The sequence below is a fragment of the Rhizobium sp. BK602 genome, from assembly GCF_014195095.1.
Taxonomy (GTDB): Bacteria; Pseudomonadota; Alphaproteobacteria; order Rhizobiales; family Rhizobiaceae; genus Rhizobium.
Window position 1 is genome coordinate 844314 of sequence record NZ_JACIBC010000001.1, and the last position, 112335, is coordinate 956648.

Below are 112335 nucleotides of genomic sequence, written 5' to 3' on the forward strand. Positions count from 1 at the left end.
ATCGCGCCATGCGGCGCATTGACCTTGCCTTCGTGGATCATGAAGGCAAAGACATCGCGCGGCGCGGCCTCGACCTTGCGCTCTGCATCGATCAGCGGCAGATCGTCGGGAATCCTGCCTTCGGCCCAGCTTGCCAGCCGTTTTGCCCAGGCCGTCAAATCCTTTGGCGGATAGCAGGTCTTGATGTCGTCGGAGCCCTTCTGCAGGCGGGCATAGACGAAATCGGCGGTCACGTCGGCAATCATCGGATATTCGAAATGCTCGGCGCAAACCGGCGCGACATTGTATTTGGCAAGCAGGCCCACGAATTCCGGCACCTTGAACGAATCATGCCGGACCTCGACGACATGCCGGAGCGCCAGGCCGTCCTGCCTGGCCGGCAGCAACTTCAGGAAGGCCTCGAAATCATCCGGATCGAATTTCTTCGTCGGCGCGAATTGCCAGAGAAGCGGGCCAAGGTGATCGCCGAGTTCGCTGATGCCGGACTCGAGAAAGCGCTGCATCGATTCTCCCGCCTCGGCAAGCACGCGCCGGTTGGTGACGAAGCGTGTCGCCTTGAGCGAGAAGATGAAGCCATCCGGGACGTCGGCCGCCCATTTGGCGAAGACTTCCGGCTTCTGCGTGCTGTAATAGGTGCCGTTGACCTCGATCACCTTCAGCTGGCGGCTGGCGAAATTCAGCTCGTCCTTCTGCTTCAGCGTGTCGGGATAGAAGGTCCCGCGCCAGGGCTCGAAGGTCCAGCCGCCGATGCCGGTTCGGATCGTGCCTGCAGTGGTCATTCTCTCCTCCATTGCCTTAGCTATGTTGCTTAGCTATCTTTTGAGAAACTCTTGTTGAACAGGGTTGTCCGATGACGATCGTCACCATTCACAAAGCCAAAACCGACCTCTCGAAACTTATCGCTCGCGCAGAAGCCGGCGAGGAGATCGTGTTGGCACGTGGCAACAAGCCTGCTGTCAAACTCGTGCCGGTTGAGGAACCACAGGCCAAGCCGCGTATTCCTGGGGCGTTCGCTCACCTGCGCGGCAAAATTCCAGATTCATTCTTCTTCGACTCGCTACCTGAAGACGAACTCGAAGCCTGGGAAGGCAAATACTCGTTCGACGGTGAGATGTGAGACTGTTACTCGATACGCATGCCATCGCCTGGTGGCTTTTCAACGATTCCCGGTTGTCATCCAGCATTCGCGCTTTGATTGCCGACCCACAGAATGACGTCTTTGCGAGCGCCATCTCAGCCTTTGAGATGGCCACAAAATTCCACACTGGGAAATGGAACGACTTTGGCCCTCTCGTCATGGCTTTTGAACAAGCTATGGCGGCCGAGCGTTTCGTGGTTCTCGACGTCTCGGCTCGGCACGCTGTGCAAGCTGGACTTCTGGACGGTAACGACAAGGACCCCTTCGATCGAATGATCGCAGCGCAATGCAAGATCGAGGGCCTCCTATTGATCAGCGCCGATTCGGCTTTTAAAGCGTTTGGCGTCGAGCCGCTCTGGTAGCCGTCACTCCGCCGCTGCCACCTTCTTGATCGGCCGCCGCTCCAGCAATTCCTTCAGGAACTGGCCGGTATAGGACCGCTTCTCCTTGACAATCGTCTCCGGTGTGCCCGAGGCGACGATCTCGCCACCGCCATCGCCGCCCTCGGGGCCGAAATCGAGAATCCAGTCGGCGGTCTTGATGACCTCGAGATTGTGCTCGATGACCACGACCGAATTGCCCTGATTGACCAGTTCATGCAGCATTTCTAGGAGCTTGGCGACATCGTGGAAATGCAGGCCGGTTGTGGGTTCGTCGAGGATGTAAAGCGTGCGGCCCGTCGATCGCTTCGACAGTTCCTTGGCTAACTTGACGCGCTGCGCCTCGCCACCCGAAAGCGTATTGGCCTGCTGTCCCACTTTGATATAGCCGAGGCCGACATCCTTCAGGCTCTGCAGCTTGTCGCGCACGGCGGGAACGGCCGCGAAGAAATCGACGCCCTCTTCGACCGTCATGTCGAGCACGTCGGCGATCGACTTGGTCTTGAAGGTGACGTCGAGGGTTTCGCGGTTGTAGCGCTTGCCGTGGCAGACGTCGCAGGTGACGTAGACGTCGGGCAGGAAGTGCATCTCGATCTTGATGACGCCATCGCCCTGGCAGGCCTCGCAGCGACCGCCCTTGACGTTGAAGGAGAAGCGGCCGGGCTGATAGCCCCGCGCCTTGGCTTCCGGCAGGCCGGCGAACCAGTCGCGGATCGGCGTGAAGGCGCCGGTATAGGTGGCCGGGTTCGAGCGCGGCGTGCGGCCGATCGGCGACTGGTCAATATCGATCACCTTGTCGATATGCTCGAAGCCATCGATGCGGTCGTGATCGGCCGGGATTTCGCGCGCGCCCATGACGCGGCGCGCGGCCGACTTGTAGAGCGTCTCGATCAGGAAGGTGGACTTGCCGCCGCCGGATACGCCGGTGACCGCGGTGAAGACGCCGAGCGGGATCGAGGCGGTGACGTTCTTGAGGTTGTTGCCTCTCGCGCCGACGACCTTGATTTCCTTACCCTTCTTGATCTTGCGGCGTTCGTCGGGAACGGGAACGCCGAGTTCGCCGGAGAGATATTTTCCGGTCAGCGACTTTGGGTTCGCCATGATGTCCTGCGGCGTGCCATGCGCCACCACCTGGCCGCCGTGCACGCCGGCGGCCGGGCCGATATCGACCACATCATCCGCTGTCAGGATCGCATCCTCGTCATGCTCGACGACGATGACCGTGTTGCCGATATCGCGCAGATGCTTCAGCGTTTCCAGCAGGCGGGCGTTGTCGCGCTGGTGCAGGCCGATCGACGGTTCGTCGAGAACGTAGAGCACGCCCGTCAGTCCCGAGCCGATCTGCGAGGCCAGGCGAATGCGCTGGCTTTCGCCGCCCGATAGCGTGCCCGAGTTGCGCGATAGGCTCAGATATTCGAGGCCGACATCGTTGAGGAAGCGCAGGCGGTCGCGGATTTCCTTGAGAATGCGCACCGCGATCTCGTTCTGCTTGTCGGTGAAGGTCTCCGGCAGGGCGTTGAACCAGTCGCGGGCGACGCGGATCGACATTTCCGCGACCTGGCTGATATGCAGCTTGTCGATCTTGACCGCCAGCGCTTCCGGCTTCAGGCGATAGCCGTTGCAGGCCGGGCAGGGGGCGGCCGACATGAAGCGCTCGATCTCCTCGCGCGCCCAGGCGGAATCGGTTTCCTTCCAGCGCCGCTCGAGGTTCGGCACGATGCCTTCGAAATTCTTGTGCGTCGTATAGGAGCGCGCACCGTCGGCATAATGGAACTCGATCTTGTCTTCGGTGCCGTTGAGAATGACGTCCTTCGCCTTGTCGGACAGCTCATTCCAGCGGCTGCCGAGCTTGAAGCCGTAATGCTTGCCTAGCGCTTCCAGCGTCTGATTGTAATAGGGCGAGGTCGACTTGGCCCACGGCGCGATAGCGCCGTCGCGCAGCGTGCGCTCGGGTTCCGGAACGATCAGATCCGGATCGATCTTCTGCTGCGAGCCGAGCCCGTCGCAGGACGGACAGGCGCCGAAAGGGTTGTTGAACGAGAACAGGCGCGGTTCGATTTCCGGAATGGTGAAGCCGGAGACCGGGCAGGCGAATTTTTCCGAGAACAGCACGCGTTCATGCGTCTCGTTCAGCGATTTATTCGCCGAGCCGCCGGCCGCCGTCTCTTCCGGCGGCAGCGGCTTGTCGGCGAATTCCGCGATCGCAAGACCATCGGCGAGGCGCAGCGAGGTTTCGAAACTGTCGGCAAGGCGGCTCGAGACATCCGGCCGGACGACGATACGGTCGACCACGACATCGATGTCGTGCTTGTACTTCTTGTCGAGCGCCGGGACGTCGGCGATCTCATAGAACTGGCCATCGACCTTGACGCGCTGGAAGCCCTTTTTCATGAGCTCGGCGAGCTCTTTCTTATATTCGCCCTTACGCCCGCGCACGAGCGGCGCCAGGATATAAAGCCGGGTGCCTTCGCCGAAGGCGAGCACGCGATCAACCATCTGGCTGACCGTCTGGCTCTCGATCGGCAGGCCGGTGGCCGGCGAATAGGGCACACCAACGCGGGCGAACAGCAGACGCATATAGTCGTAGATTTCGGTGACGGTACCGACCGTCGAGCGCGGATTGCGCGACGTGGTCTTCTGCTCGATCGAGATCGCCGGCGACAGGCCGTCGATCTGGTCGACATCCGGCTTCTGCATCATTTCCAGGAACTGCCGCGCATAGGCCGACAGGCTCTCGACATAGCGGCGCTGTCCCTCGGCATAGATCGTATCGAAGGCGAGCGACGACTTGCCGGAGCCGGAGAGGCCGGTCATGACGATCAGCTTGTTGCGCGGAAGATCAAGGTCGATGCCCTTGAGATTATGCTCGCGCGCGCCACGTATGGAAATAGTCTTCAGTTCGCTCATCGTCGTATAAAGGTCCCTTGGAGTCTGCCTTTATTTAGTGATGCCAGCCCGCGAGTCGAGGCTGAAATGAAGGACAGGACCAGGTTTTCGATTCGGTTGACAGGATCATACGGACAAACTAGAACAAATAAAGAACAAAATTCCTTGTGGATGACACTCCCTTGGATGGTTGCTTAAATAGCACCTGACGGCGGCAATGGTCTAAGGTGCGCGGATGAAATTTTGGAGCCGTCGATGGGCGGCAAGCAGGGTGATGTCATGGCCGGTAGTGTGAACAAGGTAATTCTGGTTGGAAATCTCGGGGCGGACCCGGAAATCCGCCGCACGCAGGACGGCCGCCCGATCGCCAATCTCAACGTCGCGACCTCGGAAACCTGGCGCGACCGCAACTCCGGCGAACGCAAGGAAAAGACCGAATGGCACCGCGTGGTGATCTTCAACGAAGGTCTCTGCAAGGTCGCCGAACAATATCTGAAGAAGGGCGCCAAGGTCTATATCGAAGGCGCGCTCCAGACACGCAAGTGGCAGGACCAGAACGGCCAGGACCGCTATTCGACCGAAATCGTGCTGCAGGGCTTCAACTCGACGCTGACCATGCTGGACGGCCGTGGTGAAGGCGGAGAGGGCGGCGGTCGCGGTGGTCGCGGCGGCGGTGACTTCGGCGGCGGCTACGGCGGTGGCGATTATGGTGGCGGCGACGATTACGGCCAGTCTGGTGGCAGTGGTGGTCGCAGTGGCGGCAGCCGCGGTGGCCAGTCCAGCGGCGGCGGCTCCGGCAGCAACTTCTCGCGCGACCTGGATGACGATATCCCGTTCTGATCGGGTCGATTTGATCGAGGGATCATACCGAATTTTGTTGAACAGCCCGCCTTTCCAGGCGGGCTTTTTCGTTGGTTGCCTTTTAGTGGTCGGCGCGCCCGTTTAGCTCTTTCAGAATAGATTCACAGCTATTTATGGTTCGAATGATATTCTCTTCGGTCAGGATGTGAACTCTTGCGATCTCATCAGCAAAATACATAAACAATATCTTCTTCTATAAGTCTTTTTCCGTAACTATGCTTATAGAGGCGTATTCCTTGTCGTTTTTATCGGACAAATATTCCATTTTTAAAAATGTATAGCCATACTTTTTGAAGAACGCCCTTATTATGTTTGTAAGCATTAAAGGCCCCGTGCGCTATCGGCTTTGGATTTTTCTGATGAGAATCTTATGACGATTGGATGCATCATCTTTCCCGGCGGGCTTCTTCTATGCGACCTGAAGCGCCGACCGCACGCCGTCCACGACAAACTGCGCTGCGAGTGCCGCGAGAATGACGCCGAGCAGGCGGGTCAGGATGGCGCGGCCGGTGGCTCCCAGCATGCGGTCGAGCCGGTTGGAGATCGCCAGAGCCGCGAAGACCAGGCAGAGATTGGCGGCGATGACGCCGATCAGCTGCGCCCGGTCGAGCGTCGTCTGTAGCGAACCGGCCAGCAGAATGGTCGCCGAAATGGCGCCCGGACCGGCGATCAGGGGCAAGGCGAGGGGAAAGACGGCGATGTTGCGGATATGATCCTTGGTGATCGCCACTTCCGTCGTCTTCTCCTTGCGATCCTGCCGCCTCTCGAACACCATCTCGAAGGCGATCCAGAAGAGCAGCAGGCCGCCGGCAATGCGGAAGGCGCCGATGGAGATGCCGAGCACCCCGAGCACGCTGGCGCCGAACAGGGCGAAGGCGGCCAGGATAAAGAAGGCGATCAGCGAGCCGCGCAGCGCCACCTGCTTGCGCTCGGCGGCGTTCATGCCGGCCGTGAGGCCGATGAAAAGGGGAGCAAGACCGGGTGGATCGACCGTGACGAGCAGCGTCGTGAAGGCATTGATCAGCGTGTCCACACTCGCCATATGATCCCCGACCGTCATTTCCATGGTTGTTACCCCCATTGATATGCGAGGAATGAGGTTTCGCAAAGCGCAATGCGGTGAAACCGGAACGCACTGCCACGGAAATGTTCGATTTGGCGGGTTAAGAGGGGAAAAGCCTGTTCAAAAGCACCCACCCAAATTGGCGCTGACGGGGCCTTTCGGCTATAAATTTCACAGTGATTCTAAAAGAGATCGTGATCTGTTTTGACTGAGCAAACACCACCCGGCGGCGGGAAGCTCCCGCCAGGCATCGAGCCAATTTCCATCATGGAGGAAATGCAGCGGTCGTATCTCGATTACGCCATGAGCGTGATCGTCAGCCGCGCGCTTCCCGATGTTCGCGATGGTCTCAAGCCCGTTCATCGGCGCATCCTCTACGGCATGTCGGAACTCGGGATCGACTGGAACAAGAAATATGTGAAATGCGCCCGCGTCACCGGGGATGTGATGGGTAAATACCATCCGCACGGCAACCTGGCGATCTACGACGCGCTCGCCCGCATGGCGCAGCCCTGGTCGCTGCGCATGCCGCTGATCGACGGGCAGGGCAATTTCGGCTCCGTCGACGGCGATCCGCCGGCGGCCGAACGCTATACGGAATGCCGCCTGCAGAAGGTCGCGCATTCGCTGCTCGACGATCTCGACAAGGAAACGGTCGATTTCCGCGATAACTATGACGGCACGCTGAGCGAGCCCGTCGTGGTGCCGGCCAAGTTCCCGAACCTGCTGGTCAACGGCTCCGGCGGCATCGCCGTGGGCATGGCGACCAATATCCCGCCGCACAATCTTTCCGAAGTGATCGACGGCTGTATCGCGTTGATCGACAATCCGGCCATCGAGCTGCCGGAGATCATGCAGATCATTCCGGGTCCGGACTTTCCGACCGGCGCCAAGATCCTCGGCCGGGCCGGCATCCGCTCGGCCTATGAGACGGGGCGCGGCTCCATCATCATGCGCGGTGTCGCGACGATCGAGCCGATGCGGGGCGATCGCGAGCAGATCATCATCACTGAAATTCCCTATCAGGTGAACAAGGCGACGATGATCGAGAAGATGGCCGAGCTGGTGCGCGAAAAGCGCATCGAGGGCATCTCCGATCTGCGCGACGAATCCGACCGTCAGGGCTACCGCGTCGTCGTCGAGCTGAAGCGCGACGCCAATGCTGACGTCATCCTCAACCAGCTCTATCGCTATACGCCGCTGCAGACCTCCTTCGGCGCCAACGTGGTGGCGCTGAATGGCGGCAAGCCGGAGCAGCTGACCCTGCTCGACATGCTGCGCGCCTTCGTGTCCTTCCGCGAGGATGTCGTCAGCCGCCGCACCAAGTACCTGCTGCGCAAGGCGCGCGAACGCGCCCACGTCCTGGTCGGCCTCGCCATCGCCGTCGCCAATATCGACGAGGTCATCCGCGTCATCCGCCATGCGCCCGATCCGCAGTCGGCGCGCGAAGAGCTGATGACCCGCCGCTGGCCGGCCGCAGACGTCGAATCCCTTATCCGGCTAATCGACGATCCGCGCCACCGCATCAACGAAGATGGCACCTACAATCTTTCCGAAGAGCAGGCACGCGCCATTCTCGAATTGCGCCTGGCCCGCCTGACGGCGCTCGGCCGCGACGAAATCGGCGACGAACTCAACAAGATCGGCGCCGAGATCAAGGACTACCTCGAAATCCTGTCGTCGCGCCTGCGCATCCAAGCCATTGTAAAGGAAGAGCTTGCCGCCGTTCGCGACGAGTTCGGCACGCCGCGCCGCACCGAGATCGTCGATGGCGGCCTCGAGATGGACGACGAGGACCTGATCGCCCGCGAAGACATGGTCGTCACGGTTTCGCATCTCGGCTACATCAAGCGCGTGCCGCTGACCACCTATCGCGCCCAGCGCCGCGGCGGCAAGGGCCGCTCCGGAATGACGACGCGCGACGAGGATTTCGTTACCCGGCTATTCGTTCTCAACACGCATACGCCGGTTCTGTTCTTCTCCTCGCGTGGCATCGTCTACAAGGAGAAGGTCTGGCGCCTGCCGATCGGCACGCCGACATCGCGTGGCAAGGCATTGATCAACATGCTGCCGCTGGAGCCCGGCGAGCGCATCACCACGATCATGCCGCTGCCCGAGGACGAGGACAGCTGGGACAATCTCGACGTCATGTTCTCGACGACGCGCGGCACCGTTCGCCGCAACAAGCTGTCGGATTTCGTTCAGGTCAACCGCAACGGCAAGATCGCCATGAAACTGGAAGAGGAGGGCGATGAAATCCTCTCCGTCGAGACCTGCACCGAGCATGACGACGTGCTGCTGACGACGGCGCTCGGCCAGTGCATCCGCTTCGCGGTCTCGGACGTCCGCGTCTTTGCCGGCCGCAACTCCATCGGCGTTCGCGGCATCACGCTGGCGCCGGGCGACAAGATCATCTCGATGACGATCGTCAACCATGTGGACGCCGAACCCTGGGAGCGTGCCGCCTATCTCAAGCGTGCCGCGAGCGATCGCCGCTCCGCCACGGGCGACGACGAGGAAATCGCGCTGGTCGGCGAAGACGTCACCGAAGAGGGACAGCTTGGCGACGAACGCTATGAGGAACTGAAGGCACTGGAGCAATTCGTGCTGACGGTCTCCGAAAAGGGCTTCGGCAAGCGCTCCTCCTCCTACGACTTCCGCATTTCCGGCCGTGGCGGCAAGGGTATCCGCGCCACCGATACGTCGAAGACCGGCGAAATCGGCGAGCTGGTTGCCGCTTTCCCTGTCGAAGACGGCGATCAGATCATGCTGGTGTCGGATGGCGGCCAGTTGATCCGCGTCCCAGTCGGCGGCATTCGCATCGCCAGCCGCGCCACCAAGGGCGTCACCATCTTCTCGACGGCCAAGGATGAAAAGGTCGTTTCGGTCGAACGCATCAGTGAGCCGGAAGGCGACGACGAGGCGAGCGAAGAGGGAGCCGAGGACGACGTCCCGAATGGCGCAGGCGACGCTTCGGGCGACAACACCGAGGCGGGCGCCGGCGAAGACTAATTCGCAGCCTTCATCCAGAGAAACGAAAACCGGGCGGCTTGGCTGCCCGGTTTTTTTGTTGGGGCTTAGGGCAATTCCAAGAAAAGGACACAGCGTTTTTTCGTCCGGAATTGAATAAAAACAACAAGCTGGCGCAACAAAAAACCGGATGCTGGGGGAGCATCCGGTTTTAATCGACCCGGCTGGCTCAGGGCCGCGCGCGGGTGGGGAGTTATGGAAAACTCGCCGAATTCAGAGGGCCTTGTGGTGCTTGTTCAGCTTCTTGCTCTCCTCGCTTTCGCGATGGAGGGCCGATATGGTGGATGCGACAGACACAACGAACATGATGCTGATGAAAAGCGTAAGCACCGTCAATATCGTGAACATGATCGCTCCCTTCCTCTCGTGGAACTAGCGCTCAGATCCCTTTAGTATTGGCTGGAGGCAGCGAAGGGACGAGCCGAAGCAAAGGGACCATAGATCTTCGACTGGTCAGGCTTTTGATCGTAAAGAGCGATCGTCGCTGCAAGCATTCCCGAAATCATGGTCATCCACACAACGTTAATAAGGGTGATCTTGTCGGGCATACTCTGTTTCCTTCTTACTGCAATGAGCAAATCTAAGGTTCGAACTTTAACGCAGCGGTTCGTGAATGGTTCCGCTGTATGTTGAGGCCATGTCTATCAGCGTCCGCCTGAAGCGACCTTGAATGCCTCGTTCATCTGGCGTTCAGATTCGCGATGCGTTTTGCGCATGGCATTGATGATTTCTTGTGCAGAAATGCCATCGTCCTTGCCAGCACGGCGCGTCCACTCGATTTCGTAATTGCTCGAAAACAGGTGGATGACGTGCTCGATGGCGAGAGAGCCGACAATGGCGACTGCGACGACGAGGACCAACATGGTCAGATATCCTTGAGCCGGACGGGGAGGGACCGAATGGAACCGATCCGCTTGTGTTGGCCTGAATAAAGCATGGCCGGGCTGAAACGGCCTTGAACGCCTCATTCATCTGACATTCAGAGGCCGACGCAGGGGTGCAAATGACTTGCGGGAAGGGGCTATCCGTGACAAAAGGCGTCGAAACAACGAGCCGGCCCGGTATGACGACAGCCTTTTATCCCGGATCTTTCGATCCGATGACCAACGGACATCTGGATGTCCTCGTACAGGCGCTGAATGTCGCCCCGAAGGTTATTGTCGCGATCGGTATTCATCCCGGCAAGAAGCCGCTTTTTTCGTTCGAGGAGCGGGCGGAACTGATCAAGCGGTCACTGGCCGATGTGCTTCCGCAAAAGGCGGCCGCAATTTCCGTCGTCGCCTTCGACAATCTGGTGGTCGACGCGGCGCGCAAGCATGGTGCGAGCCTCCTTGTGCGGGGACTGCGCGACGGCACCGATCTCGACTATGAAATGCAGATGGCCGGCATGAACCGGCAGATGGCGCCGGATATCCAAACCCTGTTTTTGCCCGCCGGCACCGCGTCGCGGCCCATAACCGCCACATTGGTAAGGCAGATCGCTTCCATGGGCGGCGATGTCAGCGCCTTCGTCCCGTCAGCGGTTCTGAAAGCCCTGACAGGCAAGTTAAAAAATCCGGCCGAATAGAAGCCGGACCGAATTCATTTCCCGAACGGAGCACCCATGAAACTCTTTCATATCGCATTGGCGGGCGCCCTCAGCCTCGCCGCCCTCGCAGGCAGTGCTATTTCGGCGGCCGCCGAAGAGCTTCTGACGATCCAGCTCAAGGATGGTCCGGTCGTCGTTCAGCTCATGCCCGACGTCGCGCCGAAGCATGTCGCGCAGATCGAGGCGCTGGCCAAGAAGGGCGCCTATGACAATGTCGCCTTCCACCGCGTCATCGATGGCTTCATGGCCCAGACGGGCGACGTCCGCTACGGCAATCTGTCGAAGGGCTACGATGCCGCCAAGGCCGGCACCGGCGGTTCCGACCTGCCCGACCTTCCGGCGGAATTCTCCAAGGTTCCGTTCAAGCGCGGCGTCCTCGGCATGGCGCGAGCCCAGAATCCGAACTCCGCCAATTCGCAGTTCTTCATCATGTTCGCCGATGGCGACTTCCTGAACAACCAGTACACGGTCGTCGGCAAGGTCGTCTCCGGCATGGAATTCGTCGACAAGATCAAGCGCGGCGAAGGCCAGAACGGCGAAGTCAGCAATCCGGACCGGATGATCAAGGTCACCGTCACCAAGAAGTAATTTCACACGCACGATCCCAAAGTCTTGGGATAGGATCATGCGCAATCAAACATAGAACGAGGAAACGAACATGGCTGAGATCAAGGACCCAGAAAACACCCTCATCCTGGAAACCACCAAGGGCCAGGTTGTCATTCAGCTTCTGCCGCAGGTGGCGCCGGAGCATGTCGCCCGCATCAAGGAACTCGCACGCGAGAAGGCCTATGACGGCGTCGTCTTCCATCGCGTCATCGACGGCTTCATGGCCCAGACGGGCGATGTCGAGCACGGCAAGGTTGGCGGCAATACGGCTCGCGCCGGCACCGGCGGCTCCTCCAAGCCGGACCTGAAGGCCGAGTTTTCCGCAACCCCGCACGTTCGCGGCACCTGCTCCATGGCCCGCTCGCAGAACCCGAACTCCGCCAATTCGCAGTTCTTCATCTGCTTTACCGACGCTCCCTGGCTGAACAAGCAGTATTCGGTCTGGGGCCAGGTCATCTCCGGCATGGAGAATGTCGACCAGATCAAGCGCGGCGAGCCGGTGCGCGATCCGGATTCGATCGTCTCGGCACGGGTTGCCGCCGACGTCTGATCGTGATTATTCCTGAAACCCGCCTCCTGCGCCGTGGGCGTGGGGGGCGGGTTTCGCTTTGCCTGGATTGCCTGAATGCGTGTTGACCTTTTCGATTTCGACCTGCCGGACGAGCGCATCGCGCTCAGACCCGCCGAGCCGCGCGACAGCGCGCGCCTGCTCGTGGTCGATCCGAATGCGGAAACTGTCCTGAACGATCATCTGATCCGCGATTTGCCGTCCTTCCTGCGCCCTGGCGACGCCGTGGTCTTCAACGACACGAAGGTCATTCCGGCGCAATTGGAGGGCATTCGCCACCGCGAGGGCGCGCCTGGCCAGCAGGTCTCGGCAACCCTGCATATGCGCGCCGCGCCCGATCGCTGGAAAGCCTTCGCCAAGCCCGGCAAGCGCATCAAGATCGGCGACCGCATCCAGTTCGGGCACGGCGAGAATGTTTGCGTGCTCGGCTCGCTCGACGCGACCGTCGAGGAGAAGGGCGAGGGCGGTGAGATCACCCTGCGTTTCGATCTCTCCGGCCCGGCGCTGGACGAGGCGATCGCCACGGTCGGCCATATCCCGCTGCCGCCCTATATCGCCGCCAAGCGTCCGGAAGACGAGCGCGACCGCGCCGATTACCAGACGATCTATGCGCGCGAGGAGGGCGCGGTCGCAGCGCCGACCGCCGGCCTGCATTTCACCCCGTCGCTGTTCGCCGCCCTCGACGCCATGGGCGTGGAGCGGCATTTCGTGACGCTGCATGTCGGCGCCGGCACCTTCCTGCCGGTCAAGGCCGACGATACCGAAGACCACAAGATGCATTTCGAGATCGGCCATGTCGACGCGGAAACGGCTGCCAAACTCAATGCCGTGAAGGCGAGGGGCGGGCGCATCGTCTGCGTCGGCACGACGTCGCTGCGGCTGATCGAAAGTGCGGCCGCCGAGGACGGCACGATCAAGCCCTGGCGGGGTGCGACCGGGATATTCATTACCCCCGGCTATCGCTTCAAGGCCGTCGATCTGCTGATGACCAATTTCCACCTGCCGCGCTCGACGCTGTTCATGCTGGTGTCGGCCTTTGCCGGCCTCGATACCATGCGCGCGGCCTATACCCATGCTATCGAGACGGGCTATCGCTTCTATTCCTATGGCGATGGCAGCCTGCTCTACCGGAAAGACTAGGACGACATGAGCGAGAGCTTTCAGTTCACATTGAAGAAGACCGACGGCGGCGCCCGTCTCGGCGAAGTTTCCATGCCGCGCGGCACGATCCGCACGCCGGCCTTCATGCCCGTCGGTACGGTCGGCACGGTCAAGGCGATGTATCTCGACCAAGTGCGCGAGACCGGCGCCGATATCATTCTCGGCAATACCTATCATCTGATGCTGCGCCCGACGGCGGAGCGCGTCGCCCGCCTCGGCGGGTTGCACGAGCTGATCCGCTGGCAGCATCCGATCCTGACGGATTCCGGCGGCTTCCAGGTGATGTCGCTGTCGGGCCTGCGCAAGCTCGACGAACAGGGCGTGACCTTCAAGTCGCATGTCGACGGCAGCCTGCACCATATGTCGCCGGAACGCTCGATCGAGATCCAGGGACTGCTCGGCTCGGATATCCAGATGCAGCTCGACGAATGCGTGGCCCTGCCTTCGACGCCGAAGGAGATCGAGCGCGCCATGGAGATGTCGCTACGCTGGGCCGAGCGCTGCAAGACCGCCTTCGGCAATCAGCCGGGCAAGGCAATGTTCGGCATCGTGCAGGGCGGCGACGTGCCCGAACTGCGCGTCCGCTCGGCGCAGGCGCTCAGCCAGATGGATCTGAAGGGCTATGCCGTCGGGGGCCTCGCCGTCGGCGAGCCGCAGGATGTGATGCTGCGCATGCTGGAAACCACATTGCCGGAACTGCCGACCGAAAAGCCGCGCTATCTGATGGGCGTGGGAACGCCAGACGACATCCTGAAGTCGGTGGCGCGCGGCATCGACATGTTCGACTGCGTGATGCCGACCCGCTCTGGCCGCCATGGCCTGGCGTTCACCCGCCGCGGCAAGGTCAATATCCGCAATGCCCGCCATGCCGAGGACATGCGCCCGCTCGACGATCAATCGAATTGCCCGGCCTCGCGCGATTATTCCCGCGCCTATCTGCATCATCTCGTCCGCGCCAATGAGGCGCTCGGCGGCATGCTGCTCTCCTGGCACAATCTCGCTTACTATCAGGAATTGATGCAGGGCATCCGTCAGGCGATCGCCGAAGGCCGATTTGCCGATTTCATGGCTGAGACGATGGAGAACTGGGCGAGGGGCGATCTCGAGCCGGTGTGATCTAATATTGAAGAGGTTTTAGCGACCGCTTTTTTTGAACAAGGTATTATAACTCGTTGTCGCATGTGATTTTTCGTGCGGCTTCATGCCAGATATATTGACCCGATGTTTGATCAGCGCAGCGATCGATCCAGTCGTTGATCTTATAGAAGGCGATAGCCACAAGCACCAAGTACAGCAAGGCTCCGAGTATCAGCACGTAGACAACCATACGAAGAAGTCTTGCCAAGCTGGCGCCAAACACCATGTCGCTTCCAATCTCTGTTGTCAGTTACGTTTGGGCGATACAGCTAATCCACTATCCGCAAAGACAATCTTCGATTGAATTTTGACGCTTTGATGTTTTGTAGTGCGGCGCTAAATCTTGCATGGATCGGGATTTCGCGCTAATCGAAATCCGTCGAAAAAGGCAGGGTCGGTCTCGGTAGGCCCGACCCCTTCCATCCGGAAGCTCTGTTCCGCGCCGTTGGCGTGAGAACCCGCGACGCGGAACTTGGCCATCGTGGCCGAGTGCTCCTGCGTTGGCGTGGCCGTTTCGACCGACATGTCTCCGCGGGAAAACCCTCTGGAGCTGTCATGCGACTGAACCACCTGGATTTACATGTTCCCGATGTCGCCGCGACGCGGGATGTTCTCGTTGCCGCCTTCGGCCTTATCGAGGTCGAGACGCGCGGCGCAAACGGTCTCGCCATCCTGCGCGACGATGCCGGTCTCGAACTGGTCATCAGCCAGCCGATCGAAAAGTTCGGCGGGGCCGATTCGGTGTCGGTCGGCCGCAACACCTATCATATCGGTTTCATGCTGCCGTCGCGCGAGGCTGTGGATGCGCAATTCGAGCGTGCCAAATCGGCCGGCTGCGAGATCCGGCAACCGCCGTCGGCGGTACGGGGAGGCTGGCTTTTTTATTGTTTTGCGCCGGGACGAATTCTGATCGAGGTCGGCTGGCGTCCGGAACCAGAAGATAGGATAAATAGCCTAACGTCTATAATGAGTTATGTCGCAATGCTCATATGATGAATGAAGTATATTCAGGCGGTGTCCTTGAGGCTTTTCGCGAAGCCATGGCGCCGCCTGGAATGGCGCCGGCATGAGAAAGCATTTGGAAAAATAGCGAATCGCAATAAACGGTCTGTCCACCGATGATAAGCTTCATTGGCTAATTTGATCGCGTTGGGTTTGGAATTCCTGTGGATTTCGGCTACAACGCTTTCTCTTAATCGATAAGGGCTGTTCTAATCCAATAGGAGGCACCTGCCGTTGAGGGCGCAATATAGATTGGGGACCTGTCTTTCCGGGTTGCTGTTTGTCGGATTGGCGGCCACGAGCTGCACGACCGAAACAGTGACATCATCAGCGGCAGCCACCCATAGCTCCGCCAAGTCCATCAAGCCGACGAAAGTGACGTACAACTATACCGCCAAGGATCGCGACTGTCTGAAGCGGGCCATGTATTTCGAGTCCGAGCATTCGGACAATGATGGCTATATGGCGGTTGGAACTGTCGTCATGAACCGGCTGACGTCCGGGGCCTATCCTGAATCGATCTGTGGCGTGGTCGCACAGGAGCGGCAATTCGCGCCCGGCGTCATGACAAGAGTGGTTCGCCCCGAGGCCGAGCCGGAATTGGATACGGCGGCAAATGCGATCCTGCGGGGAGAACGGCATCCGCGCGTGAAGGATGCGATGTTCTTCCACACGGACGGGCTGAAATTCCCTTACAACAACATGCATTATGTCGCCGTGGCCGGAGGAAACGCTTTCTATGAGAAGCGCGGCCGTGATGGCGAGCTGCAAACGCCGGCGCCGCTTCCGGCCTATGAAGTGGCGATGAACTACGTGCCGATGCAAGGCATGTCGGCGACGCAATCGCCGTTCGTATTCCCGGAAACGCGACAATTGCCGCAGCAGCCGTCATCCGTCGTCGCTTTCACGCCGGTTTCCCCGCCTGCCGCGATGATGCCGGCAGCAACAACCGCAATTCCGACTCCGGTTCCCGTTCCGACCTCGGTTCCCATCCCGACACCGGCTCCGATGCTGATTTCGACGCCAGCCGCCGACATGAACAGCATCAGCAATCCGGCGCCGATTTCCACCGTGGTCATTCCGCAGCCACGCCCCGATTTGGAGAGCGCACCGAGCTCCGGAATTTCGGCCAGAATTCGAGGCTAACGCGATCGGATCAGGCTTTTTTCGCGGCGCGTCTCGTATGCAAGACAGACGCGCCGCCCTTTGATCCGAATGCGGCGTCGCAGGTCAAATCCCCTCACTCATGGCATTCGGCAAAATCTGCACACTGCCGATCTTGTAGCCGCCGTCCGGCTGGCGCGTGATCTGATAGATCGCCGTCCAATCCTTGTCGTCGCGGCCGGTGATCAAAACCTCCTGGTAGACGACAGCGCCATTGTCGATGGCGCGGCCTTTGCCGAAGGCATAATTGCCGGGGCGGTAGACCGGCCGATAGCTCTTCTTCACCATGGCCAGAAAGCTGTCCTTGTCCGGAAAAAGCGCCTTGATGCCCGGAGCCGCGAAGGAATAGGCCGTCGCGGCGTCATCGTGCAGAAAGGCCTCTATCTGCCCTTCTATCAGGCTCTGCGCCGCCTCGACCGGATCTTGCGCGCACGCCGCCGTTGCTTGGGCTAGACCCAGGACGAGGGCAAGGAACAAAGCGCGCATAGGCGATCTCCGGCAAATATGAGCCGGAGGATAACGCGTTTCCCGTTTTCTTAGAAGCTGCCTGCCTCGCTGCGACCATCGTGCCGAGCCGCAACGAGGCTGCTGTTCTTATTGCCAGCGGCGGAACAAGGCGCTGGCATTCACGCCGCCAAAGCCGAAGCCGTTGGAAATGGCATAGTCCATCGCCATCGGCCGGGCAGTCGGGCCGACGATATCGATGCCTTCGGCCGCCGCATCGGCTTGCCGCAGATTGCGGGTCGGAGGCGCGATCTGGTCGCGCAGCGCCATGATGGTAAAGACCGCTTCGAGACCGCCGGCCGCGCCGAGAAGATGGCCGGTCGCGGCTTTCGTACCGCTGACGGCAATGCCGCCGTTGCGGCCGAAGACCGTCTTGATCGCCTCCATCTCGCCGCGGTCGCCGACCGGCGTCGATGTGGCGTGCGCGTTCAGATGCTTGACTTCAGCCGGTGAAATGCGGGCTTGCGATAGAGCTGCCAGCATCGCCCGGCGCGCGCCGTCGCCATCCTCGGGACCGGCGGTCATGTGATAGGCATCGGCGGCCGTGCCATATCCAACGAGTTCGGCAAGAGGCGTGGCGCCGCGGGCCAGCGCGTGTTCCAGCCTCTCGATCACCAGCATGCCGGCACCTTCACCCATGACGAAACCATCGCGTTCGGCATCGAAGGGGCGGGAGGCTTCCTCGGGTCGATTGCTGAAACCAGTGGAAAGGGCGCGAGCCGCAGCAAAACCGCCGAGGCTGACCTTGTCGATGCAGGCTTCCGCGCCGCCACAGATCGCGACATCGGCCTCGCCGGCGCGAATGAGCCGTGCCGCATCGCCGATCGCCTGGACACTGGCGGCGCAAGCGGTGACCGGCGCACCGATCGGTCCCTTGTAGCCATAGCGGATGCTGACCTGGCCGGCCGCCAGATTGACGAGGAAGGAGGGCACAGTGAAGGGCGACAGGCGCCGCACACCGCGAGTCTCGGCCGTGCGCACGGCGTCGGCGATCGCCGGAAAACCGCCGATGCCGGAAGCGATCACCGTGGCGGTGCGCTCGAGAGCGGATAGATCGGTCGGCCGCCAACCAGCTTGACCGATCGCTTCCTCGGCGGCGGCCATGGCGAAGAGAATGAAGCGATCCATCTTCTTCTGATCCTTGATCGGCACATAGCGGTCGGCATCGAAGCCGGCTTCGCCATCTTCCTCGAGGCTCGGCACCATGCCGCCAACCTTGGCGGCAAGTTCGCCGACCATCGCCTCGGGGAGCCGCCGCAGGCCCGAGCGGCCTTCGATCAGCCGCTTCCAGGCCGCGTCCACACCAACACCGAGGGGTGAAACCAAGCCCATGCCGGTCACGACGATACGATCCATATTCCTTGCTCCTATTCGCTCAGGCATCAAAACCCAGAAACCACGATTTCATCTGCTCTATCCGCTCATGGACGGCCTCGTCAGCGGCAGGCCCCGGCACGAGCATCGTGTCCTCCGGATGAAAGGCGCGACCGGTGACGCGATCGATCAGAAGGGGATCGCGATCTTCGCCGGTCGTCGCATCGGCAAGCCGCATGGCGATGTCTTCAGCCGGCAGATGCCGATTGCCCCAGGTGAAGAGAGCCATCAGAACGGGGAAGAAGTCGCGACCCTTTGCGGTCAGCACATATTCGTAGCGTGGTGGCCGTTCGCTATAGAGACGGCGCTCGAACAGACCTTCCTCGGTCAGATGTTTCAGCCGGCGGGTCAATATATTCGGCGCGACCCCAAGGTTTTTCTGGAATTCATCGAACCGCGTCAGTCCCTGAAGGGCATCGCGCAGGATCAGAATGCTCCACCAGTCGCCAACGCTTTCAAGGGCACGGGCAGCGGGACATTTGAAGGAACTGAAGCTGGTTCTCTGCATGGCGGAAGCGGATAGCACGAGTAACTATCATCATGCAAGTTACAAAAGTAGACCGCCAGGCGAGAGCCGCCTCAATGCTTCGAGGCCTTGCCGCTTTGCGTCGAGGCACCTCAGTATGAGGCAGGGAAGCACGCTGAGTTTACCGAAAAGGGGGAGCCTCGAAACACGAGGGCGGATGACACGATTCCGGCTTACGTCCGCGATTCCGCCGGTGTCGTCGCCGTAACTTCTTCCTCCGGAATATCGTCGAAGGAGGCATAGTTGAGGTTATAGAGCTTCGAATAAAGCTTGCCGTTGGCCATCAGCGCGTTGTGATTGCCGCTTTCGATCAATTGGCCGTTCTGCAGCACGATGATGCGGTCGGCCTCGCGGATGGTGGCGAGACGGTGGGCGATCACCAGGCCGGTGCGGCCCTCCAGCAGCTTCACCAACGCCTTCTGGATCAGCATTTCCGTATAGCTGTCGATATTGGCCGTGGCTTCGTCGAGCACAAGGATCTTGGCATCGGCGACGAGGGCGCGGGCAAAGGAGACGAGCTGACGCTGCCCGAGCGACAGGCCGCCGCCGCGTTCACCGAGCACGGTATCGTAGCCATCCGTCAGCCGCATGATGAACTCATGCGCGCCGACAGCCTTGGCGGCCTCGACGATCTCCTCGCGCGTCGCCTCGGCCTTGTTGTAGCGGATGTTCTCCAGCACCGTTCCGGTGAAAAGAAACGGCTCCTGCAAGACCATGGCGATCTGCCGGCCAAGCGAATCCTGGGTGAGGGAACGCACATCATGGCCGCCGACCAGCACCTGGCCTTGCTGCACATCGTAGAAGCGATGGATCAACGCCATGGAGCTCGACTTGCCCGAACCCGTGGGGCCGACCAGCGCCACGGTCTCGCCGGGATTGACCCTGAAGCTGACGTTCTTGAGTACAGGGTACTTTGGGTCATAGCCGAAGACGACGTCGCGGAACTCCACCGAGCCGTCCATGTCCGGCGACAGCACCTTGGCATCCGGCGCGTCCTGGATGTCGATCGGCACGTCGAGCACCTCCGTCAGCCTCTGGCCGGACGCCATGGCGCGCTGCATGACCGAATATTGCATGGTCAGCGAGCGGATAGGGTCGAAGAAGCGCTGGATGTAGAACAGGAAGGCGACCATGACGCCGACATCGAGCCTGTGGTTCAGCACCATCGAACCGCCGACGATGATGACGATGGCCATGGCCATGCCCGTCAGCGTATCGACGATCGGCACCATCACCTGTGCATATCGGGCCGCGGTCAGATGCGCCTTCAGGTTCGTGTGGGCCTTGTCGTCGAAGAGATTGAAGTTGACGCGCTGCCGGTGCATGCCCTGGACGGCGCGCACGCCATGGATCGCTTCGGCCAGCGCGCCGCTGGTGATGGAATTGGTTTCATGCGCATTCATGAAGGCGGTACGCGCCTTCGGCAGCCAGAACAGCCGGACGATGAACAGGATCGGCATGACCGACAGCGTCAGCAGGCCAAGCCGGAAATCGAGCGACAACATCACGACGACGATACCGAAGAGCAGGGCGATGTCGCCAACGGAAAGCACTGAAGTTTCAAGGAATTCCTGCATGGAGTTAACATCGCCCTGCAGGCGCGACATCAGGCGCCCCGCCTCGGTCTTGTCCATGAAGGAAAGCGAAACGCGCTGCAGATGCGCAAACATCGCCCGGCGGATATCGAAGAGCACCTCTTCCGCCACCTGGCCGACGAAGGTCTCCTGCACATAGCTGGCGGCATAATTGATGAGGATCGCGGCCGTGAAGATCGCCAGGGCCATCCATAATGCCGAATGATTGACCGCGCCCGGCATCATCGCATGGTCGATCGCATAGCGGATGACGAGCGGAATGACGATCTGCGACGCGGTGAACAGCAGCACGGCGACGACGGAGATATAGACCTGACGGCGATAGGGACTGACGAAGGCCCAGATGCGCCGGATAATCCGGCTGTCGAAGACCTTGCCGAAAATCTCCTCCTCGACGCGATGCGAGCCGACCACGGCACGGGGAGGGCGGCGTCCATCCTCGCGCACGTCGTTGCGCTCGGTTTCGATGGTCTCCGACATGGTCACGCCTCCTTCTTCCGCTTTTCGACCCGGCCGTCGGAGGCTGTCGCAACGTCGTCATCGGGGCGGACCTGAAGATCGTAGAGCGCCTTGTATCGTCCACCGGCAGCCAGAAGCTGCTCATGGGTTCCGCGTTCGACGATCTCGCCATCCTCGATGAACAGGATCTGGTCGGCGTGCATCAGCGAGCTCAATCGATGCGCGACGATGAGGGTCACACGATCGCGGGCAAAACGCTTCATGCCGCTGCGGATACGCTGTTCGGTCGCCGCGTCGATCGCGGCGGTGGAATCGTCGAACACCATCACCGCCGGCTTCAGCATCAACGTCCGGGCAATCGTCAGGCGCTGGCGCTGGCCGCCGGACAGCGACACGCCGCGCTCGCCGACGACGGTGGTGTAACCGGCCGGCAGGCCGAGGATATAGTTGTGGAGCTGAGCGGATTCGGCCGCGCGCTCGATACGGCCTTCCTTCGCCCAGGGGTCGCCATAGGCGATATTGTTCTCGATGCTCGTCGTGAACAGAAAGGAATCCTGCTGCACGACGGCAACCGTCTGCCGCAGCGACTGCAGCGTCGCCTTGGCGATATCCTGACCATCGATGGTGATGCGGCCGGAGGTCGCCTCGTAGAAACGCGGGATCAGGTGCGCGATGGTGGATTTTCCGCTGCCGGGCGGTCCGACGATACCAATCGTCTCGCCGCGCCGCGCCTCGAAGCTGACGTTGCGGAGCACCGGACGCTCTTCCAATCCGGGATAAGCGAAACCGACATTCTCGAAGCGCAGCACGCCCTCGGTCACCTCGAGCGGCTTCGCGTCGGGCGCATCCTTGATGGCGATGTCGAGATCGAGAAGCGCGAACAGGCGCGAACCGCAAGTCGAAGCGCGCGCGAAAGCGTTCACCATCAGCCCGAGCTGGCGCACCGGCATCTGCAGGATCGTCATGAAGGTCAGGAACGAGGCGAGGGTGCCGACGCTGATCTCGCCCGCGATGACCTTGGTGCCGCCGATCCAGAGCACCAGCCCCATGGCGGCGAAGAACGAGAAATTCATGGCGCTGGTGTTGACGACACGAATGCCGACGCGCCGATGGGCAAGCGCGAGCGCATTGTGCGATGCCTTGTCGAACTTCATCAGCTCGTGCGCCTGTGCGGCGAAGGCACGCACGACACGGATGCCGCCGAGATTCTCCTCCATCACGCGGGTGAGCACCGATAGGCGCTCCTGCAGATCGAGCCAGGTGGCACGCAGCCTCAGTTGCGTTACCGACGAGCGCCAGGCGACGAAGGGCACGAAGCTGAGCGCCAGGAGGCCGAGCGTGACATCCGTCGACAGCAGCATATAGGCTCCGACGCCAATCAGAATGGTGAGCAGCACCATGCGCACCAGCGCCGTCGAGAAATACATGCGCACGCCTTCGAGATCGAGCAGGCCGACGGTGATCAGATCGCCGGAATGAACCTTGTCGTGGAAGCTGAAGGAAAGCTGCTGGATCTTCTCATAACAGGCGAGCCGCAGCTCGTAGCCGATATGGTGGCCGACGGCTTCGCTGTAATAGTTCTGCACCATGGTGAAGAGGCCGCGCGTCATACTGACGACGAGCAGGAGCAGGGCGGTCGTCATCAAGGCACTTTCGGCGATCTGGCCGGCGGCACCGCCGGCAACCACCGTTTGCGTCTGGTCGACGGCGCGACCGAGCAGGCGTGGGATCATCAACTGTAACGTTGCAGCTACGAAAGTGGCACCTATCGCGACGCTGGTTTGCCAGGGATGACGGAGCGTCATATGGGTGATCCGCGCGATGGTGGAAAGACCTTTCCCCCAGCCAATCGCATTGACATGCGCCAACGAAACCAAAGGCTTCGTGGCGCTTCTTAAAGAAGCGCTACTCACGTTCTTATCCAGGCATTGTTTGAACGAGGCGGGCCCGAAATCGGGTTCGGATCGCAGGGGGAAATATTGGTAGGACGAATTTTGCCGATTCCGATGGATCATTCAAGCGTCATTTGGTCACAAGTACCACCGCGACGTTAGATTCCGTGTTCGATGGGAGAGGCTGCAACACCGCACTTGCGGAGAGCGGAATCAGCTCCGAAATTCACGCAGGCAATTGATGACTTCGCGCAGCCCCCTTGTCAGGTGCTTGTCGCGGCGCAGCACCATTCCAAGCTGACGCGTCAGCCTTGGCTTGACAGGCGAGGTCTCGAGATGATCGCTCCGATCGCGCTGCAGGGCCAAGCCCGGCAACAGTGACCAACCGAGGCCGGCCGCCACCAGTTCCTTGACCGCCTCGACGCTGCCGAACTCCATCGCCGGCTTCAAACGGATTCCGTCGGAAGCAAACCATTCGTCGATCGCACGTCGGGTGTTGCCGCCCTCGTAAAGCAGGAAGGTCTTGTCCTTCAGGAAATCCGTCCCCGGCCCATCCTTCGGCATGTGGCTGCCCTTGGGTGCCACGGCAAGAAGCTCATCCTCGTAAAACGGCTCGACTTCGAGCGAGCGCCCGGCGGCGGGCAGGACGACGACCGCGAGATCCAGCGCATTCGCCTCCAGATCGCGAAGGATATCCTCGGTGTTGCCGATCCGGACAATGATTTCCAGGCCGGGCATGCGTTTCTTCACGGCAGCGATGGCGCGGGGCAGGAGATGAATGGAGGCGGTGCCGCCGCTGCCGATCCGGACGCGTCCGACAGACCCTTCGCGGTAAGGCATCATCGCCTCATGTACCGCCGAACAATCCTCCAGGATACGGCGCGCATGAAGCAACAGTTCGACGCCAGCCGGAGAAGGTTGCGCGCGGCGCCCCACGCGCTCGATCAGCCGAACGCCAAGCCGCTGTTCGAGAAGCTTCACCTGCAGGCTGATGGCGGGCTGCGTCAGTCCCGCCTTGTCGGCGGCGGCGGTGAAGCTGCCGAGATCGATGACGCTGACGAAGGCGGAGAGCTGATCGAGGTTCAACACAAAAGAATTCCTTATGGATTGCATTATTCCAATAATCTTCCTTCGCGGTAAATTCCAGCGCATTCTTCCATGCAGCCGAGAGACGCAAACCCCTGGCGATGCCGACGGATGGCGGGCCTTGCGGCGCGGGGCGGATCAAGAGGAAAAGCAGTGACGACCGATACAGAGAAAACGCTGATAGCGACGTTCGGATGGAATGAGATCCGGATGGCGAGCCTTCCACGGCGAGTGCTGGCGACATTTGCGACCTATTGGCAGGTGCGGCAGACGCGGCGAAATCTCGCGGATTTATCCGATGACCAGCTTCGCGATATCGGCGTGACCCAAGCCGAGGCAAAGCGCGAGCTCGGCAAATCCTGGTATTGGAGCTAGAATACCCGTCATGACGCAGGATACCGGCAACGCTATCCCATAAGGGGCGCGCTCAGGGACCGGCGATCTCCGTGCTCTGACCATGATCGGCGTATGAAGCTTCGCCGAAATGGGCCTTCAGCCGATTTTCCTGACGGCGTTTCGCATAGGGCGTGCTGCGCGCGGCGGTCTCCTGCACCAGAGGATCATTGCGCAGGTCGACATCGGCGATGGCTTGGTCGGCATAGGGGAAGAGATCCTGCCGGCCCCAGGCGCGCCAGGCCTTGGCGACGCTCAGGCGCAGCCGGATATAGGTGTAGCCATAGGCGGCGATGGTGCGCCCGAAACGCCAGGCATAGCGGGTATAGAAGCGGAGCGGATTTTCGAGCGGCATGCCATAGCGCCGCTCATGACGGTCCATGATGCGGCCGAGCCCGAATTCGGCGAAGGCGACACCCTCGCGGCGTGGGCCCTCGCGGTAGGCGATGAGATTATACAGCGTCGTCAGCCGCATGCCGTTCTTGAGCTGCACCCGGCGCTTGAACACACGCTCCATGTGCTCGAAATCGTAATAGCGCCGGCTGGCCTCATGGAAGACGGCATCGAGTTCGGCATCGCTCATGCGCGGGTGATGCGTAACGCGGTGATTGAGATCGTATTTGTTGAAGTCCGGGTCCATCCAGACGCCGGCATCCTTCATACGCTTGTGATCCTCGCTGCCGGGCAGGGGCGTGAGGATATTGAAATAGAGCACGTCGATTGCCAATTCCCGCTTGATCAGATCGACATCACGCAGGATGGATTCGCGGGTATCGGCGGGGAAACCGATGATGTAGCCGCAGCTTATCACCACCGGATGCCGCTTCCATGCCAGCACCATTTCGCGATATTCCTCGATGCGGTTCTGACGCTTCTTGGCGGCCTCCAGATTGTCGGGATTGATATTTTCCAAGCCGATGAAGATCAGACGGACCCCGGCCCGCACCACCTTGTCGATGAAGCCCGGGATACGATGCGCCATGGTATCGACCTGGATCAGCAGCCGCACGTCCAGTCCCTCGCGCTCGCGCAGCTCGATCAGGCGATCGCAATAGGCCTCCCAATTGCGGTTGCGGGCGAAGTTGTCGTCGGTGACGAAGAACTTGTTGACACCCGCCGCCGCATTCAGCCGGATGATGGTCTCCAGCTCGTCCGCCGTGCGGAAGCGGCTGTGGCGGCCCTGCACGTTGATGATGGTGCAGAAGGAGCATTCGAACGGACAGCCGCGTCCGAGGTCGAAGCTCGACCAATGCGTGAAGGAGCGCCGTACGATCGGACCTGGGAGCAGGGGCACCGGCGATCCCGGCAAGACGGGCTCGCTCTTCAGATAATTGTAAAGCGGCTTCAGCGTGCCGGCCAGGGCGTCGCGCAGCACGATATCGAGGCGATCCGGTTCGGCCTCGCCGGCAAACTGGCTGACACCGAGCTCCCGCGCGAGCGTCAGTTCCTCGGCATTTTCACCAAGCATGGCGACGCAGCCGGACACATGGAAGCCGCCGATGCAGACCGGTACACCCGCCTGGCGCAACGGCCGGGCGATGTCCATGGCTCGCGGATACTGATTGGTCTGCACGCCCACCAGCATCACGATGGCGCGCGTTCCCTCGGTGCGATGGCTCTTCAGGATGGCGGGAATATCGACCCGCGTATTGGTCTCGTCGATGGCGTGCACCTCGACATCGATCCCCGGACCGAAAACCTCGCGCGATACCGCGTCGTTGACCAGCGCCCAGACACAAGCCAGTGAATTCGAGGGGATGGCCGAGCGTATCCAGCGGATCGGATAACCATCATCATCATAGCGCGTCGCCTTGATGAGCCAGATTTCCACGCGGCGTACCGGCAGTCCTGGAGAAAGACCGTCGTTCGTCGCCTCGACGAGTGGATGCCCCCGCATGCGATACCCCTCAATAAAGATATTGCTAATTTAGCTTTATCCGGTCCTTATGCAACGTCAAGGGGAACTTTGAGGAAGGGGAGCAAACAGCACGAATAAGTTGAAAAGGGTAGGGAAATCCGTGGCGCTCCAACCTCCAAACTCACTGTGAAAGGCGGATGGACTGTTGCCGTTTCAATCCTGCCGGACGACGGCGCCGATCATATTGACGACCAGGCGCGCCGCGGTCAAAGCCGACAGGCCATCAATATCTGCGGGAGGATAGAGCTCGACAAGATCGACACCTGCGATCTTGGCGCGTCGGCCGAGGCCGGCGATCAGCTCGATCACCTGCGTATAGGTGAGGCCGCCGGGTGTGCGCGCCGCAACGCCGGGCATGATACCGGGATCGAGACTGTCACAGTCAAGGGTGACGACGACCCGCGCACCCTCGGGAATATGCCGGAGAGCGGCATCCATGCCCTGAGCGTGAATCTCGCGGGCGGTCACGAAGCGGCTGCCGTAGAGCTGCGCCGCTTCGATGTCGGCGAGGCGGGCGCTGCCGACACTACGCAGGCCGACCTGCACCATGCCCGCGACATGCGGCATCTCGCTCGCCCGGCGCATTGGGCTTGAATAGCCGTAACGCTCGCCATGCACTTCGTCGCGCCGTCGCGCCAATCGATATGAGCGTCGATCTGCAGGACCCAGACCGGTTCGTGACCGGCAAAACCGGCAAGGAAAGGAATGGTCACGGAACAATCGCCACCGATCAGGATCGGCACAGCCGGCAATCCCAGGACCTCGCGCGTCTTAGCCTCGATCCGCGCCCGGTTTCCGGCATTGTCATACAGGATGGTCTCAACATCGCCGGCATCGATAGCGACAATCGGCTTGCCAGCGAACAGCGGGCCGCCAAGATCGAAATCCCAGTGCCCGACGAGCCCGGCATCCTCCTGGCTCGCGGCACGGATGGCGTCGGCGGCCGAAGCATGGCCGCTGCTGTCCTTGCCGGGATAGGTGCTGCCGTGACCGGCTCCGAAGATCACCACATCAGGCAAGCGACCATCGGCAAGCTGATCAGGAAAGCCGAGAAAGGGAGGCGAAACGCTCATTTCCTGAACCCACCCAGCGGCCATACAAAAGTCAGATAAGATAGATTATGGAACTAAAACCGATATCAGCTCGGTTTCACCCGTATCACTTTCGCCCCGATCTTCTCGGCCAATATCTTCGGATCGCAGGCAAAAATGCTGTCCGGGCGTCCAGCGGCGCACCAGACCTGATCATAGGACAGCAGGCTTTCGTCGATGAAAACCGGCAGGTTTACGCGATGGCCGATCGGACCGACGCCGCCGATGGCGAAGCCGGTTTCGTCACGGACACGGTCGATGTCGGCGCGCTTCAGGCGAATTCCGTAAGTCGTTGAAATGTGAGCCGTGTCCGCATTATGGGCACCGGATACGAGAAGCAGCGTCAGGCTATTGGTTTCCGCGTTGACGAAGACGAGCGATTTGACGATCTGGCCAACGGCGCATCCGGCCGCTTTTGCGGCTTCCTCGGCGGTGCGTGTCGACTGCTCCATCCGCTTGATGGAGATATCGAGGCCGAGATCGCGAGCCGCGAGCTCGACGCGCTCCAGGCTCGAAAGCTTCTTGCTGTCTTCGCTCATAGATCGTCATCCTTCACATCGAGTTCTATGCGCATCTGGTCGTAGGCCGGTTCGACATTGTCGGGCGTTTCCGCAAGCACGGTCTCGTAGTCGAGCGGCGTATGCATATGCGTCAGGATCGCATGCTTGGGCTGAAGCCGTTCGATCCAGGCGAGCGATTGCTCCAGCGAAAGATGGCTTGGATGCGGCCGATATTGCAAGGCATCGATGATCAGAATGTCGAGATTTTGAACTTTCTCGACAGATTCCACCGGGAAGTCACTGATATCGCTGCAATAAGCGAGCCCCCCGATGCGGAAGCCGAGGGAATGGATATCGCCATGCTGCTGCTTGTGCGGCCAGATGGTGATCGTGCCGCCCGGCCCTGCGACCGTGAAACTCCGCTCGAGGCTCTCGATGATGATCGGCCGGACGATCGGCGGATAATTGCTGCCCGGCGGCGTTTCCAGGCAGTAGCGGAAACCCTCGCGAATCCGGTCCATGGTCGGCTGGTCGGCATAAATCGGAATGCGCTCATGCGAATTGTGGAAGAAGCCGCGCAGGTCGTCGATGCCGTGAATATGATCGGCATGCGCATGCGTGTAGAGCACGGCATCGACCGAGCCGACGCCGGCGCGGATCATCTGTTCGCGAAAATCCGGCCCGGTATCGACGACCACCGTGGTGATGCCACCATCCGGCGCGATCTGCTCGATCAGGAAGGAAGCACGCGTGCGGCGGTTTTTCGGGTTCTTCGGGTCGCAGGCGCCCCAATCGCCCGTAATGCGCGGCACGCCCGGCGACGACGAGCAACCCAATATGGTGAAGCGCCGCCGATAGCTCACGCCGTCAGACCCTTGTCATCTTGGAGAAGCAGCGGAAGGCGTTCGCCGTGGTGATCTCGGTAATTTCCTCCGGCCTGACGCCGATCGTCTCGCCGAGCACTTCGGCGGTGTTGACGACATAGGACGGCTCGTTGCGCTTGCCGCGCCAGCGCTTCGGCGCAAGATACGGTGCGTCGGTCTCGACCAGCAGCCGGTCGTGCGGGATCGTCTTGGCGATCTCGCGCAGCTCCTCGGATTTCGGGAAGGTCAGAATGCCGGAAAAGGAGATGTAGCCGCCGAGCTCGACGCCGGTACGGGCGAGGGCCGGACCGGCGGAGAAGCAATGCAGGATGAAGGGGAAAGCCCCCTTCCCCGTTTCCTCCGTCAGGATCGCCGCCATGTCCTCGTCGGCGCTGCGGCTATGGATAACCAGCGGCAGCTGCGTTTCGCGGGCCGCCGCAATGTGGCGCAGGAAACCGGTCTTCTGGTCTTCCGGCTTCACCGTGTCATAGAAATAGTCGAGCCCCGCCTCGCCGATCGCAACGATCTTCTCGTGCTGATTGGCCAGTCGCACGAGATCCTCGGTCTGGATGTCCAGCTCCTGGTCGGCGCTGTTCGGATGCGTGCCGACCGAGCAGAAAACCGACGGATAGCGCTCGGTGAGCGCGAGCAATCCGTCGAGCTTGCGAACCTTGGTCGAGATCGTGACCATCTGCTTGACACCGACCTCGTGCGCGCGCGCGACGATCGCGTCGCGCTCCTCTTCGAAATCGGCGAAATCCAGATGACAATGCGTGTCGATCAGCATGGCCAAACCTTATTCGACCGTCGGCGCCACATAGCGCGGGAAGACCGGCTTCGGCGCTTCCAGCGGTGTGCCGGAGACGAGGCGCCCGGCCTCGCCGAGTGCGGCGAAATCGCGCTTGTCGGCGGGAATGGCGATCAGGTCCAACAGCTTGGCCGAGGATTCCGGCATGAAGGGCTGCAGGAGAATGCCGATCTGGCGCACGACGTCGGCGGTGACGTAGAGCACGGTCGCCATGCGGGCCGGATCGGTTTTCTTCAGCGCCCAAGGCTCCTGGCCGGCGAAATAGCGGTCGGTCTCGGAGACGACGGCGATGATCGAGGCAAGCGCGCGATGAATGAGCTGCTTGCCCATATCCTCGCGGGTCGACGCCAGCAATGCGTCGGCCTGCGCCAGCAGCGCCTTGTCCTCATCGGTGAGCTCGCCGCATTCCGGAATCTGGCCATCGCAATTCTTGACGATCATCGACAGCGAGCGGCTGGCGAGATTGCCGATGCCGTTGGCGAGATCGGAATTGATGCGCGTGCCGATCGCCTCTTCGCTATAGCTGCCGTCCTGGCCGAAGGAGACTTCGCGCAGGAAGAAATAACGCACCTGGTCGAGGCCAAAATGGTTCACGAGATTGACCGGATCGACGACGTTGCCGAGCGACTTCGACATCTTCTCGCCCTTGTTGAGCAGGAAGCCATGGGCATAGACCCGCTTCGGCAGCGGCAGCTTCGCCGACATCAGGAAGGCGGGCCAATAGACGGCGTGGAAGCGGATGATGTCCTTGCCGATGATATGCAGGTCGGCCGGCCAGTATTTCGCCCGCGGATTGTTGCGGTCCTCGATATAGCCGGTCGCTGTGATGTAGTTCGTCAAGGCATCGACCCAGACATACATGACGTGCGAGGGATCGTTCGGCACCTTGATGCCCCAATCGAAGGTGGTGCGCGAGATCGACAGATCCTTGAGGCCCGACTTCACGAAGGAGATCACCTCGTTGCGGCGCTCGGCTGGTCCGATGAAGTCCGGGTTCTCTTCATAGAGCTTCAACAGGCGATCCTGGTATTCGGAGAGCTTGAAGAAATAGCTTTCTTCCTGCACCCATTCGACCGGCGTGCCCTGCGGCCCGTAGCGCACGCCGTCGGCGCGCAGCTCGGTTTCGTTTTCCTGGTAATAGGCTTCGTCACGCACCGAGTACCAGCCGGCGTAGGAATCCTTGTAGATGTCGCCGGCGTCGGCCATCAGGTTCCAGATGTTGCGCGACGTCTCATGATGCCGCTCCTGCGTGGTGCGGATGAAATCGTCGTTGGAGGCATTGAGCAGCTTGCCCATCGCCTGGAATTCGTCAGAATTGCGCTTGGCGAGCTCCTGCGGCGTCAGGCCCTCGGCACGCGCCGTCTGCTGCATCTTCTGGCCATGTTCGTCCGTGCCCGTCAGGAAGAAGACGTCGCGCCCGTCCAGCCGCTGGTAGCGCGCAAGCGCATCGGTGGCGATCAGCTCATAGGCATGGCCGATATGCGGCTTGCCGTTGGGATAGGCGATCGCGGTGGTGATGTAGAACGGGGTCTTATCGGTCATATCAGGCAATGGTCCGCTTTACGGTTTCATCGTTGTTATTCTTGCACCCGCACGCTTTAGCGCATGTTTGCTGGGAGCGAAACACCAAGTTTCGCAACTGCGGTATTCCTTAGCCGGGGCCGTTCGCTTGACTTGCCCCGCTCCCGGCTTTACGCCTTCGCAAAAATCAAAGCGCGGGACAGAAATCATCGTGAGTTCGGATTCCAGTTTTAACAGCCGGTCCCATGCCTTGAAAGGGCGGCGGCTTTGAGTTTTCCTGCTGTATTCCAGCCCCTCTATTCCTTCTCCGGCTTTTTTGTCGGCATGCTGGTCGGCATCACCGGTGTTGGCGGCGGCTCTTTGATGACGCCGCTGCTTGTGCTGCTGTTCGGCGTGCATCCGGCTACCGCGGTCGGCACCGATCTTCTTTACGCCGCCATCACCAAGACCGCGGGAACGGCCGTGCACGGCATGCATGGGCGCGTGAATTGGAAAGTGGTGGGCCTGCTTGCCTCGGGCAGCGTGCCGGCCGCACTCGCCATGCTGTGGTTCATGGCTGGTGTCAATCGGGAAAGCCCGGCGGTCGCGCATGCGATCACCCTCTCGCTCGGATGCCTGCTGATCCTGACGGCGCTGATGCTGCTCTTTCGCGGCCATATACTACGCGGCATGCGGCAATGGCGCGGCGAACACGCAATGCTGGCGCCGCGCACCATCGCGATCCTGACCCTGGTTCTCGGCCTGGTACTCGGCACGCTGGTAACCATGACCTCCGTCGGCGCCGGCGCACTCGGCGTCACTGTGCTCCTGGTGCTCTATCCGAATCTCAACGTCCGCGAGATCGTCGGCTCCGATATCGTCCATGCCGTGCCGCTGACCTTGATCGGCGGCATGGGCTACTGGTTCATCGGCGAGATCAACTGGTCCATGCTCATCGCGCTCTTGATCGGCTCCATTCCCGGCATCGTCGCCGGCAGCCTGCTGGCACCGCGCCTGCATGAACGACTGATCCGCATCGTGCTCGCCGTCACGCTGACGATCGTCGCCTGGAAGCTGATCTTTTCCTAGAACGGTTCAGCGTTTCACGGAATCGCTCTGTCCTATTGTTTTTACGCAATTCCGGGCAAAAAGCGCAGCACTTTTCCTGAAGCTGCTCTAAAGCGAAAGCTGCTGTTTCAGATCGCCAAGCACGGTGATGATCGTCTGCTTGCGATCGAGATTGTAGGCTTGCGATATGTTGAGCCGCTCCGTGACATCGGAATAGAGCCGGGAGAGCTTCTCCGCCACCACGAGACGCCCGTCCAGCGCGGCCGCCCTCGCCCGGGCCATGATGTCGTCGCCGATATGGGACACGAAGAAGCCGAAGATCGTATCGCTCTCCTTGGCCGACAGGGCATCGGCAAGCCGGTGCATCGCCCGACGTGCCGCTGGACCTTCCGCCGAAATCACCTGCTCATAGGCCGCAACGATCTCGCCCCCGCCGTAATTCAGGAGTTTCAACGCCTCGCTGACGCTGCCCTTGGCCGATGCGAACAGCTCGCTGCCCTGCCCTGCCGACAGTCCGAGATTGGCCAGTGCCTTGCCCAAGGCGTCGTCGCCGAGCGGCGCCAGCTTCAGCGGCAGGCAGCGCGAGCGGATGGTCGGCAGCAGCTTGCCCGGCGCATGCGACAGCACGAGGAACAATGCGCGCTTCGGCGGCTCCTCAAGTATCTTCAATATGGCGTTGGCGGCATTGCGGTTGAGATCGTCGGCCGGATCGATGATGACGACGCGCCAGTTGCCAGTGCCGGAGGTCTGCGAGAAGAATTTGCCGGCGCGGCGCACCTCATCGACGGTGATCGCCGATTTCACCTTGCCGGTCTTGTCGTCGACGGGACGGGCGAGATGCAGCAGATTGTGCGAGGCGCCGCCGGAAATCTGGCGGCTGATGGCCGAGGCCGGATCGGGATCGGCGATCACCTCCGGCGCTGTCGCCGGATCGGGATGAGAGAGCACATGGTTGGCGAAGCGGAAGGCGAGCGTCGCCTTGCCGATACCCTCCGGCCCTTCGATCAGCACGGCGTGGTGGCCCTTGCCGGAGCGATAGGACTGCGCCAGAAACGCCTCGGCCTCTTCGTGACCGAAAAGACGGGTATTGTCCTGCGGCGGGATCGCGCCGTCGAGAATGCCGGGCCGGTCTTCGCTCATTGCGCCACTTCCGGTCTGACGGCAGCCATATGGTCCGCCGCTTCCAATCGCCTCTCGACGATCGACGCTATCTCATCGGCGATGGCATCCTCCTTACGCTGCGCATCGATGACATGGCAACGATCGGGGTCACGGGCAGCGATATCGAGAAAGGCCTCGCGGCGCTTCTCGTGGGTCTGCAATTCCTCTTTCTCGAAGCGATCCGGCGCGGCATCGGCCGAGGCGCGCTTGCGTGCACGCTCCAGGCCCTTTTCGGCGGGAATATCGAGGATCAGCGTGCAGTCGGGCACGACGCCATTGACGGCCACCCGTTGCAGGGCCTCGATGAAATCAGGCTCGAGATTGCCCGTGACGCCCTGATAGACGCGCGAAGAATCCATGAAGCGGTCGCAGAGCACGATAGTGCCGCGCGCCAATGCCGGGCGAATGACCTCTTCGACGTGATCGTTGCGCGCCGCGGCGAACAGAATGGCTTCCATGCGCGTGCCGAACATCTCGGCGGCGCCCGACAGCAGCACATGCCGCACCGCTTCCGCCCCCGGAGAGCCGCCTGGCTCGCGCGTGACCAGAACCTCGTGACCGAGCCCGCGCAACCGTTCGGCCAACCGGCGAATCTGGGTCGATTTGCCGGCCCCTTCCCCGCCCTCGAAGCTCACGAACAGTCCGTTTGCATCAGCCAATGATCATGTCCTGCACTTGTGTAACGCCCCAGCGATGCGCAGCGTGGCGTGTGCCCTGTTTAACCCAAGACGTACGTGGACGAAACCACGTAAACATCGAGGCCGGACATTCTATATAGGCTGTGAACAAGGATTTCGCGAGGTGGCAGGCGCTCAACCCGGCGTCGGCGCGTCCCAGAGCCAGGAGAACAGCAGCGTTTCCGTCAGCTCCTTCAAGGCATCGAAAGCACGCCGGCCGAGCGTTCCCTGTGCGACCGGCTCCTTGGTGTAAAGCGGCAGTTCGCGCAGCAGCCGGGGGCCGGCGAAGACACGGAGCGTTCCCGCTTCGTAGCCGGCTTCCACCGGCGCCACCAGCGGCCAGCGATAAACGATGCGGGCTGAGAGGCGATCGGGATTGTCGGCGGGAATGTAGACATCGACCGGCACCTTGGCCAAAAGCCCGACAGTCGATTGCGCGCCGCCATAGACGCTGGCATTGCCGATCACTTCCCCATCGGCGAAGATACGCTGGCTCTTGAAATTGCCGAGACCCCATTCCAGCACGCGGCGGGTTTCCTCCGTGCGTTCCTTGTCGGTTTTCAGGCCGCCCAGCGCCAGGAAAAGCCGCTTGCCGTCGCGCTGGATGGAGGTGACGATCGAATAGCCCTCGCCCTCCGCAAAACCAATGCCAAGCCCATCGACACCGATGTTCAGCGGCAGCAGCGGATTGCGATTGCGCTGGAAGATCTTGTTCCAGGTGAAATCCGCCTGGGCGAAATAGGGATAGAAATCCGTGTGATTCTGCTGCAGATCCTGCGCCAGTGTCACCAGTTCCCGCGCGGAGACCTTGCTGCCGCCGGTCGGATCGTCCGGTTCCGGCAGGCCGGTGGAGTTGGTGAAGACCGCTCGCCGCATGCCGATCTCACGCGCACGCGCCGTCATGCGCCTTGCGAACTCCTTTTCATTGATCGACATCCCCTCGGCAATGACGATGCAGGCGTCGTTGGCCTGCTGTACCGCTATCCCCTGCACCAGATCACCGACGCGCACGCGCGATTTAAGCGCCGCGAACATGGTCGAGGCGCGTGACGGCGCCCCGCCCGTTCGCCAGGCATATTCGGAGACGGGATAGTCGGTGTCGGGGGAAATCTCTCCCCGCTTGAGCGCATCGAAGACGACGTCCAGCGTCATCAGCTTGGCGAGCGACGCCGGAGACATCGGCTGATCGGCATTCTTGGCAAGCAGAATCGTGCCGGTGGACGCTTCCACCATGAAAGCCTGCGTGGCCTTGGTATCGAAGGCGGGCGATTGTGCCTGTTGCGCGGATGCGGTCGAAGCCTCTGCCCCGACAAGGAGGAAAAACGCGAAAAAAAAGCGCCCTAGCATGCCGGCTCCCCAATACGACCGACCCCGATCTCATCCGCCGGGGTGAAGTTTCAGGCTATCGCGCCGATCAATCGACTTGCGTCCGGTCCTGATGCTGGCGACGATATGCGGAGAGGATCGACTCTTGCGTCAACCCGTCATTGCGGACCATGACCGCATCGAAAGCGAGATTGACATAGACGGTCTTGACTGGAGCATCCTGATAGGCCGCGACCGTGGAAGCCAGCGACGGCGTGGCAAGGCTTGCCATGCCCGGCGCGAAATCGGGGCGCTCGTATGGAACCGGCCCGATCAACGGCAGAACGACGAGCGTCGGCTCGACGGGATCGGCTGATGGCATGGCGCCACCGTTCCACGTCATCGGCGGCGGATTGTTGCGCTTGGCGCCGCCGGGAGCCGTCGGTGTGGAGCCGGCAAAGGCGGTGGCCGAGTAAGGCGACGGCTTCGGCGTCGGCGCGAGTGCCGGTGTAGCCTCGAAGCTGCTGCGTTGCGGACGGTTCCTGCGGGCATAGCTGTCCGAGTCAGGCAATTGATCGGCGGTCATTCCGCCATTCGAGGCAACCATCACACCCGTCGCGATCTGGCCGCCGGGATTGATGCTCGGCAGGCGCGACCCCTTGGGGACGTAGGATGCCATCAGATAGGGCTCGTCATGACCGTCCATGCGGGCACGACCGACATATTGCACGCGCACGTCGCCGGTGCCGCTGTGCTGCAGGTCGAGCATCTGCGCCGTCTTGTTGGAAAGGTCGATGATGCGGCCCGGATGATACGGTCCGCGATCGTTGACGCGCACGATGATGGAAGAGCCGGTTTCAACATTGGTGACGCGCGCATAGCTCGGCAGCGGGAAGGTCGGATGCGCGGCGGTGAGCGCCTGCTGGTCATAGACCTCGCCATTGGCCGTTAGCCGGCCATGGAAGGCCGAACCGTACCAGGAGGCGATACCGATTTTGTTATAGGCGTAGTCTTCCTTGGGATAATACCACTTGCCCTTGACCTGATAGGGATTGCCGACCAGGAAACGCCCGCCGCCCTTGGGAACAGGCCCATTGGCGACCACGCGCGGGCTGGCCTTCACGCCATATTCTTTTTCGGAAAAATATTCCTTGCCGTGCTGACGTTTCGTCGCAACCTTCTGCGTTGTCCCGCAGGCCGTAACGGTGGCGCACATCACAGAGAGAGCAACCCAACGCATAGCCGTTGCGTATGTCACCGCACGATTATCGAACTTCATCTGTCCCACGCCACTCAACTATTTACCAAGGCCGAGGCATGCAACGGCATATCCCCATACCGTCTACCTGCTACGCCTCAATCACCTAACGGTACTTTAATCATGATTGCATGTTGTCGAATTTGCGTTCGGATTTGACCGGATACGGATATTTCCGAAGATTATGGTTAATGCATAGTTAAATTAAAAATGCCGTCAAGGCGGGCGGATTCGAGCAATCGCTCCATAACGAGGCCCGCATGGCGCGTTTTTCCCATTTCGTATCAGGACGGAATCGGCCTTGCCATCGATGCTCCGGCCGTGACGTTGCCCTGGCTGATGACATAAAAAGCCGAGATGGATGTGCCTTGCTTTTGCCTGGGTGATGCTCCAAGTTCCGCTTTGCCGGGGGGCCATGCATTTTTCCAGATGCATCAACGGAGGAAATGACCATGCGATTTGTCAGAACGTTCACCGCCGCGGCGATCGTCGCTCTCATCGGCACCGGCGCAATGGCGCAGACGGCCACTACGCCGTCAACAACCACGACCACGCCATCCGCGACGACCACGGCGCCGGCAACCACAACCAATTCAGCGGGAACGACGACCAAGCAAAAGGCGATGAAGCCGGTGCAATCGGAAGTTTCCAAGGCCTGTTCCGCGCAGGCCGATGCCAAGGGTCTGCATGGTAAGGAACGCTCCAAGTTCAGAAGCCAGTGCAAGAAGAATGGCGGCAAGGTCTAAATAGACCACGGCGAGGCTACGGCCATTTCCAATCGCCCTGCCCATCGCGAATGAACCATTCGCAAACAGCTTCCGGCGGATCGCAAGATCCGCCGGTTTTCGCTTTGGCAAGATTTTCGAGCGTTTGCGGCCTGCCGATCACCCGAACAATCGGCCTCAAAGGAAGATGGCAAGCGCCCTAGAGGACACGACCAATATCCAATTACCGAATTATACGGATATCCGTGCTGCGCGCTGGACCCAGGCAGATCAACGACATGACGGGCCATTTCTATCAGAGTTTTTGGTGAGAGCGATGGGGCTCGAACCCATGACCTACTGATTAAAAGTCAGTTGCTCTACCAGCTGAGCTACGCTCTCCCTCTCCGCGGGCGATTGGCGCCCCGGCTGGAAGTGCGCGGAACATATGCAGACGCCCTATTGTGGTCAACCCATAAAATCGCCGTTGCCACGGCGCAGAATGTTTTTCCGCCGGTTCGAGCGGTCGAATCCGGCGAATGAGCCGGAAAACCAGGGCATTCGGCCTGAAAGGAGAACTTTGGATATCTCCGAATTGGCTTGCCGACTTCGATCCGAGAAAGCTCGGCCAGCCAGGTGGTGTCCATCGATCATCAAGGTAGCGGGAATCGCGCTCGCCACCCCAAGCGCAATTGTTTGCGGCTCGAATCGCTTTTGGTGTATATCAGCACTTGTGAACAACCCACCGAGTCTCAGGAGGACCTTATGGAAGTCGGTTGGATTGCAGCAATTATCATCGGTGGCCTTGCCGGCTGGTTCGCTGAAATGATCATGAAAAGCGATACCGGCATACTCATGAACATCATCCTCGGCATTGTGGGCGCGATCGTCGCCAGTTGGCTGTTCGGGCTCGTGGGCCTTGCGCTGCCGTTCAATGCCTTGGTCAACTATCTGATCACCGGCTTTATTGGCGCCTGCATCCTGATTTTCGTCGGCAGACTGATCAGGCGATAGATATGCCCCGGGCGAAGGCCCATCTGAATGAAAACGAAAGGGAAGACGGGAAATCGTCTTCCCTTTTTGCTGCTCCGACGACACCCCTTGCCGCTCGAACCCTTTCCAATCGCGCCCCGAGCGCTAGATACCGAAAGGGAATCAAAGAGGAGGTCGGAAGCATGACGCAAAGCGCCAATCGGACGCCGAGTCGCAAAGTGGTGCGCGGTCGCCCCTACAGCATCGCCGAATTCGCGCGTAAATATCGCCTCGACGACCAAGAGGCCAAGCGCCTGTTCGAGAAGTTCGGCCCGTCATCGACGGAACTCGATTTGCTGATGGAAGCCAAACGCAGACCGCCGAGCTTCGCCTCCGCCATCGGCCATTGAGGCAACCCAAAAGCAGGAGCGGCACTGAGCCGCCCCTGCATTAGCGGAACCAAGGCGAAGGCGCCGATACCGTTCTTTCCCTGATACGATCAGCATGGCTTGTCACCTCCCATGGGGCATGCCAAGATTTGATATATCAGCATGGACATCGGGTTCGGCCAGGGATGCAAAATTCACAAAGCCACCTCGCCTATCTCGCCTTGGAATATCGGATCGTCACGCTGGCGCTGAAACCCGGTGCGCTGGTGACGGAAAAGCAGCTTATCGAGCTGTCCGGCCATGGCCGCACGCCGGTGCGCGAGGCGATCCAGAAACTGGCATGGCAAGGACTGATCCATGTACGCCCCCGCGTGGGGCTTCAGATTGCCGACATCCGGCCGGAGGACCTTCGGCACGTCATGGAGGTCCGGCGCGAACTCGAGCCGATCGCGGCGGCACTGGTTGCGACGCACGCCGACCAGGAACAGCGGAACCAATTGCTCGAATGCGCGCGCCTGATGACCGACTGCGCCGCGACGGGCGATCTGCCGGGTTTCTTTGCAGCCGACAAGGCTTTCGATGAAATCCTCGAAGCCGCCTGTCCGAACGGCTTCATCATGGCGGCTCTTGGTCCGGTGCAAACCCATTCCCGCCGGCTGTGGTATTCCAGCGCGACGCCCGAGGGTATGGACCGCTCGATCACACTACATGTCCGCGTCATTCGGGCCATTCATCAGGGCAATGCCGAAGATGCCCGCCAGGCAATGGCGACGCTGATCGACGATCTCAGCGGTAAATGAAAAAGGCGGCCTCGCTGCCGAGGCCACCTTCGCTATTTCACCGTTCGACGGAAAACCGCTGCGCGCTTTTCCGGGTATTGCTCTTAGCCGACGAAGGCGCGTTCGATGACGAACTCGGCCGGCTTGCTGTTGGCACCTTCATTCAGGCCCGCCTTTTCCAAGAGGTCCTTGGTGTCCTTCAGCATCGCCGAGGAGCCGCAGATCATGCCGCGATCGATGGCCGGATCAAGGGCGGGAACGCCGAGATCGGCGAAGAACTTGCCGTTTTCGATGAGATCGGTGATGCGGCCCTTGAACGGGAATTCCTCGCGGGTGACGGTCGCATAGTGGCGCAGCTTGTCGCCGACGACTTCGCTCAGGATTTCGTCGTTGCGGATTTCCTCGACGAGATCGAAGCCATATTTCAGCTCCGCGACGTCGCGGGTCGTATGCGTGAGGATCACTTCCTCGAACTTCTCATAGGTCTCGGGATCGCGGATCAGGCTGGCGAAGGGCGCTATGCCAGTACCGGTCGAGAACATATAGAGCCGCTTGCCCGGCGTCAGGGCATCCAGCACCAGCGTGCCCGTCGGCTTCTTGCGCATCAGCACTTCGTCGCCCGGCTTGATGTTCTGCAGATGCGAAGTCAGCGGACCGTCCGGCACCTTGATCGAGAAGAATTCGAGTTCGTCGGCCCAGGCGGGGCTTGCGATCGAATAGGCGCGATAGAGCGGCTTGCCCTCGACCATCAGGCCGATCATGGCAAATTCGCCCGAACGGAAACGGAAACCCTGCGGCCGCGTCATCGTGAAACGAAAGAGCCGGTCGGTATAATGCGTCACACTCAGCACCTTCTCGGCGAAAACGCCTGCTGGTACTGCGGAAACAAATTCATCGGTCTTGGCGGGGGCGTTCATTCAGTATCGGGTCCCGTATTCGTCGTAAGGCGTCGTGCTTGTCTGTCTGCTTTTGGCGAGGCTCATATTATACTACAGCCTGGATTTAAAGGTATTCCATTCCATCCCGCGAAGCGGAGCTGAAATATGTATATTCCAGTCAAGATTTAATCGAGCCTGGAATAATATGATCGACAGTCCAGCCGCGGCAATCCGACATGTCAAATAGCCGCAGCCTCCAGCATGATCAGGCCGACTTGGCCGCCAACCGCCGCCAGCTGTAGGTCTGACCGCCTTCCGCTTTTCGGGCGGTCGGCTGATAGTAGTGCGGAATGCCCGGCAGGCGGTTTTCGGAAAGCCGCTTCAGGGCAGTTTCGTTGGTGACCGCGAAACTATCGATGCCGACACGCAGCATCAGCGGAATCTGGTCGATCAGCACATCGCCGACGGCACGCAGTTCGCTGGCATAGCCGAGACGCTCGCGCAACAGCGAGGCATGGCTGAAGGCGCGGCCGTCGTTGAAGGCCGGAAAGGCGACGGCAACGATGTCGAGGCGATCGAGATAGGGAGCAAGCCTGGTCACATCGTCGGCCGGTTTGATCACCACGCCCAGGCCGGCTTCATTGCTCTCCTCGGCCTTCGCGATCAACGCATCGAGGCCGAGCAGCGGCTTCTGGCTTTCGGTCGCCTTGACCTCCTCGGTCTCGATGATCCAGGGATCGTTTTCGACAAAACCGGTTTCCCGCCAAATCTTCGTCATCACCATCTCCTTACGCCGCTTCTGCCGAGGCCGAACCGTAGAGCGCGTCCTTGAACGGCTGCGGTCCGACGCGACGATAGGCATCGAGGAAAATTTCAGAGGGATCGAGGCGCAGGCCGAGATAGGTGTCGACGATCGTCTCGATCGCGTCCGTCACCTTCTCCGGCTCAAAACCACGGCCGATGATCTCGCCGATCGACGTATGCTCGTCGCCGGAGCCGCCGAGCGTGATCTGATAGAGTTCAGCGCCCTTCTTCTCGACGCCGAGCAGGCCGATATGGCCGACATGGTGATGGCCGCAGGCGTTGATGCAGCCGGAAATCTTGATCTTCAGCTCACCGATCTCCGCCTGGCGCTCGGCCGAACCGAAGCGCTTGGAAATCTCTTGCGCGACCGGGATCGAGCGGGCATTGGCGAGCGCGCAATAATCGAGGCCGGGACAGGCAATGATGTCGGTGATCAAGCCGGCATTGGCGGTTTCGAGACCGGCAGCGACCAGCCCGCGATAGACGGCTTCGAGATCGGCCAGCGCCACATGCGGCAGGATCAGGTTCTGCTCGTGGCTGACGCGGATTTCGTCGAAGGCATATTCCTCGGCGATATCGGCGACCACATCCATCTGCGCGTCCGAAGCATCGCCCGGAATGCCACCGATCGGCTTCAGCGAGATCGTCACCATGCCGTAATCGGGGTTCTTGTGTGGCTGCACGTTCTGCTGCACCCAGCGGGCGAAGTCCGGATCGGCCTTCTTCCAGCGGGCCAGGTTTTCCCAGCCTTCGGCGCGCTCCGGAAGAGCCGGCGGTGCGAAATAGGTCGAAATCGCCTGAACGTCGGCCTCGGGGAGCTTCAGCTCCGTATCCTTCAGCTTGACGAATTCGGCCTCGACCTGCCGGGCCAATTCCTCGGCACCGGTTTCATGCACGAGGATCTTGATGCGCGCCTTGTACTTGTTGTCGCGGCGGCCATGAAGATTGTACACGCGCATGATCGCCGTCGTGTAGGACAGCAGGTCTTCTTCCGGCAGGAAGTCGCGGATCAGCTTGGCGACCATGGGCGTACGGCCCTGCCCGCCGCCGACATAAACGGCAAAACCAATCTCGCCCTTGTCGTTCTTCTTCAGGTGCAGGCCGACGTCGTGCACCTGGATCGCGGCGCGGTCGCGCTCGGCGCCGGTGACGGCGATCTTGAACTTGCGCGGCAGGAAGGAGAATTCCGGGTGAACGGAAGACCACTGCCGCAGGATTTCGGCATAGGGGCGCGGGTCGGCGACTTCATCGGCGGCGGCACCGGCAAAATGGTCGGCCGTGACGTTGCGAATGCAGTTGCCCGAGGTCTGGATGGCATGCATCTCGACCGAGGCGAGCTCTGCCAGCACATCCGGCATGTCAGACAGTTTCGGCCAGTTGAACTGCAGGTTCTGGCGCGTGGTGAAATGGCCATAGCCGCGGTCATAGGTGCGGGCGACATGCGCGAGCATGCGCATCTGGCGCGAGCTTAGTGTGCCATAGGGAATGGCGATGCGCAGCATGTAGGCATGAAGCTGCAGATAGACGCCATTCATCAAACGCAGCGGCTTGAACGCATCCTCCGAGAGCTCTCCCGAAAGGCGCCGCTGCACCTGATCGCGGAACTGGGCAACACGTTCCGCAACAAAGGCGTGGTCAAATTCGTCGTAGCGATACATAAATTTCCTCGGGCCTTTTTCAGACTGCAATGAATTCCGGATCGGCCGCGGCATAGCCCGGCGCGTATTCCATCGTGGGACCTTCGGCACGGATGCGCTCACGCAGGCGCAGCGGCCAAAGCTTGCCACCGGTTTCCTGAACGTCGATCAGATTGACGTCAACGACCTTGTTGTCGGCGTAAGCCTGCTTGCCGATCGCTTCGAGCGCGGCTTCCGCTTCCGCATGCCGGGCGACGAGCGCTTCCTGCAGGGACGTCGACCACTCGCCATTGGCATTCAGCCAGACGGCGATACCGTCCGTCAGCCGGTTTGCGGTCAAAACCTTGTCGACCATGGATCAGCTCCTTGCAAATTCTTGAGCGGCGGTCACCTGTCGGACCAGCGGCTCGGACTGTTCGAAATTGGCGCCGGCGACGGCATCGCCGATGATGACCATGACCGGGCCGCTCAACTCGTCGCGGTGTTCCAGATCGGGCAGGTCCTTTAGGGTACCATGCATCAGGCGTCGATCACGACGGCTGGCATTCTCGATGACGGCGACGGTGGTCTCGGCTGGAAGACCGGCCTCCATCAGACGGCCGGCAACGGAGGCGGCGACCGTGCGTCCCATATAGACAGCGATGGTCGCGCCGGAAACGGCAAGGCTCGCCCAATCCGGCAGGACATTGCCGGTCAGGTCGTGGCCGGTGGTGAAGACCAGCGAGGATGCGACGCCGCGCAGCGTCAACGGCAGTTCGAAATCGGCGGCGGCGGCAAAGGCGGAAGTAATGCCCGGAACGATCTCATAGGTGATGCCGGCTGCACGCAAGGCGGCCATCTCCTCAGCCGCCCGGCCATAGACCAGCGGATCGCCGGACTTCAGCCGCACGACGCGCTTGCCGTCTTGGCCGAGCTGCACCAAGAGGTCGTTGATCTCTTCCTGGGACTTGCTGTGGCACCCCTTGCGCTTGCCGACGGAAAGGCGCTCTGCATCGCGGCGCCCCATGTCGACGATCGCCTGCGGCACGAGCGCGTCGTAAACGATGACGTCGGCTTCCATCATCACACGCTGGGCCCGCAGCGTCAGCAGGTCTTCCGCGCCGGGACCGGCCCCGACCAGCCAGACATGACCATCGACCTTGCGCGCCGACTGCAAGAGACTATCGGCGGCGCGTTGGGCCTGGGAAAAATGGCCGGCACCGACGGCATCGGCAACCGGACCGGAAAAGAAACGGCGCCAGAAGATGCGGCGGGCGACACCACGCGGTACGAGCCGGTCGACCGGCTTGCGATAGCGTGTCGCAAGCTCGGCGAGCTTGCCCAGCGACGGCGACAGCATCTGGTCGATCTGGGCGCGGATCATCTGCGCCAGTACGGGGCCTGCCCCTTCCGTACCGATCGCGACGGCAACGGGGGCTCGATTGACGAGCGCCGGCGTATAGAAATCGCAATAATCAGGCTGGTCGACGGCGTTCGCCGGAATTTTCTCGGCACGCGCGGCATCGACGATCGCTCGATCGGCCTCGGCATCGCCGGTTGCGGCGAAAACCAGGACAGCGCCCCTCACCTGCTCCGAAGAGAAAGCGGCGCGCACGGTCTCAATGCGGTTGGCGATCAGGAAGGAATGATAGTCAGCTTCCGGTGCCGAGGCATAGGCGACGATTTTTGCCTGCGTGTTCAACAGCAGCCGCACCTTGGCGAATGCCTCGTCGCCATTGCCGAAGACAGCCGTCACCCTTCCTTCCACGCGAAAGAAGGCGGGAAACGCCGAGAGCTGTTCAGTCTTGGGAAGCATTATCATTCCACTTCGAGGTTTCCCGAATATCGCCTTTGCTGCCACCAGATTGAAGAAACAGAAATTCTAATGCCCCGGCAAGTCCGTATTCTTTTGCTCGACATCTCCACGATTTGAGCAAAACTCACCAGAACCGCCGACACGAGATAAATATATGAAATCTATAGACTATTATGATTTACTCCCCTCAGTGACTGGTCTATTGCCTGTGGCAAACGCTGTCTATACGTCATTTGCGCATTCCGCCGTCCTGGCAATGCCGCTAAGCTTAAAGAAACATTCGGAGTAGGACGCTTGACCGCAAACACCATCGCCGCCCGCCTTCTAGACATCATGGAACGCGATATCCTGCCCCTGACGCAAAGAGGCGTCGCCGCCGGAAACAAGGTATTCGGCGCGGCGATCCTGCGCAAATCCGACCTGTCGCTGGTCCTTGCCGAAACCAACAACGAGCTGGAAAATCCGCTCTGGCATGGCGAAGTGCATGCGTTGAAACGCTTCTACGAGCTCGGAGAGAAGCCGGCCACCAAGGACCTGATCTTCCTCTCCACCCATGAGCCCTGCACCATGTGCATGTCGGCGATCACCTGGGCCGGCTTCGACAATTTCTATTATTTCTTCAGCCATGAGGATTCCCGCGACGCCTTCGCGATCCCGCATGACCTGAAGATCCTGAAGGAAGTTTTTGGACTGGAGCCGGGCGGCTACCGCCGGCAGAATGCCTTCTGGAACAGCTTCGCCGTCGCCGATCTGGTCGAAACCGAGGCTGACCCGCTGAAAACCAGCCTCAAGGAACAGACCGCGCGCATCAAGGCCGCTTACGCCGCGCTCTCCGAGAGCTATCAGGCATCCAAGGGCGATAACGACATTCCGTTGAACTGATGATTGAACCGGCAAGGCCGAACGATAGAGAATTCCCAATGGAAGCATCGCGAGACATATCCCGCCTGATCGAGATCATGGCGGCGCTACGCAATCCTCAGACCGGCTGTCCCTGGGACATCGTCCAGACCTTCGAGACGATCAAGCCCTATACGATCGAGGAAGCCTACGAGGTTTCCGACGCCATCGAGCGCAAGGACATGGACGATCTGTGCGAGGAGCTCGGCGACCTGCTGCTGCAGGTGGTGTTCCATGCGCGGATGGCCGAGGAGGCCGGTGAGTTCTCCTTCGGCGACGTGGTGGAAGCCATCACCCGCAAGATGATCCGCCGCCACCCGCATGTCTTCGCCGTTTCCGGCGCCGATACGCCCGAGGCGGTCAAACTGCAATGGGACGAGATCAAGGCCGAGGAAAAGCGAGAGCGCGCAGAACGACGGGCACGTCGCGGCATTTCGGAAGATTTCAAGTCGGGCTTCCTGGGCTCCGTGCAGCGCAGCTTTCCCGCCCTGACGGAAGCGCTGAAATTGCAGGAGCGCGCGGCGAAAGTTGGCTTCGATTGGTCGGCGCCGGAGCCGATCCTCGACAAGATCGAGGAGGAGATCGGCGAGCTGCGCGTCGCTCTTGCCAGCGGCGAGAGGACCAAGGTCAGCGACGAACTCGGCGACCTGATCTTTGCCGTCGTCAATATCGGCCGGCATGTGAAGGCCGATCCGGAGCAGGCGCTACGGGGAACGAATACGAAATTCCGCCGTCGATTCAATCATATCGAAACGGTCCTTGAAGCGGAAGGCGAGACCCTCGAACAAGCCTCGCTGGAGCGGATGGAAGACATATGGCAGGCAGCGAAGGCCATTGAGAGACAGCTCGCCGAATAGAGCAATTCCAGGAAAAGTGTGCAGCGGTTTTCCGTCCGGAATTGCGCAAAACCACGACCTAGATCGGTTCAGCGATTCCGTGAAACGCTGAACCGATCTAGGTGCGACCACGCCCTGCCTATTCCCAATCCTCGCGCTGCGGCTTCGGGCCGCGACCCAGGCGCCGTTCCAGCTCCGCAGCTTCCGTCTCGGTAAGACGCACATCGAGCGTCACCGTGCCGTCCTCATTGTCTTCGCGCCTGTCGACAACGGCGTGATTATAGAGCCAGGGCAGCAATGCAAGCTTGTCCACCGGCAGCGTGATCGTGGTTTCGGTCAAGACGCCGGAAAGCCGGCGGCTGATCTCATCCATCAGAAGGTCGACGCCCTCGCCGTCCCGCGCCGATACCGCGACGACATTCTCCATCGTGGACGCCTTCTGGACGATGGCGTCATGTGCCTCGGGCTCAAGCCGATCGATCTTGTTCCAGACTTCGAGGATGCGTTCAGCACCTTCCGCCTCGCCTATGCCGAGATCGCCGAGAATGCGCAGGACGTCGGCGCTCTGCGCCTGATTGTCCTCATCCGACAAGTCGCGCACATGCAGGATCAGGTCGGCTTCCAGCACTTCTTCGAGCGTGGCACGGAAGGCCGCAACCAGATGGGTCGGCAGATCGGAGATGAAACCGACGGTGTCGGAGAGAATAACGGTGCGGCCATGCGGCAGCTTCATGCGCCGGAGTGTCGGATCGAGCGTCGCAAACAGCATGTCCTCGGCCAGCACGCCCGCGCCGGTGATCCGGTTGAACAGCGTCGACTTGCCGGCGTTGGTATAGCCCACCAGCGCCACGATCGGATGCGGCACCTTCTTGCGCTTGGCGCGATGAAGCTGGCGGGTACGCACCACCTGCTCCAGCTCGCGCTCGAGCCGGAGAATGCGCTCCTGCAGCATGCGCCGATCAGCTTCGATCTGGGTTTCGCCGGGACCGCCCATGAAGCCCGCGCCGCCGCGCTGACGTTCAAGGTGGGTCCAGCTTCGGACCAGCCGGCCCTTCTGATAGTTGAGATGCGCAAGCTCGACCTGCAGCGTGCCTTCCTTGGTGGAGGCGCGGCGGCCGAAGATTTCCAGAATGAGGCCGGTACGGTCGATGACCTTGGCGTTCCATGCCTTTTCGAGATTGCGCTGCTGCACCGGCGTCAGCGGATGATCGACGATCACCAGACCCGCATTGAATTCATCGAGCAGCGCGAGGATCTCTTCGATCTTGCCCGTCCCGAGCAAGGTGGCGGGCCGCGGATCGTTGATCGCAACGATGGAGCCGTTGACGACGTCGAGGTCGATCGCCTGCGCCAGTCCCTTGGCCTCCTCGAGCCGGCTCTCCGGCGGTCGTGAGGTCGTGATCGCGCCATCGGCCTGCGCCGACCGCGATGCGCGCGCCTGCTTCAAAACAGGCACGACGACGACGGCACGCATGTCATCCCGATGCTTTGCTGCTTCCGGGATGATGGAGTCGTTTTTCGTATCGCGTGTCGTGATGACGGCTAATCCTAGGTTAGGATGCGGCTTCTTCGCTCTCGAACATCTGCATGGGCTGACCCGGCATGATGGTCGAGATCGCATGCTTGTAGACGAGCTGCGAATGACCGTCGCGGCGCAGCAGGACGCAGAAATTGTCGAAGGAAGTGACAACGCCTGTGAGCTTGACGCCATTAATCAAGAAGATCGTGAGTGAAATTTTTTGCTTGCGAACAGTATTGAGAAACAAGTCCTGCAAGTTCTGAGAACGTTCCGCCATCGCGCCGCTTCTTTCTTTTTTGCCGACCTAAGTCGGTGAAATATCAGGATATACTGAGAGCCCGGACGGGAGATACCCTCACACTCTCCCCTCCACCGATTGTTGGTATCAAATCGCAGTCTTTTCCGCAACGTCGAAAAAGGCCTCGCGAATTTTCTCGGAAACGTTACCGGGATGACCGTTGGCAATCGCCTCTCCATCGATCGCAACGATGGGAAAACAGATGCTTGTGGCGGCCGTAATGAACACTTCGCGCGCCGCCATCATCTCCTCGACGGAGAAATAACGCTCGACAATCGTCAGCCCGAGCATGGCCGCGACATCCATCAGCGTCGTGCGCGTAATGCCGCGCAAAATGCCATGCTCGGCCGGCCGGGTAACCAGGTTGCCGTCGGCATCGACGATCCAGACGTTGGTCGCAGCGCCCTCCTTCACCATGCCGTTGTGATCGATATAGATCGCCTCCTGCGCGCCGGCCTCCTTGGCCTGCTGGCGCGCCAGCGCGTTCGGCAGAAGCCCGACGGACTTGATATCCACCCGGTCCCAGCGATTGTCGCGCAGTGTGATCGCCCTGATGCCGTTGGCATTCTTCCTGGCGATGATGGACGGATCGGTGCTCTTGGCGGTGACGACGATCGAGGATGGCGTGCCTTCCGCCGGGAAGACGTGATCGCGCCGGGCGACGCCGCGCGTCACCTGCAGATAGAACAGGCCGTTGCGGACATGATTGCGGCGGAGCGTCTCACGAATCACATGGACCAGCGCCGCACGGCCCATCGGCCAGGCAATGCGCAGCTCGCCGAGCGAACGGTTGAGCCGGTCGAGATGCCGCGTCAGGTCGACGATCAATCCGTGGCGAACCTCGCAGACCTCATAGACGCCATCGGCAAACTGATAACCGCGATCCTCCACATGAACCATGGCGTCGCCATGCTTGACGTAACGACCATTGACATAAGCTATTCTCGGCATGTCGGACCTTGATCAGAACTTCACGAAACATAGGGGCTCGCGCGGCGATTTGCTCAGCCACGCGGCCGATGTCAGACCCCGAGCGACTTCAGCTTGCGATGCAGCGCCGAGCGCTCCATGCCGACAAATTCCGCCGTACGCGAGATATTGCCGCCGAAGCGATTGATCTGCGCGATCAGATAATCGCGCTCGAACATCTCTCGCGCCTCGCGCAGCGGCAAGGTCATGATGTGATAGTCGTTCTTGGCGGATACTTTTGGCAGCATATCGCCGAGATCGGTCGGCAGCATCTCCGCCGTGATCGGTGTCTCAGGGCCGTCGGTGCGCGCCAGGATCATCAGACGCTCGATGTTGTTGCGCAGCTGGCGGATATTGCCCGGCCAATCATGCGCCTGCAGAACCGCCATGGCGTCGTCGCCGATCCGGCGGGAGCGAATGCCCGCCTGCTCGGAAATCTGCCGCATCAGCTGATCGACGAGGAATGGAATATCCTCGCGCCGCTCGGCAAGCGCCGGCACCCGCACGGGCACGACGGCGAGACGGTGATAGAGATCCTCGCGGAACAGGCCTTCGGCAATCCGGCTTTCCAGATTGTAGGCCGTGGACGAGATGATGCGGACATCGACCTTCACGCGCTTGGAACCGCCGACGCGCTCGAACTGCTGATCCACGAGCACACGCAGGATCTTGTTCTGCGTCTCGCGCGGCATTTCACCCACTTCGTCGAGATAGAGGATGCCGCGATGCGCTTCTTCCAGAGCGCCGATCTTGCGCGGCTGGCCGGGCGAGCCCTCGGTGCCGAACAGGGCGATTTCCATCCGTTCCGGCGTGATGGTCGCGGCATTCAGCGCGACGAAGGGACCATTGGCCCGCGTCGACTTCTTGTGGATCATGCGCGCCACCAGTTCCTTGCCGGAGCCGGAAGGGCCGAAGATCATCACGCGGCTGTTGGTGGGAGACACCTTGTCGATGGTCTGGCGAAGCTGGGAAACCGCGACGGAGGTACCGATCAGCTCGACGGCATCGCCGGTGCGGCGCTTCAGTTCGGACACCTCGCGCTTCAGCTTGGAATTTTCCAGGGCACGCTCGGCGATCAGGATCAACCGATCGGCCTTGAACGGCTTCTCGATGAAATCGAAGGCGCCGCGCTTGATGGCGGAAACGGCAGTCTCGATATTGCCGTGACCGGAGATCATGACGATCGGCAGATCCGGATGTCGTGCCTTGATCTCATCCAACAAGGCAAGCCCGTCGAGCTTGCTGCCCTGCATCCAGATATCGAGGAAGATCAACCGTGGTGCCCGGTCCGAGATCGCGGCAAGCGCACTGTCGCTGTCATGGGCCGTGCGGGTTTCGTGCCCCTCGTCGGAAAGAATTCCCGAAACGATTTCGCGAATATCTTCCTCGTCATCCACCACGAGAATGTCAGATGCCATAAACGCTTTCCTTGTCACTTGCTGTCGGGGCGACGGCGGCTTGCTCACGGCGCGGCAGATGCACGCGGATCATGGCCCCCCTGCCCTGGTCGAAATCGGCGGGAGCGTCGTGCAGTTCGAGCTGACCGCCATGGTCCTCAATGATCTTCTTGACGATCGCCAATCCGAGGCCGGTGCCCTTTTCGCGCATCGTCATATAGGGTTCGAGAATGCTGTGCCGGTTCTCGACCGGCAGACCGCGGCCATTGTCGATGATATCGACGGTAAAGCGGTCGCGTTCGGCATCGAGCGACGCGCGAACGAGGATTTTCGGCTCCTCGCGGGCCTCGCCACTCGGCACGCCTTCGATCGCCTCGACGGCATTCTTGATGAGATTGCCGAAAGCCTGGCCGAGCATGCGCGCGTCGAACATGCCCTCCAGCCGCTCGTCGCCAAGTTCGCGTTCGAACTTGACATGGTTGTTGCCCATTTCGCGCAGGAACACGGCGTCGCGCAGGATATCGCGCAGATCGCTCGGTTCCATCGTCGGTTTCGGCATGCGGGCGAAGGACGAGAATTCATCGACCATGCGGCCGATATCGCCGACCTGGCGGATGATGGTGTCGGTACACTGGTCGAAGACGGGACGGTCGGCCTCGGCGATATTCTTGCCGAAGCGGCGACGGATGCGTTCGGCCGAAAGCTGGATCGGCGTCAGCGGGTTCTTGATCTCATGGGCGATGCGGCGCGCGACGTCAGCCCAGGCTGTAGAGCGCTGGGCGATGACCAGATCGGTGATGTCGTCGAGCGTGATGACGTAGGATTCGTTGGCATCACGCGTTTCCTCCCGCGTCACCTGCACGCTGAGCGTACGCACAGTGCCGCCGCGCACGAGGCTGATCTGCTTACGGAAATCGTTGCGATGCCGTGTCGTGGCCTCGGTGACGACCTGCTCGACCTCGGGGGCGATCTCGGCCAGGTTCTTGCCAACCAGCTCATCGCTCTTCAAGCTCAGCAATTCCTCAGCCGAGGTATTGGCGATGGTGATGCGCCGATCATGCTCGATGCCGATCACTGCCGCCGTCACGCCGGACAGCACCGCTTCGATGAAGCGGCGGCGGTCATCCACCTCGTCCTTGGCTTCGAGAATCTCATCGCGCTGGGTGCGGATCTCGGAAATCATCTTGTTGAAGGTGCGCGACAGGCTGCCGACGTCGCCATCGGCGGCGCGGACCGGCACCAGCACGTTCATGTTGCCGGAGGCGACATTGTCGGCGGCGCTGATCAGAAGGCGGATCGGCCGGACGATCCGGTCGGCGACCGCGATCGCCGTCCAGATCGCCGCCAGAAGCACGATCAGGGCAAAGCCGATGTAGAGGATCGCAAAAGCGATCTGCAGCGACATGCGCCCCTCTTCCATCGCCTTGTATTCGGCCGTGTTGTCCTCGACCATGCGCATGGCGTTCATGACGCGCGGATCGACGGCACGGACGGTGTAAAGAAATGCGCCGGGAAGCTCGTCCAGCTTGATGACCGCGCCGACCAGATTGGTGACGCCGGGCGGGATCAGCGTCGGCTGACCATCGGCCGAGGCCTCGAGCGCATCCTTCGGGATTGCCGGCAGCGGACGTTCGGTCTTGATGTCAGCCTGAACAATGGCCGTGCCGTCGCGGCGCACCAGGAAAGCGCCGAGCAAACCGCGGCCCTTGGCCTGCCGCGTCATCAGATCGGCAAAACCCGTGCGGTCGAGATTGTAGAGCGAACGGTTGCGTTCGAGGTCGTTGGCCATGGAGACAGTCTGACCCTGAAGGTAGCTGGCATTCTCCATCAGATAGGCCTGCGCGACATTCTGCGAGGAGCTGATGATCTGCTGTGTCCGCAGCGCAAACCAGCGATCGAGGCCGACATTCAGCGTCAGGCTGGCGACGATGGCCACCAGAATCGCCGGCGTAATCGCGACGATGGAAAAGAGCACGACGATACGGATATGCAGGCGCGCCGCGGCGCGGCCACGGCTGCGCGCCTTGACGAGACGCGCCACTTCACGCGCGATCAACGCGATCAGGCCCAGAACGAACAGACCATTGATCACGACCGAGGTGAAGACGACCGAGGAGGTGGGAGCGATCGGCGTCAAACCGAGAAGCACCAGAAGCGTGGCGATCGCGCACAGCAACGCCCCGCCGGCCAAGATCAGGCCGGGAAGCGCGAAGGACGCACGCCGGTCCGTCACCTTGACAACCGCCTCGTCGCTCGCCGCCGACGACACCGCGTCCTGCTTCATTCCCATCATCTCCAGGCGCAGGCGACGGTCGGCGCCTTGGCCAAATTGCATCAGCACGGTTCAGCGCAGCGCGAAGCAACAAACAAAATGCCGCCGCCTCGCATCGAAGCGAAATTCACGCTTCAATTCACTCAATCAACACGCTGAAATGTCTGGACAAACTTTCTTTGTGCAGGTCTCAGCCCGATGAATCGCTATCGCAAAAACCGTGAACCAGCTGCGTGACCTTTAAGCAACGCATTGTGGCGAAAATGCAACGCATCCGATCACATTGTCAAGCCGTACGCGAGCTCCGATAGACGGAAACTCCCAGTTCTCTGATCTTTTTGCGCAACGTATTGCGGTTAAGACCGAGAAGATCGGCGGCTTTGATCTGATTGCCGCGCGTGGCGGTGAGCGCCGCGAGAATCAGCGGATACTCCATTTCGGTGAGAACGCGATCATAGAGGCCGGGCGGCGGCAGGTTTTCGCCGAAGCTGGCGAAATAACTGCGCATATTCTCCTCGACCGCCTGCGCGATGGTCATGGTGCCGGTGCGCACCGGGCCCTTTTCGATCGGGCTGTCGGGCACATCGGCGCGCAGTTCCGAATCGATGATCTCGCGAGTGATGACATCCTGCGGATAGAGCGCCATCAGCCGGCGGATGAGGTTTTCCAACTCGCGCACGTTGCCGGGCCAGGGATAGGCCTTCATCAGTTCCAGCGCTTCCTGATCGAACCGCTTGGAGCCGAGCCCTTCCTTTTCCGCCTGCTGGACGAAATGACGAACGAGATCGGGAATATCCTCGGCGCGGTCGCGCAGCGGTGGCAGACGCAGCGGCACGACGTTGAGGCGGTAATATAGATCCTCGCGGAACAGGCCCTGATTGATCGCCTGCTTCAGATCCTTGTTGGTGGCGGCGACAATGCGGACGTCGGTGCGGATCGGCGTACGGCCGCCGACGGTCGTATATTCACCCTGCTGCAGGACGCGTAGAAGACGCGTCTGGGCGTCCATCGGCATGTCGCCGATTTCGTCGAGAAACAGCGTGCCGCCCTCGGCCTGCTCGAAGCGGCCGGTGGAGCGCGTCTGTGCACCGGTGAAGGCACCCTTCTCGTGGCCGAACAGTTCGGATTCGATCAGGTCACGCGGAATGGCAGCCATGTTGATGGCGACGAAGGGGCCATTGCGGCGCTTGCCGTAATCGTGCAGCGCGCGGGCGACGAGTTCCTTGCCAGTGCCGGACTCGCCGGTGATCATCAGCGTCAGGTCGGTCTGCATCAGACGCGCCAGCACGCGGTAGATTTCCTGCATGGCGGCGGAACGCCCGACCAGCGGCATGCCGTCCTGCATGTCGTCGTCGAGCTTGGCCGGTTTGCGCTTCGGCTCCGACAGGGCGCGGCCGATGATAGCGATCAGTTCCGTCAGATCGAAAGGCTTCGGCAGATAGTCGTAGGCGCCCTTCTCCGATGCCTTGATCGCCGTCATGAAGGTGTTCTGCGCGCTCATGACCAGAACCGGCAGTTCCGGCCTCGCCTTCTTGATGCGCGGCAAGAGATCGAAAGCGTTTTCATCCGGCATGACGACGTCGGTTACAACGAGGTCGCCTTCGCCGGCGGAAACCCAACGCCAGAGCGTGGCGGCATTGGATGTGATGCGCACATCGTAGCCCGCGCGGCTCAAAGCCTGGTTGAGCACGGTGCGGATTGCCGCATCGTCATCGGCGACAAGGATCGTAGCTGTCATCGAGTAGTCCCTGTAGAGTTCGGAAGGGGGGCATCTTCAAGCGTAATGCCCTTGGAGGCGGGCATCAGAACGCGGAATGTGGTGCGATGATTCTGGCTATCGCATTCGACGATGCCGCCATGGTCACCGATGATCTTGGCCACAAGCGCCAGGCCAAGACCGGTTCCGTTCGTCTTCGTGGTGATGAACGGGTCGAAAAGGTGCGGCACGAGATCGGACGGCACGCCGGGACCGTTGTCGATCACGCAGAACTCCAGCGGAAGCGAGATCTTCTCGCGCGTGCCGGCGACGGAAAGGCGGATGCCGGGGCGATAGGCCGTCGTCAGCAGGATCTCGCCGTCAGGCCGGTCGCCGATCGCCTCGGCGGCGTTCTTCACCAGGTTGAGGAAGACCTGCACGAGCTGATCGCGGTTGGCATAGACGGCCGGCAGCGACGGGTCGTAATTCTCGCTGAGTTTGATGTTGCGCGCAAAGCCGGCCTTGGCGACCGCCTTCACATGATCGAGCACGGAATGGATATTCACCGGCACGCGATCGACCGGGCGCTCGTCGGAAAACACCTCCATGCGGTCGACCAGCGAAACGATGCGGTCGGTCTCGTCGCAGATCAGACGCGTCAGCGCGCGGTCATCGTCTTCCACCGACTGTTCCAGCAATTGGGCAGCGCCACGAATGCCGGAGAGCGGGTTCTTGATCTCATGCGCCAGCATCGAGGCAAGACCGGTCACCGAGCGGGCGGCGGCGCGATGCGTCAGCTGCCGGTCGATCTTGTCGGCCATGGAGCGTTCCTGGAAAACCACCACCACGGAGCCGGGTTCGCTGGACACGGGCGCGACGTAGATATCCACCAGCTTGTCCTGCCCGAGGCGCGGCGAGCTCAAGTCGACGCGATATTCGTTGACCGGCGCGCGGCGTTCGCGCACCTGGTCAATCAGCGCCAGCAAGGGGCTGCCGAAGGGGATGAAGGCAGAAATTTCGTAGCGCGCCAAATGCGAGGCGCTGGCGCCGAAAAAGGATTCGGCCTCCCAATTGGCGAAAGCGATCAGACCGGCCTCGTTGACCATGACGACCGGATTCTGGATGGCGTTGAGAACGGCCATGGCCATGGCATTGCCGGTATGGTCCGTGGACCCGGATGTGGATTTCGAACTCATGCGGCCTCCTGCACGGACTGGGCGGGAATGGACCCTGCCTGCAGCGCCGCATGCAAGAGCCTTGCCACCTCACGGCAGTCCTTCGACGTCATAATGCTTGCCTTTTCAGCGCCATTGATGGTGGAAGCGTAGCGGTCCAGATACCAGCCGAGGTGCTTGCGCGCATGGCGAATGCCGACAGCTTCGCCATAGAAGCCCAGCATCATCTCGTAATGTTCCAGCGCGATATCGGCGATCTCGTCGAGGCCGGGTTGGCGATGGCCGGCCAACATGCCCGCATGCCACGGGCGCCCCTGGCATCCACGTCCCACCATAACCGCGTCCGCACCGGAGCGACGAAGGATTTCCTGCGCATCTTCGGGCGTATCGACATCGCCATTGGCGACCAACGGAACGGAGATGACGTCGCGCACGGCGCGGATCGCATCCCAATCCGCCCTGCCCTCGTAGAATTGCATGCGAGTGCGACCATGGATCGTCACGAGCTGCACGCCAGCCTCTTGCGCCCGGCGGGCGATATGCGGCGCATTGATGGAATTTTCGTCCCAGCCGAGCCGCATCTTCAGCGTCACCGGAATATCGACGGCCTTGACGGTTGCCTCGATCAGGCCGAGCGCATGATCGGGATCGCGCATCAGCGCCGAGCCGGAATAACCGCCGATCACCTTCTTGGCCGGGCACCCCATGTTGATATCGATGATATCGGCGCCATTGCCGGCGGCGATCTTCGCCGCCTCCGCCATCCAATGCGCCTCGCGGCCGGCAAGCTGCACCATGTGCGGCTTCAGGCCGGCGCTCTTCAACCGCGCCCAGGATTCGGCCGTGTCCTGCACCAGCTCGCGGCTCGCCACCATTTCGGTGACGACGAGGCCGGCCCCATGCCGCAAGGCCAGTTGCCGGAACGGCAGATCGGTGACACCGGACATCGGTGCGAGAATCACGCGATTGCGGATCGGGACGGAGCCGATTGAAAATGGGGTTGCAAGCTCGAATGGAAGCAAATGATTATCTTTCAGGCACACCATGCATCTGCACTATTTTTAGACAGTCTTGTGAGGCTTGCCAAGAGGTTTCGGAGAATGCCGATATTTTTTGGGCAAATGCTGGAAAATACCCATTCGAGACGCTAGACCCTGCTGTGCAAGGTCCTGGTCTGGCGATTTGTTTAGCATGATCTTGCCCAAGAACCGCTTCACGATTTTTCGAGGATCATGCTGGAGCGAAGCCTTTCATCGCTGGGGGTTTATGACGCAAATGCACTCAACGCAACCGATGTCGATCGGAATCGTGATCGTTGCAGCCGGACGCGGCGAGCGCGCTGGGGCACCCGAGGAAGGCCCCAAGCAATATCGCCCGATCGGCGGCAGGCCGGTTATTGCGCATACGCTTGAAAAATTCGTGACATGGCCGCAGGCCGCAAGGGTCGTGACCGTCATCCACCGCGATGACGAGGCCCTGCTCCGCTCGGCGCTGCAATCGCTTGCCGATTCGTCCGGCATCGAGATCGCCATCGGCGGCGCCACCCGCCAGCAGTCGGTTCTTTCCGGGCTCAGACACTTGTGCGACACCGGCATCACGCATGTGATGATCCACGACGCCGTGCGCCCCTTCTTCGATCAGGACCTGCTCGATCGCGTCGCCGCTGCACTGGCCGCCGGAGCGCCTGCCGTGCTGCCTGCCATGCCGGTGACGGATACGCTGAAGCGAGCCGATGCCGAGGCGCTGGTGACGGAAACCGTGCCCCGCGCCGGTCTCTACGCCGCGCAGACGCCGCAGTCCTTCCGCTTCGCCGACATATTGGCGGCGCATGAGAAAGCCGCCGCCGAAGGCAAGTCGGATTTCACCGACGATGCGGCGATCGCCGAATGGTCCGGCCTGCCGGTCACGGTCGTTGCCGGCAGCGCGGACAATGTCAAACTGACGATCAAGAGGGATATCGCCATGGCCGATGAAAAGCTTTCCGCCGGCCTGCTGCCGGATGTGCGCACCGGCAACGGCTATGATGTCCATCAGCTCGAACCGGGCGATGGCGTGACGCTCTGCGGCGTCTTCATTCCGCACGACCAAAAACTCAAGGGCCATTCGGATGCGGATGTCGCGCTGCATGCGCTGACGGACGCCCTGCTCGCCACCTGCGGTGCCGGCGATATCGGCGATCATTTTCCGCCGTCCGATCCGCAATGGAAAGGCGCCCCCTCGCGCATCTTCATCGAGCATGCGGCAAAGATCGTCCGCGAGCACGGCGGCACGATCATGAATGCCGATGTCTCGCTGATCGCCGAGGCGCCGAAGGTTGGGCCGCATCGCGAAGCCATGCGTGGCAAACTCTCGGAATTCCTCGGGATCGACATCGAGCGCTGCTCGGTCAAGGCGACCACGAATGAGACGATCGGCTTCGTCGGCCGCCGCGAGGGCATCGCGGCCATCGCGACGGCGACCGTCGTCTATCGCGGAGGCAGGCCATGAGCCATTTTCCCGAGGAAATCCTGACGCTTGCCCGCGATATCGTCACCGATTTCACGGCCAGGGGCTTGATGGTTGCCACGGCGGAATCCTGCACGGGCGGACTGATCGCCGGGGCGCTGACCGAGATCCCCGGTTCTTCGGCGGTGGTCGATCGCGGCTTCGTCACCTATACGAATACGGCCAAGATGGAGATGCTCGGCGTCCAGGAGCGGACGCTTGCGCAATTCGGCGCCGTGTCGAAGGAGACGGCCCTGCAGATGGTCCATGGTGCCCTCTTCCGCTCGCATGCCGATCTCGCCGTTGCCGTCACCGGCATCGCCGGACCGGGCGGCGGATCGGCGGACAAGCCGGTCGGCCTGGTCCACCTCGCCGCCAAGGCGCGCACGGGCTCCCTCATCCATCGCGAAATGCGCTACGGCGATATCGGGCGTGACAAGATTCGTCTCGCCACCGTGCAAACGGCACTGGAAATGCTGGTAAGCGTCGCTCAGCCGTAAATCTTGCCGGCGCGCGCCTCGAAGGCATCCGTGAACATGCGGAAGGCGCGATCGAACATCGAGCCCATCAGGGCGCCGAGAATGCGGCTCTTGAACTCGTAATCAATGAAGAAATCGATGCTGCTGCCGGTTTCCGTCGGCTGGAAACGCCAGCGGTTGTCGAGATATTTGAACGGTCCGTCGATATATTTCACATCGATCGCCCGCTCCGCCTTGTTGAGCAGCACCTGCGTCGTAAAAGTCTCGCGGATCGCCTTGTAGCCGACGGTCATGTCGGCGACCAGCAGGACCTTGCCGTCACGCTCCTTGCGGTTGCGGATGACCAGCGCCTCGCAGAGCGGCAGGAATTCCGGATAGCGTTCGACATCGGCAACGAGATCGAACATCTGGTCAGGCGTATGCGGAACGGGGCGGTGCGTTTCAAACTGAGGCATGAGCGGCAATTAAGCAGGACGGCCCAGAAGATCAAGAAGCTCACGCATGTCGCCGCGGGATTTTAACTGCAAAACCGGCACATCCGGGCCATGCTGCGCAAGGCCGGCCAGGACCTTGGGCGCGAATTTGCGTTCCCAATCCCAGATATAGCGCAGGAATTCCCAATCGATACGTTCGGGGCAGCCCGGCGCCATGTCCGGGCGAGACCGCCCCAACCACCGGGCCGCCCTCGACAAAGCACCCCACATGCACAGGCGACGCGGCATGCGCACCCAGAGAACCAGCTCCGTGCGCGGCAATCTCAGATCAAAGCTTGACGGTGCCGTTCCATCGATCAGCCAGCGCGCCTCGGTAACCTTGGCCGCAATCAGCGCGCGCTCCTCCGCCTTGTCTCGCTTTACCCAGCCCGGCAGCCAGAAAAATTCGCGATCCATCGAGACGTAGGGCAAGTTTGCGCACGCGCAGATCTTCCGCGACAGTGTCGTCTTACCGCCGCCGGAGCAGCCCATGACGAGAATGCGATCGGCGATCCTGAGACGGGCTACGCCTTCGGCTATACTGCTCAATTCCTTCATGTTTCATCTCCCTAAAGCAGTCCATATCGGCACCATGAAATCATGGTTGCGGTCACTCGGGAGCGTCGAGAAGATTGAGAAGCGCGCGCATCTGCCGGCGGCTCGTCAATTGCAGCACCGGAATGCCAGGACCATACTCGGCAAGGCCGGCAACGATCCTGGGCGAATACACCTGCTCAAAGGTCCAGATGAACCGCAGAAATTCCCACTCGATCTTTTCCGGGCAACCGGGCGCCATGTCCGGGCGCGTCCGCCCAGTCCATTTGAACCATCTGGAAACGGCACCCCACAGGCAAAGCAGCCGCGGCATGCGCACCCAGATGACGACATCGCTCCTCGGCAGGCGCAGGTCGAATGTCGTGGTGTTGGTGCCATCCATGATCCAGCGATCCTGTGCCACTTTCTCCGCGATGATGCGTTTGCGCTCCGTTTCGTCGCGCTCAGCCCAGCCGGGAAGCCAGCGGACATCCCTGTCGAGCGACACATAGGCGAAGCCAAACCGCTTCGCGATCTTCTGCGACAAGGTCGATTTCCCTCCGCCGGAACAACCGATGACGAGAATGTGGTCCGCCGCGCGGATTAGATTAGCCGCCAGATCCAAATCGTTGATTTCACCGCGTAAAGAAGAAGACGATCTCTGATCCACGCCAATCTCCCATTCAGATTTTCGACTGAAGGCACGCCAGCAGCGCATCGCCATCGCGGTAGGATCTCAACATCACCACAGGCACATGTTGCCCGTGACGTGCCAGCATCTCGTCGAACTGCGGCGCCTCCTCACGCTCGAAATTCCAGACGTAGCGGATGAAGGTCCATGTCAGCCGCTCCGGACAGCCCAGCGCCATTTCCGGCCGCGTCCTACCCCTGAAACGCAGCCAGCGCCAGAAAATGCCATAGAGCGCGACGTGGCGAGGCGGACGCCGCCACAGCACGATATCGGCCCGCGGGAGGCGCAGTGGCAGCGTGCCTGGGCTGTTGCCGTCCATAATCCAGCGCGGCCCGTCGACCGCCTGCTTGATCCGCTCGATAAACTCCGCGCGTGGCCGCGGCTTCCAGCCAGGCAACCAGAAGACATCGCGGTCCATCGACACGTAGGTCAATTCGCGCAGCTTGGCGATCGCCTGCGCCAATGTGCTCTTACCGGTGCCGGCACAGCCGACGACGAGGACGCGTTCGGCATTCTGGAGGATGGATGCCGCTGTCTCGATATCGACGACATAGGATGGCGCTTGCGGCGCGACGATCTGCTCCACGGTCCAGCTCCATCTCCATAATGAATCTTGACGGACAGCCCCACCGGCAACACACGGCGGGGCGTGTCCTTTAGGCTGCGCAGATGATGGTTTGATGACGGCACAAACGAAAACCGCGGCAAGATCGCCGCGGTTCGTTCAAAAAGCAAGAGCCTATAAAATTCTACTCGGCGGCGAGCAGAACCTTCTTTTCGCGTGCCGCCCGCAGCCGGGCAAAATCGTCGCCGGCGTGATGGGACGAGCGTGTCAGCGGGCTGGAGGCGACCATCAGGAAGCCCTTGGTATAGGCGACCGTCTCATAGGACTTGAACTCCTCCGGGGTGACGAAGCTCATGACCTGATGGTGCTTGCGGGTCGGCTGCAGATACTGGCCGATCGTCAGGAAGTCGACATCGGCGGTCCTGAGGTCGTCCATCAGCTGCAGCACTTCATTGCGCTCTTCACCGAGGCCGACCATGATGCCGGACTTGGTGAACATGGTGGGATCAAGTTCCTTGACCCGCTGCAGCAGGCGGATCGAGTGGAAATAACGGGCACCGGGGCGCACCGTCAGATAGTTGCCAGCCACGGTTTCCATATTGTGATTGAAGACGTCGGGCTTGGCGGCCACGACGCGCTCCAGCGCGCCGGGCTTCTTCAGGAAGTCGGGCGTCAGGATTTCGATCGTGGTCGTCGGCGAAGCGGCGCGGATGGCCCAGATGACCTTCTCGAAATGCTCGGCGCCGCCGTCGGCCAGATCGTCGCGGTCGACGGAGGTGATGACGACGTGGCTGAGGCCCATCTCCTTGACGGCCTTGGCGACATTTTCCGGCTCGGCCATGTCGAGCGCATTCGGCTTGCCGGTCGCGACATTGCAGAAGGCGCAGGCACGGGTACAGATCTCGCCCATGATCATGAAGGTGGCGTGCTTCTTGTCCCAGCACTCGCCGATATTCGGGCAGCCGGCCTCCTCGCAGACCGTTACGAGCTTGTGCTCCTTCACGATCGAGCGCGTCTCGGCATAGCCCTTCGATGTCGGCGCCTTGACGCGGATCCAGTCCGGCTTGCGCAGCACTTCCGTGTCCGGCCGATGGGCCTTCTCCGGATGCCTGACGCGCTTTGCCTCAGGATTGATCGTGTCGAGTATCGTGACCATGAAACGTCTACTTTCCGCCGCTTGCCCGCGGCCTCTTCATCGCCGGGCGAATTTGGCGAGGAATATCAGAATGCATGCACCAATGAAACCGGTGACGAAAAAACCGAATCTGCCGCCGGGCACGCCGACATGCAGGCCGGCGAGAATGGCAGCCGCAACCACCGAACCGGCAATACCGAGGACGATGTTGAGGATGACGCCATAGCGCACCTCCATCAGCTTGCCGGCGAGCCATCCCGCCAAACCGCCGATGATAACCAGACCCAGCCAGCCGATACCTTCCATCACACCCTCGCGCCAAGCGCTTCTTGAAGCATGCCACCCAGGAAAACCGCCCCGCGTTTTTCCCGGAACTGATCTAGGCGATCAACCTCGCCAGCAGCACCACAACGATCGCACCGACGGTCGCGTGAATGATCTCGACCACTAGCGGGCTCTCAATGCCCAGCGAGATCCCGAACCAGCTGAACAGGAACCCGCCAACGAAAGCACCGATCACGCCACTGACCAGGCAACCGATCAAACCGCCGCCGCCACCGACGATCAGGCTGGCGAGAAACCCCGCTACCAGACCGATCAGAAGAAAGACGACCCAGCCTTCCGCACTGATAGACATGATGATTTCCTTTGCTATTTTCCACCCTCAACAGAGAGGATAGAGGGCCTGCAAGGAAATTATCAAGCGTTCAGCACGCGGCCGTAGGCGTCCAGCACGGCTTCCTTCATCGATTCCGAAACGGTCGGATGCGGGAAGATCGTGTGCATCAGTTCCTCTTCCGTCGTCTCCAGGTTCATGGCAACGACGAAGCCCTGGATCAGTTCGGTCACTTCCGCGCCGACCATGTGAGCACCGAGCAGCTCGCCGGTCTTCTTGTCGAAGATGACCTTGACCATGCCCTGATCCTCGCCGAGCGCGATCGCCTTGCCGTTGGCGACGAAGGAGAAGCGGCCGACGCGGATATCGCGGCCGAGTTCCTTGGCCTTGGCTTCCGTCAGGCCGACAGAAGCAACCTGCGGATGGCAATAGGTGCAGCCCGGAACCTTGCTCTTGTCCGTCGGATGAACATTCGGCAGGCCGGCGATCTTCTCGATGCAGACGACACCCTCGTGCTCGGCCTTATGCGCCAGCATCGGCGGGCCGGCGACATCGCCGATCGCATAGATGCCCGCAACATTGGTCTTGCCATAGCCGTCAACGACGATGCAGCCACGATCGGTCTTCACGCCGAGCGCTTCCAGGCCGAGGTTCTCGATGTTGCCCTGCACGCCGACAGCCGAGATCATGCGGTCGGCAACGATCTGCTGCACCTTGCCGTCTTCCGTCTCGACATGGGCAGTGATGCTGTTGGCACCCTTCTCGACCTTGATGACCTTCGCCTTGGTGAAAATCTTCAGGCCGCGCTTTTCAAGCTGCTTGCGGGCGATACCGGAGATTTCGGCATCCTCGACCGGCATGATGGTCGGCATGACTTCGACGACGGTGACGTCGACGCCCATGGAGCGGTAGAAGCTCGCGAATTCGATGCCGATGGCGCCCGAGCCCATGACCAGCAGCGACTTCGGCAGGACGTCCGGCTTCAGCGCTTCGAAATAGGTCCAGATCAGCTTGCCGTCCGGCTCGATGCCAGGCAGCGCACGCGGACGGGCGCCGGTAGCGATGATGATATGCTTGGCGGTGTAGGTGCCTTCGCCCTTGACGTTCTTCGGCAGCGGATGCTGCGGCTCGACGACGGGCTTGGTCGACTTGCCGACGACGATCTCGCCGGGCTTGGTGATCTTGGCTTCGCCCCAGATCACGTCGACCTTGTTCTTCTTCATCAGGAAGCCGACGCCCTGATTGAGGCGGGCGGAAACGCCGCGCGAGCGGGCAACGACCGCCTTGACGTCGGCGCTCACCTTGCCCTCGAGAACAAGGCCGTAATCCTTCAGGTGATTGGAATGGTCGAGGATCTCGGCCGAGCGCAGCAGCGCCTTTGTGGGTATGCAGCCCCAGTTCAGGCAGATGCCCCCCAGGTGCTCGCGCTCGACGATCGCGGTCTTCAGGCCAAGCTGGCCGGCACGCACGGCGGCGACGTAGCCGCCCGGACCGGAGCCGATGATGATGACGTCGTAATTCTCAGCCATATGTTTCCTGCCTTCTTGGTGGCGGCCGGTAAAGCGTCAGCCTGCCTTGATTTGTTAAAGTCCGAGCATCATGCGCGCGATCGGCTCGAGGCCGCGACCGAGCGCCCGGGTATTTTCAGCATCGAGATGCACGCCATCGAGGGGCGTGGTGACGGCAACCGAGCCGCCATCGAAAAAGCCGCAGCCTTCCTCGTCGGCCAGATCGCGATAGAGCGTGGCGAGCTTGCCCGATTCCGTGACCGCGCCGAGGAAGCTGGCGGCGAAGGCCTCATTGGCGGTTTCGGAAACGACAGGCGGCGCCACGATCAGAATCTCGGGAGCATCGTACTCGAACCCCCATGCATGATTGCGCACCAGCCTGATCAGCCGCCGGATACCCTGCATCGCCGCGAAAGCGGAGCCCGCCACCACCGGCTTCATGTCATTGGTGCCGAGCATGATGATGACGAGATCGAGCGGCCCATGCGTCTGCAGGATTGTCGGCAGCACCCTCGCACCGTTGCGGTCGCAATCGGCCAAATGATCGTCGAAAGCGGTGGTGCGGCCGTTCAGTCCTTCCGGAATGATCCGGGCGTGATCGCCGAGCGCCTTCTGCAGCACGCTCGGCCACCGGTCTTCATAGGCATGCCGGTCGATCGTCTCGGCGTTATAACCCCATGTGAGCGAGTCGCCATAACACAGCACGGTCTTGGTCATGCATGCCTCCGTTCGACGACAAGCCTCAGACGAGCATCCCCATCGGGTTTTCGATGTAGGTCTTGAAGGCACCCAGGAGCTCGGCGCCGAGCGCACCGTCGACGGCGCGATGGTCGGTCGACAGCGTAACGGTCATCACGGTGGCAATCGCCATTTCGCCCTTCTTGACGATCACCCGCTGTTCGCCCGCGCCGACGGCCAGGATGGTCGCATGCGGCGGGTTGACGACGGCGGCGAAGTTCTTGACACCCATCATGCCCATGTTGGACACGGCGGTGGTGCCGCCCTGATATTCCTCGGGCTTCAGCTTGCGTTCCTTGGCACGCTTGCCGTAGTCCTTCATCTCGTTGGAGATGGCAGACAGCGTCTTCACCTCGGCACTGCGGATGATCGGCGTGATCAGGCCGCCCGGAATGGAAACGGCAACGCCGACATCGGCATGCTTGTGCTTGACCATGGCGCTGTCGGTCCAGGAGACGTTGGCATCCGGCACGTCGCGCAGCGCCAGCGCCAGGGCCTTGATGACCATGTCGTTGACCGAGAGCTTGTAGGCCGGAGCACCGTCCTTCGACTTCGGCGCGGCATCGTTGAGCTGCGTGCGCAGCGCCAGCAGCGCATCGAGTTCGCAATCCACGCTGACGTAGAAATGCGGAATGGTCTGCTTGGATTCCTGCAGGCGCTTGGCGATGGTCTTGCGCATGCCGTCATGCGGCACAAGCTCGTAGGAACCGGGCTCGAACAGCTTGAGAACAGCGTCGTCCGACTGACCCTTGGCCGCGGCAGGCGCAGCAGCGGCCGGCTGGGCAGCGGGGGCGGCAGCCGGGGCCGCCTTGGCAACGCCGCCACCGGCAACGACCGCCTCGACGTCCTTCTTGATCACCCGGCCATGCGGACCGGAGCCAGCGAGAGCGCCGACATCGATGCCGGCTTCCTTGGCGAGACGGCGGGCGAGCGGCGAGGCGAAGGTGCGCTGACCATCCGCTGCCGCGGCGGGAGCCGGGGCCGCGACAGGCGCGGCGGAAACGGTCGGAACCGGAGCAGCGGCGGGGGCGGAAGCAGCCGGAGCGGCTTCGGCCTTCGGCGCGGCGGCCGGTGCACCGGCGCCGGAAGCAGCGGCGGCAACATCCTCGCCATCGGCGGCAAGCACGGCGATCAGGGCATTGACCTTGACGCCTTCGGTGCCGGCGGGAACGACGATCTTGGCAACGGTGCCTTCATCGACGGCCTCGACTTCCATCGTCGCCTTGTCGGTCTCGATCTCGGCGATGACGTCGCCGGACTTGATCTTATCGCCTTCCTTGACCAGCCATTTGGCGAGGTTGCCCTCTTCCATGGTCGGCGAGAGGGCAGGCATGGTGATGTTGATAGGCATCGATGAGCCCTCCCCTTATTTGTAGCAAACGGCCTTCACCGCATCGACCACTTCGCCGACGTTCGGCAGCGCCAGCTTCTCGAGGTTGGCGGCGTAAGGCATGGGTACGTCCTTGCCGGCGATCGTCAGGATCGGCGCATCGAGATAATCGAAGGCCTGCTGCATGACGCGGGTGGCGATTTCCGTGCCGACGGAGGATTGCGGATAGCCTTCCTCGACGGTGACCAGACGGCCGGTCTTCTTGACGGATTCGATGACCGTCGGAAGATCCATCGGGCGGATGGTGCGCAGGTCGATCAGCTCGACATCGATGCCCTGGGCTTCCAGCTCGGCGACAGCCTTCGTAGCATAGGTCATGCCGATGCCGAAGGAGACGACCGTGACGTCCTTGCCGGAGCGATGAATGCGGGCCTTGCCGATCGGCAGAACGAAATCGTCAAGCTTCGGCACTTCGAACTGCTGGCCGTAGAGAATTTCGTTTTCCAGGAAGATGACCGGGTTCGGATCGCGGATGGCAGCCTTCAGCAGGCCCTTGGCGTCGGCTGCCGTGTAAGGCATGATGACCTTGAGACCGGGGATCTGGCTGTACCAGGCCGCATAGTCCTGGCTGTGCTGGGCGCCGACGCGGGCTGCCGCGCCGTTCGGGCCGCGGAAGACGATCGGAGCGCCCATCTGGCCGCCCGACATATAAAGCGTCTTGGCGGCGGAGTTGATGATGTGGTCGATCGCCTGCATGGCGAAGTTGAAGGTCATGAACTCGACGATCGGGCGCAGGCCGGCCATGGCCGCACCGACGCCGATGCCGGCAAAGCCGTGCTCGGTGATCGGGGTGTCGATGACGCGGCGGGGACCGAATTCCTGCAGCAGACCCTGGGTGACCTTGTAGGCACCCTGATATTCGGCAACTTCCTCACCCATGACGAAGACGTCCGGGCTGGTGCGCATTTCCTCGGCCATGGCGTCGCGCAGCGCTTCACGCACCGTCATCGTCACCATTTCCGTGCCGGCCGGGATTTCCGGATCGGCGGGTGCCGCAGCCTTCGGCTGCGCGGGAACCGGAGCCGGAGCAGCTGCTGCCGGTGCTTCCGCCTTGGCCGGTTCGGCCGCCGGAGCCGGCTTGGAAGCCGAGATATCCGCAGCGGATTCACCGTCCTGCAGCAGGACCGCGATCTTGGTATTGACCTTGACACCTTCGGTGCCGGCGTCGATCAGCAGCTTGCCGATCGTGCCTTCGTCGACGGCCTCCACTTCCATGGTGGCCTTGTCGGTTTCGATTTCGGCAATGACGTCACCGGAAACGACCTTGTCGCCTTCCTTTTTCAGCCATTTCGAAAGCGTGCCCTCTTCCATCGTCGGAGAAAGGGCGGGCATGAGAATATCGATGGGCATGGGTCGTCCCTCCCCGAATTAAAGCAGAATGTCGGTGTAGAGCTCGGATGCATCCGGCTCCGGATCGGACTGGGCGAAATCGGCACTGTCGGCGACGATGTCGCGGACATCCTTGTCGATCGCCTTCAGATCGTCTTCCGTTGCCCAGCCCTTTTCGAGAAGGCGAAGACGAACCTGTTCGATCGGATCGTGCTCGGAGCGCATCTTCTGCACTTCGTCCTTGGAACGATACTTGGCCGGGTCCGACATGGAGTGACCACGATAGCGATAGGTCATCATTTCCAGAATGATCGGGCCCTTGCCGGAGCGGCAATAGGCGACCGCTTCATCGGCCGCGGCCTTGACGGCGCGCACGTCCATGCCGTCGACCTGGATACCGGGAATGCCGAAGGAGGCACCACGCTTGGAGAAATCGGCCTGCGCGGTGGCGCGTGCCGTCGACGTGCCCATGGCGTAACGGTTGTTCTCGATCACGTAGATCACCGGCAGCTTCCAGAGCTGCGCCATGTTGAAGCTTTCGTACACCTGGCCCTGGTTGGCGGCGCCATCGCCGAAATAGGCGACGCTGACATTATCATTGCCGCGATACCAGTTGGCGAAGCCGAGACCGGTGCCGAGCGAAACCTGCGCACCGACGATGCCATGGCCGCCGTAGAAATTCTTTTCCTTGGAGAACATATGCATGGAGCCGCCCTTGCCTCGGGAATAGCCGCCCCGGCGTCCGGTGAGCTCGGCCATGACGCCACGGGCGCTCATGCCGGTGGCCAGCATGTGGCCGTGGTCGCGGTAGCCGGTGATAACCTGATCGCCGTCCTTCAACGCCAGCTGCATGCCGACGACGACAGCTTCCTGACCGATATAAAGGTGACAGAAACCGCCGATGAAGCCCATGCCGTAGAGCTGACCGGCCTTCTCCTCGAAGCGGCGGATCAGCAGCATCTCACGATAAGCCTCGAGCTCCGCGTCGCGGTCGAATTCCGCGATCGGACCACCATTGGTCTCCTTGGCTGGCCTGGACGTAGTCTTGCGGCTGGAAACGGACGCGGATTTGCGCGGCGCCATTCAACCCTCCCTGTGTGAGTAGCCTCGTTCTATCGTGCCGCGTAACATAGGGAAGATTGTCCGCCACAGCAATGCTATAATTGCATGGCTCATATTCTCCGCAAATCATTGTTATAATTGCGAAAAATTCGATTAACCGGAATTCTGTTAATTATGGCTATTTATTGAAAATCACGACTTCGTTGTCTTTGGAATAGGTCAGCTGATAGCGCGCGTATTGATCGAGCATATCCTTGTCCAGCGAGCCGTCGCTGAGCAAGGCTACCGCCTTTTCGAGATGCTCGCGCCTGGCGACGAGATCGGCAAGCTCCTTGCCGCGCTCGATGCGCCGCTGCTCGAAAACCTCCGTCGCCTTCAGGCCGTAGTCGCCATGAATGCAATGATAGCCGAAATAGCTGACGAAGGCGATCGTGATGGCAGGAAGAACAAAACGACCCAGTCTTCTCTTCTTATGATATTTCGTCCACATACTCGCCCGCTCGAACGCCCTACAGAACCATGATCGCCCCTCCTGCCCCGGCGCGAAGGCGGGGGCAGACTCGGATAAGATCACGCCAAATCAAACATCTGGGGCGACTCTAGCGGGCAGAGATTAACCATCCGTTGACCCTAACATTCCCTCAACGAAAAACCGCGCCCGAAGGCGCGGCTCGATGATCGTGCGGGATTGGATGGAGGCCCGCAGGCCTCCGGCCTTATCAGCCGCGAAGGATGGAGCGGCCGGCATACTTTGCCTGCGGGCCGAGCGCTTCTTCGATGCGGATGAGCTGGTTGTACTTGGCAAGACGGTCGGAGCGCGACAGCGAGCCGGTCTTGATCTGGCCGCAGTTGGTGGCAACCGCGAGATCGGCGATCGTGGAATCCTCCGTCTCGCCCGAGCGGTGCGACATGACGGCCGTGTAGTTGGCCTTGTGCGCGGTTTCGACGGCGTCGAGCGTTTCCGTCAGCGAGCCGATCTGGTTGACCTTGACGAGGATCGAATTGGCGACGCCCATGCGGATGCCGTCGCGAAGACGGGCGGAATTGGTGACGAACAGATCGTCACCGACGAGCTGCGTCTTCTTGCCGATCAGGTCGGTCAGGATCTTCCAGCCTTCCCAATCGTCTTCGGCCATGCCGTCTTCGATCGAAATGATCGGGTATTTGGCGGCGAGTTCGGCGAGGTATTCAGCCATGGCGCCGGATTCGAGCGTGCGGCCTTCGCCTTCCAGCACGTACTTGCCGTCCTTGAAGAACTCGGTCGAAGCGCAATCGAGGCCGAGAGCGACCTCCTCACCTGGCTTGTAGCCGGCCTTTTCGATCGACTTCATGATGAAGTCGAGGGCGGCCGGAGCGCTGGAGAGGCCCGGTGCAAAACCGCCTTCGTCGCCGACATTGGTGTTGTGGCCCTGGGAAGCCAGTTCCTTCTTGAGGACGTGGAAGATTTCTGAACCAATGCGCACGGCGTCGCGGAAGGTGTCTGCGCCGAGCGGCAGGATCATGAATTCCTGGAAATCGATCGGGTTATCGGCATGGGCGCCGCCGTTGATGATGTTCATCATCGGAACCGGCAGCAGGCGGGCATGCGCACCGCCGACATAGCGGTAAAGCGGCAGGTTGGAGCTCTGCGCGGCAGCCTTGGCGGTTGCCAGCGAAACGCCGAGGATGGCGTTGGCGCCAAGGCGCGACTTGTTCGGCGTGCCGTCGAGCTCGATCATGACGCTGTCGATCTGGATCTGGTTTTCAGCGTCCATGCCGCCGATCGCATCGAAGATCTCGGTGTTGACGGCCTCGACCGCCTTTTCGACGCCCTTGCCGTGGTAACGCTTGCCGCCGTCGCGCAGTTCGACAGCCTCATGCGCGCCGGTCGAGGCGCCCGACGGAACCGCCGCGCGGCCCATGCTGCCGTCTTCGAGGTAGACATCGACTTCGACGGTGGGATTGCCACGGCTGTCGAGAATCTCGCGGGCGATAATGTCGGTGATTGCGGTCATGATAGCTTCCTGCTCGCTGGGTTATAAATCGATTGAAATCGTCTTAATCGAAGGCGCGGAAATTTCAATGCCGCTCCGCGCTTCGATCCGGTATTCCTTCAGGCCGCGTTATCGCAAATACATGTCAGCCTGTTGAATGCCGGCTAGAGCGTTTCCGCTTTTCTTCGAATCGCGAAAACCCTCTGTCTCTTTGTTTCAACGCAATTCCGGACGGAAAACCGCTTCGCACTTTTCCTGGAATTGCTCCAGTTCATGCCTTGGCGATCGCGTCGAAGGCCAGCAGCTTCTCCAGAAGCCGCGGCATATCCTTCAGATAGACCATGTTCGGACCATCGGAAGGCGCATTGTCCGGGTCCTCATGCGTCTCGACGAAAAGGCCGGCAATGCCGACGGCGACAGCGGCCCGCGCCAGGGTCTCCACGAAACGGCGGTCGCCGCCCGTCGAGCCGCCCTGCCCGCCCGGCTGCTGCACGGAATGGGTGGCGTCGAAGACCACCGGCGCGCCCATGGCCGCCATGATCGGCAGCGAGCGCATGTCGGAGACCAGCGTGTTATAGCCAAAGGAGGCGCCACGCTCGCAGAGCAGGATATTCGGATTGCCGCTGTCGTTCAGCTTGGCGAGCACATTCTTCATGTCCCAGGGCGCCAGGAACTGGCCCTTCTTGACGTTGACGACCCGGCCGGTCTTGGCGGCGGCGACGAGAAGGTCCGTCTGACGCGACAGGAACGCCGGAATCTGCAGGATATCGACCGTCTTGGCGACCAGGGCGCACTGCTCTTCCGTGTGGATGTCGGTTAGCACCGGGAAGCCATATTCCTTCTTGAGATCGGCAAAGACCTCCAGCGCCTTTTCCAGACCGATGCCGCGCTTGCCGGAAAGCGAAGTGCGGTTCGCCTTGTCGAAGGACGACTTGTAAACAAGACCGACGCCGAGCTTGTCGCACAATTCCTTCAGCACGCCGGCGATCATGAAGGCATGCTCGCGGCTTTCCATCTGGCAGGGGCCGGCGATCAGCGACAGCTTGGCGGTGTTGGAAAACAGGACCTTGGATGCGCCTTCGCCGACGATCACTTGCGAATTCGTGCTCATGCTATCTCCTCAAAGGCGAACAGCGCGCCCTGTCCGGGGGCTGGCTTTGCCAATATGCGGTTGTTCTTACGCGTGTAGGTGACGCCGTTAGCAGCCAAATGCGTCGATGTCACGGAAAGATCGCGCGTCTTGAAAAGGATTGCGCGCGCTCGCAGGCCCGGATCGAGGGTCTGCACCGGAAAATCATAGAAAGCCTCCATGCCCGCCGGGGCCAGTATCTCGATCCTGGCATTGTCCACCTCGACCGTGACGCCGAAGGAGTGCTCGGCGATTTTCGGCCCGCGGGCGAGCTTTTCGAAAAAGTCGCGAAACTCCGCCGGCCTCGGTGTTGACACCGCAATCCTGGCGATACCGGTGACACCATTGGCGTGGCGCTCCAGGGCGCTGCGATCGGCCGGCAGCGGATTGATGCGCTGGCAGCAGAAGGCAAGAAAATCCGGAGACCGCAGATCGGCGGCGAAAGCCAGGCGGAAGCCCGCTATGGTCTCCGAGCCGTCCGGCATGCGCATCGGCCGCGAGAAATCGAGCATGCGCCCCGCCGACATGGCATTCGCCTGAAACCGCTTGTCGTCGGCACCGGCATCGCCCGTGCCGAACACAATGGCCGAGAAGCCCTCCTCACCGACGCGAAAACGATAGGCCCGGTCACGGGCAACGAAGACATTGCCCTTCTCGATGCTCGCCTCATAGTCCTCCCGGGACGCAATGCCCAGAGGCTCCAGATAGGTCTTGTCGGCGAGGAAGACGCAGGCATTCACCGTGCCGAAGGGATGGCGGGCGTCGGGCGCAACGGTAAAGCCGAGTTTGCCCAGCCGTTCGCGCGCGAGCGCGATATTGACCGTCGGCAAAACGAGATGATCCAGCGGATGCGGCAATGAGACCATGGCTTCCCCCTTCATGCGCCTCGCAGGTTTGCGCTCTTCGGCCCTTCAATTCAAGACGAAAGCGCGGCGGCTAAAAAGAGCCGAATCGCATGCGGACGGTTTTTCCTGCCTCGGATGCGTCAACCGGACGAAACCAGCCCTGGAAGAAGGCATGACAGCGGCGCCACGAGTACGACGAAGCTCACCGAGGCTATTCGGCGTTCCGCCACAAGCTGTTTGCCTCCACCCATGGCATGCCCTTGCTTTTCCTGTAAATAATTAGGCCTCGGCACGGAAATACCGACAACCAACACAGGTCCGGGACCTGTTCTGTTCCCATTTATTTGATCGGCTTATACCACATTCACGAAAATTTAAGGGCTTGCGGAACACATATGGAACATATAGTGTCCGTTCTGCATTTGTTTCACGACACATTCTTGATTCTGGGGTTCCAAGACGATGTTGACGCGCAAGCAGCAGGAACTGCTTCTCTTCATTCACGAGCGGATGAAGGAGTCCGGTGTTCCGCCATCTTTCGATGAAATGAAGGATGCGCTCGACCTTGCGTCCAAGTCCGGCATCCACCGGCTGATCACCGCTCTGGAAGAGCGCGGCTTCATCCGCCGCCTGCCGAACAGGGCGAGAGCGCTGGAAGTCATCAAGCTGCCGGAAGCCTACAGTCCGAGCCTGCAGCCGCGCCGCGGCTTCTCCCCGAGCGTCATCGAAGGCAGCCTCGGCAAGCCGCAACCGGTGCAGCCGCCCGCGCCGGCCAAGCCGGCTAACGAAGACAATAGCAGCTCCGTTTCGGTCCCGGTCATGGGCCGAATAGCAGCCGGCGTTCCGATCTCGGCCATCCAGAACAATACCCACGACATTACCGTGCCTGCCGACATGCTCGGCTCGGGCGAACATTATGCGCTCGAGGTCAAGGGCGACTCGATGATCGATGCCGGCATCTTCGACGGCGACACCGTGATCATCCGCAATGCCACCACAGCCAATCCGGGCGATATCGTCGTCGCACTCGTCGACGATGAGGAGGCCACGTTGAAGCGCTTCCGCCGCAAGGGTGCGTCCATCGCACTGGAAGCGGCCAATCCGGCTTACGAGACCCGTATCTTCGGGCCGGATCGGGTCAAGGTGCAGGGCAAGCTCGTCGGCCTCATTCGCCGTTATCACTGACCGGCGACATTGGGGTGGCCGGCACTGTGAACGTGCCGGTTCGCCAATCATAGGCGCGATGCAGGTTCCAGGGGCGCGCCAGATTTTCAAACGCTGCGCGGATTGTCGGCTTGTCGCTGTTGAGGTTCATCTCGATCGATCCCGTTTGGCGCAGTGTCGCTCCCGTGAACAGCTTGGCGCCGGAGCGGCAGCGATCGAGGCGCAGCCGGACAGGCGTCACGACAATATTGGCGGTCTCGCAGGCGGATGGGAGATAGGCGGCATCCTCGATGATGACGAGCATGTCGCCGTTGTCGAGCATCGCCACGCACCATGCCCGCTTCTGGCAGGCGAACCCGCCCTCCCCCGCCTGATCCAGCGCCGCATCCATCGCCTTGCGGACCGTATCTTGCTCTCCGGCATTCAGCCGCCGGTTTCTGTCCGATTTGCCGATCTGGGGAAGCTGGCTGTCGGATGGCAGCATGACCGGCATGCGATGATCCGTCAGCGCCAGTGCCCTTTGCCATTGCTCGAAGATGAAATCGGGCAGCCTCTCCCGGTTGGTGGCCAATGCGCCATCGCGCACCAGCGCGACCATCGTGCCATCCTCGGAGATTATCAGATCTGGCCTGCGGACGCCGGAACCAAGCGCGGCCGCCGCGACGGAGCCGAGAAGCAGCAGAACGCCGACATGACGTATCCCTGTCCGCAACAAGGTCATCACCAGGAAACCGGCAATGAATGTCGGCATCAGCCAGGCCGGCTGTCGACCGAAGGTAATGTCGCCGTCCCAGCCAGCCACCGTCCTGGCGATGACGATGACGATCTCCAGTCCCTCTCCGGTGACTTTCCAGAAGGGAGCATCAAGTCCAAACGGCATTAGCAGCATCGCGAGCATGCCGAATGGCATGACGATGAAGGATACGACCGGCATGGCCGCCAGATTGGCGGCGAGGCCATATGTCGCCAGACGGTGAAAATGCTCGATCGAGAAGATTGCCGTCGAGGCGCCGCCGATGAAGGAGGTCGACAATACGCCACCGAAGAAGCGGGAGATGAAGAGCAGCGGCCTTAGCAGCTTGAACCGAGAAAGGACATGCTCGCGATGCCGCCGCCGCTTCCAAAGCGAGTATCCCGACACCAATGCCAGCGTCGCGGCATAGGACATTTGAAAGCTCGGCCCAAGCGCCTGCGACGGCGACAGGACGAGAATGACGATCGCCGACAGCGCGACGTTGCGCAGACTGATCGACGGTCGGTCGAAGAGCACGGCCACCAACATGATCGCCATCATGATGAAGGCTCGTTCTGCGGACACGCCGAAACCGGAAATGAGATAATAGGCCGTGACCGTCACCAGCGCACCGAAGGCTGCGATCTTCTTGGTCGGCCAAGCCTGGGCAACGCCGGAAAACAGGCTGAGGAAGTAGCGCAGCCCGACGTAGAAGATGCCTGCCGACAGCGCCATGTTCAGACCGGAAATCGCGATGATGTGCGTCAGGCCGGCGGTACGCAGCGCTTCGGTCGTTTCCGTCGAGATCGCGCGTCTCTCATCGGTGACAAGGGCCGCGGCAAAGGCGCCGGTGTCGCCGGGCAGCGTCCTCCTGATTCTATCACCTATGCCGTTGCGCAGGCCGGCAAGCCAGATATCGGCCTTGTCGACGATCGATCCCTCGGCATTGTCTCCGGCCGGAGATATCAGCGTCGGCGTTCCATAGGCGAATCCATTCGCGCCGATGCCATTGAAATAGGAGGCGAAAGCGAAATCGTTGAGACCGGGCAAGGCAGGCCCGGCCGGCGGCGTCAGGCGCGCCCTGCCCTGAATGCGATCGCCAAGATCGAAAGGCGCGGATTGCTTGCGCACGAAGATCGTAACGCGCTCGGGCGGCCGGCGAATGGCCGGTTTCTCGGTTGCGTCCACCCTGACGACATAACGCCAGCGCCCATTGTCATAGGATTCACGCCGCTCGACCCGGCCCGTCACCGTGGTCGTCACCGGCGAATCGAGCATGACGGTCGATGCGCGCCATGCTTCGCATTGCGCCAGAGCCATACCGAAGCAGGTCAGCATGCCCGCAAGCAGAAGATGCCGCAGCCAGGGCCCGGCATGCTGCTTGAAAAAGAAGGCGGCTGCGAAAACCAGCAAAGCGACGGCAACTGTTTGCGGCGGTGGGTCAGCCCCGGCCCCAAACCACAGGATGGAGCCCAAACCCATATAGACCGGCGCGAAGAGCAGCGCCCGTCCGTGGCCCGCCTCCTCGGTGACGAGCAGCAGAAAGCCGTTCCAACTCCGGGTAGCCGCCAGGCGCAGGCGCGTTGCGAGCCTGGCCTGATCCTGCGTCCGCAACGGTGAGAGGGGCATGGCAGTCGCGACGGCAACCGCGAGATCATGGTCACGCACGGCGACCTCGGCGCGATCGCGGCCGTCTACCTGCCGATCAGGTGCCTCTAAATTAGGCATGCGCCCCGCGCCCACGCAAAACTACAGCTATAACGAGATTTCTGCCGTCACCGTCAGGTGAATTCAACCAAAATCGCACGCCAAACGGATAAAATGCCTGCCCACCCAGGGAAGCGCAGCAATTTCATCTACCGCAGTGCCCAAAAGTTGATACTGCAATGCACAAATAGCTGTAAGGATAACTTGGCATTAGGCTCTGGATCATATAGCTAATCCCTAGTCGCTTAACCTTTTGGCGCTTTTTATGGCGTCAATCCCGCCAAATCTTGGAGGATCAGCATGACGGAACAAAGCGCGAAACTAACTTGGGGCGAAAAGACGGTGGACTTGCCGGTAAAATCCGGAACCATCGGCCCAAGTGTCATTGATATTGGTGCCCTTTATAAGAACACCTCCACTTTCACTTACGATCCTGGTTTCACCTCGACCGCATCGTGCGAGTCCAGCATCACCTATATCGATGGCGACGAAGGCGTTCTGCTGCATCGCGGCTATCCGATCGATCAGCTGGCCGAACACGGCGATTTCCTCGAAGTCTGCTACCTCCTTCTCTATGGCGAACTGCCGACGGCAGCGCAGAAGAAGGATTTCGACTATCGTGTCACGCATCACACCATGGTGCACGAGCAGATGTCGCGCTTCTTCACCGGCTTCCGCCGTGATGCGCATCCGATGGCCGTCATGTGCGGCTGCGTGGGCGCCCTGTCGGCCTTCTATCACGACTCGACCGACATCACTGATCCGCACCAACGCATGGTCGCAAGCCTGCGCATGATCGCGAAGATGCCGACGCTCGCCGCCATGGCCTACAAATACCATATCGGCCAGCCCTTCGTTTACCCGAAGAACGATCTCGACTATGCGTCGAACTTCCTGCGCATGTGCTTTGCCGTTCCTTGCGAGGACTATGTGGTCAATCCGGTGCTCGCCCGCGCCATGGACCGCATCTTCATCCTGCATGCCGACCACGAGCAGAATGCTTCGACCTCCACGGTTCGTCTGGCAGGCTCTTCCGGCGCCAATCCGTTTGCCTGTATCGCGGCGGGCATTGCCTGCCTCTGGGGCCCGGCACATGGCGGCGCCAACGAAGCTGCGCTGAACATGCTGAACGAAATCGGCACGGTCGATCGCATTCCGGAATTCATCGCCCGCGCCAAGGACAAGAACGATCCGTTCCGCCTGATGGGCTTCGGTCACCGCGTCTACAAGAACTACGATCCGCGCGCCAAGATCATGCAGAAAACCGCGCACGAAGTTCTCGGCGAACTCGGCATCAAGGACGATCCGCTGCTCGACATCGCGATCGAACTGGAGCGCATCGCTCTGACCGATGAATATTTCATCGAGAAGAAGCTCTATCCGAACGTCGACTTCTATTCCGGCATCACGCTGAAGGCTCTTGGCTTCCCCACGACCATGTTCACCGTGCTGTTCGCGCTTGCCCGCACGGTCGGCTGGATCGCCCAGTGGAACGAGATGATCGAAGATCCGCAGCAGCGCATCGGCCGTCCGCGCCAGCTCTATACCGGCGAACCGCCGCGCAACTACGTTCCGGTTTCCAAGCGCTAAGCCGAACCGCAGAACAACAAAAAACCCGGTCAGAAATGGCCGGGTTTTTTGTTGGCGAGAACATCGAGAAGGATCACGGCCGCTTTTTCCCCGGGCGGCTCCTCTGTCTGCATGCGCTGCCAGACGAGATCATAGCCCTGCAGCATGGCCGACCGCTCCGGCGTATCGCTGGCCAGGCGCTCGATCATACGCGCCAGCATGCCGGGCCGCAGCACATCATTGATCAGCTCCGGCACGACGGCATAATCCGCGATCAGGTTCGGGAGAGCGGCCGTCCAGATCTTGATACGCGACAGCACGAAGCGGGCGAGCCATTCCGTCTTATAGGTCGAGACCACGGGAACGCCGGCAAGGCCAAGCTCAAGAATCACCGTACCCGAAGCGGCCATTGCCGCATCCGCTTCCGCAAATGCCAGCCATTTCGCCTCCTGGCCGACCACAACAGCCGGCTTGATGCTCCAGCTTTCAAGAAGGGAACGCACCAATGCCTCCTGCCGCGGGACGGTGGGCAGTATGAAGCGAACGCGATCGTTTCGCCGGCTAAGCTCGATCGCTGCCTGTTCGAAGACCGGCAAAAGCTGGCGAATTTCGGAGCCTCTCGAACCGGGTAGCAGCAGGATCGCCTTGTCACCAAGCGGTGTATTCATCGAGCGCAGCGCACGCTCACGGCGTGTCTTGAGCAGGCTGGGGTCCACCGTCAGGCGATGGCCGACATAGGTCGTCGCCGGCCCTGTCAATCGTTGCATCGCCGCCGGTTCGAACGGCAGGATAGCCAGCACATGATCGACATAGGCAAGCATCTTCCGGGCGCGGTATTCTTTCCACGCCCAGACGCTGGGACAGACATAATCGACGATCGGCAGGTCCGGCAGGGCCGCCCGCACCTTCCTGGCGACACGATGGGTGAAATCCGGGCTGTCGATGATCAGCAGCACATCCGGCCTGGCCGCGATGATGGCATTCGCCGTCTGCCTGATGCGGGCAAGCAGCTTCGGCAGCCGCTTGATCACCTGCGAAAAGCCCATGATCGACAATTCGGAATAATCGAACAGCGATTGCAGGCCCTGCGCCTCCAGCGCCTCGCCGCCGACACCGACCAGCTCGATCGGACCGTCATGACGGCGCTTCAATGCCGCCACGAGATCACCACCGAGCAGATCGCCCGAGACTTCACCGGCAATGACGGCGAGTTTCAACGGTTTCCCGCTCACATGAACCCCTCCGCGGCGAGACCCCGGTCGATGCCGCAGACAAAAATACCCGCGTCATCGGCAGCCGCGATCACCGCATCCCGATCCAGCACCAATGCCCTGCCCGCCTCTACCGCGACCCCGGCAAGGCCAGCCTTCTTGGCATTCAAGACAGTGGAAACACCGATCGACGGCAGATCGGCGCGCACATCCTGCTGCGGCTTGCAAAGCTTGACCAGAACGCCGCGCCGGCGCGTCGAGATGCGCCTTTCCGCACGCAGGCCAGCGACGCGCTCGATCATCTGGTCCGTGCCCTCGGCGCCTTCGAGCGCCACGACGCGGCCGCCGACGCTGACAGCACCCTGGCCGACATCCAGCAATCCCAGGGCATCGGCGGCCTTGGCACCTTGTGCAATGTCGCGGAAATCTTCTTTCGACGGTGATAGGCGGCCAAGCGGCCCGGTGGTCGCCAGCAGGTCCGGCGCGATCTCGTGGGCGCCGACGACGCGCACGCCTCCGGCCTCGATCAGCCGGATGACCATCTGCAAGACGGCATTGTCACCGCCGGACAGAAGCGTGCGGATAGTCGAGGGCAATTGCCTGATCACCCGCCAGGTCGGATGCACCTCGCGCCAGGGCGGACGGCGCGCAACACCGCCCGACATGACGACCCGGTCGACACCATAGCGGCGGAACATGGCTTCGAGGCCGGCAAAATTGCCGACGCCGAGATTGGCATGATCGAAAGCGGACCAATCGCGGTCCGCCTCATCCGTCAATGCGATAATGACGGGATTTTCGCCAGCCTGGCGGGCAGCCTCGGCCACATAGGCCGGCAAGAATCCGCTGCCTGCGATGATCGCCAGCCGACCCCTGTCGGTCTGACCGTTCGCGGCCACCTCAGCCCTTACCGCGATTGGGCGAGGACAGCGCGCGATCGCTATCGGCAGCGATGAAATCGAGGATTTCCATCGCTTCCTTGCAATCGGCATATTCGCTGCGGATCGCGGCCGCATTGTCGCGGATCGAACCTTCGCCTTCGAAAATGCTCTTATAGGCGCGGCGAACCCGATGGATGACCGAGCGTTCGATGCCAGCACGGGTCATGCCGACAATGTTCAGGCCGGATAGGACGCCCGGATTTCCATTCAGCATGCCATAGGGAATGACATCGTAACTCGCGGCCGAGAGGCCGCCGATGAAGGCCTGCCGGCCGATGCGGGTGAACTGATGCACCGCGCAGCCGCCGCCGAGAATGGCGCGGTCCTCAACGGTGACATGTCCGGCCAGCATGACATTGTTCGACATGATGACATTGTTGCCGACGCGGCAATCATGGGCGACATGGGAATTGGCGAGGAACAGATTGTTATTGCCGACGATCGTCTTGCCGCCGTAATCGGCCGTACCGGTATTGATCGTCACGCCTTCACGGATCGTGCAGTTCTCGCCGACATCCAGTGTCGTCTCCTCGCCGGCATGATGCACGCTCTGAGGATCACCGCCAACGACGGCCATGGGGAAAATCTTCGTGCCCTTGCCGATCGTCGTCCGGCCGGTCACGACCGCATGCGTCAACAGCTGGACGGAATCATGCAGCACGACCTTGGGACCGACATGGCAGAACGGACCAACGACAACATTCTCGCCGATGACCGCCCCGTCTTCGACAACCGCGAGCTTATGAATGCGCGCGCTTTTTGCAATGCTGCTCATGCCTAGTCCTGATCCTTCCGTACGATCATCGCACCGATATCGGCCTCGGCGACCACCGAACCGTCGACCTTGGCGTCGCAATGGAATTTCCAGATCGTGCCGCGCTGCTTCTGCTTGACGACATGGAACTCCACGCGGTCACCGGGAACGACCGGTTTGCGGAAACGGGCATTGTCGATCGTCATGAAATAGACGAGGTTGCCGCCAATGCCGTCCTTGCGGGCGCAGATTGCGCCTGCCGTCTGCGCCATGCCCTCGATCAGAAGCACGCCCGGCATGATCGGCGATTCCGGGAAATGCCCGGTGAACTGCGGCTCGTTGGCCGTGACGTTCTTGATGCCGATGGCGGAATTGTCGCTATCGATCTCGATGATCCTGTCGACCATCAGGAAGGGATAACGATGCGGCAAAAGCTTCATAATCTCGATAATGTCAGCCGACGACAGCGACGTCTTGGCGTCTTCAGTCATGCTCCGCACTCCCGTCCTTCTTTTCTCTGGCTCCTGACCGCTTTGCGATCTCCGCCGACTCTCTCAGAAAATCCCACAAGGGCCGCGCGGGAAGACCCGCATAGCGCTCACCCGCCGGGATACTGTTCATAACACCGCTCTTGGCGCCGATCTGAACACCATCGCCGATATGGATATGGCCGTTCAAGCCCGCCTGACCACCGATCTGCACACCATCGCCGATCACCGTGCTGCCGGCGATGCCGACCTGGCTGACGATCGCGCAATGACGCCCGATGCGGACGTTATGTCCGATCTGCACCTGATTGTCGATCTTGGTGCCCTCGCCGATTACGGTATCGTCCATGGTGCCGCGATCGATGGTCGTATTGGCGCCGATCTCGACATTGTCCTGGATGATGACGCGACCGATCTGCACGATCTTGATCATGCCGCGCGGTCCCGGCGCATAGCCGAATCCGTCCTGGCCGATCCGGGTGCCATTATGAATGATGACACCATTGCCAAGATAGGAGCAGAGGATGCTGGCGCCGCCGCCGATCGTGCAATTGCGGCCGATCTTGACGCCGGGTCCGATCATGGCATTAGCGCCGATGCGCGTCCCCTCGCCGATCTCGGCACCCGGTCCGACCACGGCACCCGGCTCGACGCCGACATTGGGCTCAAGCCTGGCCGTCGGATCGACGAAGGCAGCCGGTGAGATCACCGCCGGCGTCGAGGTCAGCGCGACCGGGCGCATGGCCTGCGGATGCAGCAAGGCGCCGGTCAACGCGAAATCGGTATGCGGCTTCTTGGACAGAAGAACGGGGATGTGGTCGGGCACGAAAGACTTCAGCGCCGGCAGGCAGATAATCGCCGAAGCCCGACAGGTCTCCAGCTCGGCACGATTCTTTCGGGAAAGAATGTAGCAGATATCGCCTTCGCCAGCCCGATAGACCGGCGCGATGGACTTGATGATGACGCCGGCAAAGGCCTCATCAGCAAGCACCGCCCCAAGATGCTCGGCCAGCGCACTAAGGCTGACACCATCATGGGGCGGGAAAAAACCAATATGTTCCATAAGCACCAGCTCCAGAACGGTGTTCAAGCCCGCAGTTCTGGGCTGCCGATATCAGAACTGGTTGGCGATGCCAAACCGGAAATTCTCGACCTTGTCGTAGTCTTCCTTGAGAACCGGCACAGCATAGTCAACACGGATGACGCCGAAGGGCGACGACCAGATCACGCCTGCACCGAGCGAGGCACGGATCGAGCTGTCATTGTGCAGCACGTCCCCGAACAGATTGGCCTTGTTGCCAAACAGCGTACCAGCATCGGCAAAGGCTGCGAGGCGCAGACCGATATCCTGCGGAACACCCGGCATCGGCATGCTTGCTTCAGCCGAAGCCGTGAAATAGGTCGTGCCGCCGAGCGGATCGCCATTCGACGAACGCGGACCGATACCGGCATTCTCGAAGCCACGGATTTCGCGGCCACCGATCGTGAACTGATCGAAGACGTTCAGCTTGCCGTCCGTCGGCATGACATAGCCGGCGCCGACCGTGAACGAACCGATGATGTCGGCCTCGTCGCTGATCATCTTATAGATACGCGCCTTACCGTTCAGCTTGTAGAAGTCGGAATCGCCACCCAGACCAGCATATTCATGCGTGAACTTGGCGATGATGCCTTCGCGCGGCAGGTTCTGATCGTCCAGAGTGTTGTAGGTGAAGGTCTGAGACACCGTCGACTGCACCCAGGGACCGTTCTCCACCAGGTTCCGGTAAGGAGCGGAGAGATGATCTTCCCAATCGTTCGTGCCGTCGTAGCTCAGACGCTTGTAGTTGTAACGCAGCGTCGTTGCCAGGTTATCGGTGATCGGGGCAGTCACGCGCAGCGAGAAGCCCTGCTCCGAATAGTCATAATAGTCGTCGCTCGACGTCTGGTTCTTGAAGATGTCGAAACCGGCAGCCAGACGATAACCGAGGAAATAGGGCTCGGTGAACGAAATATTGTAGGTGCGGTTGCCTTCGGTACCGGCACCCGCAGCGATGCGGATGTACTGGCCGCGGCCCAGGAAGTTCTTTTCTTCCACCGATGCTTCCAGCAGCAGACCGCCATTGTTGCCCACCGCGTAACCGGCACCGATACCGAACGAGCCGGTCGGTTGATCTTCGACGTTGACGATAACGACGACACGGTCGGCAGCACTGCCCTGCGCCGTGCTGATGTCCACCTTCGTGAAGTAGCCGAGCGCGTCGAGGCGGCGCTTGGCGCGGGTGATCATTTCCTGGTTGAACGCGTCGCCTTCGTTGATGTCGAACTCGCGGCGGATAACGTAATCGCGCGTGCGGGTGTTGCCGCGGATCTCGATGCGTTCGACATAGGCGCGCTCGCCCTGATCGACCAGATATTCGATACCGATCGTGTGACCGCTCAGGTCGCGATTGCCGCGCGGCGTGATGCGGGCGAACGGATAACCGGCCGACGCAACGCGCTTGGAAATGTTCTCGATCGAGGTCTGGATGTCCTTGGCGCTGTAGACGTCACCCTTGTTGGTGATGACCAGGCTCTTCAGGTCGTCGGCATTGACGCCGTCAACCGTCGAGATGACGTTGATGTCGCCATAGGTATAGCGCGGACCTTCATCAACATTGAAGTTCAGCGTGTATTCATTGGACTGCTCGTTCAGCGTCGCATCGGCGCTGACGATGCGGAAGTCCGCGTAGCCGTGGTTGTAGTAGAACTGACGCAGCGCATCCTGGTCCGCCTGCTGGCGCTCGGGGCTGTAGACGTCCTTACGGGTCAGGAACGACATGAAGTTCGACTTCTTGGTGCTGATCACCGAAGCCAGACGGCCGCTGCTGTATGCCTGATTGCCCGAGAAATTGATCTTGTCGATCTTGGTGCGGTCGCCTTCATTGATGACGAAGGCCACGTTGATGCGACCCTGCGCGACCGGAACGGTCTGCGTCGTCACCTGGACTTCATTACGACCGATCGCCGCATAGGCGTCCTTGATCGTCTTGATGTCGGCCTGAACCTGCGTCTCGCTGTAAGGGCCGGCCGCATGGGTCTGGACGATACCCTGCAGCTTGTCATCCTTGATCTTGCGGTTGCCGTTGAAAACCACAGCGTTGATCAGCTGGTTTTCCTTGACGGAAACGACCAGCGTACCGCCGGAAACGGACACATGCACATCGGAAAAGTAGCCGGTGGCATAAAGTTGCTTCACGGACGTGTCGATATCAGCGGGCGAAAAGCTCTTGCCGGGCTTGATCGTGATGTTGTCGCGAACAGCCTCGGCGCCAACGCGCTCGGCCCCGCGAACATCGATCCGCTGAATGACAGCAGCTTCCGCGACTGAAGCAGAAGCGAGTGTGATAACACCAGCGCCCGACGCAACAACACCTGCAGACAGCGCTACCGCCGACACTGCGTTCAAAAATCTTGAACCAGCCTTCATTTTCACTTCTTACCTTTTTTCAGTCGTCCCCAGCCTCGAGCGAACCCGATTCCGGCCACGTGTGTCGTTTTACCCGCTTTTGACATACAAGCAAGGGAGCAAGTTAATTTCTGTTTACTTCATTTCAAAGCGTGGCCCATTGGCCACTACAGCTTTGAAACATCGTAAATAAATCGTAATTCCTCTCTTACTCCCCCATCAGCCTAGTCTGGAGCTGATGTCGTTCCATGTCGCAAACACCATGAGTGATAGCACCATCGCGAATCCGATCCGGAAAGCAATATCCTGTGCCCGTGCACCCAAAGGTTTTCCCCTTACGGCTTCAATCGCATAGAACATCAAGTGCCCGCCATCAAGTACCGGGACCGGCATCAAATTTAATAACCCAATAGAAACAGAAAGTATGGCGGCAAATTGCAACACTGCAGCAAAGCCTAAAGTTGCCATCTGACCGGACATTTGCGCCACGCGGATCGGCCCGCCGAGCTGATCGGCCTTCATGTAGCCGCCGATGACGTTGCCAAGATATTCGACGGTGCCGGAAATGATGTTGCCAGTCTGCTTGACACCCTCACCAATCGCGCGCAGGGGTCCGTAAGCCTCGTAGCGGAGCTTGATCGGCTTCTGGCCATCGGTAATACCGATGCTGGCGACCTCGACCTCGTTGCCGAAGGCGTCGGGCTCCTGCGTCTTCTTCGGAACCAGCTCCACGTCGCTCGTCTCGCCATTGCGCTGGACGGACAGGAGAATGGCCTTGTCGGCATGCGAGGCCGCGTAGCGCTGCACTTCACCGATGGAACCGATCGCGCGCCCATCCACCGAGAGGATGCGGTCGCCGAGAGCTATCCCCTTCCCGGCCGCAGGGCTGTCCTGCGCGACGGTGGCCACGAGCGGATCGACCGGCGCAATGCCGATACTGCCGATGTCCTTCTTGTTGCCGGACGCGTCGGTTTCCGTCAGGGTTGCCGGCTCCATTGAAAAATCGCGCGTCTGGCCGTTGCGCTCGACCGTCAACACGATGGTCTTGCCGGGACGATCGCCGATATAGCGGGCAATATCGTAATAGGTCGCGACATCGTTGCCATCGACGGCGATCAGACGGTCGCCGGCCTGCACGCCGGCCTTCGCGGCCGGTCCACCCGGTTCGACCGCCGTCACCTGCGGATCGACCAGCGCGATGCCGATGCGGCCCATCTCCATCTTGTTGCCGAACTGATCGGTGTCCTCGACGAGCTTCGGCACAAGGTTGAAGTCACGCTTCTGACCATCGCGCTCAACCGTCAGCACGAGATTGCGGCCAGGCCGCAGGCCGACATAACGCTGGACTTCGTCGAAAGTCGCGATCTGATTGCCATCGACGGCGATCAGCCGGTCGCCGGGCTCTATCCCGGCTTCGGCGGCGGCACCGCCGCGCGTAACCATGGCAACGACCGGATCGGCGACGGTGCGGCCATAGACGCTGAAGAGAACGGCGAAAATGGCGATGGCGAGAAGGAAATTGGCGATCGGACCGGCGGCAACCGTCGCGGCACGCTTCCAGAGCTTGGCGCCGGCAAAGGATTGCGCCCGCTCCTCCTCCGTCATGGCCGAAAGCTGGTCGACATCGGTCTTGCTCGAGGCATCCTCGTCGCCGAAGAAGCGCACATAGCCGCCGAGCGGGATGAGCGACAGTTTCCAGCGGGTGCCATGACGGTCTGTGAAGCCGGCGATTTCCGGACCGAATCCGACCGAAAACGCCATGATGCGGATGCCGGACCAGCGGCCGACCAGATAGTGGCCCATCTCATGCACGAAAACGAGCAGGGACAGCACGAAAACAAATGTGATGACGTTGTTCGTCAAGAAGCCGATGATGCCTGCCACGCTACCCATGCAACGATCCTGTTCGCGTTGATTTCACACACCGAGCAGAACGCTGCCCAGTGACATGGTCTCGCCGCTCATTGTCAGCGAGATTACGATAGCCAACAAAAACGCTGCAAAACAAGCAAAAATTAGTCCATCCACCCGGTCCATCACCCCGCCATGGCCGGGAATCAGGTGGCTCGAGTCCTTGACGCCGAAGCGGCGCTTCATGAAAGACTCGAACAAATCCCCGATCTGGCTGCAAATCGACAGGATCAGAGCGAGCGCTGGAATCCATAAACCATCCGCGGAGAAATAGCTCCAGACGACCGCCGTTCCGGCAATCACGGCCGCGATCGCACCGCCGATGGCCCCGGACCAGGTCTTGCCGGGCGAGATGCGCGGCGCAAGTTTTGCGCCACCGATGGCGCGGCCGACGAAATAGGCAAAGATATCCGTCGCCCATACGGTGGCAAAGACGAACAGCATCAGCACGAAGCCGCGCAAATCGTCGTCGCGGATCTCGGCAAGGGCGATGGCGGTCAGACCCGCATAGACTATTCCGCCGGGCAGCCACCAGCTCTTATGGCGTATGGCGACCATGATCGATGTCGCCGCAGCGAAAGCGATCAGCACTTCGAGGGAATAGACCGATTCCTCCATCAGCGTGGAGCCGCCAATCAGCACCAGCCCCAGCCAGCCGAGCGCGTTGCCCTGCGGGTCGCGGCCATGCAGATCCGATATCGTCGACCATTCGTAATAGACGAGCAAGCCGATGGCGACCGCCAGGATACGGAAGTAGAAACCGCCGAACCAGGTCGCGGCAAGAACGATCGCGGCAAGGATGATGCCGGAAATGATGCGCAGCCGGAGTTCGCGACTCATCAGGACCCCACGGCCGCCGCCTGCTTGGCGGAAAGGCCGCCAAACCGCCGATCGCGCGCGGCGTATTTCTCCAGCGCGGAGAAGAAAAGATCGCGGCTGAAATCCGGCCAATATTCCGGCATGAACATGAATTCCGAATAGGCCGCCTGCCAGAGCAGGAAGTTCGACAGCCGCTCCTCGCCACTGGTGCGGATGATGAGGTCGGGATCGGGGATGCCGGCGGTATCCAGCCGGGCGCCGACCAATTCCGGGCTGATATCCTGCGGGCGCAGCCGTCCCGCCTCGACATCCCGCGCGAGGCTGACAAGCGCGCGCGAAATCTCGTCGCGGGAGCCATAGTTGAAGGCAATGACCAGGGTCAGCGCGGTATTGTCCTTGGTGGTCTCTTCCGCCTCGATCAAAAGAGGCAGGATGTCGCTGCGCAGGTTGTTGCGATCGCCGATCACGCGGATACGGACATTCTGGCGATGCAGTTCGGCGAGATCCCGGCGGATGAAGGCCTTCAGCAGGCCGAGGAGATCGCTCACCTCGGTTTCCGGCCGGCGCCAGTTCTCCGAGGAGAAAGCGAAGAGGGTCAGGTATTTTACGCCGACATCGCCGGCGGCTCGCACGGTCTCCCGCACCGCCTCCACGCCCTTACGATGGCCCATGGTGCGCGGCAGGCCGCGTGCATTGGCCCAGCGCCCGTTGCCATCCATGATGATGGCAACGTGTTCGGGTATGGCAGAGAAGGTGGGAAGCGACATATGGGTCCGGTTTCGTTCGGCGGGAAAACTCTGGCCTCTTAATCTAGGGCACACGCTCCGCTTTCAATATCTCGTGATCGAAAGCGCGTCACCCCAGCATGACATCAGACCTGCATGATTTCCTTTTCCTTCTCGACTAGCAAGCGGTCGATGTCCGAAATCGTCTCATCCGTCATCTTCTGCACACGCTCCGAGAGGGAACGGCTCTCATCCTGTCCGATGTCGCCATCCTTTTCGGCCTTTTTGAGACCGTCCATGCCGTCGCGGCGCACATGGCGAATCGCCACCTTCGCCTTCTCGGCATATTCATGGGCGACCTTGACCAGCGAGCGGCGGCGCTCTTCGTTGAGCTCCGGCAGCGGAATGCGCAGGTTCTGCCCGTCGACGATCGGATTGAGGCCGAGATTGGACTCGCGGATGGAGCGCTCGACGGCGCCGACCATCGACTTGTCCCAGACGGAAACGGTCAGCATGCGCGGCTCGGGAACGGTGATATTGGCAACCTGGTTGAGCGGCATGCGCGAGCCATAGGCTTCAATCGTCACCGGATCGAGAATGTTGGCGGAGGCTCGACCGGTACGCAGGGAAGCGATGTCGCTCTTGAATGCCGCGATGGCGCCGTCCATGCGGCGCTTCAGTTCCTTGAGGTCGGTGGCTTCACTCATATTTATACTCCCCGTGTGGTAGGCGGCACCGGGAGAACCCGGCGCCACAGGAATGTCAATTGTCGGATACGATGGTCTTGCGACCGCCGCCGGTCAAGATTTCCGCGAAACCGCCCTCTTCGTGGATCGAGAAGACGATGATCGGAATGGAATTTTCGCGCGCCAGCGCCACGGCGGCCACGTCCATGACGGCGAGGCCCTTTTCCAGCACCTGGCTGTGGGTCAGATGATCGAAACGCTCGGCGTCAGGCACCTTCTTCGGGTCGGCGGAATAGATGCCGTCGACCTGCGTGCCCTTGAAGATGGCCTCGGCGCCGATTTCGGCGGCTCGCAACGCGGCGGCAGAATCGGTGGTGAAGAAGGGATTACCGGTGCCGCCGGCGAAGATCACCACGCGGCCGAGCGAGAGGTGATACAGCGTGGCGCGCTGCGAAAAGCTCTCGCAGATCTCCGGCATGGAAATGGCAGAAAGAACGACGGTGTCGATATCGAGCTTGCGCAGCGATGTCGCCAGCGCCAGCGCGTTGATGACGGTTCCGAGCATGCCCATATGGTCGCCGGTGACGCGATCGCCGCCCTTGGAGGCCACGGCGACACCGCGAAAGATGTTACCGCCGCCGACGACGACGCCGACTTCGACGCCCATTGCGCGCGCCTTTGCGATATCGGATGCGATCCGGTCAGCGACGGTAACGTCGATACCGAATCCCTGGCTGCCCATCAGAGCTTCGCCGGAGGCCTTGAGCAATACGCGCTTGTAGATCGGCTGGGACATCGTGGCTCCTTGAAGTGATCGCGGGGAAGATTGTGAAAGCCGGATACACGAAGGGCACCGCGTTGTCACGCGATGCCCACGGGTTTTCCCTGATATGGTTTCAACCAATCTTTGATATGTCACGCGTCGTCAACGGACGAGAGGCGCTCGCAGATCAGCCCTTGGCGACAGCCGCAACTTCGGCAGCGAAGTCGGTTTCTTCCTTTTCGACGCCTTCGCCGAGGAGCAGACGGGCCATGCCGACGACTTCGATCGGGGCACCGGCGGTCTTTTCAGCTTCCTTGACGGCAGCAGCGACCGTCAGGTCCGGATTGATGACGAAAGCCTGCGAGAGAAGAGCGACTTCCTCGAAGAACTTGCGCATGCGGCCTTCCACCATCTTCTCGATGATGGCTTCCGGCTTGCCGGATTCGCGGGACTGTTCGATGAAGACGTTGCGTTCGCGCTCGGCGACCGCGGCATCGACTTCTTCGGCGCGAATGGCCAGCGGGTTGGTGGCGGCAATGTGCATGGCGATCTGGCGACCGATCGACGTCAGAACGGCCTTGTCACCGACCGACTTCAGGGCGACGAGAACGCCGAGCTTGCCGATACCGTCGCCAGCAGCGTTGTGGATGTAGGTCGCGACAACGCCATGCTCGACTTCAAGCTTGGCGGCACGACGAAGCGTCATGTTCTCGCCGATGGTTGCGATCGCGTCCTTGATGGCATCTGCGACCGACTTGCCGGATGCGGGATAGGTCGCAGCCGAAATGGCTTCGACCGTGCCGTCGGTGGACAGCGCAACTTCGGCGATGCCGCGAGCGAGATCCTGGAAGGCATCGTTGCGGGCAACGAAGTCGGTTTCGGAGTTGAGCTCGACGACAACGGCCTTGTGACCGGCGCCGGCAATGGCGACCAGGCCTTCAGCGGCGGTGCGGCCGGACTTCTTGTCGGCCTTGGAGATGCCCTTGGCGCGCAGCCAGTCGATCGCGGCTTCGATATCGCCGTTGGTTTCGGTCAGCGCCTTCTTGCAGTCCATCATGCCTGCGCCAGACTTTTCGCGCAGTTCTTTCACCAGTGCAGCCGTAATCTCGGTCATAAGCTTCCTCTTGTCGGTTCATACGGTGCGGCGGCGGCATCAAGCCGAAGCGGCACCGATTTGAGGGACGAAATGTACCCGTAAGTATGACAGCGTTATGAAGCCGCGTCATACATGGAATTCTTGTCTGGAGCATGCCGGGCTTCACGCGCCCAGGCCATGCATCACCTAAAACAGAACAAGGCCGCCCGAACTCCTTGAAGTCGCAAACGGCCTTATCCCGGATATCAATGCGCTCGGGCGGACTGGATTGCGTCCGCCCCTCCGCGCGATCAGGCTTCGGTGCCGCCTTCGACCAGGGTCGGCTCGACCGGAGCTTCGACGGAAGCGCCGAGGTCACGGCCCGATGCGCTCTGCTGGCGGGCGATGCCGTCGATGGCAGCGCGCGAGATCAGGTCGCAGTAGAGGGCGATGGCGCGCGAGGCGTCGTCGTTGCCCGGGATCGGATAGTCGATCAGGTCCGGATCGCAGTTCGAATCGATGATGGCGACGACCGGGATGCCGAGGCGCTTGGCTTCGTCGATCGCGATCTTTTCCTTGTTGGTGTCGATGATGAACATCAGGTCCGGGGTGCCGCCCATATCGCGGATACCGCCGAGAGCCTTGTCCAGCTTTTCGCGCTCGCGCTCAAGGTTCAGACGTTCCTTCTTGGTGAAGCCCTGGGCTTCGCCGTTGAGGATTTCGTCGAGCTTGCGCAGGCGCTGGATCGAGTTCGAAATCGTCTTCCAGTTGGTCATCATGCCGCCGAGCCAGCGGGCGTTGACGTAGTACTGAGCCGAGCGCTTGGCGCTGTCGGCGATCAGTTCGGACGCCTGACGCTTGGTGCCGACGAACAGAACGCGGCCGCCACGGGCAACGGTGTCGCTGACAACCTGCAGGGCGCGGCTCAGCAGCGGAACCGTCTGTGCGAGGTCGATGATGTGGATGTTGTTACGATCGCCGAAGATGTACGGCTTCATCTTCGGGTTCCAGCGATGCGTCTGGTGGCCGAAGTGAACACCAGCTTCCAGAAGCTGACGCATAGAAAAATCAGGCAATGCCATGCCTTTGACTCCTTTTCCGGTTGAACCTCCGCAAGGCGAACAGCATCCTCTTCGAAGATGCCACCGGGCGGAACCATCCGGATTTCTCCCGGACAATCCCATGCCTTACGTGTGGAATGCGGGTGCCCTTACATTCGATTCGCCGGGAATGCAAGGGCGAGACGAAAAAAAGAGCGATCAGGCCGGCTTTGACCCGATACCTTACTGGCAAGCCTTGGCGTCGAGCACTTCCAGCTTGGAGAGCTTGCCGGTCAGGACGAAATCTCCATAGTCCATGGTCAGGTCGCGGGTGATGCCGTTTTCATACAGCTTGAACGACATGCGGTAGACCGGCATGGCGTCGCCCTTTGACTTCTCGTTGAAATAGGCGACCGTCACCGGCCAGAACGGCGTCTTGGCGAAGGCGCCGGCTTTGTCGGCATCGGGATCGTCCTTGGCGGGCACCTCCTGCTTGCCGACGACCGTGGTGGCGATCAGCGGCTTGTCGCCGTCGTCGGAACCGTCGAACACCTGGGCTTCGAAGAAATTCCTGCCCTGCTTGGCATTGTGGATGATGTCGAGCATGTGCTCGGTCGGGAAGCGGCTCTGGATCAGCTCGACCTGTTTGGCCTGCGGCTGCGTCAGGTCCACCTTGATGCCCTTCTGGTCATCCGTCGCCGCGCCGCGCACATCCTTGTCGAGCTGGTCGTCGGTGTAGGACTTGGTCTCGAAGCGGAAAACGCGCTTGGCGAGATCCTCGAACGTCGTCGTCTGCTGGTCGCTGACGCGCGTGGTTTCGCCCGTATCGATCTGGGTGACGAAGCGGAAATTGGTGGTGAAACCGGTGCAGTCGGAACCGTCGAATTCATAGACCATGCGGCCGAACATGCCGGCGATGCCGGAGCGGTCGGTGGCGTCCTTGAGCTCGAGATCGTAGACGGCGCGATGCGCGATCAGCCCGCTCGGGCCGGCGGCTTGGGCCGTGGATGCGCCCAGAGACGCGACGCCCAAACTCGAAACAACAACGGCGGCCAGACTCGAGCGGAACATTCATTATCTCCTGTTGGACTCGCACGCGATGTTATAAGAACGCTTTCGGCTAAAACGAGACTGCCGATCCACATTGACGGAATTTAGTCTTGATGCCGGATTTTTGACGATTTTACAACAAAACGGGAGATGAAAATGTCCGACGCTATCGAAGGCCGCTTGAAGGAGCTTGGCATCGTCCTGCCGCAAGCCGCCGCGCCGGCCGCGAACTATGTTCCCTATGTCATCAGCGGCAATCTTCTTTATCTCTCGGGACAATTGCCGATGGAAAACGGCAAGATCGCCGTCACCGGCCATCTTGGCGGGAATGTCGACGTTGCCGGCGGCCAACGCGCCGCCGAGCTGTGCGCCATCAATATCCTCGCGCAGGCGAAGGCGGCGCTTGGCGGCGATCTCGGCCGCATCAAGCGCCTGGTCAAGCTGAACGGCTTCGTTGCCTCGGTGCCGGAGTTCGTGGAACAGCACCTCGTCATCAACGGCGCCTCCAACCTGCTGGCCAATGTGCTCGGCGAAGCCGGCAAGCATGCCCGCGCCGCCGTCGGCATGGCGGCGCTGCCGCTCAATGCCGCTGTCGAGATCGATGCCATTCTGGAAATCGCCTGATGAGCAGCATCGCCTGGCTGACCGAGCGCCCCATCGCCCATCGCGGCTATCACGACATGAACAAGCAGGTTTGGGAAAACACGCTTTCCGCCTTTAGCCGGGCGATCGAGGCGGGCTTTGCCATCGAATGCGATCTTCACTATGCCTCGGACGGCGTTCCGGTCGTCTTCCACGACGACGACCTGCAACGCGTCTGCAACCTGCCCGGCGAAGTGCGCGAGCGTACCTCGGCCGAGCTGGGCCTGCTGTCGATCGGCGGCACCAGGGACAAGATCCCGACGCTGAAGCAGCTCCTGCGGCTCTGCGACGGCAAGGTGCCGCTCGTGCTGGAGCTCAAGGGGCGCGAGGGCGATGATGACGGCTTTGCCGAATCCGTGCTGGAAGTGCTGGAAGGCTATAAGGGGCCTGTCGCCCTGATGAGCTTCGACCGCTGGCTGCTGAAGGATCTGAAAGCGTTGAAGGCACCCTACCCCGTCGGCCTGACGGCGGAAGGAATTCAGCCCGAGACGTTTTTTCAGCATGACGAAGCCATGCAGCTTGGGCTAGACTTCATCTCGTATTTCTATGGCCACCTGCCGAACCCCTTCATCACGGCGCAGCGCCAGCGCGGCATTCCGGTCATCACCTGGACCGTCCGCGACGAAGCGGCCCGCAAACATACATTCGCCAATGCAGACCAAATGACCTTCGAAGGGTTCGATCCAAGGGAAAGTTCTGCCCTCACCTCATGACAGACGAATTATCCATTCGCGTAGAACGGTCTTTCAAGAATATCGCCCCGGAGAGCTGGTCCAGGCTTGCCGGGGCATCGAGGACGGGCACGCTCCTGCCTTACAATCCTTTCGTTTCACATGCCTTCCTGTCCTCGCTTGAGGAGTCCGGCTCCGCCACCGACAGGACGGGCTGGCTCGGCAGCCATCTGTTGCTCGAAACCGATCGCGGCGAGTTGATCGGCGCGGTGCCCGGTTACCTCAAGAGCCACAGTCAAGGCGAATATGTCTTCGACCACGGCTGGGCCGATGCATTCGAGCGCGCCGGCGGCCGCTATTATCCGAAGCTGCAATGCTCTATCCCCTTCACGCCGGCGACGGGACCGCGGCTGCTCGTCGCCGAGGGACGGGATCGCCGGGCGATCCAGCCGGCGCTCGCCGAAAGCCTGAAAGAGGTGACCCGGCAGATCGGCGTCTCCTCCGCCCATATCACCTTTCTGCCGGACGATGAGATCTCGGTCTTCGAAAGCGACGGCTATCTGCACCGCACCGACCAGCAATTCCATTTCATCAATGACGGCTACGCCAATCACGACGCCTTCCTGGAAACGCTGGCCTCGCGCAAGCGCAAGGCATTGAAGAAAGAGCGCCGCACCGCGCTCGAAGACGGAATCAGCATCGACTGGCTGACGGGCAGCGACCTGACCGAAGACATCTGGGACCAGTTCTTCGCCTTCTACATGGACACCGGCAGCCGCAAATGGGGGCGGCCCTATCTCACCCGCGCCTTCTATTCGCTGATCGGCGAGCGCATGGCCGACGATATCCTATTGGTCATGGCCAAGCGCGCGGGCCGCTATGTCGCCGGCGCGATCAACTTCATCGGCGGCGAGACCCTATACGGCCGCCATTGGGGCTGCATCGAGGACCACCCATTCCTGCATTTCGAAGTCTGCTATCATCAAGCGATCGATTTCGCGCTCGCCAAGGGGCTGAAGCGGGTCGAGGCCGGCGCGCAGGGCGAGCACAAGCTCGCCCGCGGCTATCTGCCTGTCATCACGCATTCGGCGCATTATATCGGCCATCAGGGCCTGCGCCGCGCCGTTGCCGACTATCTCAAGCAAGAGCGCGAGCAGGTGGAGGAGATGAGCGAGATCCTGACGGAACACAGCCCCTTCCGCAAAGGCGAGCGGCAGGATAACTAGAGCAATTCCAGGAAAAGTGTGCCGCGGTTTTCCGGCCGGAATTGCGTAAAAACAAAGAGCTAGAGAGTTTCTATGCTTCCGTGAAGCGTAGAAACTCTCTAGCTTCTCCGCATATGCATAATCGGAAGACGAGGAGACCCTTCATGACCAGCCCGGCCTATGACAGCAACAATATCTTCGCCAAGATCCTGAAGGGAGACATCCCCTCGGTGCGCGTCTACGAAGACGAGCACACGGTCGCCTTCATGGATGTCATGCCGCAATCGCCCGGCCATACGCTGGTGGTGCCGAAGTCTCCGTCGCGCAATCTGCTCGACGCCGATCCGGCCGCCCTGCCGCATCTGATCACCACCGTCCAGAAAATCGCCGTTGCGGTTCAGGAAGCCTTCGATGCGGATGGCGTCTATATCGCGCAATTCAACGAGCCGGCCGCCGGCCAGACGGTCTTCCATCTGCATTTCCACATCATTCCGCGTCACGAGGGCGTGGCGCTGAAGCCGCATTCGGGCAAGATGGAGGATGGTGCGATCCTGGCGGAAAATGCCAGGAAGATCGTCGAAGCGCTGGGCTGAACTGGAGACGCGGATGATTCGCCATACCGTCGCCTTTCGCCTGAAACATGCGGCCGGCTCGGCCGAGGAGGCCAGATTTCTCAGGGACGCCCTTGCTCTGAAAGAGATACCAGGCGTCCGGAACTTCGAGCAACTTCGGCAGACCAGCTCCAAGAACGACTTCACCTTCGGCTTCTCAATGGAGTTCGATGACCAATCGGGCTACGACGCCTATAACGTCCACCCGGACCACGTTGCCTTCGTTCGGGACCGCTGGGTGCCTGAAGTGGAATCCTTCCTCGAAATCGATTACACGCATCTCTAGAGCGTTTCAGCGCTTTCCAGAAGCGCCGAAGCGCTCCAACCATTTGTTTTTACGCAATTCCGGACGGAAAACCGCTTCGCACTTTTCCTGGAATTGCTCTAGTTTTTTATGAATACATCAGAATAAGCATATAAAAAGGCTACATTGTTTCCAATGCAGCCTTTTCAATTTTCTCAAGCGGCCAAGCGGCAATTACTTGCGCGGCACTTTCGGTACCGTGCTGCCCTTACGGGGCGACTTGCCATCCTGCACATCGCCGGCGGCGGCTGCCGTCTTCGCAGAACGGCGGGCGTCGGGCGCCGTGCCGCTCTTGCCGACACGGCTCCGCGTCTTGACGGTGTCGCCGTCATCCTCTTCCACCTCAACCACGGCGTCGACCACTTCCGCCTCCGGCTTCGGCCGGATCGGCGCGGTATCCGCGACGGAATCGAGCAGGATACCGGTGGTGCCGTCGTCCTTCTTGCCGACGGTGACCTTGACGACGCCGCCCTTCTTCAGCTTGCCGAAGAGGATTTCGTTCGCCAGCGGCTTCTTGATGTTTTCCTGGATGACGCGCGCCAGCGGACGGGCGCCCATCTTGTCGTCGTAGCCCTTCTCGGACAGCCAGGCGATCGCATCCTCGTGCAGGTCGAAGGTGACGTTGCGTTCGGAAAGCTGCGCCTCGAGCTGCATGATGAACTTCTGCACGACCTTGTGGATGACCGTGGTCGGCAGCGGCGCAAACGGAATGGTCGCATCCAGGCGGTTGCGGAATTCCGGGGTGAAGAGCCGGTTGAGGGCCTCTTCATCCTCGCCCGTGCGCTTGGACGAACCGAAGCCGATGGCGGCCTTGGCCATTTCCGATGCGCCCGCATTGGTCGTCATGATCAGGATGACGTTGCGGAAGTCGATCTTCTTGCCGTTATGGTCGGTCAGTGCGCCATGGTCCATGACCTGCAGCAGGATATTGAAGATATCCGGATGCGCCTTTTCGATTTCGTCGAGCAGGACGACGCTGTGCGGATGCTGGTCGACGCCGTCGGTCAGAAGGCCGCCCTGGTCGAAGCCGACATAGCCGGGAGGTGCGCCGAGCAGACGGGAAACCGTGTGACGCTCCATATATTCCGACATGTCGAAGCGCAGCAGCTCGACGCCGAGCGACGAGGCAAGCTGCTTGGCGACTTCCGTCTTGCCGACACCGGTGGGGCCGGAGAAGACGTAGCAGCCGATCGGCTTGTTGGGTTCGCGCAGGCCCGCGCGGGCAAGCTTGATCGCGGTCGACAGGGCTTCGATCGCCGTATCCTGGCCGTAGACGACCGAGCGCAGCTCCTGCTCCAGATTGGCGAGAACCATCTCGTCATCCTTGGATACCGTCTTCGGCGGGATGCGGGCCATCGTCGCGATGGTAACCTCGATCTCCTTCTCGGTGATCAGCTTGCGGCGCTTCGACGGTGGCAGCAGCATTTGCGCCGCACCGGTTTCGTCGATGACGTCGATCGCCTTGTCCGGCAGCTTACGGTCGGAGATGTAGCGAGCCGACAGCTCGACCGCCGACTTGATGGCGTCGTTCGAGTAGCGCAGGTGATGATACTCTTCGAAATAGGGCTTCAGGCCCTTCATGATTTCGATGGCATCTTCGATGCTCGGCTCGTTGACGTCGATCTTCTGGAAGCGGCGGACCAGCGCCCGGTCCTTCTCGAAGAACTGACGGTACTCCTTGTAGGTGGTAGACCCGATGCAACGGATCGCCCCCGAGGACAGAGCAGGCTTCAACAGGTTCGATGCGTCCATCGCGCCGCCGGAGGTCGCGCCGGCACCGATGACCGTATGGATCTCATCGATGAACAGCACGGCGCCCGGATATTCTTCGAGTTCCTTGACCACCTGCTTCAGGCGCTCTTCGAAATCGCCGCGATAACGGGTGCCGGCCAGCAGCGTGCCCATGTCGAGCGAGAAGATGGTCGCGTCGGCCAAAGCCTCCGGAACCTTGCCCTCAACGATGCGCTTGGCGAGGCCTTCGGCGATCGCCGTCTTGCCGACGCCGGGGTCGCCGACATAGAGCGGATTGTTCTTCGACCGGCGGCACAGAACCTGGATCGTACGGCTGACCTCGGAATGGCGTCCGATGAGCGGATCGATCTTGCCGTTCTTGGCCTTCTCGTTGAGATTGACGCAATAGGCCTTCAGCGCGTCCTGCTGCTTCTTGTTGCCGCCCTCCTCCTGCTCGCCGCGGGAGGTCGGCTTGCTCTCGGATTCGCTGTCTTCGGCGCCGCGTGGCGTGCGGGTCTGGGAGGCCCCCGGACGCTTGCCGATGCCGTGAGAAATATAGTTGACCGCGTCGTAGCGGGTCATTTCCTGCTCCTGCAGGAAGAAGGCCGCATGGCTTTCCCGTTCGGCGAAGATCGCGACGAGAACGTTGGCGCCGGTCACTTCCTCGCGGCCCGAGGATTGCACATGGATGACGGCGCGCTGGATGACGCGCTGGAAGCCGGAGGTCGGCTTCGAGTCCTCGTCATAACCAGTGATCAGGTTTGAAAGTTCATTATCGACGTATTCAGTCAGAGTCTTACGGAGCGCGTCGAGATCAACATTGCACGCGCCCATGACAGCTGCGGCATCGGCGTCGTCAACCAGCGCCAATAGCAGATGTTCCAGCGTGGCATATTCGTGATGCCGCTCATTCGCGTAGGTCAGTGCCTGATGCAGCGCCTTCTCAAGACTAGGCGAAAATGTTGGCACGTTGAGATCCTCACTTCTTTTCCATAACACATTGCAGCGGATGCTGGTGCTGCCGGGCAAAATCCATCACCTGGCTCACCTTCGTTTCAGCTACTTCATATGTATATATCCCGCATTCGCCGACGCCGTGATTATGGACATGAAGCATGATGCGGGTGGCACTCTCGAGATCCTTTTGGAAGAAACGCTCCAGGATATGGATCACGAAATCCATGGGCGTGTAGTCGTCATTCAGAAGCAGCACGCGGTATAGGTTGGGTTTCTTGGTCTTGGCCTTGGTGCGCGTAATCACCGAGGTCCCGCGATTTCCGTTGTCCCCGTTCCTTTCGCTGTCGTTTTGCATCCGGATCGGCTCAGCGATCATTTCATTCATTCCTCAAATCATCCGGCAGAAGCTGACGCATTCCGACTTGGCAAACTGGATTGGGCAACTGACACTGTCGGGCCGGATATCCGAACCTCTAACTTAGTTCATATTGGTGTGATTTTAAGCCCCCTGCCGGACACTGCAATCACAATTCGTCGCCAAAACGGGTCGTGATCAAAAAAGTCACGGTCAAGGTCACGCCGAAAGCGGCGACCGAAAACACAAAAGGCCGATTGCGGCATGCGCAACCGGCCTTTCGAAAAATTACCAGCCCTGAGCGAAATGCTTAGGCCGCAGGCGCAACCGAAGCGGCGGCCTTGCTGGCAGCCTTTGTGGCAGCGGCAACCGGGGCTTCGAACGGCTTGTATGCGGTCTTGGCGAGATCGGCGTACAATTCGCCCAGCTTGGTCGCCTCAGCGACGAAACTTTCGTAGGAAGACTTCACGAAGTTGCTCTGAAGCTCGAAAGCGGCTTCGAAGCTCTTGACGCCGGCAAGCGTCTCCAGATGCGCAACACCGTCCTGGAAGGACTTCTTGGAATATTCGGCGGTTTCGGTAGCGATCGCCTGAAAACCCTTGCTGACATCGGAATAGCTCTTCAGCGCCGTGTCGATGGCTTCTTTACCCTTCTTGTTCGCTTCGTCGAAATTGAACATGTTTCTCCGTCCCTATGTTGACTGACCGATGGCCCGTTTACGAGGACAAGAGTTAAATGCAGCGCACAAATAGTCAAGTAGTCTTGTGCGATGCAATATCCATTCTGGATTGTATTTTCAGGTAAGGCGAGCCGGTGATGAAGGAGGTCAAACAGCATCCTTCTGATTTTGCTAAAATATATCAAGCAAGTTGCAACTGCAGGCTTTGTGAGAAAAATTCTTGCCTGCCCAAGAAATCCGGCTTTTGGCCTAAACCAGGCCCAATTCAGCTCGAAATGGCGAGCATCTAGGTTATTTCCGGGCGATTATTCAAAAAAAGAGCCGCATTCCGATGAGAATGCGGCTCTTTTCGAGATTGAGGCAATCGAAAACCGACCTTTCGATCAGAGATCGACGTCCAGGATTGCCATGGAGAAATTGTAGGAACGGTCGCCGTCTTCGTCGTCGATATAGACAACGCCCAGAAATTCTTCGCCAAGATAGACTTCCGCCGAGTCGTTCTTGCGGGGACGAGCCTTGACCACGATCTGCGGGTTGAACGTGCGCTTGAAATAGGCGTCGAGTTTCTTGATTTCGTCAGGCTTCACAATTTATCTCCGCGAGGATTCTTTGGGTTTGGCCGCTTCTTGCATAGGAAAAGCGGCAGTGTAAAGACCGGAAGCGCGCCTTCCATCCCGGCCGGCGACGCAACATCCCGAAAATCAGGCAGGACTTTCCTTAGATCCCGGCGCCCATGATCTGGTCGACGATGATCTTTTCGGCAAGCAGCTGATCCATCGAACGAGAGGGCTCGGAACAGCCGGCCTCACCGACCACCTTGGCCGGAACACCGGCCACCGTCGTCTTCGGCGGCACTTCCTTCAGCACGACCGACCCGGCCGCGATGCGCGAGCAATGGCCGATCTGGATATTGCCGAGGATTTTCGCGCCAGCGCCGATCAGGACGCCATGCGCAATCTTCGGATGGCGGTCACTGCCCTCCTTGCCGGTGCCCCCGAGGGTGACGCCATGCAGGATCGAGACATTGTCGCCGATGACGGCGGTTTCGCCGACGACCAGGCCGGTTGCGTGGTCGAGGAAAATGCCCTTGCCGATGCGCGCGGCCGGGTTGATATCCGTCTGAAACACGCTGGAGGAACGGCTCTGCAGATAAAGGGCGAAATCGCGTCGGCCACGGTTGAGCAGCCAATGCGCCAGACGATGAGTCTGGAGCGCATGGAAACCCTTGAAATAGAGAACCGATTCCATGAAGCGCAGGCAGGCGGGATCGCGATCATAGACGGCCTGGATATCGACGCGCAGGATCGAGCCCCATTCCGGCCAATCGGCCAGCATTTCCTCGAAGGTCTGGCGCAGCAGGATGCCCTGCATGTCCGGGTGGTCGAGGCGCTCGCAGATCCGGTAGATGACGCATTCTTCCAGCGACCGATGATTGATGATCGTCGAATAAAGGAAGGCAGCCAAAAGCGGATCACGGTCAGCCGCGGCGCGGGCTTCCTCGCGCATGCTGTCCCAGATGGGATCGACGACCTTGACGGAGCTCAAGCCCTCGACCGGGCGGATGTCCGTTGCTGCGACCATTGGCGGTCTCCTGATTTCCTATCGATGGGACATTATATAGAGTAAAAGTCCGACAACATAAATGGGTCAGGAGCGCATGAGTTTCGAGCGTGATTTTGCCGGTGGTCTTCTGCGCGCGCGTTGCCGCGATATGGTTGCCATACTCACCATCGACAATCCGGATCGGAAAAATGCGGTCACCGCCGCCATGTGGCGGGCGATACCGCAAGCGCTGCGCGCCCTGACCGACGAAGCGCATGCGCATGTGATCGTCATTCGCGGCGAAGGCCGGGATTTTTCCGCCGGCGCCGACATCAGCGAATTCGACCATTTGCGCAAGGATACGGAGACCGCCGTCGCCTACGAGGCGCTGAACAGCGATGCCTTTACCGCCATCCGCCATTGCCGCGTGCCGACGATCGCCGCCATCCGTGGCGTTTGCTATGGCGGCGGCTTCGGGATAGCAGCCGCCTGCGACCTGCGTGTCGCCGAAGAGGGCGCGCGCTTCTCCGTGCCCGCGGTTCGCCTCGGCATCGCCTACCCGGCCGATGCCGTGCAGGATATCGTCAATGCGCTGGGGCCGCAGATGGCCAAGGTCGCATTGTTCACCGGCGCGCCGATGTCGGCCGACAAGATGCTTGCCGCTGGCTTCGTGCTGGAAGAGATCGCCACCCACGCCTTCGATGACGAAGTTTCAGCGCTGGCCCATGCAATCGCCGCCAATGCACCCATCGCGCTGCATGCCTCGAAGCTCGCGGTGCGCGCCGTCGTCGAACAGGACAGCGACCTTCTGCGTGAGGCCGAGGTCATCGGCGCCGAAACCTTCGACAGCGCCGATTATGCCGAAGGCCGCGCCGCTTTCGCCGCCCGGCGGAAACCGCATTTCACCGGCAAGTGACTTCTTTATCGAGCGGCAAGCCGCTCGTAGAAATCGAGAACCGCCTGCTTGAACAGCTTGTCACCGACGGCAAGCATGTGGTCACGGTTCGGAATGTCCAGCGCAATGGCATGCGGCATCAGTTCGGCAAGCTCCTGCGCCGAGCCGGCAATGTCGTCCTTGGTGCCGACGGCGATCAGCGTCGGCGCCTCGACCTTGGCGACATCCTCTCGGGCGGCAAGATCGCGCGATCCCATGATGCAGGCAGCCAGCGCCTCGCGGTCGCTCTTCGTCTGGTCGGCGAAGGCGCGGAACATGCGGCCGCGCTGATGCGTGACGTCGTCGAGCGAGGGGGCTAGCAGCGCGTCAGCGATCGGGTCCCAATCGCCGACTCCATCGACCATGCCGATACCGAGGCCGCCGAGCACGAGCGAGCGAACGCGATCCGGATGCGCCATCGCCAGGAAGGTCGAAACGCGCGCGCCCATCGAATAGCCCATCACATGGGCCTCCGGGATGCCGAGATGATCGAGCAGGGCGACGGCATCCTCGGCCATGAGCCAGGGGTGATAGGCATCGGCATCGTAGGATTTGTCGCTCGCGCCATGGCCGCGATTGTCGATGGCGATGACGCGATAGCCGGCATCCCCCAGCGTCTTCAACCAGCCCGGATTGACCCAATTGGCAACCGCAGTCGAAGCAAATCCGTGAATGAGCAGCACCGGCGCGCCATTCGGATCGCCCTCGTCGAAATAAGCGAGCTTCAGGCCGTCATGCACGAAATGGGAAAAAGGGGGAATATTCAGATTCATCGCAAGGTCTTCGCAAACATGGTCTCTTTGGCGGCGGAGCTTATTTTATCGGCGATATCAGGTGAACCCCGCAGCCCGAGAAAATCTGTGCGCCGAACCGGACTTTCGCACTACACAATCGGCAAGAAGGATTATAAAGAGAGGCGACCAAGTCTGGCGCAACATTCATGCCATCCAGGGCAAGACGTATTCGGAGATCATCATGGCCGGCCACAATATTCCCCATTTCCAGAACGACGGCGGACATCGCGCGATCGAGATCGGCGTGAAGGAATTCATGTGCACCGGCGCTTCGGTCCCCTACGACCATCCGCATATCTTCATCGATTTGGGCGATGAGAACGAAAAGGTCTGCCCCTACTGCTCGACGCTCTATCGCTACAATCCGTCCCTGAAGGCGGATCAGACCAATCCGGCCGGCTGCATCTTCAATTTCAAGGCCGCCTGAACGCGCAAGGATCGGATCGGACATAGCTGAATGCCGATCAAGAGCGCCGCGATCATCGGTGCCGGGATAGCCGGCCTCACAGCGGCGTTGGCGCTGGCAAGGCGCGGCATCCCTTCGACAATCTTCGAGCAGGCCGAAGCGCTGACCGAAGTCGGCGCCGGCCTGCAGCTTTCTCCCAATGCCACGCATATCCTCGACGCGCTCGGCGTGCTCGATGCGCTTGTGCCCATCTGGCTGGAACCGAAGGAAATCAGGCTGGTCTCCGGCTCATCGCTGCGGGCGATCGCCTCCGTTCCCAGCGGCAGTTTCGCGAAAGCGCGCTGGGGGGCACCTTATGGCACAGTCCATCGCGCCACCCTGCAAAGGGTGCTTCTCGGTGCCGTCACGGCCAATCCGCTGTGCACGCTGCATCTCGGCCGCCATCTCGACACCACCAGCAGGCTGGCGTTCGACGCGATCACGGGCGTGGAGGCCGATCTGGTGATCGGTGCCGACGGCGTCTGGTCCAAGGCGCGCGCGCTGGTGCTCGGCGCGCCCTCGCCCGGCTTTTCCGGCAATATCGCCTGGCGTTTCACCATTCCCGAAGCGCTCGCGCCCTCCATTCTGGACAGGACGAGCGTGACGGCTTTCCTCGGCTCCTCGGCGCATCTCGTCTGCTATCCGATCCGGGAAAATGCCGCCTTCAATATCGTGGCCAATACGTCCGGAAGCAGTGCCAGCCACGACTGGGACACCACCGGCACCGAAGCCCAGCAGGCCCACCTGCTGCGCCGCTTTTCCGGCTGGAATGCCACCATCAGAAAAATGCTGGAACAGCAGGAACAAGCAACCTTCTGGCCGCTCTATGAAGCAGGCGCCGGGCGCTGGCACAATGGCAAGGACGTGGTGCTGATCGGCGATGCGGCGCATGCCATGATGCCCTTTGCCGCCCAGGGTGCCGCCATGGCGATCGAAGACGCCTTCGAACTCGCCGGCATGGTTGCCTCGCGCCCGCTGCCCGAAGCGCTGGAGCTTTTTGAAAGGCATCGCACCCCGCGCATCGCAAGGCTGCGCCAGCGCGCCGCCTTCAATCAATTCGCCTACCATGCCCGCGGTCCGGTGCGGCTGGCGCGCGATCTCGTCCTCTCCATGCGTCCGCCGCAAAGCCTCGCGGCGGATCTGGATTGGATCTACGGCTACCGCGCCATCGGCTGATCAGACCTCTTTGGCGGCAGCAAAGCCCTTTTCGATATCCGCCTTGATATCGGCGACATCCTCAAGACCGATCTGCAGGCGCAGCACCGGCCCTTCCGTCGGTGCCTTGGTGACGCGCCGGTCCTTCAGGCTGACGTGCAATGCGAGGCTTTCGAAGCCGCCCCAGGAATAGCCGAGGCCGAAAATCCGGAGCGCATCGAGGAAGGCATGCGCCTTCGCCTTGAACTTCTCCGGGCTATCGACGGCGAGCACGAAGGAGAAGATGCCGCTCGATCCCTTGAAATCGCGCTTCCAGATGGCATGGCTCGGGAAGCTCGGCAGGGCCGGATGCAGCACGCGCGCGACCTCCTCTCGCCCCTCGAGCCACTCGGCGACAGCGAGTGCACTCTGCTGATGCCGCTCCAGCCGCACGCCCATGGTGCGCAAGCCTCTCAACACCTGATAGGCGTCGTCCGGCGCGCCGCAGATGCCGAGCTGGCCATGGGTGTCCAGCAACTGCTTCCAATGCGCCGCATTGGCGGACACCGTTCCCATCAGAATGTCGGAATGTCCGGCCGGATATTTCGTCGCCGCGTGAATGGAGATGTCGACGCCGTGATCGAGCGGCTTGAAATAGAGCGGCGTCGCCCAGGTATTGTCCATGGTAACGACGCAGCCATGCCGGTGAGCCGCGGCCGAAATCGCCGAAATATCCTGCATTTCGAAAGTGTTGGAACCCGGCGCCTCGGTATGCACCAATTTGGTGTTCGGCTTGATCAACTGCTCGATACCGGCGCCGACCAGCGGATCGTAATAATCGACCTCGACGCCCAGGCGCTTCAGCATGGTATCGCAGAAGAAGCGCGTCGGCCCGTAGACCGAATCAACCACCAGCGCATGATCGCCGGCGGACAGGAAGGCGAGGAACGGTATGGTCACTGCGGCAAGGCCCGATGGCACGATGACCGTTCCCGCCGACCCCTCCAGCTCATCCATCGCCTCGCAAAGCGCATCCGTCGTCGGCGTGCCGCGCGTGCCGTAGGTATATTTCTGGTCGTGCGTCTCCATGGTCCGCGCATTGGGGAACAATACCGTGGATGCACGGACGACCGGCGGGTTGACGAAGCCATGATAGTCGGATGGCGAATAGCCGATATGGGACAGGCGCGTATTGATGCCGGCGTCCTGCAGCGGAGTGTCTTTGTCTTTCATGCCTGGATATGCCTTTGGTGCTGTGGGACTTCGATTTTTGGCGATCAAGTCCCGCCGGGTCAACCCGGCAGTACCCGGAAAGACCTCTAATTACTTAAGATCTAAAATAATGAATTAGCGGAAGTTTGCGCTGTTTTCGCGCAGATTTTTGGCAAAACGCCGCCTAAATAGCAGCCAAACGCCTCATTTCGTGCCGCCACGAGCGAAAATGCCGAATAATTCCTCAATAATTCGGGCAGAGTCTTGACCGGAAATGCATTTGCGACTGTGATAGGACGGCTCGCACCGGGGAGAGTGAGGGAACATGGTTCTCCAGGAACCGCCTTCGGGAGCGATATAATTTTAACAATAAAACAATAGGCAAAGGTTGGGAAAGATGAAAAAGTTTGCTCTGTCCGTATTCCTCGGCGCTGCGGCCCTGGCATATACGACGTCTGGCGCGTCGGCTTCGACGCTGAGCGACGTGAAGGCCAAGGGCTTCGTACAATGCGGCGTGAATTCGGCCCTTCTGGGCTTTTCGCAGCCGGACGCATCCGGGAACTGGTCCGGTTTCGACGTCGATCTGTGCAAGGCCGTGGCCGCAGCCGTCTTCGGTGACGTGACCAAGGTGAAGTACACGCCTCTCAGCGCGAAGGATCGCTTCACGGCTCTGCAGTCGGGCGAAATCGACCTGCTGTCGCGTAACACGACCTGGACCATCAGCCGCGATACCGCGCTCGGCCTCAACTTCCGCCCCGTCACCTACTACGACGGCCAGGGCTTCATGGTCCGCAAGGAACTGAACGTGAAGTCGGCCCTCGAACTGTCCGGCGCCGCCGTCTGCGTCCAGTCCGGCACGACGACGGAACTCAACCTCGCCGACTACTTCAAGACCAACAATCTTCAGTACAATCCGGTGGTCTTCGACAAGCTCGAGGAAGTCAACGCCGCTTACGACTCCGGCCGTTGCGACGTCTACACCACCGACCAGTCCGGCCTTTATGCGCTGCGCCTGACGCTGAAGAACCCCGACGACAATGTCGTCCTGCCGGAGATCATCTCCAAGGAGCCGCTCGGCCCGGCCGTTCGCCAGGGCGACGACCAATGGTTCGACATCGTCAGCTGGACCGCCTATGCGATGGTTAACGCCGAAGAATTCGGCATCACGCAGAAGAACGTCGACGAGATGAAGAACTCGGCCAACCCGGACATCAAGCGCTTCCTCGGCGCTGAACAGGGCTCGACGCTCGGCACCGACCTCGGCCTTACCAATGACTGGGCCTACAACATCATCAAGGGCGTCGGCAATTACGGCGAAGTCTTCGACCGTAACATCGGCGCTGGCAGCCCGCTGAAGATCGCTCGTGGCCTGAATGCCCTGTGGAACAAGGGCGGCATCCAGTACGCACCGCCGGTCCGCTAAGCCCCGGCCGCATGATTTCGGAGAAAGGCGGCTTCCGCCTTTCTCCTTAGAAAACAAGCCCGAAACGGGCACACTGGGGAAAAAACTCCGCATGGCAACAACCACGAATTCGCCCGAGGGCGAAAGCTCCGTCGTATCCACGATTTACAATCCGAAGGTCCGTGGCCTGTTCTATCAGGTCCTTACCCTTCTCATTCTGTTGGCGATCGGCTGGTTCATCGTCCACAACACCATTCTCAATCTGCGCGCGACCAACCAGCCCTTCGGCTTCAGCTTCCTCGTCGGGCGCGCCGGTTTCAATCTCGGACAGGCGCTGATTCCCTTTTCGAGCGACTCGACCAATACCAACGCGCTCGTTGTCGGCCTGCTCAATACGATCCTGATCTCGGTATGCGGCATCATCGCCGCGACGATCATCGGCTTTCTCGTCGGTATCGGGCGCCTCTCGCACAACTGGTTGATCGCCAAGCTGAGCCAGGCCTATGTCGAGCTCTTCCGCAACATTCCGCCGCTGCTGGTCATCTTCTTCTGGTATAGCGGCGTGCTGGTCTTGCTGCCGCAGGCGCGCGATGCCCTGCATCTGCCGTTTTCCACCTATCTCAGCAATCGCGGCCTCGCCGCTCCGAGCCCGATCTTCGGCACCGGCATGTGGGCTGTCGGTATCGCCTTGATCGTCGCCATCGTCGCGGTATTTTTCCTGGCGCGCTGGGCTCACAAGCGTCAGGCCGCGACCGGCCAGCAGTTTCACACCATCTGGGTCTCCATTGCCCTGCTCGTCGGCTTGCCGTTGCTGGCCTTCTTTGCGACCGGCATGCCGCTTTCCTTCGACTATCCGGTGGCCGGCAAGTTCAACCTCACCGGCGGCTTCGTCATCGGTCCGGAATTCATCTCCCTCTTCCTGGCGCTTTCCTTCTACACCGCGTCCTTCATCGCCGAAATCGTACGCGGCGGCATTCGCGGCGTGGCAAAGGGGCAGTCGGAAGCGGCAGGCGCGCTCGGTCTCCGCGCTTCCGCCATCACCCGCTTGATCGTCATTCCGCAGGCACTGCGCATCATCATCCCGCCATTGACCAGCCAGTATCTCAACCTGACGAAGAACTCGTCGCTCGCCATCGCCATCGGCTATGCCGATCTCGTGGCCGTGGGCGGCGTCATTCTCAATCAGTCCGGGCGCGCGATCGAGGTCGTCATCATCTGGATGATCGTCTATCTCACGCTCAGCATCCTGACCTCGCTGTTCATGAACTGGTTCAATGCCAAGATGGCTTTGGTGGAGAGATAAGATGTCCGACGCAAACCAAGGCTTCGTAAGCAAGACCATTCTCCCGCCGCTGCCAGCTCCCACGAGCGAAAAGGGCGTCGTCCACTGGGTGAGAAAAAACCTGCTGGCGACACCGAAGGACGTGGTGCTGACCGTCCTTGCCATCGTCTTCCTCGCCTGGGCCATTCCGCATATCGTCAACTGGCTGTTCCTCCACGCGGTATGGAGCGGCACCGACCGCACCTTCTGCGCGACGACGGTACAGGGCGGCACGCAGCCCGATGGCTGGAGCGGCGCATGCTGGGCATTCGTCCGCGCCAAGTTCACCATCTTCATGTTCGGCCTCTATCCGCCGGAAGAACGCTGGCGGCCGATCCTGGTCGCGATTCTCACCGTTCTGATCATCACACCCCTGCTGATACCCGCCGTTCCCAGGAAGGGGCTGAATGCCATCCTGGCCTTCATCGTGCTCCCGATCCTGGCATTCTTTCTGCTTTACGGCGGCTTCGGCCTCGAGGTGGTGGAAACCAACCGCTGGGGCGGCCTGATGGTGACGCTGATCCTGTCGTTCGTCGCGATCGGTGTATCCATTCCATTCGGCATCATGCTGGCGCTCGGACGGCGTTCGAAAATGCCCGTCATCCGCATGCTGTGCGTGCTCTTCATCGAAGTCATCCGCGGCATTCCGCTGATCACGGTGCTGTTCATGGCCAGCGTCATGCTGCCGCTCTTCCTGCCGCAGGGCTGGACGATGGACAAATTGCTGCGCGCCATGGTCGGCGTTTCGCTGTTTACCTCGGCCTATATGGCGGAGGTCATTCGCGGCGGCCTGCAGGCGGTTCCGAAGGGGCAGTTCGAAGGTGCCGATTCACTCGGCCTGGGCTACTGGCAGAAGATGCGGCTGATCGTGCTGCCGCAGGCGATCAAGCTGGTCATCCCCGGCATCGTCAACACCTTCATCGGCATGTTCAAGGACACCTCGCTGGTGTCGATCATCAACATGTTCGACCTGCTTGGCATCGTCCGCCAGAACTTCGCGGATGCGACCTGGGCAAGCGCCGTGACGCCGATCACGGGCCTTGTTTTCGCCGGTTTCATATTTTGGCTGTTCTGCTTCGGCATGTCGCGCTATTCAGGCTTCATGGAACGCCATCTCGACACTGGCCACAAACGATAAGAATCGAGGGAAATAAGAATATGGCTGACGCTCAACCGAAAAAACTGACCATTTCCGACACGGAAGTTGCGGTCGAAATCATCGGCATGAACAAGTGGTACGGTGACTTTCACGTGCTGCGCGACATCAATCTCAAGGTCATGCGCGGCGAGCGCATCGTCATTGCAGGCCCGTCCGGCTCCGGCAAATCGACGATGATCCGCTGCATCAACCGCCTGGAAGAGCACCAGAAGGGCCAGATCATCGTCGACGGCACGGAACTGAGCAACGATCTGAAGAAGATCGACGAAGTGCGCCGCGAAGTCGGCATGGTGTTCCAGCACTTCAACCTCTTCCCGCATCTGACGATCCTGGAAAACTGCACGCTGGCGCCGATCTGGGTGCGCAAGATGCCGAAGAAGCAGGCGGAAGAAATCGCCATGCATTTCCTGACCCGCGTCAAGATCCCGGATCAGGCGAAGAAATATCCCGGCCAGCTTTCCGGCGGTCAGCAGCAGCGCGTGGCGATCGCCCGCTCGCTGTGCATGAACCCGAAGATCATGCTGTTCGACGAGCCGACCTCGGCGCTCGACCCGGAAATGATCAAGGAAGTGCTCGATACCATGGTAGGGCTTGCCGAAGAAGGCATGACCATGCTCTGCGTCACCCACGAAATGGGCTTCGCCCGCCAGGTCGCCAACCGCGTGATCTTCATGGACCAGGGCCAGATCGTCGAACAGAACTCCCCGAAGGAATTCTTCGACAATCCGCAGCATGAGCGCACCAAGCTGTTCCTCAGCCAGATCCTGCACTGATCCAGCGATTATCGGACAATCGAAACCCGTCGGCCGTGACACGGCCGGCGGGTTTTCAATTTGATGCGCGCCCCTCATCAAGCATCGCATTAACCATCTTGACACTCGAAGCGAACCAGAACATTGTGCGAACAAACGAGGGCAAGCACAATGGCATCCGGCGAAAAATTCATCATCCTCCCTTACAGGAAGAACCGGGGAAATCTGGTTCCGGGGGAGATGCGGCAGGCATCGAGCGCCGTCAGCGCCGAGAAGATCGCCTCCTCCATGTCCTCCCGTTTCGTCGGCGTGGCCGCCTATGCCGTCATCGTCGATGAAGAGACCGGCGACATGAGCTCCCCTCGCCTTCTCGCCCGCCACGGCGAAATCGCGGACCTGAACGCCGCCTGATCTTGCTTGCAGCTAAACCAGCTAAGACATTCAGCGCAAAGGTAAGGCGTAGGTCTGCTTGACGATTTGGCTTGGCACATCGGTCTTGACGTTCTGAATACCGTTGATCTTGGTGAGGTGCGTCGACTGGAACTGCCGGTAATCGTCGAGATCGGAGACAACGACACGTAGCAGCGCATCGCTTTCGCCGAGCATGATGTAGCATTCCATGACCTGCGGTAGCTTCTTCATTGCCGCCATGAAGTGATCGATCGTTTCGGCGTCCTGGGCGGTCAACCAGACGCGGGCGAACATCGAGAGGGGCAAGCCCGCCTTGACTGGATTGACCACCGCCACGTAGCGATCGATGATGCCAGCCTCCTCCAACAGCTTCACCCGCCGCAGACAGGGCGATGGCGACAAACCCACTTCCTTTGCCAGTTCGATATTCTGGAGACGTCCGTCGCGTTGCAACGCCCGCAATATACGCTTGTCGATATCATCCAGCCGCATTGGCATTCCCTACCAATAATCCGAGTAATCGGAATTTCAATGCCAATTAATTGGGAAAAATTGGCGTCTTTGCAACCGGGTTGCGTGCATTTCCTCCTATGATGCCAATCATGGACAACACAAATCTGCTTTTCTTCGCAGTCACGGTGCTGCCGCTCATCTGCACACCTGGCCCGGACATACTGTTCGTGGCATCGCAAACCCTGTCGGGCGGCGCGGCGGCCGGATTGCGCGCGACCGCCGGTGTCTGCCTCGGCTACGTGCTGCATTCCGCCCTTGTAGCGCTCGGCGTGGCCGCCATCATCGCCACCTCGCCGGTGCTCTTTGCGGCCCTGCGCTGGCTAGGTGCCATCTACCTGATCTATCTCGCAATTCGGTTGATCCGCTCCTCGATGAAATCCGGCAGGCTCACGCTCTTCGCAACGGCCGGCACAAACCAGCTTCAGCAAGGCTTTCTCACGGCCCTCCTCAACCCAAAAGGTATGATGATCTACTTCGCCATCCTGCCGCAGTTCATGCAGCACGAGGACAATATCGCCCTGCAAGCCTATGTTCTCTCGGCGATCTTCATCGGACTATGCGCCGCCATCTACACCATGCTCAGTTTCGTGATTGCGGCAGTCGGCGCACATGGCCGCTTCAATGACCGCCGCCGGCGATGGATCGAAGGAATAGCGGGCGGTCTCCTTCTCGTCGCCGCCGGCAGGTTGGCCGCGTGAGCCAGCCTATAGCGCAACATCACGAAGGCGATATACTATCGCCTGCCGCGCGAGACGCGGCTTTCGCGAGGCGTTGGGGAGCGGGGCGTGAAGAAGAGTGACAGGATCATCATGACATTTGCGCTTCTGGGCGTGGCGATCATCGTCATAAAGCTCGTCGGCACGATATCCGGATACGACCTGATCGACATGGCGGTAAACGCGACCAGGCCAGCGGATGCGGGCGGGTGAATGGCGGCAGCTCGGTAAGTCCCCCAATCGGCA

The 112335-nt window shown here is 60.8% G+C and carries 111 protein-coding genes, 1 tRNA gene and 1 pseudogene (1 of these 113 cut by a window edge); 38 read left to right on the forward strand and 75 right to left on the reverse strand.

Features of this window, described 5'->3' with window-relative positions:
• Window positions 1–779, reverse strand: the 5' portion of a protein-coding gene (locus FHX11_RS04090) for a DUF72 domain-containing protein (protein ID WP_184355304.1). The gene continues 28 nt to the left of window position 1, outside the view; 779 of the gene's 807 nt are visible here — the first part of the coding sequence; the start codon lies at window positions 777–779; its stop codon lies off the left edge, out of view.
• Window positions 780–850: 71 nt separating this feature from the next.
• On the opposite strand from FHX11_RS04090, the gene FHX11_RS04095 reads away from it, so the two are divergent.
• Both FHX11_RS04095 and FHX11_RS04100 read left to right on the forward strand, forming a co-directional pair.
• Window positions 851–1117, forward strand: a complete 267-nt coding sequence (locus tag FHX11_RS04095) for a type II toxin-antitoxin system prevent-host-death family antitoxin (protein ID WP_184355306.1) — start codon at window positions 851–853, stop codon at window positions 1115–1117.
• Complete coding sequence (locus FHX11_RS04100; protein ID WP_184355308.1) at window positions 1114–1500, forward strand: type II toxin-antitoxin system VapC family toxin; 387 nt, start codon at window positions 1114–1116, stop codon at window positions 1498–1500. Before FHX11_RS04095 ends, FHX11_RS04100 begins: the two co-directional genes overlap by 4 nt.
• A 3-nt stretch (window positions 1501–1503) precedes the next feature.
• Here FHX11_RS04100 and uvrA read toward each other — a convergent pair whose 3' ends face one another.
• Window positions 1504–4425: an excinuclease ABC subunit UvrA gene (gene uvrA, locus FHX11_RS04105; RefSeq protein ID WP_184355311.1), complete on the reverse strand. Its 2922-nt coding sequence runs from the start codon at window positions 4423–4425 to the stop codon at window positions 1504–1506.
• 258 nt (window positions 4426–4683) lie between these two features.
• Between uvrA and FHX11_RS04110 the strand changes: the two genes are divergently transcribed.
• On the forward strand, window positions 4684–5244 hold the full coding sequence (locus FHX11_RS04110; RefSeq protein WP_184355818.1) for a single-stranded DNA-binding protein: 561 nt from the start codon (window positions 4684–4686) through the stop codon (window positions 5242–5244).
• A gap of 430 nt (window positions 5245–5674) precedes the next feature.
• Here the strand turns inward: FHX11_RS04110 and FHX11_RS04115 are convergent, their stop codons facing one another.
• Complete coding sequence (locus FHX11_RS04115) at window positions 5675–6307, reverse strand: MarC family protein (RefSeq protein ID WP_184355313.1); 633 nt, start codon at window positions 6305–6307, stop codon at window positions 5675–5677.
• A 225-nt stretch (window positions 6308–6532) separates the two neighbouring features.
• On the opposite strand from FHX11_RS04115, the gene gyrA reads away from it, so the two are divergent.
• Window positions 6533–9340 carry a DNA gyrase subunit A gene (gene gyrA, locus FHX11_RS04120; RefSeq protein WP_184355315.1) on the forward strand — a complete coding sequence of 936 codons (2808 nt, stop codon included), beginning with the start codon at window positions 6533–6535 and terminating at the stop codon, window positions 9338–9340.
• Window positions 9341–9571: 231 nt separating this feature from the next.
• On the opposite strand, the gene FHX11_RS30035 is transcribed toward gyrA, so the two are convergent.
• The 3 genes from FHX11_RS30035 to FHX11_RS04130 form a co-directional block, all read right to left on the reverse strand.
• Window positions 9572–9706 (reverse strand): hypothetical protein, encoded by a 135-nt coding sequence (locus FHX11_RS30035; protein WP_281411580.1) that lies wholly within the window; start codon window positions 9704–9706, stop codon window positions 9572–9574.
• Window positions 9707–9747: 41 nt separating this feature from the next.
• Window positions 9748–9906 carry a hypothetical protein gene (locus FHX11_RS04125; protein ID WP_184355318.1) on the reverse strand — a complete coding sequence of 53 codons (159 nt, stop codon included), beginning with the start codon at window positions 9904–9906 and terminating at the stop codon, window positions 9748–9750.
• Between the two features lie 96 nt (window positions 9907–10002).
• Window positions 10003–10221: a hypothetical protein gene (locus FHX11_RS04130; RefSeq protein WP_184355320.1), complete on the reverse strand. Its 219-nt coding sequence runs from the start codon at window positions 10219–10221 to the stop codon at window positions 10003–10005.
• 200 nt (window positions 10222–10421) lie between these two features.
• On the opposite strand from FHX11_RS04130, the gene coaD reads away from it, so the two are divergent.
• The 7 genes from coaD (at window position 10422) to FHX11_RS04165 (ending at window position 16569) form a co-directional block, all read left to right on the forward strand.
• Complete coding sequence (gene coaD, locus FHX11_RS04135) at window positions 10422–10925, forward strand: pantetheine-phosphate adenylyltransferase (protein WP_184355322.1); 504 nt, start codon at window positions 10422–10424, stop codon at window positions 10923–10925.
• 36 nt (window positions 10926–10961) lie between these two features.
• Window positions 10962–11534 (forward strand): peptidylprolyl isomerase, encoded by a 573-nt coding sequence (locus FHX11_RS04140; protein ID WP_184355324.1) that lies wholly within the window; start codon window positions 10962–10964, stop codon window positions 11532–11534.
• Window positions 11535–11604: 70 nt separating this feature from the next.
• Entirely contained in the window at window positions 11605–12105 is a 501-nt protein-coding gene (locus FHX11_RS04145; RefSeq protein ID WP_184355326.1) for a peptidylprolyl isomerase, read from the forward strand.
• Between the two features lie 75 nt (window positions 12106–12180).
• Window positions 12181–13263 (forward strand): tRNA preQ1(34) S-adenosylmethionine ribosyltransferase-isomerase QueA, encoded by a 1083-nt coding sequence (gene queA / locus FHX11_RS04150; RefSeq protein WP_184355328.1) that lies wholly within the window; start codon window positions 12181–12183, stop codon window positions 13261–13263.
• Between the two features lie 6 nt (window positions 13264–13269).
• Window positions 13270–14400 carry a tRNA guanosine(34) transglycosylase Tgt gene (tgt, locus tag FHX11_RS04155; RefSeq protein ID WP_184355330.1) on the forward strand — a complete coding sequence of 377 codons (1131 nt, stop codon included), beginning with the start codon at window positions 13270–13272 and terminating at the stop codon, window positions 14398–14400.
• Between the two features lie 576 nt (window positions 14401–14976).
• On the forward strand, window positions 14977–15414 hold the full coding sequence (locus FHX11_RS04160; RefSeq protein ID WP_184355332.1) for a VOC family protein: 438 nt from the start codon (window positions 14977–14979) through the stop codon (window positions 15412–15414).
• 243 nt (window positions 15415–15657) lie between these two features.
• Window positions 15658–16569 (forward strand): cell wall hydrolase, encoded by a 912-nt coding sequence (locus FHX11_RS04165; RefSeq protein WP_184355334.1) that lies wholly within the window; start codon window positions 15658–15660, stop codon window positions 16567–16569.
• Window positions 16570–16653: 84 nt separating this feature from the next.
• Here FHX11_RS04165 and FHX11_RS04170 read toward each other — a convergent pair whose 3' ends face one another.
• The 6 genes from FHX11_RS04170 to FHX11_RS04195 all read right to left on the reverse strand — a co-directional run bounded on the left by FHX11_RS04170 (window position 16654) and on the right by FHX11_RS04195 (window position 24026).
• Window positions 16654–17073 (reverse strand): DUF4864 domain-containing protein, encoded by a 420-nt coding sequence (locus tag FHX11_RS04170; RefSeq protein WP_184355335.1) that lies wholly within the window; start codon window positions 17071–17073, stop codon window positions 16654–16656.
• 108 nt (window positions 17074–17181) lie between these two features.
• Window positions 17182–18447, reverse strand: a complete 1266-nt coding sequence (gene fabF, locus FHX11_RS04175) for a beta-ketoacyl-ACP synthase II (protein ID WP_184355337.1) — start codon at window positions 18445–18447, stop codon at window positions 17182–17184.
• A 19-nt stretch (window positions 18448–18466) separates the two neighbouring features.
• Window positions 18467–18973 (reverse strand): helix-turn-helix domain-containing protein, encoded by a 507-nt coding sequence (locus FHX11_RS04180; RefSeq protein ID WP_184355820.1) that lies wholly within the window; start codon window positions 18971–18973, stop codon window positions 18467–18469.
• A gap of 191 nt (window positions 18974–19164) precedes the next feature.
• Window positions 19165–21066: an ABC transporter ATP-binding protein gene (locus FHX11_RS04185; protein ID WP_184355340.1), complete on the reverse strand. Its 1902-nt coding sequence runs from the start codon at window positions 21064–21066 to the stop codon at window positions 19165–19167.
• A 2-nt stretch (window positions 21067–21068) separates the two neighbouring features.
• Window positions 21069–22958 carry an ABC transporter ATP-binding protein gene (locus tag FHX11_RS04190; RefSeq protein WP_184355342.1) on the reverse strand — a complete coding sequence of 630 codons (1890 nt, stop codon included), beginning with the start codon at window positions 22956–22958 and terminating at the stop codon, window positions 21069–21071.
• A 192-nt stretch (window positions 22959–23150) separates the two neighbouring features.
• The gene (locus FHX11_RS04195) at window positions 23151–24026 is read right to left on the reverse strand and encodes a LysR family transcriptional regulator (protein ID WP_184355344.1); all 876 of its coding nucleotides are present in this window, start codon (window positions 24024–24026) and stop codon (window positions 23151–23153) included.
• 108 nt (window positions 24027–24134) lie between these two features.
• Here FHX11_RS04195 and FHX11_RS04200 point away from each other — a divergent pair, with 108 nt between their 5' ends.
• Window positions 24135–24398, forward strand: a complete 264-nt coding sequence (locus FHX11_RS04200) for a DUF1127 domain-containing protein (protein WP_184355346.1) — start codon at window positions 24135–24137, stop codon at window positions 24396–24398.
• Between the two features lie 52 nt (window positions 24399–24450).
• Here the strand turns inward: FHX11_RS04200 and FHX11_RS04205 are convergent, their stop codons facing one another.
• The 6 genes and pseudogenes from FHX11_RS04205 to metG all read right to left on the reverse strand — a co-directional run bounded on the left by FHX11_RS04205 (window position 24451) and on the right by metG (window position 31138).
• Window positions 24451–26313 (reverse strand): radical SAM protein, encoded by a 1863-nt coding sequence (locus FHX11_RS04205; protein WP_184355348.1) that lies wholly within the window; start codon window positions 26311–26313, stop codon window positions 24451–24453.
• A 174-nt stretch (window positions 26314–26487) separates the two neighbouring features.
• Window positions 26488–27407: pseudogene (locus FHX11_RS04210) on the reverse strand (agmatinase).
• A gap of 65 nt (window positions 27408–27472) precedes the next feature.
• Window positions 27473–27964, reverse strand: coding sequence for a YbaK/EbsC family protein (locus tag FHX11_RS04215; protein ID WP_184355350.1), 492 nt, complete (start codon window positions 27962–27964; stop codon window positions 27473–27475).
• Window positions 27961–28788, reverse strand: a complete 828-nt coding sequence (locus FHX11_RS04220; protein ID WP_184355352.1) for an MBL fold metallo-hydrolase — start codon at window positions 28786–28788, stop codon at window positions 27961–27963. The genes FHX11_RS04215 and FHX11_RS04220 overlap by 4 nt, the downstream gene beginning before the upstream one ends.
• 4 nt (window positions 28789–28792) lie before the next feature.
• Window positions 28793–29575, reverse strand: a complete 783-nt coding sequence (locus FHX11_RS04225; RefSeq protein ID WP_184355354.1) for a TatD family hydrolase — start codon at window positions 29573–29575, stop codon at window positions 28793–28795.
• 9 nt (window positions 29576–29584) lie between these two features.
• Window positions 29585–31138 (reverse strand): methionine--tRNA ligase, encoded by a 1554-nt coding sequence (gene metG, locus FHX11_RS04230; protein WP_184355356.1) that lies wholly within the window; start codon window positions 31136–31138, stop codon window positions 29585–29587.
• Window positions 31139–31384: 246 nt separating this feature from the next.
• Here metG and FHX11_RS04235 point away from each other — a divergent pair, with 246 nt between their 5' ends.
• The gene (locus FHX11_RS04235; protein ID WP_184355358.1) at window positions 31385–32185 is read left to right on the forward strand and encodes a sulfite exporter TauE/SafE family protein; all 801 of its coding nucleotides are present in this window, start codon (window positions 31385–31387) and stop codon (window positions 32183–32185) included.
• A gap of 87 nt (window positions 32186–32272) precedes the next feature.
• Here the strand turns inward: FHX11_RS04235 and FHX11_RS04240 are convergent, their stop codons facing one another.
• From FHX11_RS04240 to FHX11_RS04255, 4 genes are all read right to left on the reverse strand, one after another.
• On the reverse strand, window positions 32273–33304 hold the full coding sequence (locus FHX11_RS04240; protein ID WP_184355360.1) for a DNA polymerase III subunit delta': 1032 nt from the start codon (window positions 33302–33304) through the stop codon (window positions 32273–32275).
• Complete coding sequence (tmk, locus tag FHX11_RS04245; protein WP_184355362.1) at window positions 33301–33984, reverse strand: dTMP kinase; 684 nt, start codon at window positions 33982–33984, stop codon at window positions 33301–33303. The genes FHX11_RS04240 and tmk overlap by 4 nt, the downstream gene beginning before the upstream one ends.
• 153 nt (window positions 33985–34137) lie before the next feature.
• Window positions 34138–35349 carry a D-alanyl-D-alanine carboxypeptidase family protein gene (locus FHX11_RS04250; RefSeq protein ID WP_184355364.1) on the reverse strand — a complete coding sequence of 404 codons (1212 nt, stop codon included), beginning with the start codon at window positions 35347–35349 and terminating at the stop codon, window positions 34138–34140.
• Window positions 35350–35416: 67 nt separating this feature from the next.
• Window positions 35417–36586 (reverse strand): septal ring lytic transglycosylase RlpA family protein, encoded by a 1170-nt coding sequence (locus tag FHX11_RS04255; RefSeq protein WP_184355366.1) that lies wholly within the window; start codon window positions 36584–36586, stop codon window positions 35417–35419.
• A 431-nt stretch (window positions 36587–37017) separates the two neighbouring features.
• Here FHX11_RS04255 and FHX11_RS04260 point away from each other — a divergent pair, with 431 nt between their 5' ends.
• The gene (locus tag FHX11_RS04260; protein ID WP_184355368.1) at window positions 37018–37311 is read left to right on the forward strand and encodes a PsiF family protein; all 294 of its coding nucleotides are present in this window, start codon (window positions 37018–37020) and stop codon (window positions 37309–37311) included.
• 284 nt (window positions 37312–37595) lie between these two features.
• On the opposite strand, the gene FHX11_RS04265 is transcribed toward FHX11_RS04260, so the two are convergent.
• Window positions 37596–37671, reverse strand: a tRNA-Lys gene (locus FHX11_RS04265).
• Window positions 37672–38034: 363 nt separating this feature from the next.
• On the opposite strand from FHX11_RS04265, the gene FHX11_RS04270 reads away from it, so the two are divergent.
• The 3 genes from FHX11_RS04270 (at window position 38035) to FHX11_RS04280 (ending at window position 39430) form a co-directional block, all read left to right on the forward strand.
• Window positions 38035–38283, forward strand: coding sequence for a GlsB/YeaQ/YmgE family stress response membrane protein (locus FHX11_RS04270; RefSeq protein ID WP_184355370.1), 249 nt, complete (start codon window positions 38035–38037; stop codon window positions 38281–38283).
• Window positions 38284–38444: 161 nt separating this feature from the next.
• Window positions 38445–38651, forward strand: a complete 207-nt coding sequence (locus FHX11_RS04275; RefSeq protein WP_184355372.1) for a hypothetical protein — start codon at window positions 38445–38447, stop codon at window positions 38649–38651.
• Window positions 38652–38815: 164 nt separating this feature from the next.
• Entirely contained in the window at window positions 38816–39430 is a 615-nt protein-coding gene (locus FHX11_RS04280; RefSeq protein ID WP_184355374.1) for a GntR family transcriptional regulator, read from the forward strand.
• An 83-nt stretch (window positions 39431–39513) separates the two neighbouring features.
• On the opposite strand, the gene FHX11_RS04285 is transcribed toward FHX11_RS04280, so the two are convergent.
• The 5 genes from FHX11_RS04285 to cysG form a co-directional block, all read right to left on the reverse strand.
• Window positions 39514–40326, reverse strand: coding sequence for a ferredoxin--NADP reductase (locus tag FHX11_RS04285; protein WP_184355375.1), 813 nt, complete (start codon window positions 40324–40326; stop codon window positions 39514–39516).
• A 226-nt stretch (window positions 40327–40552) separates the two neighbouring features.
• A complete protein-coding gene (locus FHX11_RS04290; protein WP_184355377.1) occupies window positions 40553–41065 on the reverse strand; it encodes a DUF934 domain-containing protein in 513 nt (170 codons plus the stop codon).
• A gap of 10 nt (window positions 41066–41075) precedes the next feature.
• A complete protein-coding gene (locus tag FHX11_RS04295) occupies window positions 41076–42749 on the reverse strand; it encodes a nitrite/sulfite reductase (protein WP_184355379.1) in 1674 nt (557 codons plus the stop codon).
• A gap of 19 nt (window positions 42750–42768) precedes the next feature.
• The gene (locus tag FHX11_RS04300; protein ID WP_184355381.1) at window positions 42769–43083 is read right to left on the reverse strand and encodes a DUF2849 domain-containing protein; all 315 of its coding nucleotides are present in this window, start codon (window positions 43081–43083) and stop codon (window positions 42769–42771) included.
• Between the two features lie 3 nt (window positions 43084–43086).
• Window positions 43087–44523, reverse strand: coding sequence for a siroheme synthase CysG (gene cysG / locus FHX11_RS04305; protein ID WP_184355383.1), 1437 nt, complete (start codon window positions 44521–44523; stop codon window positions 43087–43089).
• A gap of 294 nt (window positions 44524–44817) precedes the next feature.
• Between cysG and FHX11_RS04310 the strand changes: the two genes are divergently transcribed.
• Both FHX11_RS04310 and mazG read left to right on the forward strand, forming a co-directional pair.
• The gene (locus FHX11_RS04310; RefSeq protein ID WP_184355386.1) at window positions 44818–45405 is read left to right on the forward strand and encodes a nucleoside deaminase; all 588 of its coding nucleotides are present in this window, start codon (window positions 44818–44820) and stop codon (window positions 45403–45405) included.
• A gap of 38 nt (window positions 45406–45443) precedes the next feature.
• A complete protein-coding gene (gene mazG / locus FHX11_RS04315; RefSeq protein ID WP_184355388.1) occupies window positions 45444–46280 on the forward strand; it encodes a nucleoside triphosphate pyrophosphohydrolase in 837 nt (278 codons plus the stop codon).
• 118 nt (window positions 46281–46398) lie between these two features.
• Here the strand turns inward: mazG and hflX are convergent, their stop codons facing one another.
• The 8 genes from hflX to dusB form a co-directional block, all read right to left on the reverse strand.
• Complete coding sequence (gene hflX, locus FHX11_RS04320) at window positions 46399–47733, reverse strand: GTPase HflX (protein WP_184355391.1); 1335 nt, start codon at window positions 47731–47733, stop codon at window positions 46399–46401.
• 79 nt (window positions 47734–47812) lie between these two features.
• On the reverse strand, window positions 47813–48055 hold the full coding sequence (gene hfq / locus FHX11_RS04325; RefSeq protein WP_003539403.1) for an RNA chaperone Hfq: 243 nt from the start codon (window positions 48053–48055) through the stop codon (window positions 47813–47815).
• A gap of 108 nt (window positions 48056–48163) precedes the next feature.
• Window positions 48164–49027, reverse strand: coding sequence for a D-amino-acid transaminase (locus tag FHX11_RS04330; RefSeq protein WP_184355393.1), 864 nt, complete (start codon window positions 49025–49027; stop codon window positions 48164–48166).
• A 71-nt stretch (window positions 49028–49098) separates the two neighbouring features.
• Window positions 49099–50463, reverse strand: coding sequence for a sigma-54 dependent transcriptional regulator (locus FHX11_RS04335; RefSeq protein WP_184355395.1), 1365 nt, complete (start codon window positions 50461–50463; stop codon window positions 49099–49101).
• Window positions 50453–52726: a PAS domain-containing sensor histidine kinase gene (locus FHX11_RS04340; RefSeq protein ID WP_184355822.1), complete on the reverse strand. Its 2274-nt coding sequence runs from the start codon at window positions 52724–52726 to the stop codon at window positions 50453–50455. Before FHX11_RS04340 ends, FHX11_RS04335 begins: the two co-directional genes overlap by 11 nt.
• Before the next feature lie 274 nt (window positions 52727–53000).
• Complete coding sequence (ntrC, locus tag FHX11_RS04345; RefSeq protein ID WP_184355397.1) at window positions 53001–54452, reverse strand: nitrogen regulation protein NR(I); 1452 nt, start codon at window positions 54450–54452, stop codon at window positions 53001–53003.
• Window positions 54449–55606: a nitrogen regulation protein NR(II) gene (locus FHX11_RS04350; protein WP_184355399.1), complete on the reverse strand. Its 1158-nt coding sequence runs from the start codon at window positions 55604–55606 to the stop codon at window positions 54449–54451. The genes ntrC and FHX11_RS04350 overlap by 4 nt, the downstream gene beginning before the upstream one ends.
• Window positions 55603–56631 (reverse strand): tRNA dihydrouridine synthase DusB, encoded by a 1029-nt coding sequence (gene dusB / locus FHX11_RS04355; protein ID WP_184355401.1) that lies wholly within the window; start codon window positions 56629–56631, stop codon window positions 55603–55605. The genes FHX11_RS04350 and dusB overlap by 4 nt, the downstream gene beginning before the upstream one ends.
• Window positions 56632–56851: 220 nt before the next feature.
• Between dusB and FHX11_RS04360 the strand changes: the two genes are divergently transcribed.
• On the forward strand, window positions 56852–58072 hold the full coding sequence (locus FHX11_RS04360) for a bifunctional 2-C-methyl-D-erythritol 4-phosphate cytidylyltransferase/2-C-methyl-D-erythritol 2,4-cyclodiphosphate synthase (protein WP_184355402.1): 1221 nt from the start codon (window positions 56852–56854) through the stop codon (window positions 58070–58072).
• Window positions 58069–58569 (forward strand): CinA family protein, encoded by a 501-nt coding sequence (locus FHX11_RS04365; RefSeq protein WP_184355403.1) that lies wholly within the window; start codon window positions 58069–58071, stop codon window positions 58567–58569. The genes FHX11_RS04360 and FHX11_RS04365 overlap by 4 nt, the downstream gene beginning before the upstream one ends.
• Here the strand turns inward: FHX11_RS04365 and FHX11_RS04370 are convergent.
• From FHX11_RS04370 to FHX11_RS04445, 16 genes are all read right to left on the reverse strand, one after another.
• Window positions 58560–59003: a type II toxin-antitoxin system RatA family toxin gene (locus FHX11_RS04370; protein WP_184355404.1), complete on the reverse strand. Its 444-nt coding sequence runs from the start codon at window positions 59001–59003 to the stop codon at window positions 58560–58562. The two genes, FHX11_RS04365 and FHX11_RS04370, sit on opposite strands and share 10 nt — an antisense overlap.
• A gap of 9 nt (window positions 59004–59012) precedes the next feature.
• Complete coding sequence (locus FHX11_RS04375; protein WP_184355405.1) at window positions 59013–59579, reverse strand: AAA family ATPase; 567 nt, start codon at window positions 59577–59579, stop codon at window positions 59013–59015.
• Between the two features lie 52 nt (window positions 59580–59631).
• Window positions 59632–60279: an AAA family ATPase gene (locus tag FHX11_RS04380; protein WP_246780876.1), complete on the reverse strand. Its 648-nt coding sequence runs from the start codon at window positions 60277–60279 to the stop codon at window positions 59632–59634.
• The gene (locus FHX11_RS04385; protein WP_184355406.1) at window positions 60239–60832 is read right to left on the reverse strand and encodes an AAA family ATPase; all 594 of its coding nucleotides are present in this window, start codon (window positions 60830–60832) and stop codon (window positions 60239–60241) included. The genes FHX11_RS04380 and FHX11_RS04385 overlap by 41 nt, the downstream gene beginning before the upstream one ends.
• 163 nt (window positions 60833–60995) lie before the next feature.
• The gene (gene lipA, locus FHX11_RS04390; protein ID WP_184355407.1) at window positions 60996–61967 is read right to left on the reverse strand and encodes a lipoyl synthase; all 972 of its coding nucleotides are present in this window, start codon (window positions 61965–61967) and stop codon (window positions 60996–60998) included.
• A gap of 36 nt (window positions 61968–62003) precedes the next feature.
• Window positions 62004–62252, reverse strand: coding sequence for a GlsB/YeaQ/YmgE family stress response membrane protein (locus tag FHX11_RS04395; RefSeq protein WP_047454741.1), 249 nt, complete (start codon window positions 62250–62252; stop codon window positions 62004–62006).
• 73 nt (window positions 62253–62325) lie between these two features.
• Complete coding sequence (locus FHX11_RS04400; protein WP_184355408.1) at window positions 62326–62583, reverse strand: GlsB/YeaQ/YmgE family stress response membrane protein; 258 nt, start codon at window positions 62581–62583, stop codon at window positions 62326–62328.
• 62 nt (window positions 62584–62645) lie between these two features.
• Window positions 62646–64091, reverse strand: coding sequence for a dihydrolipoyl dehydrogenase (gene lpdA, locus FHX11_RS04405; RefSeq protein ID WP_184355409.1), 1446 nt, complete (start codon window positions 64089–64091; stop codon window positions 62646–62648).
• A gap of 54 nt (window positions 64092–64145) precedes the next feature.
• Window positions 64146–64787: an SGNH/GDSL hydrolase family protein gene (locus FHX11_RS04410; protein ID WP_184355410.1), complete on the reverse strand. Its 642-nt coding sequence runs from the start codon at window positions 64785–64787 to the stop codon at window positions 64146–64148.
• Between the two features lie 25 nt (window positions 64788–64812).
• Complete coding sequence (locus FHX11_RS04415; RefSeq protein WP_184355411.1) at window positions 64813–66159, reverse strand: pyruvate dehydrogenase complex dihydrolipoamide acetyltransferase; 1347 nt, start codon at window positions 66157–66159, stop codon at window positions 64813–64815.
• A 15-nt stretch (window positions 66160–66174) separates the two neighbouring features.
• Entirely contained in the window at window positions 66175–67548 is a 1374-nt protein-coding gene (locus FHX11_RS04420; protein WP_184355412.1) for a pyruvate dehydrogenase complex E1 component subunit beta, read from the reverse strand.
• Between the two features lie 18 nt (window positions 67549–67566).
• The gene (gene pdhA / locus FHX11_RS04425) at window positions 67567–68610 is read right to left on the reverse strand and encodes a pyruvate dehydrogenase (acetyl-transferring) E1 component subunit alpha (RefSeq protein ID WP_184355414.1); all 1044 of its coding nucleotides are present in this window, start codon (window positions 68608–68610) and stop codon (window positions 67567–67569) included.
• 157 nt (window positions 68611–68767) lie between these two features.
• Entirely contained in the window at window positions 68768–69079 is a 312-nt protein-coding gene (locus FHX11_RS04430) for a septum formation initiator family protein (protein ID WP_184355415.1), read from the reverse strand.
• A 229-nt stretch (window positions 69080–69308) separates the two neighbouring features.
• Entirely contained in the window at window positions 69309–70583 is a 1275-nt protein-coding gene (gene eno / locus FHX11_RS04435; RefSeq protein ID WP_184355417.1) for a phosphopyruvate hydratase, read from the reverse strand.
• 250 nt (window positions 70584–70833) lie between these two features.
• Window positions 70834–71673, reverse strand: a complete 840-nt coding sequence (gene kdsA / locus FHX11_RS04440; RefSeq protein ID WP_184355419.1) for a 3-deoxy-8-phosphooctulonate synthase — start codon at window positions 71671–71673, stop codon at window positions 70834–70836.
• Window positions 71670–72557 (reverse strand): VOC family protein, encoded by an 888-nt coding sequence (locus FHX11_RS04445; RefSeq protein ID WP_184355422.1) that lies wholly within the window; start codon window positions 72555–72557, stop codon window positions 71670–71672. The genes kdsA and FHX11_RS04445 overlap by 4 nt, the downstream gene beginning before the upstream one ends.
• Window positions 72558–72998: 441 nt before the next feature.
• On the opposite strand from FHX11_RS04445, the gene lexA reads away from it, so the two are divergent.
• Window positions 72999–73721: a transcriptional repressor LexA gene (gene lexA, locus FHX11_RS04450; RefSeq protein ID WP_184355424.1), complete on the forward strand. Its 723-nt coding sequence runs from the start codon at window positions 72999–73001 to the stop codon at window positions 73719–73721.
• Here the strand turns inward: lexA and FHX11_RS04455 are convergent.
• On the reverse strand, window positions 73702–76161 hold the full coding sequence (locus FHX11_RS04455; RefSeq protein WP_184355426.1) for a ComEC/Rec2 family competence protein: 2460 nt from the start codon (window positions 76159–76161) through the stop codon (window positions 73702–73704). The two genes, lexA and FHX11_RS04455, sit on opposite strands and share 20 nt — an antisense overlap.
• Before the next feature lie 279 nt (window positions 76162–76440).
• Here FHX11_RS04455 and gltA point away from each other — a divergent pair, with 279 nt between their 5' ends.
• Entirely contained in the window at window positions 76441–77730 is a 1290-nt protein-coding gene (gltA, locus tag FHX11_RS04460) for a citrate synthase (protein WP_184355428.1), read from the forward strand.
• A gap of 29 nt (window positions 77731–77759) precedes the next feature.
• Here gltA and lpxB read toward each other — a convergent pair whose 3' ends face one another.
• From lpxB to FHX11_RS04530, 14 genes are all read right to left on the reverse strand, one after another.
• A complete protein-coding gene (gene lpxB, locus FHX11_RS04465) occupies window positions 77760–78941 on the reverse strand; it encodes a lipid-A-disaccharide synthase (RefSeq protein WP_184355430.1) in 1182 nt (393 codons plus the stop codon).
• Window positions 78938–79819 (reverse strand): LpxI family protein, encoded by an 882-nt coding sequence (locus FHX11_RS04470; protein ID WP_184355432.1) that lies wholly within the window; start codon window positions 79817–79819, stop codon window positions 78938–78940. The genes lpxB and FHX11_RS04470 overlap by 4 nt, the downstream gene beginning before the upstream one ends.
• Window position 79820: 1 nt before the next feature.
• Window positions 79821–80636: an acyl-ACP--UDP-N-acetylglucosamine O-acyltransferase gene (gene lpxA, locus FHX11_RS04475; RefSeq protein WP_184355434.1), complete on the reverse strand. Its 816-nt coding sequence runs from the start codon at window positions 80634–80636 to the stop codon at window positions 79821–79823.
• Between the two features lie 2 nt (window positions 80637–80638).
• Window positions 80639–81106, reverse strand: coding sequence for a 3-hydroxyacyl-ACP dehydratase FabZ (fabZ, locus tag FHX11_RS04480; RefSeq protein ID WP_184355436.1), 468 nt, complete (start codon window positions 81104–81106; stop codon window positions 80639–80641).
• Window positions 81099–82166 carry a UDP-3-O-(3-hydroxymyristoyl)glucosamine N-acyltransferase gene (gene lpxD / locus FHX11_RS04485; RefSeq protein ID WP_184355437.1) on the reverse strand — a complete coding sequence of 356 codons (1068 nt, stop codon included), beginning with the start codon at window positions 82164–82166 and terminating at the stop codon, window positions 81099–81101. Before lpxD ends, fabZ begins: the two co-directional genes overlap by 8 nt.
• 51 nt (window positions 82167–82217) lie before the next feature.
• Window positions 82218–84551, reverse strand: coding sequence for an outer membrane protein assembly factor BamA (gene bamA / locus FHX11_RS04490; protein ID WP_184355439.1), 2334 nt, complete (start codon window positions 84549–84551; stop codon window positions 82218–82220).
• 198 nt (window positions 84552–84749) lie between these two features.
• Window positions 84750–86423 carry an RIP metalloprotease RseP gene (gene rseP, locus FHX11_RS04495; protein WP_184355441.1) on the reverse strand — a complete coding sequence of 558 codons (1674 nt, stop codon included), beginning with the start codon at window positions 86421–86423 and terminating at the stop codon, window positions 84750–84752.
• 24 nt (window positions 86424–86447) lie between these two features.
• Window positions 86448–87281, reverse strand: coding sequence for a phosphatidate cytidylyltransferase (locus FHX11_RS04500; protein WP_184355443.1), 834 nt, complete (start codon window positions 87279–87281; stop codon window positions 86448–86450).
• Entirely contained in the window at window positions 87281–88027 is a 747-nt protein-coding gene (locus FHX11_RS04505) for an isoprenyl transferase (protein ID WP_184355445.1), read from the reverse strand. Before FHX11_RS04505 ends, FHX11_RS04500 begins: the two co-directional genes overlap by 1 nt.
• A 104-nt stretch (window positions 88028–88131) precedes the next feature.
• Entirely contained in the window at window positions 88132–88692 is a 561-nt protein-coding gene (gene frr / locus FHX11_RS04510; RefSeq protein WP_184355447.1) for a ribosome recycling factor, read from the reverse strand.
• A gap of 55 nt (window positions 88693–88747) precedes the next feature.
• Window positions 88748–89467: a UMP kinase gene (gene pyrH, locus FHX11_RS04515; RefSeq protein ID WP_184355449.1), complete on the reverse strand. Its 720-nt coding sequence runs from the start codon at window positions 89465–89467 to the stop codon at window positions 88748–88750.
• A gap of 154 nt (window positions 89468–89621) precedes the next feature.
• Window positions 89622–90548: a translation elongation factor Ts gene (tsf, locus tag FHX11_RS04520; protein ID WP_184355451.1), complete on the reverse strand. Its 927-nt coding sequence runs from the start codon at window positions 90546–90548 to the stop codon at window positions 89622–89624.
• Between the two features lie 272 nt (window positions 90549–90820).
• On the reverse strand, window positions 90821–91591 hold the full coding sequence (rpsB, locus tag FHX11_RS04525; protein WP_184355453.1) for a 30S ribosomal protein S2: 771 nt from the start codon (window positions 91589–91591) through the stop codon (window positions 90821–90823).
• Window positions 91592–91792: 201 nt separating this feature from the next.
• A complete protein-coding gene (locus FHX11_RS04530) occupies window positions 91793–92620 on the reverse strand; it encodes a cell envelope integrity EipB family protein (protein WP_184355455.1) in 828 nt (275 codons plus the stop codon).
• A gap of 135 nt (window positions 92621–92755) precedes the next feature.
• Between FHX11_RS04530 and FHX11_RS04535 the strand changes: the two genes are divergently transcribed.
• The 5 genes from FHX11_RS04535 to FHX11_RS04555 all read left to right on the forward strand — a co-directional run bounded on the left by FHX11_RS04535 (window position 92756) and on the right by FHX11_RS04555 (window position 96014).
• Complete coding sequence (locus FHX11_RS04535) at window positions 92756–93223, forward strand: RidA family protein (RefSeq protein ID WP_184355457.1); 468 nt, start codon at window positions 92756–92758, stop codon at window positions 93221–93223.
• On the forward strand, window positions 93223–93954 hold the full coding sequence (locus FHX11_RS04540; protein ID WP_184355459.1) for a glycerophosphodiester phosphodiesterase: 732 nt from the start codon (window positions 93223–93225) through the stop codon (window positions 93952–93954). Before FHX11_RS04535 ends, FHX11_RS04540 begins: the two co-directional genes overlap by 1 nt.
• Complete coding sequence (locus tag FHX11_RS04545) at window positions 93951–95138, forward strand: GNAT family N-acetyltransferase (protein WP_184355461.1); 1188 nt, start codon at window positions 93951–93953, stop codon at window positions 95136–95138. Before FHX11_RS04540 ends, FHX11_RS04545 begins: the two co-directional genes overlap by 4 nt.
• Before the next feature lie 143 nt (window positions 95139–95281).
• Window positions 95282–95710 carry an HIT family protein gene (locus FHX11_RS04550; RefSeq protein ID WP_184355463.1) on the forward strand — a complete coding sequence of 143 codons (429 nt, stop codon included), beginning with the start codon at window positions 95282–95284 and terminating at the stop codon, window positions 95708–95710.
• Window positions 95711–95723: 13 nt separating this feature from the next.
• Window positions 95724–96014, forward strand: a complete 291-nt coding sequence (locus FHX11_RS04555; RefSeq protein WP_184355465.1) for a Dabb family protein — start codon at window positions 95724–95726, stop codon at window positions 96012–96014.
• A gap of 192 nt (window positions 96015–96206) precedes the next feature.
• On the opposite strand, the gene clpA is transcribed toward FHX11_RS04555, so the two are convergent.
• The 5 genes from clpA to cysE form a co-directional block, all read right to left on the reverse strand.
• Window positions 96207–98732: an ATP-dependent Clp protease ATP-binding subunit ClpA gene (gene clpA / locus FHX11_RS04560; RefSeq protein ID WP_184355467.1), complete on the reverse strand. Its 2526-nt coding sequence runs from the start codon at window positions 98730–98732 to the stop codon at window positions 96207–96209.
• Between the two features lie 10 nt (window positions 98733–98742).
• Complete coding sequence (gene clpS / locus FHX11_RS04565) at window positions 98743–99096, reverse strand: ATP-dependent Clp protease adapter ClpS (RefSeq protein ID WP_184355826.1); 354 nt, start codon at window positions 99094–99096, stop codon at window positions 98743–98745.
• A gap of 289 nt (window positions 99097–99385) precedes the next feature.
• Window positions 99386–99754 (reverse strand): phasin family protein, encoded by a 369-nt coding sequence (locus tag FHX11_RS04570; protein WP_184355469.1) that lies wholly within the window; start codon window positions 99752–99754, stop codon window positions 99386–99388.
• Window positions 99755–100137: 383 nt separating this feature from the next.
• On the reverse strand, window positions 100138–100341 hold the full coding sequence (locus FHX11_RS04575) for a DUF3126 family protein (RefSeq protein WP_107107923.1): 204 nt from the start codon (window positions 100339–100341) through the stop codon (window positions 100138–100140).
• A gap of 130 nt (window positions 100342–100471) precedes the next feature.
• A complete protein-coding gene (gene cysE, locus FHX11_RS04580; protein ID WP_184355471.1) occupies window positions 100472–101335 on the reverse strand; it encodes a serine O-acetyltransferase in 864 nt (287 codons plus the stop codon).
• Between the two features lie 76 nt (window positions 101336–101411).
• Here cysE and FHX11_RS04585 point away from each other — a divergent pair, with 76 nt between their 5' ends.
• Window positions 101412–102212 (forward strand): enoyl-CoA hydratase-related protein, encoded by an 801-nt coding sequence (locus FHX11_RS04585; protein WP_184355473.1) that lies wholly within the window; start codon window positions 101412–101414, stop codon window positions 102210–102212.
• Window positions 102213–102217: 5 nt separating this feature from the next.
• Here FHX11_RS04585 and FHX11_RS04590 read toward each other — a convergent pair whose 3' ends face one another.
• The gene (locus FHX11_RS04590; protein WP_184355475.1) at window positions 102218–103003 is read right to left on the reverse strand and encodes an alpha/beta hydrolase; all 786 of its coding nucleotides are present in this window, start codon (window positions 103001–103003) and stop codon (window positions 102218–102220) included.
• A gap of 202 nt (window positions 103004–103205) precedes the next feature.
• Between FHX11_RS04590 and FHX11_RS04595 the strand changes: the two genes are divergently transcribed.
• Window positions 103206–103451, forward strand: a complete 246-nt coding sequence (locus FHX11_RS04595) for a zinc-finger domain-containing protein (RefSeq protein WP_184355477.1) — start codon at window positions 103206–103208, stop codon at window positions 103449–103451.
• Window positions 103452–103481: 30 nt separating this feature from the next.
• Complete coding sequence (locus tag FHX11_RS04600; RefSeq protein WP_184355479.1) at window positions 103482–104645, forward strand: FAD-dependent monooxygenase; 1164 nt, start codon at window positions 103482–103484, stop codon at window positions 104643–104645.
• Here FHX11_RS04600 and FHX11_RS04605 read toward each other — a convergent pair whose 3' ends face one another.
• The gene (locus FHX11_RS04605) at window positions 104646–105836 is read right to left on the reverse strand and encodes a cystathionine beta-lyase (RefSeq protein WP_184355481.1); all 1191 of its coding nucleotides are present in this window, start codon (window positions 105834–105836) and stop codon (window positions 104646–104648) included.
• A 376-nt stretch (window positions 105837–106212) separates the two neighbouring features.
• Here FHX11_RS04605 and FHX11_RS04610 point away from each other — a divergent pair, with 376 nt between their 5' ends.
• From FHX11_RS04610 to FHX11_RS04630, 5 genes are all read left to right on the forward strand, one after another.
• Window positions 106213–107238, forward strand: coding sequence for an amino acid ABC transporter substrate-binding protein (locus tag FHX11_RS04610; protein ID WP_184355483.1), 1026 nt, complete (start codon window positions 106213–106215; stop codon window positions 107236–107238).
• Between the two features lie 91 nt (window positions 107239–107329).
• Entirely contained in the window at window positions 107330–108520 is a 1191-nt protein-coding gene (locus FHX11_RS04615) for an amino acid ABC transporter permease (RefSeq protein ID WP_184355484.1), read from the forward strand.
• Between the two features lies 1 nt (window position 108521).
• The gene (locus tag FHX11_RS04620) at window positions 108522–109676 is read left to right on the forward strand and encodes an amino acid ABC transporter permease (protein ID WP_184355486.1); all 1155 of its coding nucleotides are present in this window, start codon (window positions 108522–108524) and stop codon (window positions 109674–109676) included.
• 20 nt (window positions 109677–109696) lie between these two features.
• The gene (locus FHX11_RS04625; protein ID WP_184355488.1) at window positions 109697–110470 is read left to right on the forward strand and encodes an amino acid ABC transporter ATP-binding protein; all 774 of its coding nucleotides are present in this window, start codon (window positions 109697–109699) and stop codon (window positions 110468–110470) included.
• A 150-nt stretch (window positions 110471–110620) separates the two neighbouring features.
• Window positions 110621–110860, forward strand: a complete 240-nt coding sequence (locus tag FHX11_RS04630) for a hypothetical protein (protein ID WP_184355490.1) — start codon at window positions 110621–110623, stop codon at window positions 110858–110860.
• Window positions 110861–110890: 30 nt separating this feature from the next.
• Here the strand turns inward: FHX11_RS04630 and FHX11_RS04635 are convergent, their stop codons facing one another.
• Complete coding sequence (locus tag FHX11_RS04635; RefSeq protein ID WP_348649686.1) at window positions 110891–111358, reverse strand: Lrp/AsnC family transcriptional regulator; 468 nt, start codon at window positions 111356–111358, stop codon at window positions 110891–110893.
• A 104-nt stretch (window positions 111359–111462) separates the two neighbouring features.
• Here FHX11_RS04635 and FHX11_RS04640 point away from each other — a divergent pair, with 104 nt between their 5' ends.
• Both FHX11_RS04640 and FHX11_RS04645 read left to right on the forward strand, forming a co-directional pair.
• Window positions 111463–112071, forward strand: coding sequence for a LysE family translocator (locus FHX11_RS04640; RefSeq protein ID WP_184355492.1), 609 nt, complete (start codon window positions 111463–111465; stop codon window positions 112069–112071).
• A gap of 87 nt (window positions 112072–112158) precedes the next feature.
• On the forward strand, window positions 112159–112302 hold the full coding sequence (locus FHX11_RS04645; RefSeq protein WP_184355843.1) for a hypothetical protein: 144 nt from the start codon (window positions 112159–112161) through the stop codon (window positions 112300–112302).
• Window positions 112303–112335 lie beyond the last annotated feature (33 nt).

Bases quoted from the DNA above. Each gene is read 5' to 3' on its own strand.
- FHX11_RS04095 (WP_184355306.1), top strand. From the start codon at position 851: ATGACGATCGTCACCATTCACAAAGCCAAAACCGACCTCTCGAAACTT.
- uvrA (WP_184355311.1), bottom strand. From the start codon at position 4,425: ATGAGCGAACTGAAGACTATTTCCATACGTGGCGCGCGCGAGCATAAT.
- FHX11_RS04110 (WP_184355818.1), top strand. From the start codon at position 4,684: ATGGCCGGTAGTGTGAACAAGGTAATTCTGGTTGGAAATCTCGGGGCG.
- FHX11_RS04115 (WP_184355313.1), bottom strand. From the start codon at position 6,307: ATGGCGAGTGTGGACACGCTGATCAATGCCTTCACGACGCTGCTCGTC.
- FHX11_RS30035 (WP_281411580.1), bottom strand. From the start codon at position 9,706: ATGTTCACGATATTGACGGTGCTTACGCTTTTCATCAGCATCATGTTC.
- FHX11_RS04125 (WP_184355318.1), bottom strand. From the start codon at position 9,906: ATGCCCGACAAGATCACCCTTATTAACGTTGTGTGGATGACCATGATT.
- FHX11_RS04130 (WP_184355320.1), bottom strand. From the start codon at position 10,221: ATGTTGGTCCTCGTCGTCGCAGTCGCCATTGTCGGCTCTCTCGCCATC.
- coaD (WP_184355322.1), top strand. From the start codon at position 10,422: ATGACGACAGCCTTTTATCCCGGATCTTTCGATCCGATGACCAACGGA.
- FHX11_RS04140 (WP_184355324.1), top strand. From the start codon at position 10,962: ATGAAACTCTTTCATATCGCATTGGCGGGCGCCCTCAGCCTCGCCGCC.
- FHX11_RS04145 (WP_184355326.1), top strand. From the start codon at position 11,605: ATGGCTGAGATCAAGGACCCAGAAAACACCCTCATCCTGGAAACCACC.
- queA (WP_184355328.1), top strand. From the start codon at position 12,181: ATGCGTGTTGACCTTTTCGATTTCGACCTGCCGGACGAGCGCATCGCG.
- tgt (WP_184355330.1), top strand. From the start codon at position 13,270: ATGAGCGAGAGCTTTCAGTTCACATTGAAGAAGACCGACGGCGGCGCC.
- FHX11_RS04160 (WP_184355332.1), top strand. From the start codon at position 14,977: ATGCGACTGAACCACCTGGATTTACATGTTCCCGATGTCGCCGCGACG.
- FHX11_RS04170 (WP_184355335.1), bottom strand. From the start codon at position 17,073: ATGCGCGCTTTGTTCCTTGCCCTCGTCCTGGGTCTAGCCCAAGCAACG.
- fabF (WP_184355337.1), bottom strand. From the start codon at position 18,447: ATGGATCGTATCGTCGTGACCGGCATGGGCTTGGTTTCACCCCTCGGT.
- FHX11_RS04180 (WP_184355820.1), bottom strand. From the start codon at position 18,973: ATGCAGAGAACCAGCTTCAGTTCCTTCAAATGTCCCGCTGCCCGTGCC.
- FHX11_RS04185 (WP_184355340.1), bottom strand. From the start codon at position 21,066: ATGTCGGAGACCATCGAAACCGAGCGCAACGACGTGCGCGAGGATGGA.
- FHX11_RS04200 (WP_184355346.1), top strand. From the start codon at position 24,135: ATGGCGGGCCTTGCGGCGCGGGGCGGATCAAGAGGAAAAGCAGTGACG.
- FHX11_RS04205 (WP_184355348.1), bottom strand. From the start codon at position 26,313: ATGCGGGGGCATCCACTCGTCGAGGCGACGAACGACGGTCTTTCTCCA.
- FHX11_RS04215 (WP_184355350.1), bottom strand. From the start codon at position 27,964: ATGAGCGAAGACAGCAAGAAGCTTTCGAGCCTGGAGCGCGTCGAGCTC.
- FHX11_RS04225 (WP_184355354.1), bottom strand. From the start codon at position 29,575: ATGCTGATCGACACGCATTGTCATCTGGATTTCGCCGATTTCGAAGAG.
- metG (WP_184355356.1), bottom strand. From the start codon at position 31,138: ATGACCGATAAGACCCCGTTCTACATCACCACCGCGATCGCCTATCCC.
- FHX11_RS04240 (WP_184355360.1), bottom strand. From the start codon at position 33,304: ATGAGCGAAGACCGGCCCGGCATTCTCGACGGCGCGATCCCGCCGCAG.
- FHX11_RS04250 (WP_184355364.1), bottom strand. From the start codon at position 35,349: ATGCTAGGGCGCTTTTTTTTCGCGTTTTTCCTCCTTGTCGGGGCAGAG.
- FHX11_RS04255 (WP_184355366.1), bottom strand. From the start codon at position 36,586: ATGAAGTTCGATAATCGTGCGGTGACATACGCAACGGCTATGCGTTGG.
- FHX11_RS04260 (WP_184355368.1), top strand. From the start codon at position 37,018: ATGCGATTTGTCAGAACGTTCACCGCCGCGGCGATCGTCGCTCTCATC.
- FHX11_RS04270 (WP_184355370.1), top strand. From the start codon at position 38,035: ATGGAAGTCGGTTGGATTGCAGCAATTATCATCGGTGGCCTTGCCGGC.
- FHX11_RS04275 (WP_184355372.1), top strand. From the start codon at position 38,445: ATGACGCAAAGCGCCAATCGGACGCCGAGTCGCAAAGTGGTGCGCGGT.
- FHX11_RS04280 (WP_184355374.1), top strand. From the start codon at position 38,816: ATGCAAAATTCACAAAGCCACCTCGCCTATCTCGCCTTGGAATATCGG.
- FHX11_RS04285 (WP_184355375.1), bottom strand. From the start codon at position 40,326: ATGAACGCCCCCGCCAAGACCGATGAATTTGTTTCCGCAGTACCAGCA.
- FHX11_RS04290 (WP_184355377.1), bottom strand. From the start codon at position 41,065: ATGACGAAGATTTGGCGGGAAACCGGTTTTGTCGAAAACGATCCCTGG.
- FHX11_RS04295 (WP_184355379.1), bottom strand. From the start codon at position 42,749: ATGTATCGCTACGACGAATTTGACCACGCCTTTGTTGCGGAACGTGTT.
- FHX11_RS04300 (WP_184355381.1), bottom strand. From the start codon at position 43,083: ATGGTCGACAAGGTTTTGACCGCAAACCGGCTGACGGACGGTATCGCC.
- cysG (WP_184355383.1), bottom strand. From the start codon at position 44,523: ATGCTTCCCAAGACTGAACAGCTCTCGGCGTTTCCCGCCTTCTTTCGC.
- mazG (WP_184355388.1), top strand. From the start codon at position 45,444: ATGGAAGCATCGCGAGACATATCCCGCCTGATCGAGATCATGGCGGCG.
- hflX (WP_184355391.1), bottom strand. From the start codon at position 47,733: ATGCGTGCCGTCGTCGTCGTGCCTGTTTTGAAGCAGGCGCGCGCATCG.
- hfq (WP_003539403.1), bottom strand. From the start codon at position 48,055: ATGGCGGAACGTTCTCAGAACTTGCAGGACTTGTTTCTCAATACTGTT.
- FHX11_RS04330 (WP_184355393.1), bottom strand. From the start codon at position 49,027: ATGCCGAGAATAGCTTATGTCAATGGTCGTTACGTCAAGCATGGCGAC.
- FHX11_RS04335 (WP_184355395.1), bottom strand. From the start codon at position 50,463: ATGGCATCTGACATTCTCGTGGTGGATGACGAGGAAGATATTCGCGAA.
- FHX11_RS04340 (WP_184355822.1), bottom strand. From the start codon at position 52,726: ATGAAGCAGGACGCGGTGTCGTCGGCGGCGAGCGACGAGGCGGTTGTC.
- ntrC (WP_184355397.1), bottom strand. From the start codon at position 54,452: ATGACAGCTACGATCCTTGTCGCCGATGACGATGCGGCAATCCGCACC.
- FHX11_RS04350 (WP_184355399.1), bottom strand. From the start codon at position 55,606: ATGAGTTCGAAATCCACATCCGGGTCCACGGACCATACCGGCAATGCC.
- dusB (WP_184355401.1), bottom strand. From the start codon at position 56,631: ATGGTGTGCCTGAAAGATAATCATTTGCTTCCATTCGAGCTTGCAACC.
- FHX11_RS04360 (WP_184355402.1), top strand. From the start codon at position 56,852: ATGACGCAAATGCACTCAACGCAACCGATGTCGATCGGAATCGTGATC.
- FHX11_RS04365 (WP_184355403.1), top strand. From the start codon at position 58,069: ATGAGCCATTTTCCCGAGGAAATCCTGACGCTTGCCCGCGATATCGTC.
- FHX11_RS04370 (WP_184355404.1), bottom strand. From the start codon at position 59,003: ATGCCTCAGTTTGAAACGCACCGCCCCGTTCCGCATACGCCTGACCAG.
- FHX11_RS04375 (WP_184355405.1), bottom strand. From the start codon at position 59,579: ATGAAGGAATTGAGCAGTATAGCCGAAGGCGTAGCCCGTCTCAGGATC.
- FHX11_RS04380 (WP_246780876.1), bottom strand. From the start codon at position 60,279: ATGGCGATGCGCTGCTGGCGTGCCTTCAGTCGAAAATCTGAATGGGAG.
- lipA (WP_184355407.1), bottom strand. From the start codon at position 61,967: ATGGTCACGATACTCGACACGATCAATCCTGAGGCAAAGCGCGTCAGG.
- FHX11_RS04395 (WP_047454741.1), bottom strand. From the start codon at position 62,252: ATGGAAGGTATCGGCTGGCTGGGTCTGGTTATCATCGGCGGTTTGGCG.
- FHX11_RS04400 (WP_184355408.1), bottom strand. From the start codon at position 62,583: ATGTCTATCAGTGCGGAAGGCTGGGTCGTCTTTCTTCTGATCGGTCTG.
- lpdA (WP_184355409.1), bottom strand. From the start codon at position 64,091: ATGGCTGAGAATTACGACGTCATCATCATCGGCTCCGGTCCGGGCGGC.
- FHX11_RS04410 (WP_184355410.1), bottom strand. From the start codon at position 64,787: ATGACCAAGACCGTGCTGTGTTATGGCGACTCGCTCACATGGGGTTAT.
- FHX11_RS04415 (WP_184355411.1), bottom strand. From the start codon at position 66,159: ATGCCTATCAACATCACCATGCCTGCCCTCTCGCCGACCATGGAAGAG.
- FHX11_RS04420 (WP_184355412.1), bottom strand. From the start codon at position 67,548: ATGCCCATCGATATTCTCATGCCCGCCCTTTCTCCGACGATGGAAGAG.
- pdhA (WP_184355414.1), bottom strand. From the start codon at position 68,610: ATGGCGCCGCGCAAATCCGCGTCCGTTTCCAGCCGCAAGACTACGTCC.
- FHX11_RS04430 (WP_184355415.1), bottom strand. From the start codon at position 69,079: ATGTGGACGAAATATCATAAGAAGAGAAGACTGGGTCGTTTTGTTCTT.
- eno (WP_184355417.1), bottom strand. From the start codon at position 70,583: ATGACCGCAATCACCGACATTATCGCCCGCGAGATTCTCGACAGCCGT.
- kdsA (WP_184355419.1), bottom strand. From the start codon at position 71,673: ATGAGCACGAATTCGCAAGTGATCGTCGGCGAAGGCGCATCCAAGGTC.
- FHX11_RS04445 (WP_184355422.1), bottom strand. From the start codon at position 72,557: ATGGTCTCATTGCCGCATCCGCTGGATCATCTCGTTTTGCCGACGGTC.
- lexA (WP_184355424.1), top strand. From the start codon at position 72,999: ATGTTGACGCGCAAGCAGCAGGAACTGCTTCTCTTCATTCACGAGCGG.
- FHX11_RS04455 (WP_184355426.1), bottom strand. From the start codon at position 76,161: ATGCCTAATTTAGAGGCACCTGATCGGCAGGTAGACGGCCGCGATCGC.
- gltA (WP_184355428.1), top strand. From the start codon at position 76,441: ATGACGGAACAAAGCGCGAAACTAACTTGGGGCGAAAAGACGGTGGAC.
- lpxA (WP_184355434.1), bottom strand. From the start codon at position 80,636: ATGAGCAGCATTGCAAAAAGCGCGCGCATTCATAAGCTCGCGGTTGTC.
- fabZ (WP_184355436.1), bottom strand. From the start codon at position 81,106: ATGACTGAAGACGCCAAGACGTCGCTGTCGTCGGCTGACATTATCGAG.
- lpxD (WP_184355437.1), bottom strand. From the start codon at position 82,166: ATGGAACATATTGGTTTTTTCCCGCCCCATGATGGTGTCAGCCTTAGT.
- bamA (WP_184355439.1), bottom strand. From the start codon at position 84,551: ATGAAGGCTGGTTCAAGATTTTTGAACGCAGTGTCGGCGGTAGCGCTG.
- rseP (WP_184355441.1), bottom strand. From the start codon at position 86,423: ATGGGTAGCGTGGCAGGCATCATCGGCTTCTTGACGAACAACGTCATC.
- FHX11_RS04500 (WP_184355443.1), bottom strand. From the start codon at position 87,281: ATGAGTCGCGAACTCCGGCTGCGCATCATTTCCGGCATCATCCTTGCC.
- FHX11_RS04505 (WP_184355445.1), bottom strand. From the start codon at position 88,027: ATGTCGCTTCCCACCTTCTCTGCCATACCCGAACACGTTGCCATCATC.
- frr (WP_184355447.1), bottom strand. From the start codon at position 88,692: ATGAGTGAAGCCACCGACCTCAAGGAACTGAAGCGCCGCATGGACGGC.
- pyrH (WP_184355449.1), bottom strand. From the start codon at position 89,467: ATGTCCCAGCCGATCTACAAGCGCGTATTGCTCAAGGCCTCCGGCGAA.
- tsf (WP_184355451.1), bottom strand. From the start codon at position 90,548: ATGACCGAGATTACGGCTGCACTGGTGAAAGAACTGCGCGAAAAGTCT.
- rpsB (WP_184355453.1), bottom strand. From the start codon at position 91,591: ATGGCATTGCCTGATTTTTCTATGCGTCAGCTTCTGGAAGCTGGTGTT.
- FHX11_RS04530 (WP_184355455.1), bottom strand. From the start codon at position 92,620: ATGTTCCGCTCGAGTCTGGCCGCCGTTGTTGTTTCGAGTTTGGGCGTC.
- FHX11_RS04535 (WP_184355457.1), top strand. From the start codon at position 92,756: ATGTCCGACGCTATCGAAGGCCGCTTGAAGGAGCTTGGCATCGTCCTG.
- FHX11_RS04540 (WP_184355459.1), top strand. From the start codon at position 93,223: ATGAGCAGCATCGCCTGGCTGACCGAGCGCCCCATCGCCCATCGCGGC.
- FHX11_RS04545 (WP_184355461.1), top strand. From the start codon at position 93,951: ATGACAGACGAATTATCCATTCGCGTAGAACGGTCTTTCAAGAATATC.
- FHX11_RS04550 (WP_184355463.1), top strand. From the start codon at position 95,282: ATGACCAGCCCGGCCTATGACAGCAACAATATCTTCGCCAAGATCCTG.
- FHX11_RS04555 (WP_184355465.1), top strand. From the start codon at position 95,724: ATGATTCGCCATACCGTCGCCTTTCGCCTGAAACATGCGGCCGGCTCG.
- clpS (WP_184355826.1), bottom strand. From the start codon at position 99,096: ATGATCGCTGAGCCGATCCGGATGCAAAACGACAGCGAAAGGAACGGG.
- FHX11_RS04570 (WP_184355469.1), bottom strand. From the start codon at position 99,754: ATGTTCAATTTCGACGAAGCGAACAAGAAGGGTAAAGAAGCCATCGAC.
- cysE (WP_184355471.1), bottom strand. From the start codon at position 101,335: ATGGTCGCAGCAACGGACATCCGCCCGGTCGAGGGCTTGAGCTCCGTC.
- FHX11_RS04585 (WP_184355473.1), top strand. From the start codon at position 101,412: ATGAGTTTCGAGCGTGATTTTGCCGGTGGTCTTCTGCGCGCGCGTTGC.
- FHX11_RS04590 (WP_184355475.1), bottom strand. From the start codon at position 103,003: ATGAATCTGAATATTCCCCCTTTTTCCCATTTCGTGCATGACGGCCTG.
- FHX11_RS04595 (WP_184355477.1), top strand. From the start codon at position 103,206: ATGGCCGGCCACAATATTCCCCATTTCCAGAACGACGGCGGACATCGC.
- FHX11_RS04600 (WP_184355479.1), top strand. From the start codon at position 103,482: ATGCCGATCAAGAGCGCCGCGATCATCGGTGCCGGGATAGCCGGCCTC.
- FHX11_RS04605 (WP_184355481.1), bottom strand. From the start codon at position 105,836: ATGAAAGACAAAGACACTCCGCTGCAGGACGCCGGCATCAATACGCGC.
- FHX11_RS04610 (WP_184355483.1), top strand. From the start codon at position 106,213: ATGAAAAAGTTTGCTCTGTCCGTATTCCTCGGCGCTGCGGCCCTGGCA.
- FHX11_RS04615 (WP_184355484.1), top strand. From the start codon at position 107,330: ATGGCAACAACCACGAATTCGCCCGAGGGCGAAAGCTCCGTCGTATCC.
- FHX11_RS04620 (WP_184355486.1), top strand. From the start codon at position 108,522: ATGTCCGACGCAAACCAAGGCTTCGTAAGCAAGACCATTCTCCCGCCG.
- FHX11_RS04625 (WP_184355488.1), top strand. From the start codon at position 109,697: ATGGCTGACGCTCAACCGAAAAAACTGACCATTTCCGACACGGAAGTT.
- FHX11_RS04630 (WP_184355490.1), top strand. From the start codon at position 110,621: ATGGCATCCGGCGAAAAATTCATCATCCTCCCTTACAGGAAGAACCGG.
- FHX11_RS04635 (WP_348649686.1), bottom strand. From the start codon at position 111,358: ATGCCAATGCGGCTGGATGATATCGACAAGCGTATATTGCGGGCGTTG.
- FHX11_RS04640 (WP_184355492.1), top strand. From the start codon at position 111,463: ATGGACAACACAAATCTGCTTTTCTTCGCAGTCACGGTGCTGCCGCTC.